At 45.7% G+C, this 115343-nt stretch carries 106 protein-coding genes and 1 pseudogene (2 of these 107 running past the window's edge); 51 read left to right on the top strand and 56 right to left on the bottom strand.

Annotated features, from left to right (window positions below; genetic code table 11):
• A protein-coding gene (locus ACWPOD_RS01055; RefSeq protein ID WP_152813364.1) for a DUF6559 family protein crosses the window boundary here: on the bottom strand, nucleotides 1–330 show its 5' portion. The gene continues 30 nt to the left of window position 1, outside the view; 330 of the gene's 360 nt are visible here — the first part of the coding sequence; its start codon is at nucleotides 328–330; its stop codon lies beyond the left edge, outside the window.
• Between the two features lie 112 nt (nucleotides 331–442).
• Between ACWPOD_RS01055 and ACWPOD_RS01050 the strand changes: the two genes are divergently transcribed.
• The 5 genes from ACWPOD_RS01050 (at nucleotide 443) to ACWPOD_RS01030 (ending at nucleotide 7523) form a co-directional block, all read left to right on the top strand.
• Nucleotides 443–1324: a LysR family transcriptional regulator gene (locus ACWPOD_RS01050; RefSeq protein ID WP_005392703.1), complete on the top strand. Its 882-nt coding sequence runs from the start codon at nucleotides 443–445 to the stop codon at nucleotides 1322–1324.
• A gap of 104 nt (nucleotides 1325–1428) precedes the next feature.
• Nucleotides 1429–2511: an efflux RND transporter periplasmic adaptor subunit gene (locus tag ACWPOD_RS01045; RefSeq protein ID WP_395202295.1), complete on the top strand. Its 1083-nt coding sequence runs from the start codon at nucleotides 1429–1431 to the stop codon at nucleotides 2509–2511.
• Between the two features lie 10 nt (nucleotides 2512–2521).
• Nucleotides 2522–5584 carry an efflux RND transporter permease subunit gene (locus ACWPOD_RS01040; protein ID WP_395202294.1) on the top strand — a complete coding sequence of 1021 codons (3063 nt, stop codon included), beginning with the start codon at nucleotides 2522–2524 and terminating at the stop codon, nucleotides 5582–5584.
• Nucleotides 5581–7083, top strand: a complete 1503-nt coding sequence (locus ACWPOD_RS01035) for an efflux transporter outer membrane subunit (protein WP_456231441.1) — start codon at nucleotides 5581–5583, stop codon at nucleotides 7081–7083. The genes ACWPOD_RS01040 and ACWPOD_RS01035 overlap by 4 nt, the downstream gene beginning before the upstream one ends.
• Before the next feature lie 185 nt (nucleotides 7084–7268).
• Nucleotides 7269–7523: a hypothetical protein gene (locus ACWPOD_RS01030; protein WP_046875806.1), complete on the top strand. Its 255-nt coding sequence runs from the start codon at nucleotides 7269–7271 to the stop codon at nucleotides 7521–7523.
• A gap of 101 nt (nucleotides 7524–7624) precedes the next feature.
• Here ACWPOD_RS01030 and ACWPOD_RS01025 read toward each other — a convergent pair whose 3' ends face one another.
• Nucleotides 7625–10033 (bottom strand): glycosyl hydrolase 2 galactose-binding domain-containing protein, encoded by a 2409-nt coding sequence (locus tag ACWPOD_RS01025; RefSeq protein ID WP_456231440.1) that lies wholly within the window; start codon nucleotides 10031–10033, stop codon nucleotides 7625–7627.
• A gap of 304 nt (nucleotides 10034–10337) precedes the next feature.
• Between ACWPOD_RS01025 and ACWPOD_RS01020 the strand changes: the two genes are divergently transcribed.
• Entirely contained in the window at nucleotides 10338–11924 is a 1587-nt protein-coding gene (locus tag ACWPOD_RS01020; protein ID WP_005392697.1) for a BCCT family transporter, read from the top strand.
• A 62-nt stretch (nucleotides 11925–11986) separates the two neighbouring features.
• Here ACWPOD_RS01020 and ACWPOD_RS01015 read toward each other — a convergent pair whose 3' ends face one another.
• Nucleotides 11987–12715, bottom strand: a complete 729-nt coding sequence (locus ACWPOD_RS01015; RefSeq protein WP_085569182.1) for a UTRA domain-containing protein — start codon at nucleotides 12713–12715, stop codon at nucleotides 11987–11989.
• Between the two features lie 210 nt (nucleotides 12716–12925).
• Between ACWPOD_RS01015 and ACWPOD_RS01010 the strand changes: the two genes are divergently transcribed.
• Genes ACWPOD_RS01010 through ACWPOD_RS00985 form a run of 6 tightly spaced genes read left to right on the top strand, consistent with a single transcriptional unit; the run spans nucleotide 12926 to nucleotide 18186 of the window.
• Nucleotides 12926–13993, top strand: coding sequence for an ABC transporter substrate-binding protein (locus ACWPOD_RS01010; RefSeq protein WP_005392695.1), 1068 nt, complete (start codon nucleotides 12926–12928; stop codon nucleotides 13991–13993).
• A 12-nt stretch (nucleotides 13994–14005) separates the two neighbouring features.
• Nucleotides 14006–14830: an alkaline phosphatase family protein gene (locus ACWPOD_RS01005; protein WP_053808073.1), complete on the top strand. Its 825-nt coding sequence runs from the start codon at nucleotides 14006–14008 to the stop codon at nucleotides 14828–14830.
• A complete protein-coding gene (locus ACWPOD_RS01000; RefSeq protein ID WP_318072346.1) occupies nucleotides 14827–15717 on the top strand; it encodes an ABC transporter permease in 891 nt (296 codons plus the stop codon). The genes ACWPOD_RS01005 and ACWPOD_RS01000 overlap by 4 nt, the downstream gene beginning before the upstream one ends.
• Before the next feature lie 2 nt (nucleotides 15718–15719).
• A complete protein-coding gene (locus ACWPOD_RS00995; protein WP_258686678.1) occupies nucleotides 15720–16508 on the top strand; it encodes an ABC transporter permease in 789 nt (262 codons plus the stop codon).
• Nucleotides 16505–17524, top strand: coding sequence for an ABC transporter ATP-binding protein (locus tag ACWPOD_RS00990; protein ID WP_109168901.1), 1020 nt, complete (start codon nucleotides 16505–16507; stop codon nucleotides 17522–17524). Before ACWPOD_RS00995 ends, ACWPOD_RS00990 begins: the two co-directional genes overlap by 4 nt.
• A 2-nt stretch (nucleotides 17525–17526) precedes the next feature.
• Nucleotides 17527–18186: an HAD family hydrolase gene (locus ACWPOD_RS00985; RefSeq protein ID WP_104972302.1), complete on the top strand. Its 660-nt coding sequence runs from the start codon at nucleotides 17527–17529 to the stop codon at nucleotides 18184–18186.
• Nucleotides 18187–18719: 533 nt separating this feature from the next.
• On the opposite strand, the gene ACWPOD_RS00980 is transcribed toward ACWPOD_RS00985, so the two are convergent.
• The 4 genes from ACWPOD_RS00980 to ACWPOD_RS00965 all read right to left on the bottom strand — a co-directional run bounded on the left by ACWPOD_RS00980 (nucleotide 18720) and on the right by ACWPOD_RS00965 (nucleotide 24875).
• Nucleotides 18720–19553, bottom strand: a complete 834-nt coding sequence (locus ACWPOD_RS00980; protein WP_256898444.1) for a DNAase — start codon at nucleotides 19551–19553, stop codon at nucleotides 18720–18722.
• Nucleotides 19554–19943: 390 nt separating this feature from the next.
• The gene (locus ACWPOD_RS00975; RefSeq protein WP_046873807.1) at nucleotides 19944–20210 is read right to left on the bottom strand and encodes a hypothetical protein; all 267 of its coding nucleotides are present in this window, start codon (nucleotides 20208–20210) and stop codon (nucleotides 19944–19946) included.
• A 341-nt stretch (nucleotides 20211–20551) separates the two neighbouring features.
• Nucleotides 20552–23704, bottom strand: a complete 3153-nt coding sequence (locus tag ACWPOD_RS00970; RefSeq protein ID WP_456231439.1) for an efflux RND transporter permease subunit — start codon at nucleotides 23702–23704, stop codon at nucleotides 20552–20554.
• Nucleotides 23705–23717: 13 nt separating this feature from the next.
• Nucleotides 23718–24875 (bottom strand): efflux RND transporter periplasmic adaptor subunit, encoded by a 1158-nt coding sequence (locus ACWPOD_RS00965; RefSeq protein WP_047008042.1) that lies wholly within the window; start codon nucleotides 24873–24875, stop codon nucleotides 23718–23720.
• Nucleotides 24876–25393: 518 nt separating this feature from the next.
• On the opposite strand from ACWPOD_RS00965, the gene ACWPOD_RS00960 reads away from it, so the two are divergent.
• On the top strand, nucleotides 25394–26911 hold the full coding sequence (locus tag ACWPOD_RS00960) for a phospholipase D family protein (protein WP_046873810.1): 1518 nt from the start codon (nucleotides 25394–25396) through the stop codon (nucleotides 26909–26911).
• An 89-nt stretch (nucleotides 26912–27000) separates the two neighbouring features.
• The gene (locus ACWPOD_RS00955; protein ID WP_074189826.1) at nucleotides 27001–27588 is read left to right on the top strand and encodes a class I SAM-dependent methyltransferase; all 588 of its coding nucleotides are present in this window, start codon (nucleotides 27001–27003) and stop codon (nucleotides 27586–27588) included.
• A 50-nt stretch (nucleotides 27589–27638) separates the two neighbouring features.
• Here ACWPOD_RS00955 and ACWPOD_RS00950 read toward each other — a convergent pair whose 3' ends face one another.
• The gene (locus tag ACWPOD_RS00950; RefSeq protein WP_456231438.1) at nucleotides 27639–28109 is read right to left on the bottom strand and encodes an ASCH domain-containing protein; all 471 of its coding nucleotides are present in this window, start codon (nucleotides 28107–28109) and stop codon (nucleotides 27639–27641) included.
• Between the two features lie 200 nt (nucleotides 28110–28309).
• Here ACWPOD_RS00950 and ACWPOD_RS00945 point away from each other — a divergent pair, with 200 nt between their 5' ends.
• Together ACWPOD_RS00945 and ACWPOD_RS00940 are read left to right on the top strand one after the other, a co-directional pair.
• Entirely contained in the window at nucleotides 28310–29155 is an 846-nt protein-coding gene (locus ACWPOD_RS00945; RefSeq protein ID WP_005392681.1) for a tetratricopeptide repeat protein, read from the top strand.
• A 13-nt stretch (nucleotides 29156–29168) separates the two neighbouring features.
• Nucleotides 29169–29564 carry a DUF2391 family protein gene (locus ACWPOD_RS00940; protein WP_005373896.1) on the top strand — a complete coding sequence of 132 codons (396 nt, stop codon included), beginning with the start codon at nucleotides 29169–29171 and terminating at the stop codon, nucleotides 29562–29564.
• Nucleotides 29565–29573: 9 nt separating this feature from the next.
• Here the strand turns inward: ACWPOD_RS00940 and soxR are convergent, their stop codons facing one another.
• Complete coding sequence (gene soxR, locus ACWPOD_RS00935; RefSeq protein ID WP_005392679.1) at nucleotides 29574–30005, bottom strand: redox-sensitive transcriptional activator SoxR; 432 nt, start codon at nucleotides 30003–30005, stop codon at nucleotides 29574–29576.
• A gap of 200 nt (nucleotides 30006–30205) precedes the next feature.
• On the opposite strand from soxR, the gene ACWPOD_RS00930 reads away from it, so the two are divergent.
• The 5 genes from ACWPOD_RS00930 to fusA all read left to right on the top strand — a co-directional run bounded on the left by ACWPOD_RS00930 (nucleotide 30206) and on the right by fusA (nucleotide 36918).
• A complete protein-coding gene (locus tag ACWPOD_RS00930; RefSeq protein ID WP_456231437.1) occupies nucleotides 30206–31414 on the top strand; it encodes an MFS transporter in 1209 nt (402 codons plus the stop codon).
• Between the two features lie 155 nt (nucleotides 31415–31569).
• Nucleotides 31570–32451: a LysR family transcriptional regulator gene (locus ACWPOD_RS00925; RefSeq protein ID WP_456231436.1), complete on the top strand. Its 882-nt coding sequence runs from the start codon at nucleotides 31570–31572 to the stop codon at nucleotides 32449–32451.
• Between the two features lie 101 nt (nucleotides 32452–32552).
• Entirely contained in the window at nucleotides 32553–33557 is a 1005-nt protein-coding gene (dgcN, locus tag ACWPOD_RS00920) for an N-acetyltransferase DgcN (protein WP_456231659.1), read from the top strand.
• 50 nt (nucleotides 33558–33607) lie between these two features.
• On the top strand, nucleotides 33608–34600 hold the full coding sequence (gene dgcA, locus ACWPOD_RS00915; protein ID WP_456231435.1) for an N-acetyl-D-Glu racemase DgcA: 993 nt from the start codon (nucleotides 33608–33610) through the stop codon (nucleotides 34598–34600).
• A 293-nt stretch (nucleotides 34601–34893) separates the two neighbouring features.
• Entirely contained in the window at nucleotides 34894–36918 is a 2025-nt protein-coding gene (fusA, locus tag ACWPOD_RS00910) for an elongation factor G (RefSeq protein WP_237308709.1), read from the top strand.
• A 71-nt stretch (nucleotides 36919–36989) separates the two neighbouring features.
• Here fusA and ACWPOD_RS00905 read toward each other — a convergent pair whose 3' ends face one another.
• The gene (locus ACWPOD_RS00905) at nucleotides 36990–37184 is read right to left on the bottom strand and encodes a hypothetical protein (protein WP_053808086.1); all 195 of its coding nucleotides are present in this window, start codon (nucleotides 37182–37184) and stop codon (nucleotides 36990–36992) included.
• Between the two features lie 210 nt (nucleotides 37185–37394).
• Here ACWPOD_RS00905 and ACWPOD_RS00900 point away from each other — a divergent pair, with 210 nt between their 5' ends.
• Nucleotides 37395–38189 carry a phosphotransferase family protein gene (locus ACWPOD_RS00900; RefSeq protein WP_432590805.1) on the top strand — a complete coding sequence of 265 codons (795 nt, stop codon included), beginning with the start codon at nucleotides 37395–37397 and terminating at the stop codon, nucleotides 38187–38189.
• On the opposite strand, the gene nqrM is transcribed toward ACWPOD_RS00900, so the two are convergent.
• From nqrM to ACWPOD_RS00885, 3 genes are read right to left on the bottom strand one after another with little or no spacing between them, the layout of a single operon-like run.
• On the bottom strand, nucleotides 38167–38376 hold the full coding sequence (gene nqrM / locus ACWPOD_RS00895) for a (Na+)-NQR maturation NqrM (RefSeq protein ID WP_005392671.1): 210 nt from the start codon (nucleotides 38374–38376) through the stop codon (nucleotides 38167–38169). The two genes, ACWPOD_RS00900 and nqrM, sit on opposite strands and share 23 nt — an antisense overlap.
• Nucleotide 38377: 1 nt before the next feature.
• Nucleotides 38378–38893, bottom strand: coding sequence for a NifB/NifX family molybdenum-iron cluster-binding protein (locus tag ACWPOD_RS00890; RefSeq protein ID WP_374094420.1), 516 nt, complete (start codon nucleotides 38891–38893; stop codon nucleotides 38378–38380).
• Nucleotides 38890–39180 (bottom strand): DUF134 domain-containing protein, encoded by a 291-nt coding sequence (locus ACWPOD_RS00885; protein ID WP_048625148.1) that lies wholly within the window; start codon nucleotides 39178–39180, stop codon nucleotides 38890–38892. Before ACWPOD_RS00885 ends, ACWPOD_RS00890 begins: the two co-directional genes overlap by 4 nt.
• Nucleotides 39181–39682: 502 nt before the next feature.
• On the opposite strand from ACWPOD_RS00885, the gene ACWPOD_RS00880 reads away from it, so the two are divergent.
• From ACWPOD_RS00880 to ompV, 4 genes are all read left to right on the top strand, one after another.
• A complete protein-coding gene (locus ACWPOD_RS00880) occupies nucleotides 39683–40582 on the top strand; it encodes an ABC transporter permease (protein ID WP_046873819.1) in 900 nt (299 codons plus the stop codon).
• A complete protein-coding gene (locus ACWPOD_RS00875; protein ID WP_456231434.1) occupies nucleotides 40575–41804 on the top strand; it encodes a quaternary amine ABC transporter ATP-binding protein in 1230 nt (409 codons plus the stop codon). The genes ACWPOD_RS00880 and ACWPOD_RS00875 overlap by 8 nt, the downstream gene beginning before the upstream one ends.
• A 256-nt stretch (nucleotides 41805–42060) precedes the next feature.
• Entirely contained in the window at nucleotides 42061–42597 is a 537-nt protein-coding gene (locus tag ACWPOD_RS00870; RefSeq protein WP_046873821.1) for a copper resistance protein NlpE, read from the top strand.
• Nucleotides 42598–42816: 219 nt separating this feature from the next.
• Nucleotides 42817–43593 carry an outer membrane protein OmpV gene (gene ompV, locus ACWPOD_RS00865; RefSeq protein WP_005392665.1) on the top strand — a complete coding sequence of 259 codons (777 nt, stop codon included), beginning with the start codon at nucleotides 42817–42819 and terminating at the stop codon, nucleotides 43591–43593.
• A gap of 75 nt (nucleotides 43594–43668) precedes the next feature.
• Here ompV and ACWPOD_RS00860 read toward each other — a convergent pair whose 3' ends face one another.
• From ACWPOD_RS00860 to ACWPOD_RS00850, 3 genes are all read right to left on the bottom strand, one after another.
• A complete protein-coding gene (locus tag ACWPOD_RS00860) occupies nucleotides 43669–45336 on the bottom strand; it encodes an ABC transporter substrate-binding protein (protein WP_456231433.1) in 1668 nt (555 codons plus the stop codon).
• A gap of 160 nt (nucleotides 45337–45496) precedes the next feature.
• Nucleotides 45497–46111 carry an outer membrane beta-barrel protein gene (locus ACWPOD_RS00855; protein ID WP_005373936.1) on the bottom strand — a complete coding sequence of 205 codons (615 nt, stop codon included), beginning with the start codon at nucleotides 46109–46111 and terminating at the stop codon, nucleotides 45497–45499.
• 180 nt (nucleotides 46112–46291) lie between these two features.
• Entirely contained in the window at nucleotides 46292–47176 is an 885-nt protein-coding gene (locus ACWPOD_RS00850) for a LysR family transcriptional regulator (RefSeq protein WP_005392662.1), read from the bottom strand.
• A gap of 94 nt (nucleotides 47177–47270) precedes the next feature.
• On the opposite strand from ACWPOD_RS00850, the gene ACWPOD_RS00845 reads away from it, so the two are divergent.
• Nucleotides 47271–48167, top strand: a complete 897-nt coding sequence (locus ACWPOD_RS00845; RefSeq protein ID WP_150917082.1) for a DMT family transporter — start codon at nucleotides 47271–47273, stop codon at nucleotides 48165–48167.
• 64 nt (nucleotides 48168–48231) lie between these two features.
• Here the strand turns inward: ACWPOD_RS00845 and ACWPOD_RS00840 are convergent, their stop codons facing one another.
• The 4 genes from ACWPOD_RS00840 to pncB all read right to left on the bottom strand — a co-directional run bounded on the left by ACWPOD_RS00840 (nucleotide 48232) and on the right by pncB (nucleotide 51920).
• Nucleotides 48232–49011, bottom strand: a complete 780-nt coding sequence (locus ACWPOD_RS00840) for a methyltransferase domain-containing protein (RefSeq protein WP_104973419.1) — start codon at nucleotides 49009–49011, stop codon at nucleotides 48232–48234.
• Between the two features lie 170 nt (nucleotides 49012–49181).
• Entirely contained in the window at nucleotides 49182–49700 is a 519-nt protein-coding gene (locus ACWPOD_RS00835) for a glycine zipper 2TM domain-containing protein (protein WP_005392659.1), read from the bottom strand.
• Between the two features lie 214 nt (nucleotides 49701–49914).
• Nucleotides 49915–50274: a hypothetical protein gene (locus ACWPOD_RS00830; protein WP_005373947.1), complete on the bottom strand. Its 360-nt coding sequence runs from the start codon at nucleotides 50272–50274 to the stop codon at nucleotides 49915–49917.
• Between the two features lie 335 nt (nucleotides 50275–50609).
• Nucleotides 50610–51920, bottom strand: a complete 1311-nt coding sequence (gene pncB / locus ACWPOD_RS00825) for a nicotinate phosphoribosyltransferase (RefSeq protein WP_074190011.1) — start codon at nucleotides 51918–51920, stop codon at nucleotides 50610–50612.
• Between the two features lie 299 nt (nucleotides 51921–52219).
• On the opposite strand from pncB, the gene ACWPOD_RS00820 reads away from it, so the two are divergent.
• From ACWPOD_RS00820 to ACWPOD_RS00810, 3 genes are read left to right on the top strand one after another with little or no spacing between them, the layout of a single operon-like run.
• Nucleotides 52220–52945 carry an NUDIX domain-containing protein gene (locus ACWPOD_RS00820; protein WP_005373953.1) on the top strand — a complete coding sequence of 242 codons (726 nt, stop codon included), beginning with the start codon at nucleotides 52220–52222 and terminating at the stop codon, nucleotides 52943–52945.
• Nucleotides 52946–52977: 32 nt separating this feature from the next.
• Nucleotides 52978–53631: an isochorismatase family protein gene (locus ACWPOD_RS00815; RefSeq protein WP_005392655.1), complete on the top strand. Its 654-nt coding sequence runs from the start codon at nucleotides 52978–52980 to the stop codon at nucleotides 53629–53631.
• Nucleotides 53632–53660: 29 nt separating this feature from the next.
• Nucleotides 53661–54017 (top strand): VOC family protein, encoded by a 357-nt coding sequence (locus ACWPOD_RS00810; RefSeq protein WP_048624733.1) that lies wholly within the window; start codon nucleotides 53661–53663, stop codon nucleotides 54015–54017.
• 3 nt (nucleotides 54018–54020) lie between these two features.
• Here the strand turns inward: ACWPOD_RS00810 and ACWPOD_RS00805 are convergent, their stop codons facing one another.
• Nucleotides 54021–54761, bottom strand: a complete 741-nt coding sequence (locus ACWPOD_RS00805; protein WP_053808097.1) for a DeoR/GlpR family DNA-binding transcription regulator — start codon at nucleotides 54759–54761, stop codon at nucleotides 54021–54023.
• Nucleotides 54762–54852: 91 nt separating this feature from the next.
• Complete coding sequence (locus ACWPOD_RS00800) at nucleotides 54853–55242, bottom strand: VOC family protein (RefSeq protein WP_257887323.1); 390 nt, start codon at nucleotides 55240–55242, stop codon at nucleotides 54853–54855.
• Between the two features lie 158 nt (nucleotides 55243–55400).
• On the opposite strand from ACWPOD_RS00800, the gene ACWPOD_RS00795 reads away from it, so the two are divergent.
• From ACWPOD_RS00795 to ACWPOD_RS00760, 8 genes are all read left to right on the top strand, one after another.
• A complete protein-coding gene (locus ACWPOD_RS00795) occupies nucleotides 55401–55874 on the top strand; it encodes a peptide-methionine (S)-S-oxide reductase (RefSeq protein ID WP_046873828.1) in 474 nt (157 codons plus the stop codon).
• Between the two features lie 300 nt (nucleotides 55875–56174).
• The gene (locus ACWPOD_RS00790; RefSeq protein WP_005436338.1) at nucleotides 56175–56615 is read left to right on the top strand and encodes a PTS sugar transporter subunit IIA; all 441 of its coding nucleotides are present in this window, start codon (nucleotides 56175–56177) and stop codon (nucleotides 56613–56615) included.
• 11 nt (nucleotides 56616–56626) lie between these two features.
• On the top strand, nucleotides 56627–58027 hold the full coding sequence (locus tag ACWPOD_RS00785) for a fructose-specific PTS transporter subunit EIIC (RefSeq protein WP_152813424.1): 1401 nt from the start codon (nucleotides 56627–56629) through the stop codon (nucleotides 58025–58027).
• 121 nt (nucleotides 58028–58148) lie between these two features.
• Nucleotides 58149–60980, top strand: a complete 2832-nt coding sequence (locus ACWPOD_RS00780) for a GH92 family glycosyl hydrolase (protein WP_456231432.1) — start codon at nucleotides 58149–58151, stop codon at nucleotides 60978–60980.
• Between the two features lie 134 nt (nucleotides 60981–61114).
• On the top strand, nucleotides 61115–63535 hold the full coding sequence (locus ACWPOD_RS00775) for a GH92 family glycosyl hydrolase (RefSeq protein ID WP_456231431.1): 2421 nt from the start codon (nucleotides 61115–61117) through the stop codon (nucleotides 63533–63535).
• 47 nt (nucleotides 63536–63582) lie between these two features.
• A complete protein-coding gene (locus tag ACWPOD_RS00770) occupies nucleotides 63583–66288 on the top strand; it encodes a GH92 family glycosyl hydrolase (protein WP_456231430.1) in 2706 nt (901 codons plus the stop codon).
• A 72-nt stretch (nucleotides 66289–66360) separates the two neighbouring features.
• Nucleotides 66361–68817 (top strand): GH92 family glycosyl hydrolase, encoded by a 2457-nt coding sequence (locus ACWPOD_RS00765; protein ID WP_456231429.1) that lies wholly within the window; start codon nucleotides 66361–66363, stop codon nucleotides 68815–68817.
• A gap of 89 nt (nucleotides 68818–68906) precedes the next feature.
• Entirely contained in the window at nucleotides 68907–71387 is a 2481-nt protein-coding gene (locus ACWPOD_RS00760; protein ID WP_456231428.1) for a GH92 family glycosyl hydrolase, read from the top strand.
• Nucleotides 71388–71418: 31 nt separating this feature from the next.
• On the opposite strand, the gene ACWPOD_RS00755 is transcribed toward ACWPOD_RS00760, so the two are convergent.
• From ACWPOD_RS00755 to ACWPOD_RS00740, 4 genes are all read right to left on the bottom strand, one after another.
• Nucleotides 71419–72489 (bottom strand): NAD(P)H-dependent flavin oxidoreductase, encoded by a 1071-nt coding sequence (locus ACWPOD_RS00755; RefSeq protein WP_456231427.1) that lies wholly within the window; start codon nucleotides 72487–72489, stop codon nucleotides 71419–71421.
• Nucleotides 72490–72676: 187 nt separating this feature from the next.
• Nucleotides 72677–74080 (bottom strand): ethanolamine permease, encoded by a 1404-nt coding sequence (gene eat / locus ACWPOD_RS00750; RefSeq protein WP_456231426.1) that lies wholly within the window; start codon nucleotides 74078–74080, stop codon nucleotides 72677–72679.
• Nucleotides 74081–74091: 11 nt separating this feature from the next.
• Nucleotides 74092–74976, bottom strand: coding sequence for an ethanolamine ammonia-lyase subunit EutC (gene eutC, locus ACWPOD_RS00745; protein ID WP_456231425.1), 885 nt, complete (start codon nucleotides 74974–74976; stop codon nucleotides 74092–74094).
• A complete protein-coding gene (locus tag ACWPOD_RS00740) occupies nucleotides 74969–76381 on the bottom strand; it encodes an ethanolamine ammonia-lyase subunit EutB (protein WP_456231424.1) in 1413 nt (470 codons plus the stop codon). Before ACWPOD_RS00740 ends, eutC begins: the two co-directional genes overlap by 8 nt.
• Nucleotides 76382–76565: 184 nt before the next feature.
• On the opposite strand from ACWPOD_RS00740, the gene ACWPOD_RS00735 reads away from it, so the two are divergent.
• Entirely contained in the window at nucleotides 76566–77516 is a 951-nt protein-coding gene (locus tag ACWPOD_RS00735; RefSeq protein ID WP_456231423.1) for a helix-turn-helix domain-containing protein, read from the top strand.
• A gap of 44 nt (nucleotides 77517–77560) precedes the next feature.
• Here ACWPOD_RS00735 and ACWPOD_RS00730 read toward each other — a convergent pair whose 3' ends face one another.
• Entirely contained in the window at nucleotides 77561–78088 is a 528-nt protein-coding gene (locus ACWPOD_RS00730; RefSeq protein WP_046873835.1) for a TetR/AcrR family transcriptional regulator, read from the bottom strand.
• Nucleotides 78089–78211: 123 nt separating this feature from the next.
• On the opposite strand from ACWPOD_RS00730, the gene ACWPOD_RS00725 reads away from it, so the two are divergent.
• On the top strand, nucleotides 78212–78433 hold the full coding sequence (locus ACWPOD_RS00725) for a hypothetical protein (protein WP_005481464.1): 222 nt from the start codon (nucleotides 78212–78214) through the stop codon (nucleotides 78431–78433).
• Nucleotides 78434–78534: 101 nt separating this feature from the next.
• On the opposite strand, the gene ACWPOD_RS00720 is transcribed toward ACWPOD_RS00725, so the two are convergent.
• The 6 genes and pseudogenes from ACWPOD_RS00720 to ACWPOD_RS00695 form a co-directional block, all read right to left on the bottom strand.
• Nucleotides 78535–78927, bottom strand: coding sequence for a VOC family protein (locus tag ACWPOD_RS00720; protein WP_456231422.1), 393 nt, complete (start codon nucleotides 78925–78927; stop codon nucleotides 78535–78537).
• A gap of 50 nt (nucleotides 78928–78977) precedes the next feature.
• Nucleotides 78978–79317 (bottom strand): annotated as a pseudogene (locus tag ACWPOD_RS00715) (LysR family transcriptional regulator); the annotation flags it as partial.
• 135 nt (nucleotides 79318–79452) lie between these two features.
• On the bottom strand, nucleotides 79453–80424 hold the full coding sequence (locus ACWPOD_RS00710; protein WP_104970249.1) for a leukocidin family pore-forming toxin: 972 nt from the start codon (nucleotides 80422–80424) through the stop codon (nucleotides 79453–79455).
• 155 nt (nucleotides 80425–80579) lie between these two features.
• Nucleotides 80580–80789, bottom strand: coding sequence for a hypothetical protein (locus ACWPOD_RS00705; protein ID WP_456231421.1), 210 nt, complete (start codon nucleotides 80787–80789; stop codon nucleotides 80580–80582).
• A 105-nt stretch (nucleotides 80790–80894) separates the two neighbouring features.
• On the bottom strand, nucleotides 80895–82493 hold the full coding sequence (gene groL, locus ACWPOD_RS00700) for a chaperonin GroEL (protein ID WP_005463958.1): 1599 nt from the start codon (nucleotides 82491–82493) through the stop codon (nucleotides 80895–80897).
• 33 nt (nucleotides 82494–82526) lie between these two features.
• The gene (locus ACWPOD_RS00695) at nucleotides 82527–82817 is read right to left on the bottom strand and encodes a co-chaperone GroES (RefSeq protein WP_005373989.1); all 291 of its coding nucleotides are present in this window, start codon (nucleotides 82815–82817) and stop codon (nucleotides 82527–82529) included.
• A gap of 269 nt (nucleotides 82818–83086) precedes the next feature.
• Here ACWPOD_RS00695 and ACWPOD_RS00690 point away from each other — a divergent pair, with 269 nt between their 5' ends.
• A complete protein-coding gene (locus tag ACWPOD_RS00690; RefSeq protein ID WP_456231420.1) occupies nucleotides 83087–83437 on the top strand; it encodes a rhodanese-like domain-containing protein in 351 nt (116 codons plus the stop codon).
• 96 nt (nucleotides 83438–83533) lie between these two features.
• Here the strand turns inward: ACWPOD_RS00690 and ACWPOD_RS00685 are convergent, their stop codons facing one another.
• From ACWPOD_RS00685 to ACWPOD_RS00670, 4 genes are all read right to left on the bottom strand, one after another.
• Nucleotides 83534–83932, bottom strand: a complete 399-nt coding sequence (locus tag ACWPOD_RS00685) for a GFA family protein (RefSeq protein WP_104973401.1) — start codon at nucleotides 83930–83932, stop codon at nucleotides 83534–83536.
• A gap of 280 nt (nucleotides 83933–84212) precedes the next feature.
• Nucleotides 84213–84476, bottom strand: a complete 264-nt coding sequence (locus ACWPOD_RS00680; RefSeq protein ID WP_005395285.1) for a DUF3012 domain-containing protein — start codon at nucleotides 84474–84476, stop codon at nucleotides 84213–84215.
• Between the two features lie 192 nt (nucleotides 84477–84668).
• Nucleotides 84669–85688, bottom strand: coding sequence for a type 2 isopentenyl-diphosphate Delta-isomerase (gene fni / locus ACWPOD_RS00675; RefSeq protein ID WP_074189797.1), 1020 nt, complete (start codon nucleotides 85686–85688; stop codon nucleotides 84669–84671).
• Between the two features lie 239 nt (nucleotides 85689–85927).
• Nucleotides 85928–87727, bottom strand: a complete 1800-nt coding sequence (locus tag ACWPOD_RS00670; RefSeq protein WP_005395287.1) for a cation:proton antiporter — start codon at nucleotides 87725–87727, stop codon at nucleotides 85928–85930.
• A 451-nt stretch (nucleotides 87728–88178) separates the two neighbouring features.
• Here ACWPOD_RS00670 and ACWPOD_RS00665 point away from each other — a divergent pair, with 451 nt between their 5' ends.
• Nucleotides 88179–90809: a DUF2339 domain-containing protein gene (locus tag ACWPOD_RS00665; RefSeq protein WP_456231658.1), complete on the top strand. Its 2631-nt coding sequence runs from the start codon at nucleotides 88179–88181 to the stop codon at nucleotides 90807–90809.
• 88 nt (nucleotides 90810–90897) lie between these two features.
• Here ACWPOD_RS00665 and ACWPOD_RS00660 read toward each other — a convergent pair whose 3' ends face one another.
• From ACWPOD_RS00660 to flgB, 12 genes are read right to left on the bottom strand one after another with little or no spacing between them, the layout of a single operon-like run.
• Nucleotides 90898–91938 carry a hypothetical protein gene (locus tag ACWPOD_RS00660; protein ID WP_012842382.1) on the bottom strand — a complete coding sequence of 347 codons (1041 nt, stop codon included), beginning with the start codon at nucleotides 91936–91938 and terminating at the stop codon, nucleotides 90898–90900.
• Between the two features lie 17 nt (nucleotides 91939–91955).
• Nucleotides 91956–92855, bottom strand: coding sequence for a flagellar hook-associated protein FlgL (gene flgL / locus ACWPOD_RS00655; protein ID WP_005395290.1), 900 nt, complete (start codon nucleotides 92853–92855; stop codon nucleotides 91956–91958).
• Nucleotides 92856–92866: 11 nt separating this feature from the next.
• Entirely contained in the window at nucleotides 92867–94240 is a 1374-nt protein-coding gene (gene flgK / locus ACWPOD_RS00650) for a flagellar hook-associated protein FlgK (RefSeq protein ID WP_005395291.1), read from the bottom strand.
• Entirely contained in the window at nucleotides 94241–94789 is a 549-nt protein-coding gene (locus ACWPOD_RS00645; protein WP_005395292.1) for a rod-binding protein, read from the bottom strand.
• A 10-nt stretch (nucleotides 94790–94799) separates the two neighbouring features.
• Nucleotides 94800–95921: a flagellar basal body P-ring protein FlgI gene (locus ACWPOD_RS00640; RefSeq protein ID WP_031780462.1), complete on the bottom strand. Its 1122-nt coding sequence runs from the start codon at nucleotides 95919–95921 to the stop codon at nucleotides 94800–94802.
• Nucleotides 95921–96592, bottom strand: a complete 672-nt coding sequence (gene flgH / locus ACWPOD_RS00635) for a flagellar basal body L-ring protein FlgH (RefSeq protein ID WP_005395295.1) — start codon at nucleotides 96590–96592, stop codon at nucleotides 95921–95923. Before flgH ends, ACWPOD_RS00640 begins: the two co-directional genes overlap by 1 nt.
• A 32-nt stretch (nucleotides 96593–96624) precedes the next feature.
• Nucleotides 96625–97410 (bottom strand): flagellar basal-body rod protein FlgG, encoded by a 786-nt coding sequence (flgG, locus tag ACWPOD_RS00630; protein WP_005395297.1) that lies wholly within the window; start codon nucleotides 97408–97410, stop codon nucleotides 96625–96627.
• A 27-nt stretch (nucleotides 97411–97437) separates the two neighbouring features.
• Complete coding sequence (gene flgF / locus ACWPOD_RS00625; RefSeq protein ID WP_006741308.1) at nucleotides 97438–98169, bottom strand: flagellar basal-body rod protein FlgF; 732 nt, start codon at nucleotides 98167–98169, stop codon at nucleotides 97438–97440.
• Nucleotides 98170–98181: 12 nt separating this feature from the next.
• On the bottom strand, nucleotides 98182–99378 hold the full coding sequence (gene flgE / locus ACWPOD_RS00620) for a flagellar hook protein FlgE (RefSeq protein WP_005395301.1): 1197 nt from the start codon (nucleotides 99376–99378) through the stop codon (nucleotides 98182–98184).
• A 27-nt stretch (nucleotides 99379–99405) separates the two neighbouring features.
• Nucleotides 99406–100089 (bottom strand): flagellar hook assembly protein FlgD, encoded by a 684-nt coding sequence (gene flgD, locus ACWPOD_RS00615; RefSeq protein WP_005395303.1) that lies wholly within the window; start codon nucleotides 100087–100089, stop codon nucleotides 99406–99408.
• A complete protein-coding gene (flgC, locus tag ACWPOD_RS00610) occupies nucleotides 100089–100523 on the bottom strand; it encodes a flagellar basal body rod protein FlgC (protein ID WP_005395305.1) in 435 nt (144 codons plus the stop codon). The genes flgD and flgC overlap by 1 nt, the downstream gene beginning before the upstream one ends.
• 2 nt (nucleotides 100524–100525) lie before the next feature.
• Nucleotides 100526–100888 carry a flagellar basal body rod protein FlgB gene (gene flgB / locus ACWPOD_RS00605; RefSeq protein WP_005395306.1) on the bottom strand — a complete coding sequence of 121 codons (363 nt, stop codon included), beginning with the start codon at nucleotides 100886–100888 and terminating at the stop codon, nucleotides 100526–100528.
• 77 nt (nucleotides 100889–100965) lie between these two features.
• On the opposite strand from flgB, the gene flgA reads away from it, so the two are divergent.
• The 4 genes from flgA (at nucleotide 100966) to ACWPOD_RS00585 (ending at nucleotide 103365) form a co-directional block, all read left to right on the top strand.
• The gene (gene flgA, locus ACWPOD_RS00600) at nucleotides 100966–101763 is read left to right on the top strand and encodes a flagellar basal body P-ring formation chaperone FlgA (RefSeq protein WP_182036977.1); all 798 of its coding nucleotides are present in this window, start codon (nucleotides 100966–100968) and stop codon (nucleotides 101761–101763) included.
• A gap of 135 nt (nucleotides 101764–101898) precedes the next feature.
• Nucleotides 101899–102180, top strand: coding sequence for a flagellar biosynthesis anti-sigma factor FlgM (gene flgM, locus ACWPOD_RS00595; RefSeq protein ID WP_167427239.1), 282 nt, complete (start codon nucleotides 101899–101901; stop codon nucleotides 102178–102180).
• 20 nt (nucleotides 102181–102200) lie between these two features.
• Nucleotides 102201–102638, top strand: coding sequence for a flagellar export chaperone FlgN (flgN, locus tag ACWPOD_RS00590; protein WP_006741304.1), 438 nt, complete (start codon nucleotides 102201–102203; stop codon nucleotides 102636–102638).
• Nucleotides 102619–103365, top strand: coding sequence for a lytic transglycosylase domain-containing protein (locus tag ACWPOD_RS00585; RefSeq protein WP_104970254.1), 747 nt, complete (start codon nucleotides 102619–102621; stop codon nucleotides 103363–103365). Before flgN ends, ACWPOD_RS00585 begins: the two co-directional genes overlap by 20 nt.
• Nucleotides 103366–103801: 436 nt before the next feature.
• Here the strand turns inward: ACWPOD_RS00585 and ACWPOD_RS00580 are convergent, their stop codons facing one another.
• Nucleotides 103802–104320 carry an NUDIX hydrolase gene (locus ACWPOD_RS00580; protein WP_005395311.1) on the bottom strand — a complete coding sequence of 173 codons (519 nt, stop codon included), beginning with the start codon at nucleotides 104318–104320 and terminating at the stop codon, nucleotides 103802–103804.
• A 278-nt stretch (nucleotides 104321–104598) separates the two neighbouring features.
• Between ACWPOD_RS00580 and ACWPOD_RS00575 the strand changes: the two genes are divergently transcribed.
• Nucleotides 104599–104865 (top strand): putative hemolysin, encoded by a 267-nt coding sequence (locus tag ACWPOD_RS00575; RefSeq protein ID WP_005395313.1) that lies wholly within the window; start codon nucleotides 104599–104601, stop codon nucleotides 104863–104865.
• 249 nt (nucleotides 104866–105114) lie between these two features.
• Entirely contained in the window at nucleotides 105115–105771 is a 657-nt protein-coding gene (locus tag ACWPOD_RS00570) for a hypothetical protein (protein WP_048624711.1), read from the top strand.
• On the opposite strand, the gene ACWPOD_RS00565 is transcribed toward ACWPOD_RS00570, so the two are convergent.
• Nucleotides 105761–106603 carry a YdcF family protein gene (locus ACWPOD_RS00565; protein WP_167427236.1) on the bottom strand — a complete coding sequence of 281 codons (843 nt, stop codon included), beginning with the start codon at nucleotides 106601–106603 and terminating at the stop codon, nucleotides 105761–105763. The genes ACWPOD_RS00570 and ACWPOD_RS00565 overlap by 11 nt on opposite strands.
• Nucleotides 106604–106734: 131 nt before the next feature.
• Here ACWPOD_RS00565 and ACWPOD_RS00560 point away from each other — a divergent pair, with 131 nt between their 5' ends.
• Nucleotides 106735–108105: an L-serine ammonia-lyase gene (locus tag ACWPOD_RS00560; protein WP_005395319.1), complete on the top strand. Its 1371-nt coding sequence runs from the start codon at nucleotides 106735–106737 to the stop codon at nucleotides 108103–108105.
• 333 nt (nucleotides 108106–108438) lie between these two features.
• Nucleotides 108439–109935, top strand: coding sequence for a peptide MFS transporter (locus ACWPOD_RS00555; protein ID WP_005395321.1), 1497 nt, complete (start codon nucleotides 108439–108441; stop codon nucleotides 109933–109935).
• Nucleotides 109936–110012: 77 nt separating this feature from the next.
• Here the strand turns inward: ACWPOD_RS00555 and ACWPOD_RS00550 are convergent, their stop codons facing one another.
• Nucleotides 110013–110249, bottom strand: coding sequence for a hypothetical protein (locus tag ACWPOD_RS00550; RefSeq protein WP_005395322.1), 237 nt, complete (start codon nucleotides 110247–110249; stop codon nucleotides 110013–110015).
• A gap of 256 nt (nucleotides 110250–110505) precedes the next feature.
• Here ACWPOD_RS00550 and ACWPOD_RS00545 point away from each other — a divergent pair, with 256 nt between their 5' ends.
• Nucleotides 110506–111381 carry a LysR family transcriptional regulator gene (locus ACWPOD_RS00545; protein WP_167427235.1) on the top strand — a complete coding sequence of 292 codons (876 nt, stop codon included), beginning with the start codon at nucleotides 110506–110508 and terminating at the stop codon, nucleotides 111379–111381.
• Here the strand turns inward: ACWPOD_RS00545 and ACWPOD_RS00540 are convergent.
• The 4 genes from ACWPOD_RS00540 to ACWPOD_RS00525 form a co-directional block, all read right to left on the bottom strand.
• Complete coding sequence (locus ACWPOD_RS00540) at nucleotides 111378–112151, bottom strand: phosphotransferase enzyme family protein (protein WP_167427234.1); 774 nt, start codon at nucleotides 112149–112151, stop codon at nucleotides 111378–111380. The genes ACWPOD_RS00545 and ACWPOD_RS00540 overlap by 4 nt on opposite strands.
• A 161-nt stretch (nucleotides 112152–112312) precedes the next feature.
• Nucleotides 112313–113182, bottom strand: coding sequence for a LysR substrate-binding domain-containing protein (locus tag ACWPOD_RS00535; protein WP_167427233.1), 870 nt, complete (start codon nucleotides 113180–113182; stop codon nucleotides 112313–112315).
• 136 nt (nucleotides 113183–113318) lie between these two features.
• Nucleotides 113319–114299: an OmpA family protein gene (locus tag ACWPOD_RS00530; protein WP_005395330.1), complete on the bottom strand. Its 981-nt coding sequence runs from the start codon at nucleotides 114297–114299 to the stop codon at nucleotides 113319–113321.
• Between the two features lie 457 nt (nucleotides 114300–114756).
• Nucleotides 114757–115343 carry the 3' portion of a M14 family metallopeptidase gene (locus ACWPOD_RS00525; RefSeq protein WP_005395332.1) on the bottom strand. It continues 538 nt past the right edge of the window, so the window shows 587 of its 1125 coding nt (coding positions 539–1125); its start codon lies beyond the right edge, outside the window; the stop codon is at nucleotides 114757–114759.

The following is a 115343-nucleotide window of genomic DNA, read 5'->3' as shown; positions in this document are numbered from 1 at the left end:
AGACATTCCATCTTCCATTCGGCCGCCTTTCCAGCCACCAGCACCGAATAAATTAAGCACATCTTGAGCGGTATAATCGGCACCAGCAAAGAAGTCATTCGCCACATCAGAGCGGATGGCTTGCAACTCTGGTTGGTTTTCCAAATCAAGCTCTTGCGGATTCGCGTACAACGCCAACGCAATTTTTTGTTGGCACGTGCTTAACTCACTGGTGCTCGTCTTTACCTGACCGACGGAAAAGTACTCACGACTGCCGTATCCCACCACCAATCTGGTACTCATTAGCTTAATCACTTTCTTAATGCGGCGACGTTGTATAAATCTCAACATGTTGAAGCCCTTATTTATATTTCGATAATTAATAATAAGTTTTGTATACCACACATCAATACTCTAGAGTGTCAGGGTTTAGTACGGCGCTCAAAGAGTATGGAGTTCAAGAGTGAAAATTGACGATCTAAAACTGTTCACCAAAGTCGTCCAACTTGGCAGCTTTACAGCGGCAGCCAATGCTTTGGACTTGCCACGAGCAAATGTTAGCCGACGCATTGGAGAACTGGAACGTTACCTCGGAACGCAACTTTTTCACCGCACCACTCGCAGCCTTTCGCTGACAAACAAAGGCGATGCCTACTACCAAGATCTGCAAAAAGTGCTCACCTTGCTTGATTCGGCAAACCAGCAAGCCAGTAACGAAAGCATCGAGGTCAGAGGCAAAATCAAACTTGGCCTTCTGCCAGAAACCTATGAACCTCTTCAACCCATTTTGTTTGAATTTCAGGATCAATATCCGCAGGTTGAGCTCGACATTCGCAATATCAACAATGGCTTTATTGATATGTTTCAGCAGGGGTTGGACATCGCGCTGCACGGCGGCATGCTGTTTGATTCAGACATTGTCGCCAGAAAGATCTTAACGCTAGACCGATGTGTCGTTGCCTCACCGAACTACCTTCAAACTCACGGCACGCCCGCTACATTAGAAGAGTTGAGCGATCATCAGTGCATTTGTTTTCGTTGGCCAAATGGCAATGTCGACAACCTTTGGCACTTTCAGGAACAAAACGTAGCGCTCAAACCGAAACTCATTTCCAACAACATCGGCTTTATCAAAAGCTCCACAGTGCTTGACCGCGGCATCAGTTATATCCCAAAACTGTTGGTAAAAAATGAGCTCGAATCCGGTGCGTTGGTGCAAGTATTGTCTCAATATGCTGTCACAGAAGAAACGGGGTGGTTACTCTACCCTAAGCCGAAAACGCTGAACCAAGCTAGCCGGTTACTTATTGAACATTTGTGCAATAAAATTCCAAAACTTTTATAGTTTACATTTATTGTCATAAATTTTGTGACATTGAATCATGCGTACGCATGATTATCTGAACATCTGTGAATTATAAGATGGCGCCGAAATTATGGAGCCATCTTATGAATCATCAAATCAAAACCGCTGCGCTGAGCACTATCGCGCTCTCTCTACTCGGCTGTAATCAAGCTCAACCTCAGGTTGAGGAACCAAGCGCACCCAGACCCGTTCAAGTAATTGAAGTCAACGAAAGGAATGAAGAACTCAACAAATCATTCAGCGGGATCGTAAAAGCAAAAGAAACCGCGTCACTCTCTTTTCGTGTACCCGGCACCGTGGAAAGCGTGTTCGTAAATAAAGGCAGCGTGGTAGAAAAAGGCCAAGTCATTGCCACGCTAGACAAGCACGACTACCAAGTCTCACTAGAAGAATTACAAGCGCGCATGTTAGAAGCGCAATCAGCCCACAAACTCGCGAAAGCCGAGTTAAAGCGCGTAAAACAAGCGACTTCTGATGATGCCATTGCCAGCGTAAACTTAGACCGAGCCATCAGCAGCTACGAACGTAGCCTCTCTGCCGTCAAAGTGGTTGAGAAAAACATCCAACGTGCAAAAGATGCCCTGCGTTACACCACTCTACGTGCACCATTCACTGGCATTGTTGCCGACGTTTCTGTTGATCCACATGAACAAACCTTGCCGGGCGGCAGTGTTGTGTCAATTCAGCAAGAAGGCAGCTGGGAAGTCGACATCGACGTGCCGGAAAATATGATTGCGCAATTCGCACTAGGTCAGCCAGCATCGTTGACTTGGTATGATTCGGAGCAATCCTACCGAGCAACCGTGGCAGAAATCGCGCCGAAGAAGCACCTGCTCAAACAAACCTATACCGTCACGCTAGACATCGATTCGATTTCCAGTGCGCTATTCAACGGTAAAGCAGTCACGGTTAATACCGCGCTCAACACCAGTCACTCAAGCCATTGCTTTCCTTACTCTGCAATTTTGGGTGAGAAACAAACTCTGCACGTGAATGTGGTTCGTGATGCGGTTATTCATTCAGAGCCGGTCAAGCTTGACTCTATCGACGCATACCAAGCGTGTGTGACCGGAAGTTTTGAGCAAGGCGATTACGTGGTGATCAGCGGTAGCCATTATCTGAGCGAGGGCGATGCCGCCCCAAACCTGACCATCAAGACGTTGTAGGTGCGAATCCATGATCAATTTAGCTGAATTCGCGATTCGCCAACGTAAGTTCGTTCTGTTCTTTATCGTATTGAGCGTGATCGCTGGCATCTATTCTTACTTCGACTTAGGCAAGTTAGAAGACCCGAGCTTTACGGTAAAAACTGCGGTAGTCGTGACCCTTTATCCGGGTGCATCTGCCGAAGAAGTCGAACACCAAGTCACCGATACCGTTGAAACCAAATTGCAGGAAATGGCGGAGTTGGATCGCTTGCGCTCATTGTCTCGTCCCGGTTTGTCTATGGTCTTTGTTGACCTCAAAGAGAGCCTTAATTCCAAAGCACTTCCGCAGGAATGGGACTTATTGAGACGCAAAGTAGACGATGTAAAACTGCAGTTGCCTTCCAGCGCGCAGATCAGCGTAGTGCAAGACGAGTTCTCTGAAGTCTACGGCATGCTTTTCTCTATCCACAGCACAGATGCTGCACCAGAAGAGTTGCGTCGCTACGCCGAAGAGCTGCAACGCCAAATCAAAGCCGTCGACGGCATCAAAAAGATCGAGCTACACGGCGTTCAACCTCGCGTTGTACACATCGATATGCCAGACGAGCGCTTGGCTCAATATGGTTTGTCGATCGCACAAGTTTGGAGCCAACTGAGCACACAAAACAGCACGTTCGAAGCGGGAAAATTCGATGCAGGTACAGAGCGTATTCGTATTGCGCAAACCAGTGAGTTTCAGTCTCTAGAAGACATTCGCAATTTAATCATCAATGGTGGCACCGGAGAGTTTGGCTCGGGGTTGATTCGTCTTGGTGACATCGCCGACATCACCATGGGTTATCAAACACCAGCATTGGCAGAAAACCGCTACAACGGAGAGCCCGCTGTCACCTTGGCGGTGAGCCCAGTTCAAGGCATTAACGTCGTGTCACTTGGCGATACGATTCAAGACATCATCGCTAACTACCAAGCATCACTGCCGCTGGGTGTCGACATCTCGACCGTTGCTTATCAACCTGAAGAAGTACAAAAGTCTATCGACGACTTTGTTGGCAACCTGCTTGAAAGTGTCGCGATTGTTTTTGTGGTGTTGTTGGTTTTCATGGGCTTTAAGAGTGCAACCATCGTTGGCGCAAGCTTGCTCCTGACGATTTTGCTCACGCTTGTATACATGAACATCGCCAGCATCGATTTGCACCGTGTCTCGCTAGGTACGTTTATCCTCGCACTGGGCATGTTGGTGGATAACGCCATTGTGATCACCGATATGATGATCGCCAAGCTCAACAAAGGTATCGAGCGAACTCGCGCCGCGATTGATTCCGTCAAAGAAACCGCCGTGCCACTTTTAGGCGCAACTGTCATCGCGATTATGGGCGCAAGCCCAGTGTTGTTCTCCAAAACCGACTCTGCCGAGTTTGCGAGCTCTGTGTTCTACATTGTGGCATCGTCACTGTTGCTTTCATGGATCGTCGCGATGACGTTTACGGTATTAATGGCGTGGATGTTCATCAAGCCCAAAGCTAACAGAGAAGAGACCAAACCGAGCCGTTATAAACAGTTGGTATTCTGGACGGTGGACAACCCGCGTAAAGCATTAGCCGCTTTGGTTCCGTTAATTTTAGTCACCGCCGTGGCAATCCCGTATGTGGCCGTGAACTTTATTCCTCAGTCGGATCGTTCAATTGTGTTTCTCGATTACTGGCTACCCAATGGTGCCAAGATTGAACAAACCTCGGCAGACATGCGCAAAGTTGAAGAATGGTTGGTCGCACAACCAGAAGTGGAAAGTATCTCTAGCTATGTCGGCACCAGTGCACCTCGCTTCTCGGTAACGGTAGAGCCTGAGCCGCTCGACCCTGCTTACGGGCAGATTCTGATCAACACCAAAGACTACGAGAGCATCAGTTACTTGGTGACGCGTGGTGATGATTGGCTGAAAGAGGCGTTTCCGGATGCCGAACCTCGCTTCCGAGCACTGAAGTTGGCAACCAAAGATAAGTTCGCGGTTGAGGTGCGTTTTTCTGGTCCGGATGAAACCGTATTACATCAACTAGCGGCGGAAGCGAAAACGATTTTTGCTTCAAACCCTGATGCAAAATACATTCGCGATGATTGGCGCCAAGAAAGCAAAGTGCTCAAGCCGATTCTAAACCAAGACAAAATGCGTCAAGCAGGCATTAACCGCGCCGATGTCGCTTTCGCGCTAAAACGTGCATCAGACGGCATGCCGCTCGGACAAATGAATCTGAATGATGAGCTGATTCCAATTCAGTTACGTGGCACATCGCAAAACATGGCGTCACTAGAAACGCTACCTGTGCGCTCACTACTTGGCTTTAACAGCGTTCCACTTGGTCAAGTGGTGGATGGATTCGAACTGGTCACCGAAGAGAGCATGATTTGGCGACGAGACCGCGTGAAAACCATCACGGTTCAAGCGGGTGTGAGCCGAGACTCCACACCAGCGAATGTAAGAAATGCCATTAAAGATCAGGTTGAAGCTATCCAACTTCCGGCGGGTTACAGCATGGAATGGGGAGGCGAATATTACGATGAAGACAAAGCGGTCACCGACATCATGAAGCAGCAACCAAAAGCAATGCTGATCATGGTGATCATTTTAGTCGCGATGTTCAACGGCTTTAAGCAACCAATCATCATCCTCGCAACGCTACCACTGGCAGCATCAGGGGCTGTGTTTGCTCTGCTTGGATTCGATAAACCATTTGGCTTTATGGCGCTGATCGGAGCTATCACACTAACCGGGATGATCATCAAAAATGGCATCGTACTAATGGATCAAATTGAGCTCGAACGCACAAATGGCAAGAGCTTGTCTGACGCGATCAAAGAAGCCACGGTCAACCGTACTATGGCCATTTCTATGGGTGCGTTAACGACCGCGCTCGGCATGATCCCGCTGCTGTCAGATCTGCTGTTTGACCAAATGGCGGCAACCATCATCGGAGGCTTGGCAGCCGCAACCATATTGTCACTGTTTGTCATGCCTGCGCTGTATCGCCTTGCTTACAAAGAAAAAGCACCATCCACACAAACCAACGCTGAGCTAGAGGAGGCGTCATCGTGAAAAAATTCATTCTAACGCCTGTCGTTCTAGCCCTAAGTTTAGCGGGCTGTGCAGTGGGCCACGACTACCAAGCACCGACCACCAGCATGGCAGAAACCTACTTGAACGCCGAAAATGCAGGGTTGAGTACCGATTCACAGCACGTTAAGTTTTGGTGGACTAAGTTTCACGATCCGGTGTTGAATCAAATGGTTCAAGACATGCAGAGCCAAAACATTCCGCTGAAAGTGGCGGCCGAGCGGGTAAAAATGGCCAACAACTATAAAACCATGGTGGAGTCATTCAAGGTACCGACAATTAATCTCGGTGCGGGTTACATGAACTATCAGTTCAGTAAAAATGACTCTTCACTCGGTCCGATATTGAATCCACTCAGTGATGCCGTGCCGGGTCTACCACCTCAAATTGGTAACGTCACCCTAATGGATAATCAACACGATGGCGTATTTGCAGGCGCGAGTATCACTTGGGAGGCTGATCTGTTTGGGCGCATTGACCGCCAAGCGAACGCGGCACAAATTCGTCTCGAACAAGCTCAGATTTATCAAAGCGGCTTGAACACGGTGATCACGGCGGATTTGATTCATAACTACTTGCAATACCTAGGCGCAAGCGAGCGCCTTGAGTTGGCAAAATCGAACTTAGAAGATCAACGACGCACACTCGACCTCGTCGGAAAAGTCGTGCGCAGCGGCTACGGTTCTGATCTCGATTTAGCCCAAGCGAAGGCCACGCTTGCGGCGATGGAATCGCTCGTTCCGCAGTTAGAGATTGCCCAACAAGCGCACAAACATCGTTTAGCAGTATTGCTTGGTGAGCCGCTAACGCAAGTCGAAATTCGCCTGTCTAAGCAGCATAGTGTACCTGTCATGCAGAACATGGTGCCGGTCGGTTTACCTTCCGATCTGTTGAAACGTCGTACCGATATTCGCTTAGCCGAGCGCGAAATGGCCGCGCTCAATGAAGAGTTAGCAGCAAGCGTTGCTGATCAATATCCGAAGTTCTTTTTGACGGGCGCTCCGGGGTTGTCGGCGTCAAGCTTTGACGATCTCTTCAGTAGCGATTCTTTCGGTTGGATGGGCGCGGCAGGCGTAAGCTGGAACTTGTTCGATGGGGGGCGTGGCGAGGCAATTGAAGCCATCAACCAAGCGCGTTTTGATTCGGCGACATTGTCTTATCAACATACGGTAGAGGCGGCTTTGGCAGAAACAGAATCCTCGCTGTTTGCTTATGGTCGCAGCCAAGAAAATCAGCGCCGAATCGATGAGGCATTGAAAGCCACCAATAACGCCGTCAACAAAGCCAAGTCACTGTACCGAGCAGGCTTGATTGATCACTTATCAGTTTTAGATGCGCAACGTCAGCAACGCATGATGCAAGATCAGCAAGTCGCGGCAAAGTTACAAACCGCACAAGCTACGATTGCGCTCTACAAATCACTTGGTGGTGATTGGACGCTACAACCAGAAGCACAACCCGTAACGAATGCCAAAGGTTAGGTTTCTTACAAGCCTCACACCTTTGCATCATAACGGATGCCGTTAAATCGGTTAAAAAGAGGCCACTTAGATGGCCTCTTAGTTTGTGAGGCAAATATTTCTACCACCTATACCCTCTCTCGGTTGTATAATGCCGGCTCTGAAATATTTTGTTACGTTACTTCGGTAACCCCTGAGATTACAACATGAACAACAGCAGATGGGTCGGCTTTATAGGCGGCACGATTGTCTTACTTAGTACCTTTATCCTCTTCGGATCTTCCGTCCACGCTGCTTGGTACCGAATCCCTGCGGAAGCCATTCATGGTATCGCCTTCACTCTGGCTTTTGGTTTAGGGTTAAACAGCCTACTGGCGTACGCGACGGCAATGCTTACTCTCGCAGCGCTATTCTACATAGGTTTTGTTGTTGGCTACCGTATTCATCAGAAACTTAAATAAACTTCTGTCTCAACCTGAGCTTAATAACGGATACTTGGTAACTAAAAAGGGAGCAAAGGTCCCCTTCCCAGATATCAGCATATAGATGTTCTATGCCCGTTTTAATCATTAAGGTGGTATACCCTCAACGACTGTTGCATGCCGAAAACATCATCACCTAAATACTCAACCGTCATTGGAACGTTGGTCAGCAGAGTAAAACTGGAGTCACTGAACCTTCCATCAACATCACTTTCCAAATGAACAAAAAACGCAGGCTTGTCAGCAATCAATGTAATTTGGCTTCCTTCAATAGAGACATCAATATTGGCTTTTGCCATAGGCAAAGTTTTCAGCTCATGAGTGCAAAACCATGTGTTGCTTATTCTGTCTTCACCGATTTGCGCTTCAACATAGAAGAAGCCTGACGTAAGCTCATCCTTCTCAACCGATTCATTCAATTGCCACAAAATCGTATTGCTGTCTGCTATGACTGTTTGTTCTAAGCTCCAACATTGCGTTTCTTCCCCTTGCCAATCTACCCACTTGAGCAGTGCGTTGACTCTTGCGGGCTCTTTGGCATCATTGAGCAAATGCAGGCTCAACTTGCCTGTATGTTCGGAAAATACCAAATACTGCGGCGCAAAAAAGCGTTTTGCATGGTAGTGTAACTGCTTCCAACGACCACTGTATTCCAAGCTAGACCAAGAACTGACAGGCCAATTGTCGTTGAGTTGCCAGTACAGCATGCCGCGACAAACTGGAGAAATGGCACGCCAATGATCGCATGCAGTTTTGATCGCGATTACCTGCTGAACTTGGCTTAAATACAGCATGTTCTCGAATCCAGAGGGAAAACGGAAATAACGCGTGAACATCTCTGTGATGATACTGTTACCACGAGGATTCTTCTGATGTTGTTCAAAGGTTAGGGACGTGATATTCCAATCTTGCTCCGGGACAAACTGCTTAACTTCTGCAAAAGACGGCCAAGATTGAAAACCAAACTCAGAGCAAAAACGAGGATTCACGTCAAGGTAGGCATTGAATGATTTTCCTGAGTGCCAAACGTCCCAAAAGTGCATATCACCTTTACTATCATCATGCCACGCGTCACCGAAATCCAGTTCACCATTACACGGGGAACTTGGCCAGAAACGACGAGCGCTATCGTGCTCAGTAATCACCTGCTCAATCATGCGGTTGAGGCGATCGTAGTTAACCGTGTATTTGACTTTATTGTGCTTAGATTCTTCGTACCAACCAATAGCTCCAATCACTTCATTATCACCACACCAAAGTGCTATTGATGGGTGCTCCTTAAGCCTCGGAATTTGGTATCGAAGCTCATCTTCGACCTCTTTTAAGAAGTCATTATCAGATGGGTACAGTGAACATGCGAACATCATGTCTTGCCACACTAACAAGCCGAGCTCATCACACAGATTGTAAAAGCTCTCGCTCTCGTACTGACCTCCACCCCACACACGTATCATATTCATGTTAGCATCAACCGCACTTTGCAAAAGGTTGCGATAACGTGTTTCGCACTCTCGCCCCGGCATTGCGTCAATAGGGATCCAGTTGGCGCCTTTGGCATTAATTGGTACGCCATTGACGATAAATTCCATCGCAGAGCCATGTTCATCAGCTTGGTTATTTAGGGTTAACTGACGCAAACCAACGTTGCGCGTTAACTTTTGCTCTCTGCAAGAAATGGTAATGGGGTAAAGATAAGCTTCGCCATAACCCGATGGCCACCAGCGTTGAGGGTCCGAAATGTGGAACTGGCAATGATAGTGACCACTTCCTTTTGTTTGAATGCATTGACGCTCACCATTAAATTCAACAATCAGTTCATGGCGTTGACTGTCCGTTTCCACTTCAACTAATACATCAAGAAACACACTCTCATCGGCTTGCCATTGCTGCTCTATCGAAAAGCCTTTGAGCCAAAGCTCATTCACAATGTCGATTTGAATGGGGTCGTAAATACCCGATACCATCAAGCAAATGCCCCAATCCCATCCGGAATGACATTGCGTTTTTCGGATCAAATTCATATGCGGAATTTGATTATTTCCCATTGCGGAAGGGATTGGGAAAGGCAATTTTTTGGCGCGTTCCACACCTTCTATATCGACTCTGGCGAATTGAACAAGAACAGTATTTATGCCCTGTTTTAAATAAGGTTTGATATCAACTCGTTGTTGAGTAAACATGTTGCTGCAAGTTAGTGCTAACTCACCATTAATATAGAAAGTTGCCAAGGTATCGACACGAGTTAGCGTCATCCAAACTTGCTTGGCAGACAACGTAAACGCATCAACTTCAAACTCACGCGAGATATGCCACTCACACTCTTCAATCCAACGAACTTTGTTTTCATTATCGGCAAAATAAGGATCCGGAATGCGCTCTGCTTGTAAAAGCGCCGAAATATTATCGCCCGGAATAGACATTGGAATTTCAATATCGGGACGCTGTGGCGAGGTAAGTAACCACTGTCCATTAAGTTCGAAGTGAGCCATTGAGTAAACCTCAGTTTGGAGAAGAAACATGTTTGCTCAATGTAATCCTGAGTAATCCATGCAAAAACAAGGGAAATGTTATTTACATACGAAATGCGGTGCACTTCACGTAAAAACACTTTCCTTTGATCTCTACCCAAAAATCAGCAACTTGGCTAACCTGTTAAAAATTAATCGAAATCTAAGGTTATATTTGCAACTTCGACATGTTAACATCATCGGCTTTTTGAACATCCTCACACTTTTCGTCGAAACGATGTGAGGGGAAATGCACGGCTTCATAGCCCTAAAAAGCGAAGTAATTATGTCAAATATGACGAATGCCGCCTCCCACACAGCGCCTATTCAGGATGCTGACTATTCTGCTATTCATCCCCCATCTCTGCTCAAGCGCCTCGAACTCACCAATCCTGTCTTTTGGTTAAGTGGTAGCTTCCTCACTCTATTCGTTTTACTTGCCCTAACGAATACCGACTCTCTAACCGCAATGGTTAACACCGGCTTCGGCTTTGCTACTAAATATTTCGGAGCTTACTGGCAAGTACTGCTTCTTCTGAATTTCCTTATTGGTTTGGCTCTTGCGTTTGGTCGCACTGGTTATGTGCGTCTAGGTGGTCTAGCGAAACCTGATATTGATAACTTTAAGTGGTTGTCAATTGTACTCTGTACCCTACTTGCAGGTGGTGGTGTGTTCTGGGCCGCTGCTGAGCCTATCGCGCACTTTGTGACTGCCCCACCTTTATACGGTGAAGCTTCACCGAAAACTGCCGCAATCAATGCTCTATCTCAGTCTTTTATGCACTGGGGCTTCTTAGCTTGGGCGATCCTTGGTGGTTTATCTTCCATTGTCTTAATGCACTTGCATTACGATAAAGGCCTGCCTCTTAAGCCGCGTACTCTGCTTTACCCTGTGTTTGGCGATAAAGCCATTAAAGGCTGGATTGGTGATGTTGCTGACGCATGTAGCATTATTGCCGTAGCAGCAGGAACAATCGGCCCTATCGGCTTCTTAGGTTTACAAATTAGCTACGCGCTAAACTCATTGTTTGGCCTGCCAGATACGTTCGTAACGCAAAGCATGGTTATCATGGCAGCGATCCTGATGTATACCCTTTCCGCACTAAGCGGTTTGAGCAAAGGTATTCAAATCGTCAGTCGTTACAACATTATTTTGTCTGTGCTGTTAATTGGTTACATCCTGTTCTTTGGACCGACAAGCTTTATTGTTGATGGCTACGTACAAGGCGTTGGTCGCATGGTAGATAACTTCTTCCCAATGGCGCTTTACCGTGGTGATACGGGCTGGCTAAGCTGGTGGACAGTATTCTTCTGGGGTTGGTTTATCGGTTATGGCCCAATGATGGCGATCTTCATTGCTCGTATCTCTCGTGGTCGTACAATTCGCCAACTGATTATGTCTATTAGCATCGCAGCACCGCTGATTACTTGCTTCTGGTTTAGTATCGTTGGTGGCAGTGGCCTTGCGTTTGAGCTTGATAACCCTGGTTTGATTTCATCTGCGTTTGAGGGCTTTAACTTGCCTGCAGCACTGCTAGCGATTACCGGTGAATTACCTTACCCAATGATCATTTCGGTTCTGTTCCTGATCTTAACGACAACATTTATCGTGACGACGGGTGACTCAATGACTTACACAATCAGTGTAGTGATGACGGGCTCAACAGAACCAAACGCAGTGATTCGCTCATTCTGGGGCTTGATGATGGGTATTGTCGCTATTGCGCTTATCTCAATGGGCTCTGGTGGTATTTCTGCATTGCAGTCTTTCATTGTAATTACCGCCGTGCCTGTGTCTTTCATTTTGCTGCCAAGCATTTGGAAAGCGCCTGGCATCGCAAGTAAAATGGCAAAAGAGCAAGGACTAGTTTAAACCGCCTCTCTAACCAATATGCGAAAAAGAGCCCTTCATTGGGCTCTTTTTAATTCTGCACTTTATCCTACGCTATCAATGCGAATCATCACTGCATCTGGACGCCAATACTCGAATTCGCAGTCCATTAATTTGCCATCTTGTTTGTAGTTTACTCGACGAATTTTCAGAACCGGCTGTCCTTCAGCCAAGTTCAACGCTTTAGCGACATGAGCAGGTGCTGACGTTGGAATCACATCAAAACGAGAGCGCTTTGTCTCGTAACCATACTTCTCACGATAAATGCCCGTCAGCGACATGGTGAGGTTCTCGGACAATATGCCTTCAAACAGTGCCGCTTTGAGTACATTTTCAACAAACAATACCGCTCGCCCATCAATAAAACGCAACCGTTCAATCACATAAATTGGGGTAATTCGCTCAACCTCTAACGATTTTGCATATTCACCTGCAGCCATTTCACTTCGTACGTTGAGTAACTTGGTTTCTGCAATACGATGCTGCTCTCTAATCATTTGATGGAAGTGAGAACGAGACAACGGGTTGTAACAGATCCGCTCTGGAGATACGTACCAGCCACGACGCTCTTCTCGGTAGATCAGGCCTTCAGTTTCTAAAGACACCAATGCATCTTTGATAGTGATTCGAGTCGTAGAAAATAGTTCACTGAGCTCTCTTTCTGATGGCAATTTTTGTCCTTCCGACATGATGCCGGAAAGAATCTGCTGCTTTAAGCTGCTTCTAATTTTTCCTAATTGGGTACCAAATTGTCCGGTGCCTGTCGCTCTCATTCTGATCTAGTCCAACGATAATTTGATGAACAACATAAGGCGTGTAAGTAACAAAAATATGACATTAATCAACAGAACACATATTGAGCGTATGAAATATAAGTGCCATAGAAATTCATAAAAACTGTCAAATTACTTGCGCTAAATCGTCACATTCCATCCATAGCATACAAAGCGAACTTACTGACCTAGTCCAGAAGGATGGAGACAATGAAAACTTTGCTAAGTCGTTCAATTACTGCACCAGCGGCAATCATCGCGGTAACGCTTGCAGCACCAACAGTAGCGAAAGAAGCCGATATTGAGTCATTGGTTACCGCAGCACAAAAAGAAGGGGCGGTTTACAGTGTAGGTATGCCTGACAGTTGGGCGAACTGGAAAGACACTTGGGCTGATTTAAAGTCAAACTACAACCTTAAGCACCAAGACACAGATATGAGCTCGGCTCAAGAAATCGCAAAATTCGAAGCTGAGAAGAAAAACGCGACCGCAGACATTGGTGACGTAGGCTTTGCCTTCGCACGTGTAGCGGTTAAAAAAGGCGTCACTCAGCCATATAAACCAACAACTTGGAATGACATTCCAGATTGGGCAAAAGACGAAGATGGTCATTGGGCACTTGCTTACACTGGCACTATTTCTTTTATCTCCAACAATAACCTCGTAAAAGACGCGCCAAAAACGTGGGATGACCTATTAAAAGGCGACTACAAAGTGACCGTAGGTGACGTCGGCGTAGCAGCACAGGCAAACAACGCAGTTCTCGCCGCAGCGTTCGCCAACGGTGGGGACGAATCCAACCTCAAGCCTGCGCTCAAGTTCTTTTCTGAACTCGCGAAGCAAGGTCGTCTTTCATTTACCGATCCGAACATCGCCAACCTAGAAAAAGGCGAAGTGGAAGTGGCGATCATGTGGGACTTCAATGCGTTGAACTACCGCGACAAAATTGACCGCGACCGCTTTACAGTGAGCATTCCTCAAGATGGCTCTGTGATTTCTGGTTATACAACCATAATCAATAAATACGCGAAGAACCCTAATGCAGCAAAGCTTGCTCGTGAGTACATCTTCAGCGATCAAGGGCAAATCAACTTAGCAGAAGGTTATGCGCGTCCAATCCGCACCAACATCACACTGCCTCAAGCAGTGCAAGACAAGCTAATTGCTAACGACCAATACAGCAATGTTCACCCAGTGACTGACTTCTCAGCTTGGGAAAAGTCCGCACGTAAGCTGCCACGTCAATGGCAAGAAAGTGTCTTAATCCACCAGCAATAAGAGTAAGTCGTTATGAGCAATAAGGTCATCCTTGTTGTTCTAGATGGACTGAACTATCAGGTAGCCCGTGATTGCATGGGCTACCTCAATGGTCTTCTAGAACAAAGTCGTTCCCAACAAGAAACTCGCGCAACGCTTTATCCTGTGCAGTGTGAGTTGCCCTCAATGTCTCGCCCACTTTATGAGTGCATTTTAACGGGCGTTCGCCCTGTAGAAAGCGGCATCGTAAACAACAATATCGTTCGTCTATCCAAACACGATTCCATTTTCAGTTTGGCAAAAGCCCAAGGCAAAGTGACCGCTGCGGCTGCCTACCACTGGGTCAGTGAGCTTTATAATCGCGCGCCATTTGAACCTGTTCGCGATCGTTTCACGCATGATGAAACCCTGAATATCCAACACGGCTGCTTTTACCATTGGGATCATTATCCTGATGAAGCCTTGTTCCTGGATGCAGAGTATTTACGTCGCAACTATCAACCTGATTTTTTACTGATCCATCCGATGAATATCGACGATACAGGACATAAGTTTGGCCTAGACTCTCGCCAATACCGCAATTGTGCGCGAGGTGCAGACATTATTCTTTCCAACTACATCAAACAATGGCTTGCTGATGGGTATCAAATCATTGTGACCAGCGATCATGGCATGAACAACGATCTTTCTCACGGTGGGATTTTACCTGAAGAGCGAGAAGTTCCCCTGTTTGTCATTGGTGATAAGTTTACCCATCAAGATTGTCATATTAAGCAAACTGATATTTGTGGCACCGTTTGTCAATTGCTAAACCTTGACCACACCAAGCCATACACTCAGGAATTGTTAGCACTATGAGCAGTTCTGTCCTCTCCCCAAGCTCTAGCGAATCACGCTCAAATTTGGCAAGTACTTGGTTAAAGCGCTTTAAGCCAGCCGTTTGGTTGGCGCCTTTCGCGCTGTTTTTCTACCTATTTCAACTTGCACCTATGATTTGGGTATTGTTAAACAGCTTTATCTACGATGACGAGCTTGCCTTCGATAACTACATTGAAGTGCTCGACTCCGCCTTTATGATGCAGGCGTTTGGCAACAGTTTGTGGTTAGCTGTATGGTCGAGCATTTTTGGCTTAGCCATTGCGACTCTGTTGGTCTCTTCTCTACGCAGAGTCGATTCTAAAGTCCGCGACGGTGTGATTGCGTTTACGAACATGAGCAGCAACTTTGCAGGCGTACCTCTGTCATTCGCTTTTATTATTATTTTGGGCACCAATGGGGCGATTACCCTTTTGCTCAAGCAGTATGGCTTACTCGGTGATTTCGACCTTTATGGTAAATGGGGCCTGCTGGCCATTTACATCTACTTCCAAATCCCGCTGGCGGTGTTGTTGCTCTACCCTGCGTTCGACGCGTTGAGTGATGATTGGCAAGCAGCTGCTGCGCTACTGGGAGCCAAAACATCACAGTATTGGGCGAAAATCGCGCTGCCAGTGCTCTCACCGGCCTTATTCGGTACCTTTATTATCTTAATAGCCAACGCAATCGGCGCATATGCGAGTGTTTATGCGTTGACCTCCGGTAACTATAACGTCATCACAATTCGAATTGCGAGTCTGGTATCGGGAGACCTGTTCCTTGAACCTAATCTCGCCGCTGCAATTTCGGTGATTCTAATGGCGTTACTTGCCTTTATCACAGTGATTAACCAATGGCTCATTTCGAAAAGCTATGCAGGTAGGAAGTAGTCATGCACAACGTTAATACTCGATTCCATAAAACGGTGGTTTATTCCATTGTTGGGATCATGCTCATCCCGATTTTAGCGACCTTTGTCTATTCGCTTTCATCACGCTGGGGCGCCACGGTGCTTCCGGATGGCTTCACTTTTGATTGGTACGTTAAATTGCTGACCGACCCACGCTTTTTGCAAGCATTTGGGCGTTCGCTGTTTATTTGTATTGCTTCGCTAACCCTCAGTGTGATTCTGGTTCTGCCAGCGATATTCGTGGTGTTTTACTACTTTCCGAAGCTCGATAAGCTCATGAACGTACTAATTTTGCTACCATTCGCTGTACCACCAGTGGTGTCATCCGTCGGCTTGCTTCAACTTTATGCTGACAGTGAAATATCTCTTATCGGTACCCCTTGGATTTTAATAGGCACTTATTTCACCATCGCGTTACCGTTCATGTATCGTGCGATTTCCAATAGCTTCGAAGCAATTAACCTTAATGATTTAATGGACGCGGCACACTTGCTAGGGGCAAGCACAACCAAAGCGTTTTTGATGGTCATTTTACCTAACCTCAAAAAAGGGCTGATGGCATCGCTTTTCCTTTCATTTTCATTTCTATTGGGAGAGTTTGTGTTCGCCAATATTTTAGTCGGCACACGTTATGAAACCCTGCAAATCTACTTGTATAACATGCGTCAGACGAGCGGCCACTTTACGTCTGCCTTAGTGATGACCTACTTCCTATTTATTTTTTTACTGACTTGGTTGGCAAGTCGTTTCAGCCGAGGAGTCAAACAATGAGCTACGTCACTGCGAAAAATCTGACTAAACGTTTTGGTGATAACACCGTATTTGAGGACATTCACTTTAACATCGAGCAAGGTGAATTCATTACGCTTTTGGGCCCTAGCGGTTGTGGTAAATCGACGCTACTTCGCAGCCTTGCAGGGCTTAATCCTGTCGATGGCGGCGAGATTTGGGTAAACGGAGAAGATATCACGCATCAAGTCCCGCAAGAGCGTGGTATTGGGATGGTCTTTCAATCGTATGCGCTGTTTCCCAATATGACCGTCGAAGGCAACATTGCATTTGGCTTAAAAATGAAAAAGCTTGCGAATGATGATATTCGACGTGAAGTAGCTAAAGTCATCAAACTGGTGGATCTGGCAGGTAAAGAAAAACACTATCCACATCAACTTTCTGGCGGTCAGCGCCAGCGTGTCGCACTCGCCCGAGCGTTGGTGGTGAAACCTCGCATATTATTGCTTGATGAGCCACTTTCTGCGCTTGATGCCAAAATCCGCAAACATCTTCGTCAGCAAATCCGAGATATTCAGAAAGAGATGAATCTCACCACTATCTTCGTAACTCATGACCAAGAAGAGGCGATGATTATGTCTGATCGTATCTTCCTAATGAGTAAAGGGGAAATTGTTCAAGCAGGAACACCTGAAGAAATTTATACTCATCCTGCTAACGAGTTTGTGGCCGGTTTCATGGGGCATTACAACCTTGTAGAGGCCAATAAAGCCAAGCAACTCTTCAATATTGATACCGAATGGAAAGTAGCGATTCGCCCAGAGTCTATATATGTAAAAGAGCAAGGTCGTCAATATGATAGCCACATCTCAGCGCCACAAGTAGGTACGATCACCAACCACCAGCTTCTAGGTAATATTATTCGCTATCAAGTGAACGTTGAAGAGTGTGAGCTCACTGTTGACTTACTTAACCGCTCTTCAGAACGCTTACTAGCGAATGGCAGCCAACTAGAGCTACTCTTTAACCTAAACGAAATACAACCAGTGAGAGCCTAAACATGTCCAAACCTTTGTATGTTTTTGATATGGATGAAACCCTAATAAACGCTGACTGCGCAATGATTTGGAACGAGTTTATGGTTGAGAGAGGCATCGCGACTGATCCTTTATTTATTAAGGAAGATCAGCGTCTAATGGCCTTGTACTCTGAAGGCAAAATGGACATGGAAGATTACCTAGCGTTCTCCATGAAGCCACTAGAAAACATGCCGATTGAAGAAGTAAACGCCTTGGTTGAAGAATGTGTTGAAAGCCATATTCTGGCTAAACAGTTTCCTCAAGCCAAAACTCTGATTGAGCAACTGTCTCGTGATGGTATAGATATGGTTATCATCTCTGCCAGCGTCACTTTTTTGGTGGAAGCCGTTGGTCGCCGTCTTAATATTCCAACCGTACTCGGAATTGATTTAATTGAGAAAGACAACTGTTATACCGCTGAAATCGACGGTGTCCCTAGTTATCGTGAAGGTAAAGTCACGCGCTTAAAACAGTGGCTAGAAAATCAGCCTGAGCCTTATTCTGAAATCCATTTCTATACCGATTCAATCAACGATTTGCCTTTATGTGAATACGCAGATTACACCTACCTGGTAAATCCATGCCCACGCCTAAAAGAACACGCGAATCGATCAAACTGGATGCTATTACGTTGGAATTAGCCTTCGGTCTTTATAGAAATAAAGAGCAGCTAACTGCTGCTCTTTTCCTTTAATTGTCTGGTTATACGTGAACTCAAATTTGAGACCATCGAAAAACAAACACACCAGTAACAAAATGGCATAAGCCATGTCGAATTATTAAAAATAATGAAGATTTAGCAGTGTGATATGACAAGATTTATATAACCAAAATGGATAAAGAAAGGGCCATCTATATCTCATGATGTATTCAAATTCGACAGTCAAGCATTCCAGGAACAATAGAACAACATATTCACAATCCAGACTAACGATAATGAAAACATTGATTGAAGAATTAACATTTTAACAATCATTGCAACAATGTTAACTTTAGCTCCGTTGGTCGCGCTGGTGGTAAGCCTCTCACCAAGCCTATTGTCAGTTTTATATGGACGTTCGACCACCTCCAAAATGAATAGACACCCAATTTGGTGCCCTTTATTACGCCCGCAGAGGAAATTCTTTGCGGGCTTTTTTCTTTAAGTTGAAAGTCAGAGCGCACAGGATCAATTTTATTTGGTCAATCTCTCTACCTTGGAGGTAGTATACGAATCAACAAGCGGAGACAATTCTAGTAACTCTAACACCTTTTTCTCAAAGGTTTCATCAGCACTTCTCACCCAATCTAAAAACTTTTTTTGAGCAAACATAGGCTCGATTTCGTATAAAAACTCGATACTAAAGTAAAACTCATTTTTGATATGCAAATTGTAGACTCTTCGATAGTCCTTCTTATACTCCAAGTTACCTTCTACGTATTTTGAGTACGTTTTCTCTCCAACATCAATAGCCTGGCATTTAATTGGGGGGTAGCCGCGAAGAAACTCTCCTACGAGAAACTCTTCTTTCGCTCTCTTTTTTTCTTCGTTTATCGGCTCTAATCCCCAGCGATGATTTGCGTAATCGTTAGCATCATTCATCATCTCTGTATGATCTCCTTTCTTAGATCCTTCAGGAGACTCTAGAGCATGATAAAACTCCACATACTCTTTTTCTATGAATGAAGATAATTGATTGACAGATCTAATATTCTCATTGGCAGACTTGATCCTTAGTCTAATATATAAACCACCTTGTTTATTTATAGGTAATAGAGGGTTTAATATTTTTTTTTGAAATGAGAAATAAATAGAAGCCAATTTTATTAACTTTTCATGCCGTTCTTCTTTTGAGTCAACATCGAATTGTTTTAACTCCACAAGATCTTGGTATACATGCCCTTCATATATATTGTTCGGACACTCAAATGACAATACTAAGTCATCTATCTGGAATACATTATGTAGCAAGTTTGAAAAATCTGGTTTTCCTCGAAAGCCATCTTTACAAGTTTTAATAAGGCCCATATTTCTAACTCTTGTTCTTTAAATATGCATCAATACCTTTAAACGAGAGCCTGCAATATGAGTTCTAATTCAAGTAAAGGTAAGGCACATACTAAGGTATGATGAAGGTCAAAAAGGAGAACGGATCTTTTCTAAATTTAAAATATCTAACATCGCCTCCAGTTTACTGAAATCTACACTTTTAAAAGTTACATCCGCTCCAGCGATAGCTCATCAAACACGCCAACGATTGATAATAAGCTTGAGGCTCTGAGACCACCTATGAAATGAGAAACAAAAAAGCCAGCCTTAAAAGGCTGGCAAGTAGAGCAACAAGGTCAGTGCTTACTGCTAACTAGCACTGAACTCGTATTGGATTCATTTTCGTCTGTTAGTCTCTTTTATCGGCGGTTATGACTTGCTTGCTTTCTCTTTGTGGCACGTTACCTTTACTAACTGTTCTTGCTCATCTTTAATGTTTTTCACGATACGCTCATCGCGTGCGTGGATGGCATCCATATTCATTTGCTGAATATCTGCTACAGCTTCATGCTTCATTTCAGAAAAGTCCTGACGTAAATCTGAGCTCCACTCCTCTTTGTCTAAAGTGTTAGCAGCAGCGATTGGTGATGACATTACAACAATAAGACTTAGAGTAGATAGAAATACGCTTTTCATAATAAGCTCCTTGAGGATTAGCAGTTCGTTTTAGTTACAATTTATATATTGCACATACGATGCCAACTTTTATTTTGTTATTTTTCAATAACTTAAATAAATCCATATATTCATCATTATCTCCATCTGGTAAATTTCGCTAACCAAGTGTTAAATTAACCAAGAGAATTAAACACGAAAAAGCATTCATAAAAAGAATGATTTATCAGGAGATTTTCTCGCTGTTCTTTCATCGAATAAATTACGTAACAACCCACTCTAGAACTGCTTTGAATCAAAATACAGAACTAAAAAAGCAGCCCGAAGGCTGCTCCTAATAGTTAACATCAAGCTTGTTAACTCTATATATTTACTTCAACGCTCGACGTCACTGGCGACTTTCTGAAACGATTGATAAAGCGATGAATAAACCCCTTAATCGATCTGAAAATATTTTTAATATCTTCAAGCATTAAATACAAACAAGGCACCAGCACTAAAGTCAGAACCGTTGCGTACAACACCGCAAAGCCCAAAGCTACAGCCATTGGTATGACAAAACGCGCCTGCAAGCTCGTTTCAAACATAATCGGCAATACACCCGCAAACGTCGTTATTGAGGTGAGCGTGATCGCTCGAAAGCGTGCACAGCCCGCTTCAACCACCGCTTGTTTGATGTTCATACCCTTTTCTCTCACTTGGTTTACGTAATCTGTCATAACTAGAGAGTCGTTGATAACCACGCCAGCAGCGGCGATCAAACCAAATGTCGACATCATACTGATATCCAAACCTAGCCAGAAGTGGCCCCAAATCGCCCCCGTCAGACTAAATGGAATGACTGACATTACAATCAAAGGTTGGGTATAACTTTTTAACGGTACGGCTAACAAGATGTAGACGATGATCATGCCTGCAATAAAGAACAGAATCTGTTCATTACGCTGCGCTGCCTGCTCTTCAATATCACCACCCAATTCCGTTTTCACACTCGGGAAGACTTGCTTCATGTCCGGTAAGATATTGTCGTCGATGACCTTCACGACTTCTTGAGGTTCAACCAATTCTTCGTCTATCGAACCATAGACATAAACGGTTTGATACCCGCCTTCACGCCGAATGCTACTCACGCCCGGCTGCTCGTTGATCTTAACCACATCACCCAGCATGACCTTCTTACCTGCTGGCGTGGTAATCACAGCGTAACGTAATGATGAGAATGCTTCACGTGTCAGTTGCGGGTAACGCACCATAACTTTGATTTCTTCACCATCACGAATAAGACGCTGTGCTTCACCACCGTAGAAACTGCCACCCACTTGCTCTGCGATCATGGTGAGATCCAGCCCGAGATCGTACGCTACAGGCGCAAGAGAAAGGAGCACTTCTTTGCTTCCTGAATCAATAGAAGATGAAATATCGTATAACCCTTCTTCCTGCTGTAAACGCTCTATCAAGTAACGCCCAGCCTCGTTCAATTCATTAATATTAGAACCAAACAGCAAGTAACCAAACTCATCTCTGTCACCGCCACCCGCGCTCTGCTCGCGGATTTTGATGCTCTTCATTCCAGGAATAACTGGCATAGCTTCACGCCAACGTCGAGCAAGTTCAAATGTATTGAACGGGCGTAATTCCTCATCAACCAATGGCACCAAAACACGGCCTTCGGTGCGGCTTCTGTTGTACGAAAGCACATCACGAATCATGCCTTGACCATGTTCTGCGATGGTCTCAGATTCAATTTTTTGCATCACTCGTTCGATGGTCTTAAGAGCACTGATTGTTTGCTCGCTTGAAACGGTATCGTTCATTTCAATAGTGATCGCAGGATAGTCAGTAGGCACTTTAGGGTTAGGGATCACCCGAACATAGTTCGCGTTGATCAAAGCCGCGCTGATCAGCAGTAAACCGCAAAACACAGCAAACACGGTCCAGCGCCAATGCGTACATGTCGTGACAAAGTTACGATACGTACCGTTTACAAAGCCAAAAAAACGTTGGTTAAATCGGTCACGCCAGCCACCAGGTTTAACTGGCTTAAAGTGAGTATGTGCGAGGTGAGCAGGAAGGATTAACTTCGATTCAATCAAACTGAAGATCAAACAAAGAATCACAACGCCCGCGATACCATAGAAGAAAGCACTGTCAATACCGCTAGACAACAAGAAAGGGGCAAACACGGCAATTGTGGTTAAAACGCCAAAAGTAGCTGGCGTGGCAACACGTTTGACACCGCGAACCACATTTTCTACGCCACCGCCTTTTTCTTCAATTTCGCTGTAGGCGCTCTCTCCCATCACGATGGCGTCATCGACCACAATACCGAGCACCATAATGAAGGCAAAAAGAGATACGATGTTTACCGTGATCCCTAATGCAGGCATCATCATCACCGCGCCAAGAAAACACACTGGCAGCCCAATCATTACCCACATTGCCAAGCGAAAGCGCAAGAAAATGGTCAGCATGATCGCCACTAGAGCTGCGCCTTGCAGCAAGTTTTTCAACATCATGTCGAGACGACCATTTAAATAATAGGTCGTATCCACTAAGACTTTGAGCTTAACGTCCTGCGGCAATGTCTTATTTTTTGCTTCGATATAATTACGAACAGACTCGGCAACAGGGATAATGTTCTGATCACGAGTCGCTTCAACAGACATGTAGATCGCATTTTGCCCTGAGTACTCAAAGTAGCGCTCTTCTTCCGTAAAGCCATCTTTGATCGTGGCGATATCTTGCAGTAAAACCTTCGCACCATTTGCGCCAAGCTTTACAGGAATATTCCTAAATTCATCACCACGGTAGTACTGATTTTCAATCCTTACTGCGATCATCCCTGAGTTTGTTTTGACTTCGCCCGCAGAAAAGTTGGCAGAATAACGACTGATCGCGCTGCTGATATCGCTCAACGTCAAGTCGTATTTACGAAGAACAAGTGGATCAACTTCAATCGCTATCTCTTCCTCTGGTGCACTCAAATACACCAACATGACATTTTTGAGTTGAAGTAATTCATCCTCGACTTGCTTAGCAATGGGTTTGAGATCTTCAAGCGGTCGGTCCCCAACTAACCCCATTTCTATCACATCTTGACGCCACTCAACTTGGTAGACATTGATCGGTTCCATACCGGCAGGTAAGTTGGATAGAGTATCAATGCGTTGATTTACATCATCCAAGACACGCTTGATATCAGCATTAACGTCTACCTCGATAGAGACATACGCGCTACCTCTAGAGGCCGTTGAGACCGTTTTTTTAATCCCGGTGACATCTTTAATCGATTCCTCAACCTTAACGAGAATGCTTTCTTCAATTTCTTGAGGTGAAGCGCCAGGATAAGTCGCACGAACATCAATGTAGTTCACCTCAATGTTCGGAAACATCTGCCTTTGAATAAAGAGAAAACTCACCACACCCATGATGATGATGAACACCATCAAAAGGTTGGCAGCGACGGGGTTATTCGCAAAATAGGCAATTAAGCCCTTTTGTTTAGTATCTTCCATGACAAACTCCTACTTACTGTACGACGGTTTCGGAGTCGTCACTCTTTTTTGCGATTTGTACCGCCATGCCTTTTTGAGGGTACTCCGGCAAGGTAAGTACCAACTTATCACTTTGCTCTAAGCCTTCCCCCACAAGTAAAAACTCACCTTCTGCTCTCAAGACCGTTACCGTCCGAGGTTGAAGTTGATTCTCACCATTCACTACCCATACCGTGCGATTTTTGACTAATTCCTGTGGCAGGCGATAGATATGCTTTAGCTCCTTACCTGTAAAGCTCACTTCAACGTAGGAGCCAAATTTAATTGGAGGCTGCTGATTATCAATACCATATGGGTCTGCGATTTGAATGACCATGTTAATCATTCGGGTAGCGCTATCAATCATGCCTAAATCACGAACCACTCGACCTTCTCTAGTGGTAGAAAACACACCTTGCTGCGTCACTGTCGCAGTGAGCTCACCAATGGATTCGGGTAAAAATGCACTATCAAAACCGGCAATTGGTACATGCACCTCCGCCACTTCAATGTTATTTAGCGTTGCAACTCGAGAGCCAGATGTGACAAATTGACCAACACCAATATCACGCTCAACAACCAGCGCATCGTAAGGTGCAACGACTTTGCAATTTTCTAAATCTCTTTTTGCTCGCTTGAGTGCTGCTTGAGCCGACTTCACTTGCGCTTGCGCGCTCAAAACCTGAGGCTTGCGTAAATACAGGTCTGTCACTTGCTTATCGCTCAGTCTCTTGGCCTGGCGTTTTGCCACTTCCGCTTTGGCTTGCTCCTCAATTAAGCTCGCACGTGCGCTAGCTAAATTGGCTTCGGCTTGCAAAACCGACGCTTCGTAGTTGTCACTTTCAATCGTGAACAGTACTTCTCCTCGTTTCACGATCCCACCCGTTACAAAATTAGGGTGCCAACTTATCACTTCACCACTGACTTGCGCGGAAAGGTGTGTTTTTTCAAAAGGGACTAACTCACCATGGCTGGTTATCACCACTTTATGATCGGTAGGAAAAAGAGAAGAAGCCTGAACGGTAGGCTCTGTAATGGCATCTTTGGTTGACTCTTTTTCCGGAGCTGTCGCGGCGATTGCGGCATATCCTGCATAAGATCCACCAACGACAACGAAAGGTAAAAGCCAACGTAATACGGGTTTTGCTAACATCGAAAATCCTTTTTTATTGTTGTTTTCATCACCATGCTTTTATTAAATCTTTGACTCCCTGTAAGCATGATGGTGAGGGAATTACATTTGAATAGACGTCAAAGCAGCGCGTACCTTGCTTTTTCGGTTGCTAACTACAGAGTTATTGCCAATTCAAAGTTAATAAAATTAACAAAAAATTAACTAACTTCGCAAGCTGCCCTGACTTAACTCTTCTTTTAAATAGCAAGGGACGTGCCAGGCATTTATTTATTAAAATTCAAATAGTTATTATTACTCAACTATTTTAACCAGTGTGCTATTGGTCATAATCACCAGATATTAGTGATTATGACCAATTCAGACACAATCATAATTAAAATAAATGATTATCTGCGTTCAAAAAGGTGAACTTAATCCCGAGAACATGACAATTCATTGATTAATAGCCCGTTATCCAACCTTGTTGGATGCATGCTGCGGCAACTTAGGTCTATAATTTCTGATAAGTAACACTCTGTAAGACAAGGAAATGTACTTTGTTACATACACTCGCTAAGCTGCTCTTCCCTTCTTTATTCACAATTTTATCGGCATGTTCATCCGTGTCATTGAACGATCCCAGTGAAAAATCCACTAGCTTCCAACTTGGGTATCAAGGTGACTCTGTGCTTGCACAGTACTTTGAAGCTTACGGGAAAGACCCAAAGTCAATCACTGGCTTTTCTCCTTTAAATCAAGGACACGATGCCCTTCTTGCTCGCACTTCTCTAATCGAGTCCGCACAAAAAAGCCTTGATCTTCAATACTATATTTACCGTGGTGACGAAACGAGTCAGCTAATAACGTGGCGCTTGTATGAAGCTGCAAAGCGTGGAGTCCGAGTAAGGCTGTTGCTTGACGATATGCAAAAGCGAAACGATGACGTGATGGCTGCCCTCAATGCACATCCTAATATCGAAATCCGCTTATTCAATCCGCATCAGTATCGCGACTCCCGCTGGTTCGCTCTTGCTAGCGATTTTGAACGTCTTAATCGTCGTATGCATAATAAGTCTCTGATTGCAGACAGTGTTTCTGCCATTGTCGGGGGTAGGAATATCGGCAATGAGTACTTTTCTTTTGAATCACAAGTCGAATTTGGTGATTTTGATCTACTGCTCTATGGTGAGGCGGTACAACAAACTGCAGATCAGTTCGACCTCTATTGGAATAGCGCCTATGCGATACCAATGGAATGGATAACACCGGACTCACAGCAAATTACCGACCTGGCGATTCAAAAGCAGGTCGACAAACTCCAGCTAGAGGAAAAGTTCTCAACCGGCCGTTATGACTTCACTAAACTGGATATGTACCAAGCTCTCAAACAAGGCAATCTCAAGCTCTACTGGGGAGAAGCAAAAGTATGGTTTGACTTACCCGATAAAGTTGCGACCCGAGAGAGCCAACTTATTGATAATTTAACGGAGCTGGTTAAAAGTGTTGAACATTCATTTGTTCTTATCTCCCCCTATTTCGTCCCAACCGAAGTCGGCACACAAGCATTGAGTAACGCGGCCAAGCGAGGCGTTGATATCACGATTGTGACCAATAGTCTCGCCTCTAACGACGTGTTTGCCGTGCATGGTTGGTACGCAAAATATCGAACAGACCTACTCGAAGCTGGGGTCAAGCTATGGGAAGTAAAAGCAAGCGCGAAACTCAAAAGCAAGTGGAGCCTCACGGGGAGCAGCAGAGCAAGTTTACACGCAAAAGCAATGACGATTGATGACAAAACTCTGTTTGTTGGCTCGATGAACTGGGATCCACGTTCAGCCGCTTTGAATACCGAAATGGCCGTTGTTATCGAACAGCCAGAATATGTGCAAATGTTTCTAGAACAACTGCCGAATCAATTGTCGAATAACGCCTATGCCTTAACTCTGCGCGACGGAGACATTGTCTGGACCGACATAAAAACAGGCAAAGAATATGATTCTGAACCAGAGGCCGGAGTATGGCGAAAAATGGGCGCTTGGTTCTCCGGCATATTGCCAATTGAAGATCAGCTATAACAATTGCCAATGTTTCAAAACCTCCCCGATAAAGCAAGACAAGAATGGACACTAGATTTGGGGAAACACAATAAATACAAGGAAATTCAATGTCAGCACAATGGAACGAGTACTATCAGAAAATTTTAAACCAACCTCACCGCCCAAACGTAGAAAATGCCGTAAACCTATTGAAACTCGAGAGCAAAGTCGCTCTTGATATTGGCTGCGGAATAGGTCGAGACAGTCATTTCCTCCTCGAACAGGGGTTTAACGTTCACGCATTTGATAGCCATGAAGATGCAGTAAAAACTTGTTTAACACGCTTTGAAGGCCAGAAGCGTTTCTCAATTTCACAGTGCTGTTTTACTGAGTTTGACTACCCTCAATGCAGCCTGGTTATCGCGAATGCCAGTTTGTTCTTTTGCCCGGACGAAGGCTTTGAGCAAGTTTGGACCAAAATAGACAGTGCCTTACAACCTGGCGGTATCTTTTGCGGTGATTTCTTAGGAGTAAAAGACTCCTGGGTTGCATCAGAAATGCATCCGAACATTACCGCATTAACGAAAAAGGAAGTGGAAAGTTTATTCGCGGATTACGAACTCATTTCATTGAATGAAAGAGATGAAGACGGAACCACAGTAGTCGGAAGCCCAAAACACTGGCACATGTTTAGTGTGACCGCTCGCAAGCGCTAAAAGCGGTCTCTCAAGAAAGCAGCACTTCAAATCAGTGCTGCTATCAGCGATTAATTGACTGGATACACCACTTCAAAACGTTCCAAAACTAGCGTACGTTTCTCATGCCAATCTATGTTCAACTCATCGCATTCAGCTTTAAAAAATGCAGTATGCGCGCCACGCCACCAGTTTAAGGTTCTATCACCTTCGCCTTCTGCGTAGGCAAACTCTGCGGTTACATCCTCATATTTGCATGTGCTGACATCAGTAATTCGTATTACACAAACGGGGTCCCCGTTCCAATTCGTGACGACTTGTAAATGGCCGACTTGTGGCATGGTTTCGCCATGCTCTCGATACCAAAGCTCCATGCTGCAAGAGGCGGTTTTCTGTCCAATTCGAACCAAATCGGCGCATACGTTGGCGTTGTATTCATCGGCACAATAATAGTCAGCACTAACTGATGGTACGGCAGCTCTTTGTTCTGGTGATAATAATTTTAGATACTGCTCTAAGTAATCCTTAGCTCGCGCGTCCATGCTCACTCCATTAATCATAAATTCGCAAGGAGGATAAAAGATATCACGGCAAATAACCACCAGGAACAAACTGAAAAACAACAAGAATATGACTTTTACGTAGACGACAATTATTTCTTTTGTAATAACTTTGCTAAACGTTTGTGCTATTTGCTATTGTTGCATGGTCTATCTGTACTCTTCTCGTGAAAGGACGTTTTATGCGCTTATTTATTGGTATTTTTTTCTCGCTGATACTTGCCTTGCCGACAATGGCATCGGACGAAAAGTATTCAGAATCGGATCTGTTAGATAGACCATTAATGGAACGCTATATTTTAGATGAGCTAAAAGCACTGCGTCAGGACTATCAGAGCCTAGAAAAACGAATGATCACAGAGATCACCGACCGCGAGCTGACGGTTGCGGATAAATCGTTGAACTATGCCAACGTGACCGTAACCTACTTCTTCTACATCATCGCAGGTGTCGCATCGCTGATCGCCTTTGTAGGCTGGCAATCTCTGCGTGAGTTTAAACACAACACCAAAGAGATGGCGGATAAACGATTAGAAAAGATCGCCCAAGAATACGAGAAGAAATTTGTAGCACTGGAGCGAGATTTAAAACGCAAAACTCGCATTATCAGTGAAAACAATAAAGAAATTGAGAAAATCAACGAGATCCATAACTTATGGTTGCGTGCGCAAAGCTCACAAACACCAGAGCAACGTATTGAAATCTATGATGAGATCTTGCTGATTCGCCCAGGTGATTTAGAAGCGTTGACTTACAAAGCAGACGCCGCGATGGAAATCAACGAATACCACTGGGCACTAAGCATCTGTAACCGCGTACTTGAAGTCGATTACACCAATGGTCCTGCACTGTATCAACGCGCTTGTGCATACTCTCGTCTTGGCATTGAAGAGCAAGCCATTGAAGACTTGGAACGCGCTATTGAATACAGCCCATCTATTCGTGACTTGCTTGCCGAAGAGCGAGACCTCGAATTGCTGCATGGTAACGAGCGCTTTGAAAAGCTCTTACACCTAGCAAACGAATAATGGAATGAGCAGCATGAGTAGTCACTTTAACTTAGAAGACGCCAGCCAAGTGTTGGTTGGCGCTTTTGCCCTCGCCGTACCCATCTCTTTTTCTGAAGAGGCGTGGCGACTAGGTGAAAGCTTGCCAATGGCAAACCTGCTCATGCTGTTAAGCCTTTCTGTCATTTTCCTCAGTTTTTTCGCCTATCAAAGCGTGTTCCAAAGCCACATCAAAAATCGCGTATCCATTTTTATTTTTCGTGTGGTTATCGCGTACCTCATTGCGGCCGTTGTGGTGGCGTTAGTTCTTTTCTGTCTTGATAAGCTGCCACTAATGAATGAGCCTTTGGTTGCGATAAAACGGGTCATCGTCATCACAATGCCGGCGTCAATGGGTGCAATTGTGGTGGACAGTTTCGACAAAGAATAGGAATAGCACCTACTCTTCTAACGTTAAATTAGAACCCGAGTGGTCTTTGCCTAACACATCTTCTGGGTTTCGCAGCGCGCAGGTTTCTAACGACAAACACCCGCAGCCAATGCATCCACCCAAATCGTTTTGCAGGGCTTTGAGCTTTTGAATTTTTTGCTCCAACTGTTCATGCCAATGACTCGCCATGACTTCCCATTGCTGTTTGTTTGGCGCTTGATGTTTCGGCAGCTCATCTAGCGCATGTTTGATTTCTTCTAACGACAACCCCACTTGCTGTGCCGCTTTAATCACCGCAACACGGCGCAACACACTTCGATGATAGCGACGCTGATTCCCTTGATTTCTCCAACTCGAAATCAGTCCTTTTTGTTCATAAAAATGCAGGGCAGAGACTTTCACTCCGGAACGTTTTGCCACTTCTCCTACGCTGATTTCCATCCTTGACTTCCCGTGTTTCTATTTTGTTAAAAAAAGCTTTACCTCAAGTTTACTTGAGGTTCTAAAGTTACACCATCTTAAATAACGCTAAACCCAGACGGTCTCGAAATATTGCGTTCAGGACGCATAACTTGGTTGACAAACACAGCACCGCTAGAAGCCAATGTTTTGAAATCCATTGGGAATTTGAGGCAAACATAATGAAAAATAAAACTCAGCCGTACTTAGCAGGCCGCTTCTTCGACAGTATATCCTCTGGCTTGTTCATGATGGCACTGCCATGGGTCATGCTTTCCGAGCCCAAAATGGGCACATTCGTCGCTTTAGTTTCTCTGAGCTGCACCGCGATTTCTTTTCTGGCTACGCCTTTCTTTTCCACTTTAGTGGACCGACACTCACGAAAAGCACTCCTCGTGCTCAATCAATGGATTCAATCGGGCATGGCTTTGGTGGTGTTCATTGCTTATTGGTTAGGGTTTGAGTCCCACTGGCTGTTGGCTTTTGCGCAATTGGTGTATTGGGTTTCGAGTAACTTTGCATGGACGACCAACAACGCCTTCACTCAAGAAAATTATCAGCATCACGAATACGCAAAAATTTCGGGGCAGCAAGAAATTGTAATGCAATCCACGACCCTCGGCGCTGGAGCGTTGGGTATTGTTTTGCTTGAAATGTGGGGCATGAAAGAGTTTGCTTTGTTTGCGGCCAGCGCATCCGCTTTAGCGGCGATGTTCTATATTCTGACGCCGTACACCCAACAATTGAGGGGATCAAAGTCCGTTGCTTTCATCGCACAACTCAAAGAGAGCAAACAAATATTCCGTCTCGAACCCCGATTTTATGGCTTTATTCTGCTCTCTTGCCTCTCTTATCCTGCATTGACGTATTTGAGCAAATTGGTGCCGATTTGGTTTTCTGAACAAGGCATCTCTGGCGATTGGTCTGCAGGGTTCAACATCAGTTTTGGTCTCGGCTCGTTACTAACAGGTTTCATTGTCACCAAAGTGCTGAGTCGCGCCTCCCATAGCCACATTATGTTTGCTTCGATGGTCATGGTATCTCTAGCGTTTATCGGAATGAGTTTTGCGATAAGCCCGCTGACCATCTTATTGTTTATGGCGCTGTTTGGTGTATTTAACGCGCTAAATCGCATTGCGAGAGTTAACTGGATGCATCACACCGTAGCGGTTCATCAACGTGGTCGTGTTGATGGCGGCATCAGCATGTTTTCCACCACCATTCAAGCTCTCAGTTATGTATTAATCGCGATGTTGAGTCATTACGAGCTAACACAATACGGTTTTGTAATAGCAGCTGTTGTCATGGTGTTAGCAGTGGTATTGATGGGATTACTCAGCCGAGACGTCGAGCCGTTTAACGACCTGCCCCTTCATGCAGCGGCAAAGTGAAGCATAGAAATTGAGAAGTTGAGAAATTGAAAAAGCGAGATAAGAAGATAACCAAAATCGTCTTCCTAATTTTCTACACCAGTACTTTTTTCTCTATCGCTCATCAGCAAGGTTGGGTATTCTGAGGCGACCAACATGAGAATAAGGAATTCGCAGTGAACTTAAGACAATTGGAAGTCTTTTACGCCATTATGCAAGCAGGAACGGTGTCTGGTGCTGCTCGCTTACTGCACGTTTCCCAGCCCAATGTCACTCGAGTTCTCGCCCATACAGAACAACAACTGAGCTTCACTTTATTTGAGCGTGTAAAGGGGCGTCTCGTTCCCACTCAAGAAGCCAAAACCTTATTGCCAGAGGCTGAAAAAGTCTATCAACAACTCGGACAATTTCGCTCTCTGACCAACAAAGTCAAACAGGGAACTCAACATTTACGAGTTGGTGCTCCGCCTGTTTTGGCCGCACATTTGTTAGCGCCGACTGTCGCGTTGTTGTCGAAAGAGCACGGCATCTCCTTTGAGCTATTAACGGCCAATCGCGATGAACTGTGCTCTGGGTTGCTGAAACATGAATTGGATGTCGCCATCGCGTTCGGTGAAGAAACACCACCAGCGATCATGGGGCACGTGTTATTGAAAGAAAACTTAGCACTGATCGCTCCTAAAAGCGCAGCGATACCCGCAGAAAAAGTCGCTATTTTAGAAGAACTCATCAGGCACGATTTACCCATTATCGGTTTAGATAGCCGAGACCCTTTGGGCTTATTGTTGCATCAAACCTTGTCGGCGCGTGACGAGCATTATCAACATGCCATCTCCGTACGCAGCTACTCCGCGGCGGCTGAACTGGTGAAACACCAAGTAGGGTTCGCCATTGTAGACCCATGGACCACAAAACAATATCGCCAAGATGATGCCGTCTCCGTGCATGCTTTAGAGCCAAACATGTCCTTCTCTGTCTCTATTTTATTCGCAGAGCACACACCTCAATCCATTGCGACAAAGCAATTTATCACCGCCCTAAAACAACAGATGGTTTAAAGGTATAACTTGAAGTTATACCTGCCTAACAAATAAGCATTCGGTTTCCTAAATCAGTCTGGCTACATTAATGAGCAATAACGATGACGAAGGGAACCATCATGCAAATTGCTCAACCTTACCTACTCTTTCTTGGCGATGTAACCGATCCACTCGCAGCAAAAACCGCGCGTGGCATTTACCAATGGCGACCTGAGATTTGTCTTGGCCAAATCCGCCTGACGCCAGAAACCGTATCGCTTGGTTTAACCGACATGACACTACAACAAGCGCAGCAGCAAGGAGCAAAAACGTTGGTGCTTGGCACAGCAAATCCAGGAGGCGTCATTCCCGAAGCTTGGCAAGCTACCTTACTTGAAGCGGCAGAAATGGGATTTGAAATTGCATCGGGCATGCACCAACGTTTGGCGGAATTTGCTCCTCTTGCCGATCTAGAACAACGCGGATTAACCAAACTGTATGATGTTCGCCATTATGATGCCCCGCTCAAGGTCGGCAATGGCAAAGCTCGCGCAGGCAAGCGAGTACTTACTGTAGGAACAGATTGCTCCGTTGGCAAAATGTACTCTGCCCTCGCCATTGAACACGCATTAAAGCGTAAAAACTGTCGCGCAGAGTTCAAAGCAACGGGTCAAACGGGAATTCTCATCGCAGGCAGTGGCATTTCAATTGATGCCGTAGTTGCCGATTTTATCTCCGGCGCAGTAGAAGCGATCAGCCCCGACTTCACCGACCACGATTGGGACATCATCGAAGGGCAAGGTTCGTTATTTAACCCTTCGTTTGCTGGCGTAAGTTTGGGCTTACTTCACGGCGCACAAGCGGACGCTCTGGTACTGTGCCATGAGATTGGTCGCCCACACATCCGCAACTTACCACATGCGAGCTTGCCAATCATTGAACAAACGATAGAAGCGAATCTGGCCGCTGCCCGCCTAACAAATCCAAAAGCTCAATTAGTGGGTATTTGCTTAAACACTTCGGCGATCAGCGAAGAAGATGCTGCCCAGTTATGCCAGGATTGGAGCGACAAATATCGGGTGCCCGTCACCGACCCTGTGCGTTTTGGCGTTGACGCGGTTGCAGATAAGATCCTTACTATTTAGGAAACATTTACGGTTTAGAAAATAACTGCGGTTTAGGGAAAACTAGTGAGATGAAAATTCATGTAGAACCCGTCACGATTTCTATGGCGACACCATTTCGCATCTCTCGCGGCAGTCGGACAGAGTGCCACGTAGTCCGCGTGACAATTGAACATCTGGGCATGATCGCACAAGGAGAATGCACGCCATACCCTCGTTATGGTGAATCGGTTGAATCGGTAATTAAGGCGATTTCTCACGCCGCGCATGAACTGCAAAGTTTGTATGCCAAAGGCGAAGCTGATGTCATGGCTCTCAAAAGCCAGCTTCAATCATTATTGCCCGCAGGAGCGGCAAGAAATGCGTTGGATTGCGCGCTTTGGCATCTTCTTGCGCTTTTGAACCACAAGCAGCAGGTTCACGACCTCTTTACGTTACCTGAGGCGATTGTGACGGCGATGACGGTTTCTATCGATACGCCGCAAGCGATGGCAAAACAGGCGCAAGCTTACCTTAGCCAAAGCGCAAAACTGCTTAAGGTAAAACTGGATGGTGAACACGTGATTGAGCGCGTTGCAGCAGTGCGTGACGCCGCACCGCACACGCAAATTGTCTTAGATGCGAATGAAGCATGGCAAAACCTCGACCTCGCTACGGTATTTGCTCAACTCGAACCGTTTAATATCACCATGATCGAGCAACCGTTGCCACAAGACTGCGACGACGTACTCGCCAGCATTCCGCACCCCATTCCACTTTGCGCCGATGAAAGTTGTCACACCAAAGAGCAATTACATCAGCTTGTTGGCAAATATGAAATGGTGAACATTAAGCTAGATAAAACGGGCGGGCTCACAGAAGCACTATTACTAGCCGACGACGCCCAAAAACTCGGTTTTAGCCTCATGTCCGGTTGTATGTTGGGGACGTCGCTGGCAATGCGGGCTGCGTTACCTATTGCTGCTCAGGCGAGCGTTGTCGATCTTGATGGCCCGGTGTTGCTCGGACGAGATGTAACGCCGAGCTTAGTTTATCGCGACGGCGAAATCGTTCTTTCCAAATAGCCTAAATAATCCCGAGGTTTTGATCGAAAAGTCAGAACCTCTGAGTTTATGATCTCGATTAAAAAACAATCAGCCCCATCATGAAATAAGTCACATAAATTATACGGTTATTACGGCATGCTAAGATTACAGTAGTCCAAGAAGGTGGTCTTATGCATCGAGTCATCCGGAAAATGACATGGAAGACGAATAGGCGGTAATCCCGCCCTACTCCAATGCAGTGCGTGGGTTTCTCTAACAACCCACTTCCTAGCAATTCGTAGGTTTTTCACGCCATCTTGCAAGGAGGCTCTATGCCTATAAACAAAATACGCAATATCGCTTTCGTCGGCCAAACCGGGACCGGTAAAACCACGCTGATAGAAAAACTGCTCTTCACCTGCGATGCCACTCACCATTTAGGCAGCGTAGAAAAAGGCGATACCGTTACCGACTTCGACCCTCAATCCATCCAATATCAACACAGCATTGAAGCAACGCCAGTCGCACTGCGCTGGAATAAACATCGGCTCAATATCATCGACACTCCGGGACAAAACGAGTTACTTGGCCGTACGATCAGCGTCTTTCCTGCCGTTGAAACATCCGCCCTTGTCATCGACCCTCAAACACCACTAAACCAAACTTCCGATCGCTTATTCACCTTTGCTAAAGAGCAGCAAAAATGTCAGATGATCATCATCAATAAGCTCGATAACCACGGTAGTCAGTTAGAAAGATTGATGGAGAACATCGTTGAGCATTTTGGGGACCACTGCTTGCCGATCAACTTACCTTCGGCTGACGGGGAATCTGTAGTTGACTGCTATTTCGAACCAGAATTGGGACGAGAAACCTTACTTGCGACGGTAGATGAAGCTCATGAGACCTTGATTGACCAAGTTATCGAAGTCGATGAAGAACTGATGGAACTGTATCTGGAACAAGGCTCCGAACTCACCGCAGAGCAACTGCATGATCCGTTTGAAGAAGCACTGAGAACTGGACATGTGATTCCGGTCTGTTTTGTCTCAGCACAAACCGGCGCGGGCATCGAGCTTCTGCTTCGTACCTTGGCGGAGATCATGCCCATGCCAAACGAAGGTAACCCTCCTCTATTGGAAAAGAACGGCAAAAAAATCAAAGTAAATTGCGAAACCTTAGAGCACACCGTCGCACACGTGTACAAAGTCAGCGTCGACCCATATATGGGAAAACTTGCCTACTTACGTGTGTATCAGGGTGAAATCAATGCGGGCAGCCAGCTTTATATTGGCGAAAGCAACAAGGCATTTAAAGTTGGGCACTTATATCAACTGCAGGGCAAAGATAGAACCGAGATCCCTCGCGCGCTTGCCGGCGACTTCTGCGTTTTAGCCAAAGTGGATGATCTCGAATTCGATTCAATCGTTCATGACTCTCACGAAGAAGATGGTGTTCAACTCAAGACGTTGGACCTTCCTGACTCCATGTATTCTTTGTGCTTGAAGCCTCTTAAGCGTGGAGATGAGCAAAAATTAGGCGATGTACTGAATAAAATCGCCAGCGAAGATCCTTCGCTGCGCATCGAACATCGCGCTCGCACCAACGAAACCATCATCAGCGGCCAAGGGGAATTTCACCTCAAAGTCGCATTAGAAAAGATGGCGAACGTGTACAAGCTGGACGTCGAAACCTGCCAACCAAGCGTCGAATACTTTGAAACCATCACCAAACCTGCCGAAGGGCATTATCGACACAAAAAACAAAGTGGCGGTGCAGGCCAGTTTGGTGAAGTGCAATTGAAGGTTCGCCCACTCGAGCGCGGTGCCGGATTTAAGTTCATCAACAAAGTGGTGGGTGGCGCAATTCCAACCGCGCTTATTCCCGCGGTCGAAAAAGGTATTTTACAAGTACTCGAAGAAGGGGCGATTTCTGGCAACCCAATCAAAGATGTGGAAGTCACCGTTTATGACGGTAAATATCACTCCGTCGATTCGAAAGAAATTGCGTTTGTCATCGCAGGTAAGAAAGCCTTTTTAGATGCGATCAACAACGCTGATCCTATTGTGCTGGAGCCCATTGTCCAAATGGAGTTACACGTCCCAACCACAAACGTCGGTGACGTGTCTGGGGATTTGTCAGGTAATCGAGGATTAATAGAAGGCACCGAACCGATCGATAGCCAATTCACGTTGTTGAAAGCCAAATCGCCAGTAAACGAGTTGCAAGATTACGCTCGTCGATTGCGAGCTATCACGGGTGGTGAAGGCAGTTTTAGTATGACTTTGAGCCATTACGAGCCCGCGCCACCAGCAGTGCAAAAACAAGTCTGCCAAGGCAGTGCTCAACAAGGTTAATTCCCTAAGATTCAAATCAATCAAATAAAAAAGCGCCCTCAAAATGAGGGCGCTTTTAGGTAAATTAAAATTTATTTATCGAGAGACAAACCGATCTGACTGATTTTGCTTTCAAACTCTTCGATGCTGTTCGCTTTGTAAGTCGGAGCACCGTTAAAGTAGCGCGGTTTCTCTGGCAGCATCGCATTTTTCAGCTCTTGTTCTTGGTCGATATTGTCATGATAAACCGTTACACGATTTGGAATATCCTGCTTTATTACAGCCATATTGGTTCTCCTTGTTTAAATCGAATATTAAGCGTAGAACGTAGTTAACGATGCGTAAAAGCCACTGTGCAAAATTTAGACACCAGCGACAATTTCATACTCAAACCATTGCATTATTTTGTTTCAATGTTCTCTTTAAGTATTCTTGGCGCACACACCTTTCGCGTTTAAGGTAAGTGAAGATTCCACCATCAAAAGACAGGATGTCTTATGTCAAAGCAAGAGCTTAACCAGATGGGCAGTGCCAAAGTTTATCTGGTAGAAAAACACGGCATTTCATTCATTGAAAAGCAGCAGGTAGAACAGGTTGAGGTCGCTTTTTATCAACACCAGGCTAAACCATTCAATGAACTTGGCATTCTTGTACCTGAGCTCATTGATTACGATCACCAACAAAATACGTTACGAATCGAGTATATCCCGCACTCTGTCAATCAAGAATTCCTGCTTGAAGAGCCCCGCGTGATAGAACAACTAGCTAAAATACATAGACTATCTCCGACATCAGACGGTGTTTATCATCCTCATCAGTGGACACAACCAGCCACTTCCCAAGCTTTAAGCACGCTCAAACTAGACGCAAAAACAGAGCGGTTCTTTTATCAGCTACAAGAGCAATCCGGCCCGCTTTTCAACGCCAAAAATTTGATCTCTGGAGACACCAATGCCGGGAACTGGGGGCGACGAGATAATGGCGATTTGGTGCTGTTCGACTGGGAACGTTTTTCGACAGGGCATATCGCGATAGATTTAGCACCACTAGTCAAAGGCATGGGCACATTCGAAGATTATCTTGGTGTGGCGCATACCTATACCAAGACGGCAAAGCAAGGCGATGCGAGTAATTTAGCAAGAACGATTGCAATAGCTAAAACGTGGATGGTGGTAGAAGTGGTGAATATACTGGTCTCGAGACAGAACCCTCAGACCAGTAAATACATTGACTGGTTTAAACAAACCTTACCGAAATGGGCAAAAGATCTTAGCGCTCAGATGACGAATTAGGTTCGGATATTTGATACAAACGTCTTTCAGGCTCGGCACAAGAGGTTTCACAATTGCACACCTTATCAACACCGACATTATTCAATCCGCCACAACTCCCTTGAATACGCTTGTTGTGGAAAATGACGCCAAGCGACATCAACAAAATGATTGCGAGAAAACCAAGAAAGGTAAATAACCAAACCATATTAACCTGCCTTATTAGCCATCGTCTTTAGCCTAAGTATAGCAGGGCGAGATGTCACTTTAAGTAGCCCTGCTGGTGCTTTCGGTCTTGCTAGCAAGGAGGGTTTGGATTTTTTGCCACCACAACCACAGGAACCGCAACCGCCTTTTGGCTTGTGAGCACTTTTCTTATGATTGTTTGAGGGACGACCTTGAGACGGCTCAATGAGAGGCTCTCTTGGAACCGCAAGTACATCTTCCAGTGAGCTACGGGTAGAAAGCCTGAATACTTGCGTGCCACTACGAAGTAATTTGGCTAGTGCGCGTTCACCGATATTTCGTACAAGTACAGCATCCACATTGTACTCTTGCAGAGACTGAATTAACTGAGACTTCGCATTGCAACCTGCTTGTGGCATCGAAGCAATGTTCGCTAAGTTTTTTAGCATGCCGTCAGTATCAGAATAAATAGCAATATATGGTGCTTTAACAAAGTGGTTTGCCACCCGCTCACCATCATTAGGAATAGCATAAATCATAAGTTTGACTCCTCATCCGGAAAAACTAATGCATGACCTTCAACTAAACTTTTTGCGACTTTCAATCTTGCACTTTTTACTGTGTTACCAAAAGTTTGTCTAGAGACGCCCATCTGATCAGCAGCTTGCTGCTGGCTAAGCCCCTCTAAATCGGCCAAACGCAGTGCTTCTAGCTCTTCTGGTAATATGGCGACTTGCTCCAACTGATGAAATGGCACGCCATTAGGTTTGAAACAATGGTGTGCAGCACGTCCGCATATTCGTCTTTCTATCTTTGGTCTTGCCATCATTATCCCTCGAAAACACAGGGTCAAATTACGCCTTAAACTGGCATATGCCAATAACATTTTTAGCATATGCCAATAAACTAAGTTTGCAAAAATCGACACGATAAATACGTAAGACATCAGGATTAATTAGACATCTAAGAATTGACAAACTTTGGTGACAAACGAGCAAAAAGATCAATTCTAATTATCTAGATAATAAAAACGTTAGTTTGCGCAGACTTTTCATACAAATACGCGCTAATGTATTCATTTTATTGGAGAAGAAAAACTATAATCCGATCAAATCATTCATTTGAACACTAATGATTATTTTATTAAAAGAGTGTCTCCCTAAGTAACTATAAAGTGCAGGTCGACTGCATTGAAATGAGCCTAAAGGGTAAAACAATAGATGGAGGACCTATCGAACCACCAATCATTACTTGGTCTACGATCCCAGCCATTCTTGCTGAATCACGTCTCTTGAGGGCACCTAGATATATCAGAAAAGGAAGTAAATATGTCTGACTCGAATTGGCTCAGCGAATTCCCAGAAATGGATCGCTCTGATCTTAGAGCGATTCGCAAAACACTCGATGGCGCCTACCGAGATTTCTCTCGTGAATATGGTGAACTTATCGAGTCTCTCTTTGATCCGCTCCTTTCATTTCTTGTCTGGTTTGAAAAACTGCTTATTTCAACACCTTGGGTCGTTGTTTTAGGCGTCTGCACCGCCCTCGTTTATGCCGCTAGTCGCTCTTGGAAACTGGCTATCGCATGTTTTGGCTCACTTATCCTGATTGGCTACTTCGGCATGTGGGAAGACACAATGCGCACGCTCAGTATTATCACGGTGTGTACCATGCTGGCAATCACACTCGGGATCCCTATCGGCATCGCCATGGCGCGCTCTAATCGTATTCAGTCAGTTGTGACACCATTACTCGACGTCATGCAGACCATGCCGGCATTTGTGTACCTCATCCCAGTTGTGATGTTACTCGGGATCGGCAAAATTCCTGGCCTCATCGCAGTAGTGATCTACGCGATTCCACCTGTTATTCGTTTAACTAATTTGGGTATTCGTTTGGTGGATAAAGAAGTGTTGGAAGCCGCAACCGCATTTGGTGCCAGCAGTAAACAGCGGCTTTTTGGGGTCCAACTTCCGCTCGCAATGCCAACCATCATGGCGGGAATCAACCAAACGATCATGATGGCACTGTCGATGGTCGTCATCGCATCGATGATTGGGGTAAAAGGTTTGGGCCAGCCCGTTCTTAAGTCGATTACCAATCAATATTTCACTCTTGGTCTTTTAAATGGTCTAGCCATTGTCGCTCTAGCGATTCTTTTCGACCGCGCTTCACAAGCGTATGCGAAACGCACTCAAGCCCATCTGGGAGATTTAAAGCATGACTAGCCCACTTATCGAAATCAGCGGTCTGTATAAAATCTTCGGACCCAAACCCGACAGCGTGATTGAGCGCGTCAAGTTGGGACATAGTAAAGAACACGTGTTAGCGGAAACGGGCCACACGGTCGGGCTAAAAGACATCAACCTCCAAATTAAAAAGGGCGAGATTTTCGTCATTATGGGTTTATCCGGTTCAGGAAAGTCCACCATGATTCGCCACTTCAATCGCCTAATCGATCCAACCATGGGACAGATTTTGGTGGAAGGGGTAGATGTCATGCAGCTTTCTAACAAGGAGTTAGAGCAGTTTCGTCGTCATAAGATGTCGATGGTGTTTCAACGTTTTGGCTTATTGCCTCATCGCACTGTTATCGACAACATCGCTTACGGTTTGGAAATTCAAGGAATAAGTAAAGAAGCGCGCTTATCAAAAGCAAACGAATGGTTGGATACCGTTGGATTAACGGGTTATGAGAACCAATATCCCGCTCAGCTATCAGGTGGTCAGCAGCAACGCGTAGGCCTCGCGCGAGCATTGGCAACCAACGCCGAAATACTGTTAATGGACGAGGCATTCTCAGCGTTGGACCCACTGATTCGGAGCGAAATGCAGGATCAGCTGGTAGAGCTGCAACAGAAGCTGCACAAAACCATTATTTTCATTACTCATGATTTAGATGAAGCACTGCGCCTTGGCGATCGCATTGCGATCCTTAAAGACGGTGAGCTTGTGCAACAAGGTTCACCAGACGAAATATTGCTGCATCCTGCCGATGAGTACGTTGAAGCCTTTGTAAAAGACGTCAATAGAGCGCGAGCATTGACGGTTGAGACTGTGATGCAGCCACCTTCATATCGCATTGCCGCTAAAACCATTGAAGAAGCGCTCAGTGAGATGAAACGAGTTAAACGTGATTATGCTTATCATGTGACCGATGCAGGCTATCAAGGCGTGATAACGCAACAAGGGTTACTAGACGCGACGAAGTTAGCTCAAACCCCAAGCTGGGATGATGATATCTATGAAGAAGTGCCTATCATCTCTCCCCATTCAGCCATTGAGCAAATATTGACTGAAACCATGTCGTGCGAATACTCACTGCCCGTTGTCGATGAGCATGGTCATTTGAAAGGTGAATTAGAGCGTCGTACTGTTGCTGGTCTATTCGCTAATGAAGACAGCACAAAACGAAGCACCTCACGTTCAAACATCGATAAGGCCTCTTAACTGATTTAATAAAACAGCTCACAGCAATGTGGGCTGTTTTCACTATCTCTGCCCCCACCCCTCTAGATATTTATTTGTAGACTCAAGCTTGATATCCCAATCAACATTTACATTGTTCTGATTTTCCTGACAATTTCATGCTCATATTCGGTTTTATTGACATAGATAGATCATTCTATTGCTTTTTGATGACGCAAATACCTGATAAATGTCTACTATTACTCTCATACAAAATCTTGATTTAAAGAGGGATAAAATGAAAAAAACAATGTTGGCACTAACAGGCGCGGTAATCATTCTTGCAGGCTGTCAAGATGAGAAACCTGCCGAAACAAGCGCAGTTGAAGTACCTCAAGCGACGGAAACTGAAGTCACTACTAGCGCAGAAGTTACTACAGAGACAATTGACACGCTGCCAGTAGCAGAAGAACAAGTCATCACTGAAGAAACATTTGTAGACTCTGAGCATAACGCACAAAATGCCCTGGACTGGAACGGCACATATAAAGGTACGCTTCCATGTGCGGATTGTTCAGGTATCGACATGACCATCACACTAAATCAAGATGGCACTTACGTACTTGAAGAAAGCTACCAAGACAAAGAAGACGGTCAGTCAAAGTCTGAAGGCCAATTCACTTGGGATGCAAACGGCAGCATCGTAACGTTGACAAACGAAGATGCGCCAAACCAATACTTTGTTGGTGAGAATGTACTTATGAAGCTAGACATGAATGGCGAAAAAGTAACAGGTGACCTAGCACCGTTATACAACTTAACGAAACAACAATAAGTTCGTATCGATACCTGATAAATAATCTAAATCCGAGCTACCCCAGCTCGGATTTTTTCTTTCCATCGACGGCGGTTGCCTTTCTTATCTTCCTTCTCCGATCTTACATTCCGCTTCTTATCCTGATGGTTCATTACATTTCCATACGCTTTGCTGATAGAGGCTTACAACTTCATTTTGTACAGTGTTCAAAACAAATCAGAACAACTCGGAAAAATGATGAAAAAGACATTAATTGCACTACTAACTCTGACTGCTGCTGGTTCAGCGGTTGCTGGTGATACTTATATTCGTAACGGTAACATCTACAACAATGAAGGTGGCTGGAACGCGGAAGTCGGAGTGGCTCATGGCAGCGATCTTTTCAAAGATCAAAAATACAATACAGCTCCAATTCTAAATGGCGGTTACCATGGTGACGACTTTAACGCCGATCTAAGTGGCATTAACTACCGCTTCTTCGGTAACACCAATGAATTAATCAACATGAGTGCTTACCTTGTTGGCAGTGGTGTCATGCGTGACGGTGATATTGCAAAGAGCCTGAAAGGCACGGATAAACGTCGCTTTGCTGTCGATTTAGGTTTGAACACTGACTTTACGTTAGATCAACACAATGTGATTTCAACATACCTTCAACATGATATCAGTGGTGCTTACAAAGGTTACTTAGCGGGCGCGACTTACTTCCACATTATGAACTTCGGTAGTGTTGATTTTGTTCCTTTTGCTAACCTAACTTATCAAAGTGAAGACTACGTAGATTACTACTTTGGCGTAAAACAACGCGAAGCAAATGCAAACCGCAAAGCGTACAAAGGTGATTCAACAGTAAGCTATGGTTTAGGCTACAAGCTAGTCATGCCAATCAACGATAACTGGCAAGTGAGCCAAATGACACAATACACTCGCCTAGGCAGCGGTATCAGCGATTCCTCAATTGTTGATAGTGCAAACCAATGGGTTGTTGGTGCGAGTGTGTCGTACAACTTCTAACTCTACATTCCACATAAAGCCATCATTGCGATGGCTTTATGTATTCATACTCTGTGCTCACCGTGTCGAAATATGCTAGTTAAAGTGAGCTATCCAGAGACGATGCAAATCGCTATAACCCGTATTTTTCACCTGAACACCGCGCACTTGCTGTGTTTTTGTCACCTCTTCATAGCCAACAAATAAAGGCAAATAAAGATACTGCTCTCGTAACGCTTTTTCTACGCCTAAAAGAGATTGTAAAGATTGAGCATTTGCCATGGCTTCGCGAAGGTTTTCTCGATGGATCAACATCTGGCTTTGATCAAAACTAAAACGCAAACCTGTTGCTATCGATAGCCATTCAAATACGCCATACTCAAACGGCGCTTCCATGACTTCTTCAATTAGGAGCAAGTCCGCTCGATGTGATACGACTTCAGGAAAACTAATGTCATCAATAATGACGATCTCTAGCTCTAATCCCGTCGCCCGAATCACTCGGTGCAACCACTCAGAGTGACGAATTAAACTTGGTATCGTCCAGATTGGCTCAGCTAGCGCTACTTTACCTTGTAGCTTAGGCGTCACAATAGCCTCTGCTATTAGTAAATCTTGCTCTTGAGTCGCTAACTGAATGCTGTCAACGGCACTTTGCGCCTCATAGATTCTCTTTTGCGCATTGATGTAATCGGCGAGTTGATGCCAGTCTTCTTTTGCGAGATTAGAGTCCGCGCGCTCCCGATAGGTCAAATATGAAAATGCGCTGATTTTTTCCACTTCAACGTGATCAGAGGTTTGGTTAAAACTCAACATATTCAGGGTCTTAACATCACCATGAGACAGCGTAATTTGGTCCAACAATGCGCGCGCTGAAAAATATTCTTTGTGTGCTTGAAGAATCATACTATCTTGGTTCCAACCACTGATTTTAAATGGTCCGGTGCCTATGTGGTAAGAATAACCAGAACCGAAAGAAACAACATCTCGACAAAGAATAGAAGCGTGAGGAGTGGCTAGCATGTATGGAAAAAACATGTTCGGATGTTTCAATGTGATTTTTAAGCAGCTCGATGTTTCGGCAATCACACTGTCAATACATTGCCAGAGCTCGTGTACTGGTCCTTTTATTTCCTTAAGTCTTTCTATGCTCCAAACAACATCTTGTATGCTGAGAAGTTCACCATCGTGACGATATATTCCAGGTCTCAACCATAACGTCATCACATTGCCTTCCATTTTCCACTCATGTGCTAGCGAAGGCTCAATGCCACCATTGGAATTTTGAGTCAGCAAAACATCATAAACACTTTTCGCCACATGCAGTTCAGTATGACGATAAGTATTCGCAGGATCGACCTTAGACACCCAAGGGTAAGAGGAGATCAAAATAGCGTTATTTGACTCATTCAACTGGTTCACTTTTTCAGAGGCAATCGTCAGCGCCCTGACAGCACTTTGGCCGAACCAATCGATAAGTTTTGTTATCGAGTTCATTCTTCCCCGACCAAGCTCCTCAACCAAAAATTCGGTCATCGCTTGTTGAAGGGAAATAGTAATATTCAGACGGCTGGCGTTACTTCTGCCAATTGCAGGTTTCCAATCTACCCAACCGTAAGAGGCAAGCTTTTTCATCACAATAGAAACATTGCGCCTTGACGTACAAATTACCACTTCAAGCTCCGACAGCGTAACGAAGTGATATTGATGAGGTTCAAAGTGCTTTAACAGTAGATCCAGATACCTAAGATTGACATCGTTCACAAAGATTCCTAAGAGTTATTCCAAAGCAAAAAAATAGCACAGGACGCTTAGCAACTAAACTTCCTGTGCTATATCTAAATATATTCAAAGCTTGGACTCAGCTCGACCAACAGAAGTCAAAAACGTGTACTAAGCCAAGAGGTAACTTGAATAAGTGTTCTTAGAAACGGTAGCTCATACCTACAGAGAACACGTTGATGTCTGCATCAACCGTTACTTTTTCATTGCCAAATTTCGCAATGTCTAGCTCAGGCATCATGTATTCCCATTCAACTTGTAGAGCAAAATTTTCTGTAATAGCGAACTCTGCGCCTAAACCGTACATGCCTGTCACAGTGCTGTCAGAAATGGTGGTATGGCCTGCGCTACCGTCAATCACAGAGTTGCTAATTTTGAATTCAGCATTGAAGTAAGAAAGACCAGCTTTAGCAAAAAGGTTGAAACGATCACCAATAGGTAGAGTCGCCTTTGGTTGAATCGATAGATACTTCATATCACCAACAGTAACAACTTTGCCGTCTAAAGCGTCGTAGCCACCAATGGCTGCTTCTAGAGAAATGTATTCGTTGAACTTGTAACCACCAAATACTTTACCTGAAAGGCTTGAGTCATCTTCAAGTTTAAGCTTAGTGCTAGCGTTGGTACCACCACCATTGATAGAGCCATTAACATCACCAAACGATGCTTGACCTACCGATGCACCAACGTAAGGAGCTGCGTTTGCAACAGAACATGTTGCTAGAAGGGCTGTCATTAGCCATGTTTTTTTAAACATTGTATTTCACTGCCTGTTAATTATTGAGGTTGTGTTTTGCCCATCCTTAAGCACGTCATGCTATCCATTTCACTCGGTTTCAAAACCAAGTTGATGTTAATGAATAAAAACTCAATAAAACATGAAATATTTAAACACAACTTTGCCACTTTCTTTCTTAATCATGACAATTTAGTCATTTCACAAGCACTGTTGCTTCAACCAATTAGTGAGTTTGATAATTTCCGCCTGCTTGGCTCGGCTCTTTTTATGAATAAAATAAAAGCTGTCCCCCGTCTCTAATCCATGAGAAGGGATATATACCAAATCATGCGCTTTATCTCTTTCATTGAGCATAAAATCATTCGCAAATGCGATGCCTTGGTCATAACGTGCAGCCTCAATTGCCAGCAACATATGACTAAAATGTTGAACATCGACATCTTTCGGCAAAGTGTAACCACCCGCTCTGCACCACTCTGCCCAGTCTTTTCCTCTCTCACGATAAATAGAGTCTGTCGACAAAATAGGATATCGCCAAAGCGCTTCTGGAATGGGTTGATCTTGTAACTCTTTCCAAATTTTATGGCTGCATACCGGATACAGCGTTTCCGCGTATAACTTCACCGACATATAGTTACGCTTTGGCTTCTCTACCGTGATAAAGCAATCACCAACGCTATCTGTCTGCTCAGGATCACCAACAACCATATTGAGTGTCAGATCGATTTCCGGATGTAACCGCTTAAAATCAGACAAACGCGGAATAAGCCACTTTACGGCAAGCGAGCTATAAATCGCTAAACGTATGCTGCCTTTGTCCCCTTCTCTCACCTTTTGGCTGGCCATCGCAATAGAGCTAATTGCCGGGCTAATATCCTCTAAATAACGAGCACCAGTATCCGATAAAGAGAGCTTTCTTCCTTGACGAATAAATAATGACTCGCCCAAATAATCTTCCAATAATCGTATCTGATGACTAACGGCACTTTGCGTCACATTGAGCTCTTCAGCCGCAAGCGAAAAGCTAGAGTTTCGAGCGACAGATTCAAAACAGTGAACCGCTCTGAGTGGTGGCAATTTCATTATCTAAAAATCTCATACTTAAACTAATAAATATCACTTCACTTCATCCTATGACATCACCTACTCTTTGGCAAAGAAAGAGGAGAGGAAATAAGTGAAAGTTACATCGGTCGGCGCAGCTATGCTGCTATTAATTGTTGGGAATCTCATTGCGGTGCTTTCGGACTCTTTAATTAAAAGTGTCGGAAATGAAGTGCCTATTTTTCAGTTTGTCTTTTTCCGACAAATTTCCGCAGTGCTTTTCCTACTGCCTGTCTGCTTGCTGACAAAAAAGACTCATTTTCTTGAAGGATTTAAATGGCATGCTGTCCGCGCTCACGTGTGGTTGCTTGGTGCTATATTTATGGTTTTGGCGATTTCATCTTTACCGCTCGCAACTGCGAACGCAATCTTCTACGCCGCGCCATTAATCATGCTGCCGCTTGCCGCGATATTTTTTGGCGAACAGCTGTCTAAACAATCGATCGCGGCTGCGATCATGGGCTTTGCTGGAGTGTTGGTCATCATTCGCCCAGATCAAATCGACTGGGCAGCGATTTCGGCTTTAGTTGTGGCTATTACCCTGGCAATCAATAACTTGCTCATTCGAAAACTGCCAAAAAATCAATCTGTCATGCAAACGTTATTGATGACAAACTTGGCAGGTATTCCCGTGGCTTTCTTACTTGTTCTGATCGAAGCGGAACCTTGGGACTGGAGTGCTTTCCCTGTCGCTGCTGGCTCAAGTTTGTTCATCATGATTTATGCGGCAACATGTGTGATCGCTTACCGCTCGATTGATAGCAACAAAATTGCCAGCGCTGAATACAGTGGCTTAATTGGTGCCGTGTTTGTGGGATTAATCTGGTTTGGAGAAGTGCCAGACATATTTATGGCTATAGGAACCATTATGATTGTTGTGCCGCTGGTTTGGCTTTCTAAACGAGAACGTCGCAAGAAAAAGCTGCAAGCTCAGCAAGAGCGAGAGCAACAAGAGGCGCACGTTACTTAAAATCGCGCTCTATCTCAAAGACTAAAAAAACCGAGTCGTAAGTACTCGGTTTTTTTATGTGGCTCTAATCCATTCTGATGTAAGCGACCACATGAGATAAAAACTGCCTTGCAAAACGATCATTAAACCGGATGCGATATTCATGATCGGCTTCCGATACTAAACGCCAACCTTCAGCAAAGTACTCTTTGATATCATCGACCGCTTCTTCTTCATTTTTGATGTGTTTCGCGTTCCACTGATAAGTGCAAGAGACAACCATCAGCCCGCCAACCTTGGTGGCTTCTTTTAGAGCGTTGATCACGCTAAGTGGCGACTCACATTGATCAACCACGTTCAAACATACGACTAAATCAAAGCTAGACTGGAGAGTATCGTGCTCAAAAGGTTGGTTAATCAGCGTCAAATCAACATGAGCACATTTCTGTACGATATCTCTATTCTCTACCTCTAAAGCGTTTAAGGTGTTCACATCGTGAAGATAAGTTAGCTCGACTCGTTGTTCTTCTATTAATAGTTGCTTCAAGCCATCCATCAACCTATTTGAAGGCTCCACAAGCGTCGCTTCTTTAAGGTTAGGTAAGCGTTGCACTAACTCATAATAGTTTCTTCCCAGCGCCGCGCCAACCTCAAGTAGGGAATACGGCTGAACGCCGCTCTCAAGTGCCATCTGCGCAATAAAATCAGCAACTTGGGAGCAGTGAGGTGATGACAAAAAAGAGAGTGGGACTTGTTTTGAGCGACTGTTTATCGTCTCAATCTGCTTATCTTCGATGAACTTGTCGAACCATTGCGCTTCGAAATAACCAGCTAAACCGCGATCGGTCAGGTAAAAATCTTCCATGTTTTTTCCGTTCGTACTTTTCGAAAAGTGATTGTATCGAACGCTGAAATTAGCTGGTAATTCTGGCTGCACATTCCCGCGGGAAAATAGATGAAAACACCGCTTATGTGAAAAAGCCCTTTCATCTCAAAGATAAAAGGGCTTGTTAATTACTTCGGTTGGGGAGCTAGTTATTGCGGAAGAACAACTTTGCCATCTTGAATTGGGAACGTTTTTGTCGCTGGCTTGCTCGCTAAGCGAACCGTCGTTGGCGCACCTGAAACTTCATAAGTGACATCGTAACCCACTACTTTTTCAGATGTTGTGTATTCTGTGTGGCACTGCTTTTTCGTCGTTGTCACTACATCGCCTTGTTGCACGTTCTCCTGAATCTTACGACCCGTTAATGCACCAGCGATCGTACCAGCTGCAGTTGCAATCACTTTACCTGAGCCGCCACCGATTTGGTTACCCAATGCCGCGCCAGCTGCTGCGCCGCCGACCGTACCAATTATTTTATTATCATCCGTAGGAGCAACTTGCTCCGTTACTACCACGTCTTTACATACTTGGTGTGGATTTTTCACCGTTTCAGTCACCGCTTCAACCAAAGTAATGTTTGCTTGGGTTGGAGCTGGTGGCGTTTTGTCTTTACAGCCTGCTAATACAGCAACAACTGCCGTTGCAATTGCGATAGATTTCATATTCATGATTTACATCCCAGTATGGTTTGCTTTGATGAGCGGTATAGTAAATCGCAATTAGGAAATCACATCAGGCGAAAACAAACCCTCTGTCATTAACGAGTAAAGAAACACTGTTTTATAAAAGGTACGTCAAGAAACACTCAACAGAATGTCAACTGAGCTAAAACCGTATCATTACTGATTATGGTTAGGCTTGATTAACCTATGAGGCTTATTTTTAAGCCAAGCTTAAAAACAGTTCGTCATCCGTTAAATACTTATGACGGTGGCTTAGATTACGCACGTGCATAAACATAAAATCAGGGAAACCAGGCGCTATAATGTTATTTGGTTCCCAGCATACACCGCCAACAAACACATATCTCCCCTGCTTGTCATCTTCGTGAAGGGGGTTATTAAGAGGAGAAGAAAACTCTGCGCGGCAACCTTCAACCACACAAACAATTTGTCCTTTAAAAAGGCCGATCACGCGCTTAACAAGATTTGCCTTGATGCCACATTTCCATGCTTGACGAGTGGCCATCTCATAGCCATATTTTCGGATCGCTTTCTTTTGCAAATGTACTACTAGGTTCATTTTGACTCCTGATTCAAGCAATTACGCGAAGCCCAAAGTCATAAAAGCAGATAGACGTCTATACCCGAGTGACCTCATGGTACATGGGAATGAACTACGTGATTAGACTGAGTTTAGTGTCTGATGAAAATACACCTTCCACGATGCTGTAACGTATCGATTTACACCAATCATAGGCACATAGCACAACAAAAAAACAACCTTATTTTCGAGTGCTTTCCTACGCTGTATCTGGTTACTTCTGCGTATTACTATAACGAAATCACCCTCTACGTTTGTCTATATAAATTTGTCGTAACGATAGAGGGTGCTTATCAAGGATGGGAGGATAACGCCTACGCGTCGATGAGATAGTTTTGACCTTCAGTTTCTAGACGATCAATCAGTTTACGACACTCATTTAAATCAAGAGGTTGCTCGAAGCGGCGCTTGAGGTTCATCAAAAAGAAGATATCTTCACACATGGCTTTCTCAGGTTCGTCACTGATTTTTGCGACTGGTGAACCATTGCACGTGACCATTTTGATCACGATAGAAAGTGGCTGGTAGGCTTCACCCTCTTTATTAACATAATCACCCATATCGTTCGCAAGAAAAGTACCGATACCAAAACTCACCTGAATACGTCCTTGGAAATACTCGCAAATATCTAACGCTTGTTCGAAGTTAAGTCCGTCGGTAAACACCAGTGTTTTTGTTAACGGGTCTATATTAAGCGACTGATAGTGTGCAATCATTTTTTCACCCCAGCTATAAGGGCAACCACTATCGTGACGTACACCGAAATACGCGTTACTTAGCTCTTCATCAAAGTCTTTAAGGAAGGCATCAATACCAATCGTGTCGGTCAGTGCAATACCTAGTGCACCGTTAAACATTTTTTGCCAACGTTGCAAAGCCACTTTTTGCGAATCTCGCACATTCACCAGAGCTTGATGGCCCATAAACCATTCATGAGCAACGGTACCGATAGGCGTCAAATTCAGTTCTTTTGCTAAGTGGTAGTTGCTTGTTCCTGTCAAACATTCCGGCACTTCCTGGCACAAGAACTCCAGCATGGTGCGCTGAGCTTGAAAGGAAAAACGTCGACGCGTCGACATATCAGAAAACTTAAAGTTAGTGATGTTACGACGCTTTAGTTCGGATTTTAGGTACCGAACTTTCTCTTCTAAAACGGTGGTAAATTGCGCTACAGGGATATCAGACCAACGCTGACGGCTACGAACTTCAGACACGATACTCATGATGATCGTTTCGTACAAAATAGTATCTCGCCACAAACCATTGATAGTAATGCGTAACTGGCTTGAGCCATCAGCCATGGCTTTATTATGGAAAGAGACATCACTTTGCGGGTTAAACCGGAAATGGCGCAATGCATCAACAAAATCAGGATTCAGGTAAGGCGCGACACGCTTAATATATTCGATTTCTTCTTGCGTAAATTGAATGTCTTGCAGTTTAAGAACTTCTGCTTTTACCTCTGGTAGCAGTTCAGAGAGATCTTCCTCGCTACGCACAATAAACTTGTATGACACCATCGCATCAGGGTAAAGCGCTGTTACTGCGCTCATCATATTGACTTTGTAAACATCAAAATCCAAAGCGCTTTGAATGATGCGGGAAGAAAATAGTTTGGTGGTCATTAGGTGCCCTTCTACACGCCCTTCCTGGGTATATAACTTTTTGTTACTAACTAATTTGCGTAAACAATAAACACCCATCTATAGTTTGTCAACTTTTGTTACTAACCACTCATTTTTATAAGGTTTTTCTGTCTAGAATTCGCACACAGATTGTGAATAAGTCAGATTCATTCGTAGATTTATACTCAAGGCGTACTATGAAGCACTACCAAAAACGTTTCGCACAACTCGTTACTTACCCATTGATTGACCACTTGTTATGCGCTAGATTACTTACAAATCAATATTAGGACCCAACCATGATCGTATCTGTCGACATTATTCCATTCAGGCTATCTGGCTGTGCCGATAAGGGATTGGAAGTGTTGTTGATTAAACGTTCAAATCCAAATCGGCCATACCATGGAGTCTGGGCACTACCGGGCGGATTTGTCTTTGATAAAGACTTAACCAGTGAAGGAGGACGCCCGGCCGATGAAAACTTTGAGGCGGCGCGTCGCCGAATTTGCCGCGAGAAAATCCATACCTACCCTCGTCATTTTAGCGAAGCGTTTATCGACGGTGATCCAAAGCGTGATCCAGAAGACTGGAGCTTAAACATTACGCACTACGCCTTGGTCGATCGTAACAATGTAGAGCAAATCAACAATGCTGGTGTACCAGAGTGCCAACTAAAATGGTTTTCGCTACAAGCTATACTCAATGGAGAAGAAACTCTCGCGTTTGACCATCAAAAAACCATTGAAAAAGCGTGGCAGAAGCTTCGTGCATCCATTGAATACACATCGGTTCTTTTGTTTGCATTAGACAAAGAGTTTTTGGTTGCGGACATCATTTCTGCTTATCAAGAGTTTGGTATTGATATTAGCCGAATGACGATTAAGCGCCGCTTGATAGATTCAGGCGTACTAAAACCTACCAATAAAGTCGCTTCTACCAACAAAGGCAAAGGTGGAAAACCCGCAATGGTATATACGCTGACTAGCGACGAAGTAACCTTTTTTCAAAACTGTTTGCGTGGATAAACGCAGGCAATCAGACAGACAAGGAGTCTGCCATGACTGTTCGAGTAAACTATCAAACTACAGCAGTGATCGACGTTGATCCAGAGAAAGGCTTTAGTGAGTTATGTCCAAATGAACTACCCGTTGCAGGTGCGTTGGAAATCGTACCGGAGCTTCTGAGTAATCATGCCAAAGGCCGATTAAAACTGGTGAGCCGTGACTTGCACCCACCGAAAGCAAAATGGGATGCAGAAACACCAGCCAACATGCTTGAACCCGTCGGTCTACCCAATGTGGATATAAAATGGAACCGCCATTGTGTGCTTGGCACAACAGGTTCTGAACTGCTAGACGGTTTACCACCTGTTTTGGACTATGATTTTCAAGTTAATAAAGGCATGGATCCTGATGCGCATCCTTACGGTATTTTCTTCCATGATATTGCCGATACTAAAACGACAGGCGCACATGAATTTCTAAAATTCAACGGGATTGATACCCTAGTGATCGGTGGTCTCGCGCTAGATTTTTGTGTGAAGAAGTCCGTCATGCAAGCGCTGGATCTTGGCTACAATGTGGTGGTCAACCTTGCTTCAACTCGCGCAGTACTGCCTGATAATGTTGAAAATGTGCTGACAGAGCTCAAGGATCAAGGCGCATTATTTGTCGAAAAAGCGGATGACATCATCGTAGAAAAATTCGCCTAGAGACGACAGTAACCGAGAAGGATTTCACTATGCATCAACATGAAAAATTGAATTACGTTGAATTTGGTTCCACCAATATTAACGCTACAAAACAATTTTTTGAGCGTACCTTTGACTGGACCTTTATCGATTATGGTCCTGAATACTCTGCATTTTCAGGACAAGGGTTAGATGGCGGATTCTTCAAATCTGAGTTTGTAAACCAAACCGCAAATGGTGGCGCACTTTTAGTGTTTTATAGCTCAGATATTCAGGCCACGCAGATAAAAGTTGAGCAGCATGGTGGAAAAATTATCCGCCCTATTTTCGAATTTCCCGGCGGCTGTCGATTCCACTTCACCGAACCAAGTGGAAATGAATTCGCAGTATGGTCGGAGAGCCATTAGTACTTACCCCAACACCACTTCCACACCTAGTTTTTTGATTTGCTCAAGGTCGCTTTTCGGAGCGGCTTTGTCGGTTAACAACACCGATATTTCGTTGGTATTGCCAATTGAAGAAGGATAAATCTGTCCAAATTTACTGGAGTCCGTCAGTACGATGTTACGTCTATTCTTTGCCAGAATGGCCTCTGCGATGTCGGCACGCATCATGTCCCGGCTAGTAAAACCAGTGTCTTGGTGAAATCCGTCGATACCCAAGAAAGCCGTGCTGAAGTGAATGTTCTCAATACAGAGTTTGGTGAGCGGGCCAACGAGGCTCTCGCCTTGATGCTGATACACACCACCAAGCAAGATGATGTTGGCAGAAGTGTTACGGATGAGATGGGCGATGTACGCCGATGGGGTAATGATGGTCACATCGCCGCGTTCAGCTAAAGTGCGAGCCAAGAGCGCATTAGCACTGCCGCCCTCGATCAATACGGTTTCGTTTGGTGATACCAAGTCCGCCGCTTTATTTGCAAGTGATTGTTTAATATCGAAACGGACTTCTAATCGGGTATCAATATCATCACTTTGCAATGCGGTAGCTGCGCCGTGTACGCGCTTTAGATAGCCCTGTTGCTCCAGAAAATTCAAATCCTGCCTGATGGTCACGCCCGACACGCCGATAATGTCAGAAAGCTCCGTGACTTGAACGCGTTTACGATCATTCACTAATTGCAGGATTTCATTTTGTCTTGGGTTCACAGGCTCGCTCCTTATTAATGAGCTTGCAGTATACGCCCGAATACTTTCATATGAAAGCAGCCTGTGAACGATAGAAATAAGCGAAGCTGCGTTACACCGTAAGCTCTAGACGGTTGCCATCCGGATCTAAGATGCAGCTTTCGTAGTAACCATCACCCGTTTGTCTCGGACCGTCGATCCATTGGTAGCCATCATCTACTAAGGTTTTGGTTAATTGATCCACCGCCTGCTCTGATCCTAAAGCGAAGGCAAAGTGTGCTAATCCTGTTATCTGCATCGCATGAGATTTTTCACAAGCGGTCACACCTTCCATCGACATCAACTCCAATCGTGCACCACTTTCAAACGAAAGAAAGTAAGATGAAAACTGCTTAGTTGGGTTGTGGTATTTATCGTTAGACATCGCGTTAAAATATTTCTCATAGAAGGCTTTTAGCTCTTCCAAACGTTCAGTCCAAATCGCGATATGTTCTATTTTCATTAGGATTCCCCATAGCTCTTAACTGCGCTCAATCTAACGAGGAAACGCAGCACAAAAAAGAGAGCAAATCACTTCTGAGTTGTTCCTGTTTTATGGTTGGAGTTGTGTTTGAATGAAAGTGATGCCCATAATGGCGCAAAGTTTTTAGGGACAGAATGATGGAAGAAATTTACTTCGCAGGCGGCTGCCTTTGGGGCGTTCAAGAATTTATGCGCCACCTTCCGGGCGTAATCAGCACCGAAGCAGGACGAGCAAATGGCACGACGGACAACACTCAATCCGAATACGATGGCTACGCGGAATGCGTGAAAACCCAATTCGACCCTGAGCAAGTTTCGGTTGAAACTTTAATGGGGTATCTGTTTGAGATCATCGACCCGCACAGTGTTAACAAGCAAGGTGAAGACGTAGGTGAGAAGTACCGTACCGGTGTCTATAGCCAAAACGAACAACACCTAGCGATTGCTAAAGCGTTTATTGCAGCAAGACCAGATGCCGAGAAGATCGCCGTAGAAGTGCTGCCACTCACAAACTACGTACCAAGTGATGATGAGCACCAAGACCGACTCACGCGCTTTCCAAATGACTACTGCCATATCCCGTTAGATTTGCTGCATAAATATAAAAATTAATGGCCAGCTTTTATCGCTGTTTCTATTATCTCAAAACTAAGAGGCGCAACGCCTCTTTTTGCATCCTAACCAGGGCTATTGATCCTCCTCCAGTTCATTTTCATGTCTAGTTATTTGTTTCAAAATAACTGGAATATAAATCACATAATAAATTTTATAATATTCCGCATTATTAATGACGGCTATCACACTTAAGATTGAGTGATACAAAAGTATAGTTATTGGTTTTTTTTTACTATTTCAGAAAACCGTAACATTAATTAAATTTGCCTCATTACTTCAGTACCAATGAGTCAAAAAATGATTACAGAACTAACAAACGTCAATTTAATTAAAGGCAACCTTCAAGCAAATAATAAAAAAGAAGTCTTTGAAGAGCTAGCGCAAATGCTATTCGAAAATAATCGAATAAGCAGCAAAGAGGCTTTTTTAACCGACATCGAAGCACGTGAAGCATTAAGCGTGACTTCAATGGACGGCATCGCATACCCACACGCAAAAAGCAAAGCGGTAACAGAGCCTGCAATCGCTGTTGGCGTAAAGCGCGAAGGCATCGAGTATGGCGACGAAGAGGGAGTCAAACCAACCGTATTCTTCATGATTGCTTCACCTGATAACGGTGCCGACCACCATATTTATGTTCTTCAAGAATTATTCGGAAAATTTAGCGAAGAGTTTATTGAAGATATTCATAACGCAAAAGACGAAAACCAAATACTAAATATTTTAATTAATTCATAAGGCGTGAAATTATGAGTACAATCACAGCTCAAGCTAGCAATAATAGCGATTTCAAAAAACTCCTAAGTACCATGAAAGGTCACCTTTTATTCGGTACTTCTCACATGCTTCCATTTATCGTTGCGGGTGGTGTACTACTGGCTCTGGCGGTAATGGCATCCGGTAAAGGTGCGGTTCCTGCAGACGGGTTATTGGCTGATATTTCTAATATCGGTATTAAAGGTCTGGTGTTGTTCCCAATTATTCTTGGTGGCTTCATCGGTTACTCAATTGCAGACAAACCAGCACTAGCGCCAGCGATGATCTCTTCTGGCATCATGGCTGACATGGGCGGCGGCTTCCTAGGTTGTATCGTCGCTGGTTTTATCGCTGGTGGTGTAGTTCTACAACTTAAGAAGATCCCTCTTTCTGCTAACATGACTGCGTTGGGCGCTTACTTCATCTACCCACTTGTTGGTACGCTTATCTCTGCAGGTATCGTTCTATGGGGTATCGGTGAGCCAATCAAGATCTTCATGGCTTCTATGAACGAATTCCTAGCTTCTATGGCTGGCGCTTCTAAAGTGGTTCTAGGTACGATTCTTGGTGGTATGACTGCATTCGATATGGGCGGTCCAATCAACAAAGTAGCAACGCTATTCGCTCAAACTCAAGTTGATACTCAACCATGGCTAATGGGTGGTGTTGGTATCGCAATCTGTACGCCTCCTCTAGGTATGGCGCTAGCAACATTCCTATTCAAGAAGAAGTTCACTAAGCAAGAACAAGAAGCAGGTAAAGCAGCAGCAATCATGGGTTCTATCGGTATCTCTGAAGGTGCTATCCCATTCGCAGCAAACGACCCTGTACGCGTTCTTCCTTCAATCGTTGCTGGTGGTATCGTTGGCTGTGTGTTCGGCTTCCTAACAGACGTACTGCTACACGCACCATGGGGCGGTCTAATCACAGCTCCTGTATCAAGCAACATCCCTATGTACGTTGTGGGTATCGCACTAGGCTCACTAACAACAGCAGTTATCGTTGGCTTCTGGAAACCAGTTGCTGAAGAAGAAGCAGAAGACGAAATCGTAGAAGCAGCACCTGCACAAGCTCAAGCGGCTCCAGCAGCAGGCGAAGGCGAGTACGACATCGTAGCAGTAACATGTTGCCCATCTGGCGTAGCACACACATTCATGGCAGCGAAAGCACTAGAGAAAGCAGGTGCAGCAGCAGGTCTGAAAATCAAAGTAGAAACTCAAGGTCAAAACGGTATCCAGAACCGCATCACTGACCTAGATGTAGCAAACGCGAAGCTGGTTATTCTAGCTCACGATATCCAAGTAAAAGACGCTCACCGCTTTGCAAAAGCAAACGTTGTTGAGTGTTCAACGAAAGAAGCGATGCGTAACGCAGCGACTCTTGTGAAAGCTTAAACCTTAAGCTCCTCCCCCTAAGAGCCCTTTCCCCCAAAGGGCTCTATTTCAAGTTTTTAAGTTTTAGTAATACCCCTGATTTTTTTAATTATATAACCCTACAATTTACAAGGCTTTAAAAATGAAATTCAAACCTTCCCTACTCGCTTGCGCAGTTCTCAGTGGTCTAGTCGGTCTGACTGGCTGTAACGACGACACAACCAACATTTATGAAGGCGGTGACACCAACCCTGCACTGCCGGATATTCCTGACGGCGGCAAGCCAGTATGTCCTCCAGTTGGCGATGGCGACTGCGATGACAAGCCAAACCCAGAAACACCTGAAATCGACATGGGCGTTCACATCCCAGTAGATTTCGCCGATATGGACGTAACACGCTACGTCAACCCATTCATCGGCACAGGTAACCTAGGCAACACCTACCCTGGTGCAACCACACCACACGGCATGGTACAGCTTTCTCCAAACAACGGTTCTAACGGCTGGGAATACATTTCAGGCTACTACTACCACGACGCACGTACTTCCGGTTTCTCTCATACCCACCTTTCCGGAGCAGGTGCTGGCGACTTGAACGACATTCTCGTCATGCCAATCAACTCACGTTCGGACTACATGATTGATGAAGGTTCGGCAACGCTAAACCTAGAAGCGTCTCGCTTCCAACATCGTGACGAGCAAGCTACGGCAGGCTACTACAAAGTCGATCTATTGGATTACGACATCAAAGCTGAATTGACGGCGTCGGATCGCGTTGGTGTACACCGCTACACCTTCCCTCGTGATGAGAAGTCAGAAATCATCGTGAACACTGGCTTCAAAATTAACTGGGACTACACCTCTGATTCTTACTTGAAATGGGACAAAGACAATAACCGTCTTGAAGGTCACCGTTTCTCTGACGGCTGGGCACCAAGCCAAAAAGAATTCTTCGTGATGGAATTCGACCAACCAATCAAAAACGTTCGCTTTGCTTACTACGATAAAGAGCAAGGTCGTTACATGGACGTGCCAGAAGGTATTACGGAAATCGGTAACGAGACACGTGGCAAGTACCAATACGCGCGCGCTTACGTAGAGTTCGACACATCCAAAGACGGCTTAACGGTTGAAGCGAAATTGGCGCTATCAAACGTTGAGATTGGCGAGAACGGTAAATCAGGTGCTTCTCTTAACATGACAGAAGTTGCTAGCATGAACTTCGACCAAGTACGCGAAGCGGCAACGAAAAAATGGGAAGACGAACTCGGCAAGATCCAAGTCTCTGGCGACGAAGATTACAAACAGACCTTCTACACCGCGATGTACCACTCGTACCTAGGTCAAACTATTCACTCTGACTTAGATGGTCGCTACCGCCAAGTTCACCAAGGTCGCAACGCTTACCCAGATGGCAACACACCTTGGGGCGATAAGATTGATACGCTAAAAGAGTCGATCCGCACAGCCGATGCTAACAAAGATGGCAAAGCAGACTTCACGCGCTACGACACTTTCTCTTTGTGGGATACCTACCGCGCAGTTCAACCGTTGTCTTCGATTCTTGAGCCAGACCGCTTAGCAGACGTGGTGCTGTCTATGCTGTCTTACGCTGAAGAAGAATGGGTGGATGACAAAGGCAACGTGCGCAAAGGTCGCCTGCCTGAGTGGACATTCAAAGGCAACGAAACCGGCATGATGATGGGCATGCACTCAACGCCTGTGATTCATGATGTGTTGTCGAAAGGCTCACTAGAAAAACGCATGATCGATCTTGGCTTCACAGAAGCTGAGCGCAAAGACGTTAAAGAACGTTTAGTTGAAGCGATGATCACTGACGCGCGCGCCGCAACGAGCCAAGGCGTAGCATGGATCAAAGAGTACGAAGAACAAGGTTACGTGCCAGCGCAATTGCACGACACTCCACCAGATTCTTACGGCAGTCACTCACCATTTAAAGACTCTTGGACAGCATCTTACTCGCTTGAATACTCAATGAACGACTGGGCAATCGCACAATCGATCAAAGAAGTGTTCGGTGAAGAGGACCCACGCTACACCGAGTTCGCTAACCGTTCTAAAAACTGGCAAGCACAATTCGACTTCGGTGGTAAGCAATACCAAGGTTGGTTCAAAGCACGTGACTACGATGGCGAATTTATCGATGCAGGTTGGGTAGACCCAATCACTGGTCGTGCGGTGGGTAAAGACTGGCGTCCAGACATGTTCAACTGGGCATTCTCTGAATCGAATGGCTGGCAATACTCGTTCAGTGTTCAGCACGACATTCATGGCTTGATTGACCTGATGACACGCTTCGACAAGACACAAAACCCTGAAGCAGAACGCGGAGACTTGTTCGCAGCACGCTTGGATGAGTACTGGTCAACCTACCCAGATCGCAACGCAGGCGACAACCAATTCCCAGTGTTCAACACAGGTAACGTTGGTCAGCACGTGCAAGGTAACGAACCAGATATCCACGTTCCGTACTTGTACAACTACGTAGGTCAACCTTGGAAAGGTCAGGCAGCCATCGCCGCAGCAACCAACATTTGCTACAAGAACACCGCTGACGGCATTTGTGGTAACGACGACTTCGGTACGCTCTCTGCCTGGTTCGTGTTCCGTGCACTTGGCTTCTACCCAGTAAACGCTTCTTCTGGCATCTACGAAATCGGTACTCCGCTGTTTGAAAGCGCGTCTATCGATGTCGGCAACAACCAGAAGTTCACCGTTACCGCGAAGAACGTTAGCCGCGAAAACATCTTCATTCAATCGGCTCGCTACAACGGCAAAGACTTCAACCGCACTTACCTGACTCATGACGAAATCATGTACGGCGGTGAGTTGGAGTTCGTGATGGGCGACAAACCAAATCAACGTTGGGGCTCTCTAGAGCAAGATCTTCCACCAGCACAAGGCATCGGTGAATTCTTGCATGAAGACGAGATGCCAGCAGGTTCTCGTTAATCCCAATAGTGACAACTCAGCCGGGGGAGCGCATCTCCCGGCTATCCCTACAAGCAAATTTTATAAGCAGTCCTTTATAAACAGTCTCTTATAAACACTTTTTTATATACGAATAACGACAAAACGGTATGCACATGTTTAAACGTAATCTTATCTCTTTGGCTATCCTGGTTGGTCTGACAGGTGGCTTGGCTGGCTGTAACAGCGACAACGATTCTTCCTCTTCACTACCGGGCGATCCAATTGTTGATCTTGCGGTATTGAAATACGTCGATCCAATGATCGGCACAGCGGCTTCTGGTCATACATTCCCGGGCGCGACGGTACCGGCAGGTATGGTTCAATTGTCTCCAGATACTTTCATCGGTTCTAACACAGACCATGAATCAGGACTTAATCCTTGGCACTCGGCATCTGGCTACTGGGATTCATCCAACTACGAAACTGGCGAAGTAGTTAACACTGACGTTCCGCTGTACGGCTTCTCCCATACTCACCTTTCAGGTACAGGCGCAACGGACTTAGGCGACATCTTGGTTCTGCCATACGCAGACATGGCGAACACACAACTGAACTCTTTCGACAAAGCCAATGAAGAAGCAAGCGCAGGCTATTACAAAACCAAGCTAAACCAAGGTCAAATCGAAGTTGAACTGAGCGCAACCAAACGCGTTGGCTTGCACAAATACACCTTTGCTGATGGCGCAGACCGCAACGTGAAGTTCGATTTGGGCCATACCCTAATGAACAACAACGGCAAATCTTTGAAGAACAAAGTAGAAGTGGTGGACGAATACACCATTCGCGGTCGTAAAACATCAACAGGTTGGTTCCAAGGGCAAGATCACCAAGGTCAGGACATCTTCTTCTACGCGAAATTCAACCAACCAATCGCCAAAGCACTGTTGGGTGAACAAGACCTAGAACCGACGCGCGAAATGCGAAATGGTGCGGTTTACTCAGGCGATGATCTAACGGCTTACCTAAACTTCGGCACTGGCGAAGAGCCAATTGAAATCCGCGTCGGTATCTCTCCAGTTAACTGGCAAGGCGCACAGAAAAACTTAGAGGCGGAAGCACCAAGTTTCGATCTAGCAAAAGTGAAAGAAGACGCGGAATACGCGTGGGCTGAGAAGCTGGCGAAAATCAAAGTAGAAGGCGGCACAGACGCAGAGAAAACCAACTTCTACACTGGCATGTACCACATGATGATCGCGCCAATCGAGTTCTACGATGTGGATGGTCAATACGTAGATATGCTTGGCACGGTGCGCACACTGAAAGATGGCGACACACCAAACTACTCGATTTACTCAACGTGGGATACGTTCCGCGCGGTTCACCCAATGTGGACCATCATCGACCCAGATCAAGCAACGCTTTACGTGAAAGACTTGATTCGTAAGTCTAACGACGAGTTTGGTTTATTGCCGAAATGGGAAGGGCATGGCTCAGAAACCGGCACCATGATCGGCTACCCATCGGCAGCGATTCTGGGCGATGCGGTAACCAAAGGCTTGATTGATGCAGAGCAAGCTTACACCGCATCAGTGAAATCAGCTCGCTACACACCGCATGAGTACCCACAGATTCATGACGACATCCTAAGCTCACTCATGGCAGGTCAGTTGAACTACCACGAGAAAGAACAGTGTGTTCGTTACCCGAACTGGAACTCAGTATCGTACTCGTTGGAATTCTCATTCTACGATTGGACGATCGCAGAAATGGCAAAAGCCGCTGGCGATATGGACGCGTATGAAGAGTTCAAAGCTCGTTCTTACAACTCTTTGAAACACTGGGATGCGAAAGCAGGTAACGCCGACGGCACGGGCTTCTTCGTACCAACAGAATTGAAAGAAGGCGACCCATGTGCACTGAAATACGCTTCCACTGACTTCGACCCTTACAAATCTGACGCGTTCTACTACACAGAAGGTAACGCATGGCAGTGGCAATGGGCGTTCATGCAAGACTTGGACAAGCTGACTGAAATCATGGGCGGCACACAAGGTCTGAACGACAAGCTGAACAACCTATTTACTGCCGATCCAAATGGCGGCGAAGCGCACCAAGACATGACAGGTTACATCGGTCAGTACATTCACGGTAACGAGCCTTCGCACCACGTTATCTACTTGTACAACCGTACTGAAGAGTCTCACAAGGCGCAGGAATACCTAGACCAAGTTTACGACCAGTTCTACAAACCGACGCCAGACGGCATCATAGGTAACGAAGACGTAGGTCAAATGTCGGCGTGGTACTTGATGTCAGCACTGGGCTTCTACCAAATCTCGCCAACCGATCCAACCTACAGCATCGGTCGTCCAATCTTCGACAAAGCGACGGTAGACATTGGCTCTGGCACCTTCACGGTAACGGCTGAGAACAACGGTCCAGACAACATGTACATCAAAGAAGTGACCATCAACGGTAAGCCTCTGGATGTGTACAACACCTTCCAGCACAGCGAATTCAAAGCAGGCGGCGAACTGCACTTCGTGATGACGGCTGACAAGTCTGAAGCAATGCAAGCCAACCTAGGCGAATAATGATTTTGAGGGGACCTCGTGTCCCCTTTTCTCGTGGAATAAAAACAATGAAACTAAAAAGAACCCTACTCTCTACCGCAGTGTTAACCGCCATGCTTGGTCTTGCTGGTTGTGGCTGCGACTCTGATCCAGAAACTCCGGTTATTTCTACCCCTACTTTGGAATTCGTTGATACCTTGATCGGCACTAAAGGTCTTGGCAACGTTAACCCATCTCCAGTTATGCCAGAAGGTATGATTCAACCTTCACCAGATAACTTCGATCCAAACGGTTGGAATGGTAAAGGCTCACCTGTTGAATACGATCCTGTGCACAGCCTGCTTTCTGGCTTCTCAATGACCCACATTTCTGGCGCAGGTAAAGGCGACCTAAACGACTTCGCTTTCTTGCCATACACAGGCTTCAATACTGATGCTGTGACCATGGATAAAAGCTCGGAAGTGGCAGAGGTTGGTTACTACTCGGTTGATCTTGTAGAAACCGGCGTAAAAGCTGAGCTGTCGGCGACCGACCGCGTGGCGTTCCAACGTTACACCTTCAAACCGGGTGAAGACCGCAAAGTACGTATCGATCTTCAACACGAACTGTTGGAGCAATACGGCAACCACTCTCGCAGCATCTACTACAAACGCGTTAACGATACCACCGTCGTAGGCGCGCGTACCTCAAACGAATGGGGTCAATGGCAAACCGTGTTCTTCGCGGCAGAATTCTCTGATCCAATCATTGAAGAGAACCTGTACACCAAGCTGGCTTCTGAAAGCAAATTGACTCCAACTGACGCTACCGAAGTCGGCTTGGAAGATTACCGCGGTTACGCAGAGCACAAACCAATGCCGGGTGAACCAGAACCTGATCCAGAACGTTTGGCGAAACGCGCAAACGATGTCCTGACGCATTTGAACTTTGGCAAGAGCGATGAGCCATTGGTGGTCAAAGTAGCGATTTCTGGCACTGGCGTTGACGGCGCACTGAAAAACCTAGAAGCAGACACCAACGGCTGGGACTTCGACAACGTCGTACAACAAAACCGCGTGGCTTGGGAAAACATCCTTGGCGAGTTTGAACTGGAAGGCGGCAACAAAGCCGACAAGACCATGTTCTACACCTCGCTATACCGTACGTTCGTTGCTCCATTCCTATACCAAGACGTGGATGGCAAATACCGTGGCATGGATGGCAAAGTGCACCAAGCAGAAGACGGCTTAGTGAACTACTCGGTATACTCAATGTGGGATACCTTCCGCGCCGCACACCCACTGAAAACCATCATTGATAAAGACCGCGCGATTGAACACGCACGCGATCTATTGAACAAATACCAAACGGGCGGCGTGCTGCCAAAATGGGAACTGCACTCGGATTACACCGGTGAAATGGTCGGTCACCCTGCGGTCTCGGTTATCGCGGATATTATGGTCAAACACCCAGAAGCCTTTACCGCGGCTGAGTTTGATTTGGCACTGAAAGCGGCTGACGAAACGGTCAACTTCAACCTTGATAAAACAGAGAGCTGGGTGCCTTACCAAGACGCTTGGAACGGTGACAAACGCTTCACGGTCATGACACGTCATAACGACTACCAAGAAGACGTCGGCTTTATTCCAGCTAACACCAAATGGGCGCCGGATTCTGGCGACAAACCGAGTTACGTGGAAGGCTTAAAAGTCGATAAATACGACGAGCTCGTGAACGAGTCGGTGTCTTACGGTCTTGAGAACGCTTACTACGACTGGTGTATCGCTCAGATCGCTAAACTTGCGGGCAACGACCAACAGTACGACCGCTACATGGCACGTTCTGAATCGTTCAAGAACTACTTCGATTACAACCCAGAACAATACGGCAAACTGCAAGACACCAAAGGCAACGCATTGGGTGCAACAGGCTTTATGCGTCCGGCTTACATGAACAGCGGCAGCAAGGTTTGGGCAAACAACCTGAAAGCCGAATGTTTGGACGAGAACATGGCGCTGTCTATCCCAGACGGTATGGACTACAACGCGTGTAAAGACCGCAAAGCACTCAACGAAAGTGACGTGTTCTGGCCTTACCGCGCCGAGCACCGTGGTGAAGACTTTACCGAAGGCAATACATGGCAATGGACATGGTTTGCACCGCACAACTTGAACGGTCTGGCTAACGTAATGGGTGGCGAGCACATCGACCGTACTGACTTCTCTCTTCCTGAAGACATAACCGAACAAGGCAAAGCGGCATTCCTCGCTAACTTGAATGCGCTGTTTAATGCAGACTCCAACGCCGATACGAGCCAATCACACGACATGTCTGGCTACATCGGTCAATTCGTGATGGGTAACGAGCCAGATCATCACGTGCCTTACCTCTACAACTGGACGGCAGAGCCTTGGAAGACACAAGAAATTGTCGATCAAGCGATGAACGAGTTCTACCACCCAACCCATGAAGGTCTGATTGGTAACGAAGACGTCGGTCAGATGTCGGCGTGGTATGTGATGTCTGCATTGGGCTTCTACCAAGTCACTCCGGGCGAAGCAAGCTACACCATCGGTCGTCCTCTGTTCGACAAAGCCGTGATTCCAGTCGCGGACGGTAAATTCACCATCACCTCAGAAAATAACAGCCAAGAGAGCATCTACGTGAAGTCGGTGACCATCAACGGCAAACAATTGAGTGACAACTTCAGCTTCGCGCACAGCGATTTGAAAGACGGTGGTGAGCTGCATTTCGTCATGACTTCAGACAAATCTGAAGCGATGAAAGCGCAGTAGTCGATACCCATCCAAATAACGAAAGGGGGCACCTAGCCCCCTAAAAAACTTCACTTCAGTGGAACCATAAAAATGAAACTAAAAAGAACCCTTATCTCTACCGCTATTCTCGCTGCCATGTTTGGTCTTGCTGGTTGTAACAGCGACGACGACAACAGCAAATCTGGTACACCATCCCTCGATACCACACTAACTCAATACGTCAATCCATTGATTGGTACAGGTGCAGATGGTCACACCTTCCCGGGGGCGGTCGTGCCTTACGGTTTGGTACAACTTTCTCCTGATACCGAAATGGAAGGCTGGGGCTCTGCCGCAGGTTACTTCGACCACGGCAAACTGACTGAAATCCCAGTGTATGGCTTCTCCCACACTCACCTTTCTGGCACAGGCATTACCGACCTTGGTGACATCTTAGTTCTGCCTTTTACCAAGAAACAAAACGCCGTTTTCAATACCTTCGATAAAGACAACGAAACTGCAGAAGCGGGCTACTACGCGGTTGAACTGAACAAAGGCGAAATCAAAGCCGAGCTAACTACCACGCAACGTGTTGGCTTCCACCGCTACACCTTCAAAGAAGGCACTACGCCACACATCAAGTTCGATTTAGACCATACCCTCAACAAAGGTCACTTCAACAACCGCACCATGAAGGGTGACTTAGAGTTTGTCGACGCTTACACCATACGCGGTTTACGTAGCTCGAACGGTTGGGCGAACAACCAGCACGTTTACTTCTACGCCACTTTCAACCAACCTATCGTCAAAGCCATCGCTTTGGTTGACGGCGCAGAAACGGAAATCGATGTAAACAACGACAACATCGACGTAGTGAAAACCATCGCTTACCTAGAATTCGCACCATCATCAACACCGCTAGAAATCCAAGTAGGCTTGTCACCAACAGGCACAGAAGGTGCGGAGAAGAACTTAGAAGCAGAAGCGAAAGGTGTGTCATTTGATACTGCGCGCGCTCAAGCCAACGACGCATGGCACCAAGAGCTTAGCCGCATGATGGTATCTGGCGGCACGGAAGATCAGAAAGAGATCTTCTACACCGCGCTTTACCACGCTTCTATCGCGCCAATGATTTTCCAAGATGTCGACGGTCAATACCCTGCGATGCGTACTCGCATTCAAAAAGACGCGGGTGACACACCAAACTACTCCGTGTACTCCATGTGGGATACTTTCCGTGCAGCGCACCCACTGAAAACCATCATCGATCCGGAACGTGCCGAAGAGTTTGCCAACGACCTGATTCGTAAATACGAAGACGGTGGCATCTTGCCGAAATGGGAACTGCACAGCCATTACACGGGCACGATGATCGGCTTCCCTGCGGTTTCTATCATTGCTGACGCGATGGCGAAAGGCTTAGACATCGACCCACAACTGGCCAAAGAAGCGGCTGAGTTTACGGTGCGTTACCACGAGGCATCTGAATTCCCAGATTGGACGGAAGACAACAACATCGGCGCAGCAAACGTTGTGCAAGTGAAGGTGTACGAAGAAAACGGCTTTGTTCATCACGGTTACTGGAACAGTGCGTCTTACACGCTTGAGTTTGCATATGGCGACTGGGCAATGGCAGAAATCGCGCGCATGGCTGGCGATGTAAAACTGCAAGAAGAGTTTATGACTCGTGCCGACAACTGGCTTAACCATTGGGATGCAGAGACAGGCTTCTTACGTCCGAAAAACCACCCGCTAAGCTCATCACCAAACAAACCACCTTTGGAGTTCAACCAACCGATTGATGAAGATCGTTTGGATGAGTGTGAAATGGTTGAGTGGCCAGAAGGCTCAGGTGTGATGAAAGAGAAATGTCCGCTGCTACCATTCGACCCTTACTACGTGGACGAGTTTGCCTACACCGAAGGGAACGCGTGGCAATGGAAGTTCCAACCAATGCACGATTTCAACCGCCTGAAACAAGAAATCTACCAAGCCGACTTGGCGCAAGGCAAAGACACCACGCCAGAGAAAGCGTTCCGTGAAGATTTGGACGAGCTATTTAATGCACGTTCTTCAAACACAGGCGAAGAGCTACCAGACCTAACGGGTTACATCGGTCAGTACATGCACGGTAACGAGCCATCGCACCACATTCCTTACCTATACGCGCTAACGGATGAGCCATGGAAAGCGCAAGAGTACCTAGACCGCATCATGTCAGAGATGTACACCAGCGAGCCAACTGGCTTGATTGGTAACGAAGACGTAGGTCAGATGAGCTCTTGGTACTTGATGTCGGCAATGGGCTTCTACCAAGTGACGCCTGCGGATCCGGTTTACACCATCGGTCGCCCTATGTTTGATGAAATCACCATTCCAGTGGAAGGCGGCGAGTTCACAGTCATCGCAGACAACAACAGCCCACACAACAAGTACGTGAAGTCCGTAACCATCAACGGCAAACCGCTGGATGCCAACTTCACCTTCAAACACAGCGAAATCAAAGCGGGCGGCGAGCTTCACTTCGTCATGACGGGTGACAAGCAAGAAGCGCTTCAAGCCCAGTAACGTTTTATGTAATTCGTGTTTAAAGAATAAGCAGATAGATTAACTCAGTGGCAGGAAGTGATGCGCTTCCTGCCTAAGGAATCAAGATTATGAACTTTACGAAAACCGCTATCGCCACCGCAGTAATTGCAAGTGTTATTGGTTTGGCTGGCTGCAACGATGACGACGATAACACCTCACCAAGCGTCGATACTTCCAACCTAAAATACGTCGACCCATTCATTGGTACCGGCTTTAACGGACACACCTTCCCGGGTCCTGTTGTGCCAGAAGGCATGGTGCAACTTTCTCCAGATACCGAGCTGATCGGCTGGCACTCTTCATCAGGTTACCACTTTGATAAAAAGACCCTATTTGGCTTCTCCCACACTCACCTATCTGGCACGGGTATGGGCGGCTTAGGTGACATTCTGTTCCTGCCGTTTACCGAAGATAAAGCTAAATACATCGAAGACAGCGACGACTACCGCGAAGCAATTTCGGTCAAGATGGACAAAACCTCAGAAGTGGCAGAAGCGGGTTACTACTCGGTGAAAATTGCAGAGAACGGTATCAAAGCTGAGCTTACGGCTTCTGAACGTGTCGGCTTCCATCGTTACACCTACCCGCAAGGTCAACCACAACGTTTGAAGATTGACCTCAACTCCATCCTTAACAGTGACTGGGGTTCGACCTCTCTGCGCAACAAACTAACGGTGAGCGAAGATGGCCATACCATCACGGGCGAGCGCGATGCAGCGCACTTCTCTGGCTGGGCGAAAAACCAAAAAATCTTCTTCTATGCGACTTTCGATAAGAAGATCAAAGACGTCTACATCCTTGCCAATGGTGAGCCTGTTGACGGCCTAACGGCAGAGCACGTTTCTGAATTGATTTACGATGATGAAGGCAATGCTATCAAACGTGTCAAAGCGGACGTCACTGCCTACATCGAATTTGAAGATGAAGGCTCACAAGAGTTGAATGCGCAAGTGGCGTTATCTGCGGTTGACCCACAAGGCGCAGAAAACAACTACGATGCCGAAGCGAATGTCTCTTTCGATACTGCGCGCAACAACGCACGTGAGAAATGGGCAAAAGCGCTCAACTTCTCTATCGAAGGGGGCACAGAAGATCAGAAAGAGATCTTCTACACCGCGCTTTACCACACAAAAATTGCGCCGATGGTGCACCAAGACGTAGATGGTCGATTCCGAGGCATGGGCAAAGGCTCAATTCGTGAAGGCGAAGGGGAATACTCCATCGCTTATGGTCAAGCAACGGAAGAACAACCAAACTTCTCGGTTTACTCTCTATGGGATACCCAACGTGCATTACACCCACTAAAAACCATCACAGAGCCAACCCGCGCGGTGCAATACGCGAAGAACCTAGTTCAGAAGTACACTGAAAGCGGCTTGCTGCCGAAATGGGAGCACTTAGGTGACGAAACAGGCACCATGGTCGGCTATCCAGCGGTAGCAGTGATTGCGGATGCGATCACCAAATTCCCAGAAGAGTTTACTCAACAAGAGAAAGACCTAGCGCTGAAAGCCGCGATCGACTCTTCGACTTACGACAACTACCCGGCGCTGCAAGCCGATTGGGATCAAGGCGTCTTGGAGCGCACTTTAACCAAGCACATCGATTACATTGAGAAAAACGGCTTCACGCCTGCTATCCAACGTGTCGATGGTGAGCCAGTATTTGAAGACTACACGGTTGAGTCTGTTTCTTACGGTCTGGAAAACGCATTCTACGATTGGGCTATCGCGCAAATCGCCAAAGCAGCCGGTGATACTAAAGCGGAAGAGCAATACCTTGAACGCTCAAAAGGCTACAAAAAATACTTCGATTACAACCCAACAGAATACGCAGAACATGGCGTGACGGGCTTTATGCGCCCAGTGATGATTGATGAAACCTTCATGACGCCATTCGACCCATACGGCACAGAACACGAGACAGGCAACTACACCGAAGGTAACGCGTGGCAGTGGACTTGGTTTGTACCGCATGACATCGCGGGCTTAAAAACCATCATGGGTGGCGATGCTGAGTTCCAGAAAAACCTAGAAGCAACCTTCACCGCAGAAAGCCAAGGCACTGAAACACCGGATATGTCTGGTTTGATTGGTCAAGTTGCGTTTGGTAACGAGCCTTCACACCATATTCCTTACCTATTCAACTGGACCGCAGAACCATGGAAGACGCAACAAGTCGTCGACCACATTCTTGATGACATGTATTTCGCTGCCCCAGAAGGCGTAGTTGGTAACGAAGACGTGGGCGCCATGTCCGCTTGGTATGTGATGTCTGCATTAGGCTTCTACCAAGTGAACGCAGCAGAACCTATTTACACTGTGGGTCGTCCGCTATTTGACAAAGCAGTGATTCCGGTGAAAGGCGGCACGTTCACCATCACCACAGAGAACAACGCCGATGACAACATGTACATCAAGTCTGTCACCATCAATGGCAAAGCTTTGGATAACGGTTTCTTCTTCGACCATTCCGAGTTCAAACCGGATGGTGAGTTGCACTTCGTGATGACGGGCGATCAATCAGAAGCGATGAAAGCGCCTCAATAAGCTTCACTTGAAATGTGTTCCTCAGGCCAAATCAGTCTGAGGAACACAAGCTCAAATCAATCCCTTCCACTAATGACAATGTCATTTCTGCCGCCGATATTTCCTTACAACCCGACGAGTTTTGTCCGCACCACAACGGTGTGAATTCATCTCGGTTTTGCTTTTCCATAAGCGCTCTTAGTTGAGCCATTTCAATGGAGGCGTATGGGAATTTCGGCGCAGACTCACAGATGTAGCCTAGCTCCGACATCGCTCGATTCACAATGCCTCGTGCTGGCCTGCCCGAGAAAACATTAGTCACCGCCGTATGCTGCGCGCGCTCACTGGCAATCGCATATCGATGTAAAGACGAGGTTTTTGCCTCATCACACAACAAATAGGCGCTGCCAACCTGCACGGCACTTGCTCCTAACTTTAGCGCGGCTTGTACACCGTTTCTATCGGCAATTCCTCCTGCTGCAATAACAGGCAAATTCACCCGTTTGGCGATTTGTGGTAATAACGCCATCAGACTTAATTGAGTAGTTAAATCATCCGATAAAAACATGCCTCGGTGTCCACCAGCCTCCAAGCCTTGAGCAATAATGCCGTCAACGCCTTTTGCTTCCAGCCACAGTGCTTCATCCACCGTGGTTGCTGTCGAAAGGATCTTCCCTCCCCAGCCTCTAATTCGCGCTAACAAGTCATCGGTTGGCAAACCAAAGTGGAAACTGATCACTGGCGGTGCAAATGGTTCAATCGCGTCAGCAATATCATGATTGAAAGGCATCCTTGTCGGAGCGTTTGGCTGAGCCTGAACGGTTGCATCAACCTCGGAAAAATACGGTTGGAGCGTTTTTTGCCACTTTTCGTGCTTGTTGGCGTCATACTCCGGCATTTCATGGCAAAAAAAGTTGAGGTTAAACGTTCTTTTGGTTGCTTGTTTGATAAGTTGAAGTTCTTTTACGATGGCGTCTTTGTTCAGCATTCCACAAGGTAACGAGCCAAGTCCGCCAACATTACTGACGGCTATGGTCATTTTGCTGTCTTGCACACCGGCCATTGGCGCTTGAATAATCGGTAACTCTGTTCCCAAAAGTGTATTAAATACCTTATTTATCATGACCTTTCCTTGAAAACTTAACCTTTACCTGTGATGGATCTGCGCCATCGTTATCCAGACTAGACTTTCACATGATTAACCACTTATAAAGTTAAAGTGATGCATTTGTGCGCTATGCACTTTTGATAGAAATGACAAAGGGAGCCTATGGCTCCCTTAATATGCTGAATAACAAGAATCAAAGTGACTATCGTACGACATCTGATTCAAGCTCTAGCTCTGCTACAGACAGCATGGCAAACTCTTCCTCGGCGGTTGCTGCCACCAGTTTGTTGCGGCTGTATAAACCATAATAAACACCACCGATAAGAAACAATCCCATTGTCATGAAGAAGGCTGAGGGATCAAAAGCATAAACACCTGTCATTGCGATCAAAGAAAGCACCAGAGAAATACTCGAAGTGATTACCCCGCCAGGCGTTTTATATGGGCGAGCTAACTCCGGCTGTTTAATTCGCAATAAAATATGGCTCAAGGACATTAATGCGTACGATACCGTCGCACCGACAACAGCCATCGCCAAGATTAAGTCCCCCTCCCCCGTAAGAGAAACCAAGAACCCAAAAACGCCCGGAACCAAAAGCGCACGAGAAGGCACTTTTTTGTCACTGGTTAATGACAAAGTTTGCGGCAAATAACCCGCGCGGGAAAGCGCAAACACCAAGCGACTGTAACCATAAATGATAGAGAAGAAAGAAGCGATAAGACCAGCCAATCCAAGTAAGTTCACGGCCATTGCTATCGTTGAATTGCCTGTAAGCTTCAGCGCGTCAACTAATGGCACCGCGCTATCGCCTATGACCTTTGAACCAACCGCACCAGCCAAAAGAACGACTACTAGAGTTGCGGTTAGTAATAAAAACAACATCGCACCAATGATGCCTTTTGGAACATCTTTTGCCGGATTTTTTGCTTCCTCTGCAGCTAAAGGTACACCTTCAACCGCAAGAAACAACCACATTGCAAATGGCAACGCCGCCCATACGCCATACCACCCAAACGGCAAGATTTCTGTTGCCTGAGCCGTCACCGGAGCAATATCGAATAAGTTGTTCACATCAAAGTGACCAATAAGCACAGCAGCAGTGATTAGAATAGCTAGCACAGCCAAACCGCTGATGACCATCATTACTTTGAGAGCTTCGCCAACCCCTGCCATGTGAATAGCGATAAAGACGGCGTAGAAAAGTGCGTAAACAACAGGGCCATCGATACCAACCAATTCATTCACTGCTGAGCCAATAAAAATTACTATCGCAGCAGGTGCGAGCGCATATTCAATCAAAACTGATAAGCCCGTGAAAAAGCCACCTGTCGGCCCCATCGCCTGTCTTGCGAAGCTGTAACCGCCACCCGCAGCAGGAATAGCCGCAGACATTTCAGCTAAAGACAATACTAGCGTGAAATACATTACTGCCATCGCGATAGCAGCAATAAGAAAGCCTCCCCATCCTGCTTGAGCGATGCCAAAGTTCCAACCGGCAAAGTCACCAGATATAACATACGAGACACCTAAGCCAGCAAGTAAAATCCAACCTGCGGTGCCTCTTTTTAGCTGCCTTTTGGCCAAGTACTCCTGATGTTTAGACATAGTAAATCCTTCTACTTTGATAAAATTAAAAAGTTGTCGCTGTGTTTATCTTCAACGCTTGCGCCTCTTGGCTCATTGATGTCGGAGCGATCTTTCAGGTTCACTCCTGACAGTTGTAATTTTCGAGCCTCCTTGAGCAAGTAAAATGCGCGTTCACAGGCATCGTCATAATTGAGCCCCTGAGGGCGCACATTGGAAATGCAGTTTCTTTGGGAATCTTTAGAGCCTCGTTTAGCCCCCCAAGTGAGATACATACCCATGCTATCCGGAGAAGTTAAACCTGGCCTCTCTCCAATTAAAACCAGCACGGCCTTAGCGTTAAAACATTCACCAACATCATCCCCTACCGCCACTCTTCCTTGCTTTACGATTGTGATAGGTGCGAATTTCCATTGATGTTCATCATCAGCGCTTAAAAGAGAAATCAATCGAGTAACAACAGGCATTGCATGGTTTTGAATTGCGACGGAAGAAAGTCCATCAGCAATAACAATCGCAAGATCAATGTCAGTGTTATGCTCATTTGCTATCGAGTTGAGCGTTTGCCAAGAAGATTCATCGAGCTGCCTTCCTAAATCGGGCCTTTGCAGGTACATAAGCCGATCACTCACTTGGCTGCTCACTACCACTGGAGGCTCTATGGTATTTTCAAGAATCGAGTAAGAGTCCGACAAACCAGCAACGAGAGACTCAATATTCAAACTGCAATGCACTGCATCCATAGCTTGGGCATGATCCAGCTGAAATGAGAGTAACTCGTTGGTTGGTACACTGTTCCCGCTACGACCCAGAGCGATCCGAGCAGAGGTGAAGTCGCGTAACTTGCCCCAAGGGTTGTGTGTGACAACTTCAGACTCATCTTGTGGGGACTGAGCAATGGTGATTACTTTACCCATGAGAACACCCCTTATTCAGTTGGTTAATTGCTCCCGAAAACGAGCGAGAGATTTGCTCACTTAACCGAACGTCTTGCACGCTCTCGAAAATTTGCATCTCCATTAACCATTTTTCAAACTCTGGAGCTGGCTTCAGACCGAGTACTTTTCTTGCGTAAAGGGCATCGTGAAATGAGGTAGTTTGATAGTTGAGCATGATGTCATCAGACCCTGGAATACCCATGATGAAAGAGCACTCGGCCACACCTAACAGTGTCAGCAAATTATCCATGTCATTCTGATCGGCATAGGCATGATTGGTGTAACAGATGTCGCAACCCATAGGTAAACCAAGCAGCTTCCCACAGAAATGATCTTCAAGCCCAGCACGAATGATCTGTTTGCCATCAAACAGGTACTCTGGGCCAATGAACCCAACGACTGTATTGACCAACAAAGGATCGAACTGTTTCGCGACAGCATAAGCACGAGCTTCGCAAGTCTGTTGATCGACCCCATGAAATGCATTCGCAGACAACGCTGTACCTTGTCCGGTTTCAAAATACATCACATTGTTTCCTACACTACCTCGATTCAAAGACAACGCGGCTTCATGGGCCTCTTTCAAAATTGATAGGTCTATTCCGAAGGTATCGTTCGTTCCTTGCGTGCCGCCTATCGACTGAAAAACGAGATCGACTGGTGCACCCATTTCAATGGCTTCGATCGTGTTCGTTACATGAGTTAACACACAAGACTGAGTCGGTATTTGATAGTGTTGAATCACCTCATCCATTAAGTTCATTAACTTGATAGCTTGAGGCACATTATCTGTTGCCGGATTGATACCGATAACCGCATCGCCATTTCCGTACATCAGACCATCAAAAATGGTCGCTGCGATACCGTTGAGAGAATCAGTGGGGTGATTCGGCTGTAAGCGAGTAGACAGGCGACTCGGCAAACCAATCGTATTCCGAAAAGCCGTGACAACTTGGCATTTTTTAGCAACGAGAATCAAATCCTGGTTGCGCATAATCTTACTGACTGCGGCCACCATTTCTGGTGTTAAACCTTGACGAATTTTAGCCAACGTTTCACCATCGGCTTCTTCACTCAGCAGCCAATTTCGAAAATCTCCGACCGTCAAGTGCTCAATCGGTTTAAAGGCTTCAAGGTCATGCGTATCGATAATTAGGCGAGTGATATCGTCGCTTTCGTATGGAATAACCGCCTCGTTAAGAAACGTTTTAAGTGGTAACTCAGACAGCGCCATTTGTGCGACTACACGTTCTGCCGCTGACTGAGCACAAACCCCAGCTAATGCATCGCCTGATCGCTCCGGTGTCGCTTTCGCCATCAAGTCAGCTAATGACTTAAAGGTATAGACTTTACTTCCTTGTTGCCGACGATAAGTTGCCGTCATTGCTCTTCCTCTTCACTATTTGGTTCGCTTTTTGCTGAACTATCAATAAGCTTTAAGAAAGTATTGCCAAATGTGTTCCGTAGCGTTATCAAAAACTGGCAACATTTATAAAACACTAATAAACAATGAGTTACATAAAAACTGCTCCAACATGACTCACAAAAAAGGAATGAGCATCACAAGGATGAGTGACCAAACACCCCAAACCGCACCAATGCTGTGCATCCATCACACAAAGGATGCAAACCAACAAGCTGCAAGCCTAATAAACTGGCAACAGGAATACGATCAACTCAGCGATGGCCGATTTTTAGGTCAAATTCGAGAACGACGATTTCCCAATTTCCATGTATTTCTTGAAGACAGTAACCGCTCACTAAGACAGCAATGCCGGGTTGAAGAGGGAGGAATTTGGTTGGGCTTGAGTGCGGAAAATAAGCCGCTACACCTAAATCACAGTCAGTTTAATGCAAGCCAGCTTTTGCTTAGACAAGGTGGCGCTGATTTTGAGTTAATGACACCGGAGCAGTTTTCTATCTATGGAATAGTACTCGACAGAAAACTGGTTCAAATCATAGAAAAACAGCTTGAGTTAGACGGTATCGGCTGCAACACACCGCACTTAGCGGGACCAACAGAAAAGCACATTCAACAACTTAAATTCTACTTGGGTATTTTGCTCGGTACCACTGAGTCGCGATGGTCTGACAGCACACATCAGGTGGTTTTAAAAGACATCGTACTCGAACTGTTCTCAATCAGTTCACCAAACTCAATCCACCCGATATCAATCTCTCATCGTCAGCATGTGATGCACCGCATAAAGCAACAGCTACACGACTTAGACTACCGAACTCCGATCACCGTCAGTGAACTGTGTGACGCTGTGCACGTCAGTCGCCGAACACTGCAGTACACCTTTGAACATTGCTGTAATACTTCGCCAAAGCAATTCATACACCGAATGCGGCTGAATCAAGTACGTAGAGTGCTACAAAGCCCTGAAGATAATCGAACAATTGCAGAAATCGCTTTTGACTTTGGTTTTTTTCATCTCGGGCAGTTCAGTCAAAGCTACAAGCGGCTATTTGGTGAGACGCCAACTGAAACGAGAAAATGGGAGTCCAGCAAATAAAATGACAGGCAGTATATTCTTTCAGCTCCTGCGTTGGGGCTATTTTATGTAGTCGCAATGATTTTCTGAAACTTAGCATGAAGGTCTTCAAGTGCCGCTTCAACATCCGGTTCTGCACGGCTCAAATGTGCGATTAGCGTCATGAAGTAGCAGTCAAAAATCAACGGCATCTTGTCTTCAAGAACAGAGCTTCCGCTTGAAGATTCAAACAAAGCTTGGTTAAACGACTGGTAATAATCCAAATCCCAAATCACCTCTTTCAACAAGGCTCGGCTCAGCTCGACGTTCGCAAAATAGTAGCGATAGTATTTATCCGTCAGCGCCAAACCAATGTCGATATCTGTCTTACCTTCCACACTGACTAGCGTTTCTTGGCTGATCTGTTGCAGTTGCGCCAGCATCCCTTCGCGCAAAATCGACAGTTTAGTCGGGAAGTGGCTGAACACCGTACCATCGGCGACTCCTGCTTCTCTCGCAATCTGCCTTGTGGTCGTCATGTCATAGCCATTCTGAGCAAAAGATGCCCACGCGGCTTTTAGGATTTTGTCTCTGGTTTGTTGTCGCTTCGTCATTGATGTATCTGCTTAATGAGCCTGAAAGGATCATACCTTGAGCGGCTGACATTGACAAATTGAGCACGCTCAATTATAAAAATGAGCACGCTCAATTTTATATAAAAACAAAAGGAATCGCTCATGTACGTATTAAACAAACTAGGTCAAGGATTGATTTTCTTGCCGACCATATTCTGCTTTTCTTATATTTTAAGACCCATATTGATGGTGATTCTCATCCCAGGTGGACTCGCACTTTTGGCGTTAATCGGTGGGGCAGAAGTCCGGGCGGAACTCAAAGCCATGCTGCTTGAGGAGCTTTTTGGGGTCAGTCCATCGCACACCACCTCGAAAAAGGCGTGAGTGCGCGAGAAACGTTGGCAAGGTTAAGCAAAAAACAAAACGCGCAGGTATCGAGATATCAATACCTGCGCGATATAGATGTTCTGAAAAGAGGACTGGCGTTAGTCAGTATTCATGTTCTGACCGATTCGCCATAAAACGCCACTAGGGTCAAACAAACAACATTCGCGCATGCCCCAAGGTTGCTCGACCAGCTCAGTCAAACGCGAGCCAAATTCCTCATGGCCCACTTTGGATAAGTGCTGATGCCAGCTTTCTGCGTCTTCTACAAGCAAGTGCATCATGAAGTTGTTGCCGTGTTCTGGCTCATAAAAATTCTGTAAAAGAAACGCGCAACTACCTTGAGAGAAGTACGCCACATCACCGAAGTCTGACGCCATATCACCGAAGTCTGACGCCATATCAAAGCCTATCGCCTCATAAAAACGTTTTGAGAGCGCGTAATCTTTCGCTGGAACAAATGATTTGATTTCAACAATATTGAGGTTTTCCATTTCCAATTTCCTAAGCCCTTTTCCATCAAACTGACTGACGTAATCACGCTCTACGCCTTCTGTTCGCCTTGCGTATTTTGCTGCGATGGCAGTGTTACACACTCTACCATTTGCGTTTGTAACCACGTGATGAATTTATGTTCGAGTTCTGTACGCTTTTTATCTTGGCTCAATAAAACATAATTGCAACCTGATAGCACAAAAACAAATGGCGTGACCAAATTACCGCGCTTAATATCTTCTATAACAAAAGGATACGATCCCATCGCCGCGCCTAAGCCATCCACCGATGGCTTGTATGCAAAAATAAAAATGCGCAAATGATTGCTGAGTGTTGCCGTTGAAGGTTTCACAACGTGTTGATTGCTGCCAATCCGCCCAATCATGTGGGGCGGGATTGGTCATTTTCGGCGCGATGCTGGGCTTAAAGACTTAATGCGCTTGCGATCAGGTTTCGACCATAAAAAATGCGGCTACTAGAGCCGCATTACAATCCACAAACCTTAGGTCTGATAAGTGAAACGTTTATTGAGTGATAACGGTGAGCTTATCCCAATCAATCGTGAAGCGAATTTGTGCCTCAGTGTAGTGGCTAGTTGTACCTTGATCGTACCAGTTACACGCATTGCGAGAGAAACCTTCTTCAACTTCTTTCATGCCCGCTCGTGCGATCATCTCCGTTTTTGGCTCTTCTCCGCGCTCAAATTCTGGTGTGAACACGTACTGAAATTTCGGTTTGAAACCGTAGATCAAACGCGGCAAGTTCTCTTCTGGTAATAGGTTCTCGTTTGAACAACCTGTGTAGTGGTAAACGCCCGCCCATTTACCGTAGTACTGGTAATCGTTGGTGTAAATTTGGCTAAGAGAGGTGGTCCACTTAACGCCCATACCGCGTTCCATGGAAGCTTTTGGTTTGGCTGCGGTGACGTAATCCTTACTTGAGTAGCGAGACGTATAAGCCACACCCAGGTCGGTCGTCAACGAGCCAGAAAAACTTGGTGCTGAGCCCGGTGTTGCAGTCGCGGTTAAGCCGATAGACGGAGCAACCGTGGTTGTCGATACGGAAACATCATTGGCTTCGTTTTGCGGTGAGTAATCCTCACTAAATACCGGCGTGCCACCAGCTTGATAGATACTGTAGTCGAACGCGACTGGGTAGTTTTGAGTAAAACGGTCCACAATCGCAGCATCGTAAGTGTGTTTTACACCCGGATTACCTGGTACATAACCATTCCCTAGAGTGATCACGCGAGCCGCTTTTTTGTCGTTCTTTGAATTATGGAATAACTCAACCAGTAACTTCATTTGCACACGGCTACCACGAAACGCGTACGGGAAAAGCTCAGGCTCGCTTTGCATCACGACCTCATAGCTTTTCTTCACGTAACCTTCTAGCGCGATGTCATCAATCAAGACACTTTCTACAACCTTGTTATCAGAAGCAGCGGCAGTAGCGGAAATCCCTAACATTAAGGGAAGCAGTATTTTCTTATTCATTATTTTATTACCTTACTTGGGAACAGTCCCAATTTAAGCTAACACATTGAACAAGTAGCAACAATCAAACGAAAACGATTCACATTATCAATAATTTGACCTACACCCAGAAATGAAAAAAAAACAGCCAACTTACGTTGGCTGTTTCGATGCAGTTAATGAATGACCCGAGCATCCCCTTTAAGTAACTGAGACAGATCGATAGTGAATATCGTCACTGTCGGACGTTTAGGCAGAGCATTTTCGAGCGAAAACTCTGGCCCAGCTGGAACGAGGGGGAAGTGAATAGCAGTCGGCCACGTTGACGAAGCTTCATTACCGCCCGGCTCAGATATTGAGAAAGAAAACGCAGGTAAACGGGTCATAACACTTACCTCAAATGACTGATTCGCGGGCTCAAGCGAGCCCGCTTAGGTTTTGCAATGTTATTGTTGTTTTAACGCCTACTTAATCACTAACGATTGATAACGTTAGATATCAAGTTCTTTGTCTTCAACGTGGTTGGTGATCATCGCTTCAGTCGTGATCATCAAGCCAGCAACAGACGCCGCGAATTGAAGCGCTGAGCGTGTTACTTTCGCAGGATCCAAGATACCCATTTCGATCATGTTGCCGTATTCACCTGTCGCAGCGTTGTAACCGTAATCGGCATCACCCGCTTTGACAGCATTCGCTACGACTGAAGCTTCGTCACCTGCGTTAGTTGCGATTTGACGGAGAGGCTCTTCCATCGCACGTAGCGCAACTCGGATACCCACGTTTTGGTCATCGTTGTCACCTTTTAGATCCGCTAATTCTTTCGCGATCTTAGTTAGGGCAACACCACCACCAGCAACAATACCTTCTTCAACCGCTGCGCGAGTAGCGTGTAGCGCATCGTCCACGCGGTCTTTCTTCTCTTTCATCTCAACTTCGGTTGCAGCGCCGATCTTGATCACCGCTACGCCGCCAGAAAGCTTCGCAACACGTTGTTGAAGCTTGTCTTTATCGTATTGAGAAGTGGTTGTTTCGATTTGTTTTTCAATCGAAGCCACACGATCAGCAATCGCGCTTGCTTCTGCTGCGCCACCCACGATGGTTGTTGTGTCTTTGGTGATGGTCACTTTCTTCGCACTACCTAGTTGCTCTAGCGTTGCCTTTTCAAGCTCTAGGCCGATTTCTTCAGAGATGACCGTACCTGCGGTTAGTACCGCAATGTCTTCCATCATCGCTTTACGGTTGTCACCAAAACCAGGTGCTTTCACCGCCGTCGCACGCACGATGCCACGCATGTTGTTCACAACCAATGTCGCTAGCGCTTCACCTTCGATGTCTTCAGCAATGATCAATAGCGAGCGAGAAGATTTCGCCACTTCTTCTAGCACTGGCAATAGCTCGCGGATGCTGCTGACTTTTTTGTCCACCAATAGGATGTAAGGGTTGTCTAGCTCTACGCTGCCATTTTCTTGGTTAGTAATGAAGTATGGCGACAAGTAACCGCGGTCGAATTGCATACCTTCAACCACAGACAATTCGTTGTCCAGACCTTGGCCTTCTTCAACCGTAATCACGCCATTGCGACCCACTTTTTCCATCGCTTCTGCAATGATTTCACCGATCGCGCGATCGCTGTTTGCAGAAATGCTACCCACTTGGGTGATGGATTCTTTGTCGCTGCATGGCTTAGACATTTCACGTAGTTTCTCAACCGCCGCTTCAGTAGCTTTGTCGATACCACGTTTTAGGTCCATTGGGTTCATGCCAGAAGCTACCGCTTTAAGACCTTCATTGATGAAAGATTGCGCCAGTACAGTAGCCGTCGTTGTACCGTCACCCGCTTCATCATTCGCTTTGGACGCCACTTGTTTCACCATTTGTGCGCCCATGTTTTCGAACTTGTCTTTCAGTTCGATTTCTTTCGCTACAGACACACCATCTTTGGTAATGGTTGGCGCGCCGTAAGATTTATCAAGCACAACGTTGCGGCCTTTAGGGCCTAGTGTCACTTTTACTGCGTCCGCCAGTAAGTTCACACCTTTCAGCATTTTTTGACGTGCGTCATTAGCAAATAATACGTCTTTTGCAGCCATAATTATCTCCTCAAAAAACTACTACAAAAATAATTACTCAACGATTGCTAACACATCAGATTCGGACAGAATCAAGTATTCTGCGCCGTCAATTTTCTCGGTTTTCACCCCGTAACCGTCATTGAAAATGATTTGGTCGCCCACTTTGACTTCCATCGCAGCGCGTTCGCCATTTTCAAGGCGTTTACCTAAACCAACAGCAATGACTTTCCCGCGGTTTGATTTTTTCACCGACTGAGAAGTTAAAACGATTCCCCCTTCAGATTTATTTTCCACCTCTTGTCTTTCAACAATTAGCTTGTCATTTAAAGGACGAATTTTCATTTTTAAGTGCCTCCTACTTGGAACCAAAAATAAAAGACAGAATAAACATCAAGATGGATTTGCGAGTCGACCGCTCGCTTTCGATGAGAATAATAAGGTCGCAAAATTGGAGTTCAAGAGGTGGATTTCATAAAAATTTTTTATTGAATTGAATAAAATCTTCTATCGAAACTTTTGACATTCACGACCACTTAAAACCTCTTTATGATGGAAAATGTGTTCAATCAAATCTAGAGTGGTTACATACCCTTAAAAAGGATAATCAAACAATGAAAAAGGTCTTATCTCTGTTTCTTGCAACATTGTGCGTTGGCTTGCTTCCTCCCAACGTGGCGGCTTCTGAGCGTGCTGAGCAAGGGTGGCAACTGATTGAGCAAGGCGCAATGATTGTTGATGTACGCACGCCGCAAGAGTTCTCTGAGGGGCATTTAGACAATGCGGTCAATTTCCCTCTATCTGAGCTTGATAAACATTTCCAAGACGTCGATAAAGATCAAGCGATCGTATTGTACTGCCGCAGTGGTAATCGCTCTGGTAAAGCGTATCAATATTTGCAATCGCAAGGGTTCACGAATCTGCACAATGCAGGTGGCTTAGAAGAACTGCAAGACGCCAAATAATCATCTCTGTTCTAATTTCAAAAATAAAAGTGCTGAGGGCGTTGCAGACTTATTGCAACGCCCTCTGTTACTAAATAAATCTCTTCCGCTACTACTCTATTTGGGCCCGGCCTCAAACTGAGTCAGGTTATCCGATATCTCAAGCCACGGCGCTTTGGACGCGACAAAAATATGGAAATTTGGCTTGTGGGATGGTGCATCATCCAAGACACCTAAGCGAATATTGACAATCCCATTGTTCTTTTTCGAATACAGGCTCGACCCGCAATGGCGACAAAAACATAACATGGTATTTTCGCTTTTCTGATAAGTCTGAATATCCTCTTTTCCTTGAACAATTAACAACTTATCCAAAGCGACACCACCTGCAGACGAGTAGTCGGAGCCTGTGAACTTGCGACATTCCGAGCAATGGCAATTTCCCATGTACTTGAATTCATCTGCCACTTCCAATTTCACCTTACCACACAGACATGAGCCTTTGAGTACTTCCATTTGAGTCCCTTTTTGTTATGAATCTAATTGAATTAGACGAATACACCGACACCTTGCCACTGCAATGCGAAAAATTAAAGGCAGGTAATACAGGTTTTCAAAAATGAAACGAAAATGTAAAACACTCTATTCAGAGGAAAGATAGGTGCGCTCATCACATGAGAGCTCAAGCTATTGTCGATACAAAAACACCAAGCAAGACGCTTGGTGTTTTCTTAATATTTTGTCTAACACAGTCATCGCTCTTAATGAGAGACGCCTTGTTGAGAAAGTGTAGTGCTTAGAAAATGCAGTGCTTAGTAAAACTGGTAGCTTCGTTTGCACTCCAGTCACCTTTTGGCTTATCTTTCAAGTTCTCACACCATTGCTCGCTGCCCACACCATCTTGAAGAACACAGTGCTTCGCAAAGTCTACTGCGTTGTCTGCTGTCCATTCTGTTTTTGGCTTATCGCGCATGTCGTTACACCAGCCTTCAGTGCCCACTTCATCACTACAAGCGGTTAAAGCAGAAGCCGCCAACATCAGCATGACTAGTTTTTTCATAAATTTAAGGTTCCAGTTGCAAACAATATTAAAATAAAACTCAATCGCTTCAACAAATGCCCATTCAACGGTCTGAACTAAGCAATCACTTGTTGAAGTGACTTTTGTATCAACTATAACGAAATTATCAGTCTACGTGTTAAGACACCGAAAAATTATTGAGCCAAGCTGCGTAAATGACACCATAAACACCTATAGGCAGCGCGCTTGCGTTAATGCACTGATCTTAGAAGAACCCGTACCAAAACATGCTAAACGTAACTCTAACGCCATTTGCTCAAAGTGCTCGACCACCGCTTGAGTGCTTATGGTAGCCGCTTTCAAGACTGCGCCCGCTTGCCCAACGAGATTGGCGCCCAAATGTATGGCTTTCGCCGCTTCAAGTCCGTTATGCACACCACCTGAGGCGATCAAAGGTAATGTAGGATGCTGTGCTCGTATTTGAGTCAAACATTTTGCCGTCGGGATACCCCAATCGCGGAAAAGCTCGGCTGCACGCTGCATTTTCGGGTTATCTTGGCAATAACCTTCAACCGCGCTCCAACTTGTGCCACCCGCGCCCGCTACATCAATGGCATCCACACCGGCGTCAACCAATCGCTGCGCAACGTGACCACTTATACCAAAACCGACTTCTTTGATAATGATCGGAACATTCACGCGAGATTTAAGCTGCTCGATAGCGTGTAAGACCCCAATCCAATTATGGTCGCCATTTTTCTGAAACGCTTCCTGCATTGGGTTTACGTGTACAAACAACGCATCCGCTTGAATGGATTCAACCGCACGCTGCGCATTATCAAGTTTACCTTTGTCGCGCAACTGAGCGGCTCCAAGGTTGGAATAAAGCGGCACATCTTTGGCTAAATCACGAATGGTTTTACCTAGACCTGCGTGTTGGCGCTCTTCTAAGCTAATACGCTGCGACCCCACGCCCATCGCAATGCCTAATTCACTGGCAGCTTCAGCCAAACGACAATTGATCACTTCAGCGTCTTTCGCTCCACCTGTCATCGAGCTAATCAAAAACGGCAGCGCCAGTCGGTGGCCAAGAAACTCTGTCGACAGGTCGATCGCCTGAAAGTCACATTCTGGCAGCGCGCAGTGTTCAAACTCGACAGACTCAAAGCCCGCCGTTTTATGCTTCATGCTCATGTCATGATGTAAAACAGCGTCTAGATGTAAATCTTTTCGGTTAGTTTGCGGAGCCATAATGTCACCCTAAAGTAAAACAGTCGCGCAGTATTGCGATCCTTATCAGTAACGTCAATGCGAATTTTCTGAATTCACGAGATTACTTTTCCGAAACCAGTAATGAATCACGACTTACTCTGACATTATAGGAAGAGAAACTCGCCTTCTGTTTTAAACAAGCAGGCGAGTGTTTCACCAAGTTGAAGTAATCAGCGTGCGAGACACCACGATAAAAATGGGCCGCATACTTCTCTAATTTACTTTGCGCTTTCTGACAGAATCAGAGACACAACGGTGCTTGTGGTGGTTGGAGCAAACTGCTCAGGGTCATCACAGAATTGAATTTTCCCTTTTTCTTCAACGTGGAACAACGGTACTACCGAGTTCCCTTTGTGGTGCGCTAAGTAGTCTTGATACGTAAAGTTGTCGCTCAATTTCGTGTGTTTTATCTCTGCACCGCGGCTCAATAAACTGGCCAGCTGGGTATAGCTTACGTTACCGCCCATCAGCAATTTACCGTGGTACTCCTGAGCCACGGAGTGCTTCTCGCTACCATTGCCGTTGGTTTTCACTTTTTGCAAGCAGTGAACTTTATCTTCACCAAACTCGTCGACAAATTGCATGCAAGCCATAATGTTGAAATGCTGGTCAGGCGTTAATGCAACGACTTGTCCCACCCCTATCAGGTTCAAATTGTCATCTGCGTGACTAGAAATCGGATTCCCGTAGTAGTAATCCAGCCCCAACATACGAACTTGACTGATGTACTCCCAGTTAGAATCGGTCATCAATATACGGCGGTCATAGCGTGCCAACGCTTGACCAATTTCTCTGGCTACTCGGTTAGCACCAATCAACAAGAAGCCGCGTGGCGCTGGCTCCGCGACGCCCAACATCAATGCGACAGGACGTGCCGTTGCACTTTGTAAAACAACCGTTCCGATGATCACCATGAAGGTCATAGGAACCAGTAAAATCGCTTCATCAATACCGTATTCGGTCAATTTGATCGCGAAAAGAGACGAAATGGAGGCAGCGACAATACCGCGCGGTGCAACCCAAGACAGAAACAGTTTATCTTTAAGTCTCAAGTTACTGCGGATGGTTGAGAGGAAAATCGACAACGGACGCGACACCAACTGCATAAATACAAACAGCAATAACGCGCCGCTACCCAGCGCAGCAAAATCATCCAAGCTGATGCGTGCAGCAAGGAAAATAAATAGGCCGGTGATCAGCAATATGGTCAAGTGCTCTTTAAAGTGCAGAATTTGTTGAATATTGATGCCCTTTGCGTTGGCAAGCCACATACCCATTACAGTAACCGTGAGTAATCCGGCTTCAGACTCAATATGGTTGGAGACGGAAAATACGCCGAGCACGATCATCAAAACCGCAAATGGCTGCAAGTATTCCGGTAGCCACGCACGGCGCATAATCGTTGCGACTGCTGCGCCAGAGGCCGCACCAAGAATGACGCCCACGGCAATGAGCGTCCCGAACACTTCGACGCTATTTATCGCGCTGTGCGATACGATGAACTCATAAACCATCACAACAAAAAGCGCACCGAGTGGATCAATCAAGATCCCCTCCCAACGCAAAATATTAGCAAGCGTACTGTTAGGCCTTACCGTCCGAAGAAGTGGCACGATCACCGTCGGACCTGTTACCACGGTTAAGCTGCCGAACAACATGGCGAGCTCCCAAGTAAAACCGAGGAAATAGTGCGTCGCAATACTGGTTGCTGCCCACGAAATAATGGCCCCGATGGAAACGATACTCCAGACTGAGCCACTCACACCGCGAATTTCTTTGAAGTTTAGGGTCAAGCTGCCTTCGAAAAGAATCACCGCAACCGCCAATGAAACCAACGGAAAGAGCAAATTCCCTAAAATCTCATCTGGATTTAACCACTGCATAAATGGCCCGACAATCAACCCGGCTAGCAGCAAAAATAAAATCGCTGGTAAGCGCAATCGCCATGCCAACCACTGACAACCTAAACCAATGACCCCAACCGCTGATAGAACCAGCGCTTCATTACCCACTTGCATTAATCATTACCCGTTTTGTCTTTTTTCGCGTGAATGCGCTATACCCAAATAACCTCGGGCGTGCGGTTCAATAAGCATGACTTGGCATGCAGACTAAACGGCTTACCTTCGACTCTTCGACAGCATGCCTCTGAAATGCACATTTTTGAGGTCACTTGGGTATCGCATCAGAATTATGAATATAGTTGAACCCCAATGACTTAACGACTCATTTCTGTTCATCAGATCTTAAAGTGACACACAAGTATGTCGCTTCGTCGAATTCATCATTACGCATTGAGTTTCATTATGTAGAATGATTCTTAAAGAAAGCGCGGAACCTAGCACTAACTATATGAAGCTAAGGCAAAGCGCTTGGACTAAGCTTTAGCGTACGTGCTCAAAGTTAAGAATCGTGTGTCACGCGACGTACGCAAGGAGAAATGGATTGTACGTAATACTAGCACTGTTCATGGCATTGATCGCCATCCTCATCGGAGTGAAAGCCGCCAACCGAGCAGCACTTTTAGAAAAAGAGCTAACCAAACTTCGTGAAGAGGTAACATCACTGCGAGTCAGTCTAAATAAGGACTCGAACCAACCAACGCGTCAACAATCCAGCGTTGAAGAGGTAAAAAAAAAGGCAAACTCCTCATCCTCTAAGGAGCATGACCCGATTACCGACCGAGCATCTTATCCAAACACAACACATCAAGCTCAATACCAGGCAAGCGAAGTTCAACTGGACGTTTTTAGTCAAGAACAAGAGTCTATATTGCCAAGTAAAGTTCAGAGCCTGCTTAGCAACATTCAAGAAAACTGGTTGGTTTGGGTGGGCGCGCTGGCAATGCTAATTGGTGGGGGGTATCTCGTACAGGTTATTGGTAGTCACATTGAATTTTCGCCATTTATGCGTGTGTCCTTTGCGTTTGTACTCTCGTTACTTATGGTGCTTGTTGGCGAATGGTTCCACCGCAAAGAACAACAAAATCCTCAACGAGCAACACGAGCCCAAAGCTTTACTTATGTGCCTGCCGCCGTTACCGGAACCGGGCTAACTGGCATTTACTGCACGGTTATCTTTGCGTTTGTTGTTTATCAAATGCTGACGCCTAGTGTCTCGCTTATCATCTTAGCCGCTGCCGCATTTTGCAGCTTGGCTCTATCTTTACAGCAAGGGCCGTTGATGGCGGTGCTTGGTCTGATTGGTGGATACACCGCACCGTTATGGATTGGTGGAAGCGAGCCTAATTACTTCTTACTGGCTGGGTATATCAGCGCGATCTCGGTCGCGGCAACATTGCTAATGCAAAAAGTACGTAGTGCATGGATTTCTCCAAGCATCGCGCTTCCACATGTTGTTTGGATGCTGTTGCTCATTGAAAGCATGCCGCTTGAGACACTTTTTTCTTGGCTGGCTATTTATCTCTCCATTACTCTTTATCTTATTTTCGCCGTTCCAAGACTGGGTTGGACACTCAATCCTCGTTATCATCACTGCCAGAATAAGTGGACAAATCCGCCGACCGCTACCTCTCTCGCGATTGCGTTATTGACCTTTTCGGCTGTCACCAGAATGCCAGAATTGGACACACTGCAAATGGTGTACTGTTATGCGCTGCTCGTTGCGACAGTATGGCTCCCAGCGGTTCGCACAGGTTGGTCATTGCGCGTATTTTTGCCTTCCATATTGGTCTCTGCGACCGCACTTGTTGTCCTCACTGTCGCGTTTGACGCTTTGTATATGCCAGAACATGGTGCCAGTATCTTACTCGCATTGGCCACCAGTATTGCACTGATCTGCTGTCGAACTTATTGCCAGTCACTCAGTGACCGATCGCAACTTAGCGGCGTACTTCTGTTAGTACTGGCTCCTGCAATGAGTTTGATTACGCTGTTTTATGTCGACGAATTTATGCAAGGCTACCTGTGGCACTGGACTGCATTCTGCGCATTGGTGACCGTTTATTACGTTGTACTTGGTCAGCGCTTACATTCGCTAGCATTGGATTGTTCTGCCGTCATGCACGCTTTAATCGTAGGCGTCGCCTTTGTTTGGTTAAGCGATACCTGGTTGACGACAGCAATCTCGATACAAGTTGCGGTAATGGCGCTACAGACGCAATCAGGGTTATTTCGCCCCGCAAGTTGGGCGATTAAAGTGGCGATGGGGATACTGGTCATCCGCCTCACACTTTTACCCTTCATCCCTGAATGGCAACCCGTAGAAGCAGGACATTGGGCTTGGGTTATTGTGAGTTACCTACCGTCTCTCATCATCCTGCTCTATGCTCGATCAACGCTAAAGCAAGTGGACCTCGAACTGACCAACTGGTTTGAAGGCGCATTTTTGCATGTATTCTTAATGGCGCTATTCACTCAAACCAACTACTGGTTAACTGGGCAGTACGGCTATTTGGGACACCTTGATTTCGCAAGCGCCATCGTTTTTGCTAACCAAGCGTTGGTTATGGGTATGGTGTACAGCTACCGTAGCCAATTTGCACAACGCTTAAGCCGCATCTATGAAGCCTACAGCTACCTGCTTTGGTGTGCCTTCGCATTGCTGATAATTTTGCTTAATACGGCAGAGTCGCCATTGGTGACTGACAACGTCTCAGCACAAGCACTTCCCGTCATTAATATGCTAAGCGTCGGCTGGTTGCTGCCAGCTTGCATTCTACTTATCGCAACCTTTAGAGGCTGGAATACGTTACAGGTTCATCGATTTGCGGTTGCTAGCCTAGGCTTTGCACTTGCTGCTATTTGGTTAGGTATGTCTATCCGTCAATTCTGGCAAACCACATCCATGATGTTGTACCAACCGACCAGCATGGCAGAACTGTTCAGTTATTCAGTAGCAGGTTTGCTCGTGGGTGGATTGCTTACTTGGCGCGGTGTGACACACAGAGGGTTGATGATGCAGCGCGTGGGTCTAGTGGTTTTAGCTTTTGTCGCACTCAAAGTATTCTTATGGGATGTTAGTTCTCTGGATGGGTTCTGGAGAGCAATCAGCTTCTTAGGTTTAGGAGCATCTTTAATCGCGCTTGGGTGGTTATTCCAGAAATTGAATCGCTCGGTGGCAAAAGCACTCGAACCATAAACGAATTAAAGAGAGATTCCCGACAATGCACCGTTCTCGTTATTGGGGGGCGATAGCGATGCAAAGCCGGGAATCATTGGAGTGTTCGTTATTTTAGCAACGCAACAACCGTATGACGACGCACGTTTGCTTGTGCATTCAACGCTTGAAAAGTCGAGGTGAACTCACCGGACTTCTGAACAAAACCATCCAGTTTTGCATTCACATCATCCACAGAAAGCTGCGCGGTTTTATTTTGAATTGAGCGCATTTGAGTATTCAACTCTCCATGAAATGCTTTCGCTTCCTGCAAGCTCGTTTGCACTTGTCTTAGATGCTGGTTCACTTTGGCAATCGTCTGTTTCATGCCATCGCGTGATGCCAAATCAAACCCAAGTTCTGCAATACCATCTGGCTCTGACTTTAGATTTAGAACGTTCGGCTGGCCCGCAGGAAAACGGTGCCCTTCGCCCGTGACCATCACTTTCTGCTGCATTTGCTGATAAGCGTTGTCTCTGGCTTCAAATAAAATGCTGCCATCGTCAGCTAATGAGGCGCGCATCCCTAAAGCAATCAAGCTTCGGTCAAGCATTTTGACAGTTCGAGCACCATCGGCTTGTCCATCGAACTGAATCATTACCGCTTGACCCTGAGGGAAATCCAAACGAATTTGCTCAGCTTTGTCACTTAAGCGATGCACATTCAAGCCAGGAATAGAAAAGCGACGAATGTCTGCTTTATCTAGCTTTAAATGCAGTTCGTTGTTGAGCACTTTCTGGCCGTCGAAACGAGCATGCTCCACAACGTTCTGAATGGTGGCTTTAGAACGAACCAATGTATCCTGCAAGCCAGGCACATTTTGCACGCCTTGATTCACCGCTTGCGTCAAGCCACGTTTAATTTGAGTCAGCTCTTTGCCAATCACCTGCAACGATTTCGATGCGATCTGCACTGCCGTCGCTTGCTGCTGACCCTGGGTCAGTTGAATCCCAGAGACAGAGTAGGCTGACGCAGTGTCAGCCTGAACTTGCGCCGGGCGCGGTTTAATTGCAGTACTTGAGTCTGCAGAACGGGTCGGCATGATAGAGGCTTGTTCTTGCCCACCCAAGCGTATGCTATGGGGTCTAACCTCTACTGTACTCATTACCATAAAAGAACTTCCTAACCTTATAGACGGTCAAACAACGATAGATCATTGATCTTTACATAGCTCGCTTGCGTTGCTTGCAAAGCCGCCATGTAATTGCTCAAGCGTACCGATGCTTCACCGTAATCCAGAGCTGAGAGGTCACCTGATACTTTATCGACGAACAGTTTATTCTCACCATGAGCACCGCCAACCAAATCTAGGTTATTGTGTCGACCACCAATCTCCGTCATCGTGCCAAGTACGCTTGCCAACGTATCATCAATGGCACTCAGGCTTGCGTCCACTTCAGCTTGGAAATTCGGACTCGGGTTCTCAAATTCTGTAATTAGATTATTAATTTGATCCAGTACGTTTTTGCCGCCACCAAGGTCCAAAATGTCCTTTGCCGTCATGTTGGAATCCATCGTTACGCCTTTCGCAATCGTCACGACACGTTTATCGCTGTTGCCCTCGATGACATAACTACCGCTTGCACTGTTTATAGCAGGGGTGTCAGTTTTGGTGCCTGAAAATAGGTAGTGCCCTTCTTCATCCTGAGCATTGAAAGACGACTCAATTGAATCACGATAGCTCTTTAGCTCCGTGATCATACCGGTACGGTCTTGATCAGTCAGTGAGCCATTCGCACCCCATAATGCAATATCACGCATGCTCATTAGGCTCTCTTTCACTGAGTCTAAATGCGTTTCTTGACTCGAAAGCGTGGTTTTGACGTTTGCGATATTGTTTTGATATTGGGCGATGGCGCTGTTTTCACGATCCAAATTAAGCAGCTTAATCGATGCCATTGGATCGTCAGATAACTTAGTTAGACGCTCACCTGTCGTCATTTGTTGTAGCACGTGCCCCAGACCTGCATTGTTACCTTGCAGGCTTTGCAGCATCATTTGGCTAAATTGATTGTCACTGATTCGCATCTGGGTTTCCTTTAGAATAACTGCAATACAGAATCGAACAGCTGATTCGCTGTGCTGATCACTTTCATGTTGGCATTGTGTGCATTAGCAAACGTCATTAAGTTAGCCGCTTCTTCATCACTGTTAACGGCACTCACATTGTCACGAGCCGCATGTGCTTGCTTGTTCATGGCTAACTTAGCTTGGTAATCGGCGTCTGCTTGGCGTGCTTTAATCGCGGTTTGACCCACCATAGAACTGAATGCGTCATTCAAGCTCACAGAGCCATAGCCAGTCACAGAAACAGGCTTGTTGCTTAAATTAATCAACGACTGCAACACATCCGCATTACCTGGCGTACCATCACTTGAAAAAGCAAGCTCACCTGGAGTTAACTCAGTGATATCCAAACTTGCCGCTGGGTTGGCAGGGTCGTAACTAAACAATGGTTTACCTGGGTTACCATTTAAATCTTGTCCAGTAGCGAGCACAGCGTTGTATTCATCCGCTAACGCTTTCGCCATGTCATTCAAAGCCAATTGGTTTGGTTTTAATACATCGGTTTGATAATCGTTAATCGCACCTAATTTGCCACCAAGAGAGTCACCAATCGCAAAACTTTGGCTTGAGAATGTTACGTGTAAGTCTGCTACGTAAGGGTCACTAGGGTCCGGAACGGCTGCGAGTTTGCCATGGTCCGTGCCCATCACAAGTGGCTGACCAGAGGTCAACGTCACCTGAACACTGCCGTCAGGCTGTTCTGTTGTTCTGATTTCGATGGTTTGAGATAACTCGCCGATCAATTTATCTCGTTCATCCATAAGTTGCGATGGGTTGCCACCTGTTCCTTGCATTTCAACCAGCTGCTTGTTTACCTTCGCGATGTTTTCCATGAGGCTATTCGCGTGGTTGAGTGCCGCATTACGCTGGTCGCTCATATCTTTATGTTGGTTGTGCAAAGACTCGGTAAGCGTATTAAAGCGGCGCGCCAACGCTTCAGATTCGTTGATGATTTGTTGACGGTAAGGGATCGACTCAGGCTTAACCGTAGCATCGTTAAGCGCAGCGTTTAGAGAGTCCAAACCAGCAGAAATACTGAAGCCATCGGCCCCTAGCGTATTTTCCAATTGGCTCATGTTGCTGGTGTAACCAGAAGCGTACGCCGCCATACTGTTAGTTGACCACGTTTGCTTAATCAGAAATTGGTCTGTAACGCGGCGAATGCTGGTGACCTCTACCCCTAAACCAGGGCTTAAGCGGTTGGCTTTTCCGTCATCAACTGATGCCATCAACGCTTGTTGACGACTGTAGCCCACAGTATTCACGTTCGCCACGTTTTGTGCCGTTACGTCTAAGGCCACGCGGTTCGCGCCTAAACCTGAAAGGGCAATATTAACTAGGTTCATTTACAGCTCCATTTTCCTGATCAACGGCTGAGAAAACGCGGTAGTCATACCGGCCTCACCGAGCACCTGTTTTACAGAGGCGACGGCTTGAGAGGCGGTATTAAATAAGCTTGAGTTCCCCTCAATCTCGTTAGCATCAAGCTGTGAGATAGATTCAGAATTCGCACCTTTACCATCGTTTGCAGATGAGATGTTACGCGCAGCATCAAAGGCGACTTCGCGCATAGAGGGGCTAAGTTGCTGGATGAGCATATTGGCAATGCCAGAGCTCTGCTTTTTTGCCAGTTCCATTGCCAGTTGCCCATCGTACATATCGCGGAAAACACCTTGCTGTTGGCTCGCAAACGGGCTGTCTTTATCCGCTAGAACATCGCTGCTGCTGCGCATTTGACGCAGAACCATTTGTAAAAACATCGCCTCAAATTGACCCGCCACTACTTCAAGCGCACCTTCCTGATCTCGACTCTGCTTGATGTTGGCAAGTGCGCTGTTGTCGTGATACAGCATCGAATTCAGTTGAGTTTGTTCATTGGTACTGTCTAGTTTCATCCTTAACTCCTTAAATCACGACCAATTCAGCGTTCAATGCACCCGCTTCGCTCAGTGCTTGCAGGATAGACATCAAGTCAGTAGGTGTGGCACCTAAGCTGTTTACCGCAGTCACAATAGTGTTGAGCTCCGTGCCTGGAGGCCAAATTACCATTTGAGCTAAATCTTCGTTCACATCAAGATCCGTTTGGTTAACGACTTTCGTATCGCCATTTGCAAACGCATTTGGCTGACTGACTTGTTGTGATTCAGAAATTCGCACGGTTAAGTTGCCGTGGCTCACTGCCGCCTCACTCACTTTGACACTCTTACCGATCACGACCGTTCCCGTGCGAGAGTTAAAGACAATTCGAGCCGGCTTGCGGCCTTCCACGACGCTCATTTCTTCAAGCATCGACATCATCACTACGCGCTGTTGGGTATCTTTTGGTGCACGCATATCAATGCGCGCTTTATTGATCGCAACAGCAACGTTAGGCCCAAAAGTATTGTTAATTTCACGCGCGATATTTTTTGCCGTCGTGAAGCTTGGTTTACGCAGGTTTAAGGTGACTTCATCACGCTGGTTGAAATCAGTTTTGATTTCTCTCTCTAACGTCGCACCATTCGGGACGCGACCTGCCGTTGGTGTATTAACTTCGACTTTGGAGCCGCTTCGCCCTTCTGCAGACAAACCGCCCACCACGACGTTTCCTTGTGCAATGGCATACACTTCACCATCAATACCGCGTAAAGGCGTCAACAATAGCGTACCGCCACGGAGGCTTTTCGCGTCACCAATTGAAGACACGACCACGTCCAAAGTTTGTCCGGGGCCCGCCATTGGATCAACGGTTGCTGTCACGCTCACAGAAGCCACGTTTCGTAGCTTAGGGTTCATACTGTCATCAATTTGAACCCCAAACTGACGAAGCATGTTGGTAATAGATTGAGAAGTAAATTTCACTTGGTTTCGGTCACCCTGGCCAGCTAAGCCAACCACCAAACCATAACCAACCAATTGGTTTTCTCGAATGCCGCGTACATCGACCAAGTCCATGATCGGAATTTCCACTTCAGCATGTGAAGTGGTTGGTAATCCCAAGGTCAACACCAATAGGAAAGACGTAAAGAAAGATTGCATTGTCTTCATTAGAAAGGTACCCATGGGCTGTTGAAGAATTGAGTTAGCCATCCGGCTGCGTTGCTGTCAGCCAGAGCTCCGCGACCTGCGTAGGTAATTCGTGCATCAGCAATTCGTTGAGAAGAAACTTGGTTGCTGCGATTAATATCATCCACACGAACAATGCCAGTGAGACGAATAAACTCATCTCCCTGGTTTAGGCGCAGCCATTTTTCGCCACTGATACGCAATACACCATTAGGTAATACCTCGTGTACCGTTACGGTGATTGCACCTTGCAGCTTATTGCCCTGTGAGCTTGAAGCACTGCCATCAAAGTTGCGGCTGCCATCGACACTAACCCCTAACTCATCGAACGTTTTCGTTCCTATGGTCGGCGCCGCGAAATTAACCGCTGAGCTTTTGCCAAACTTAGTACCCGCTTTTTTGCTCGATGAGGTTTCTTCTGATAGTTGAACCGTTAACACATCGCCAACTCGGTAAGCACGACGATCCTGAAACAGGGTCATCGTGTATTGGTGACGATAAAGGCTACCAGACTGGGTTTCCGGCAACGTGTAATCGAGCGTTGGTGGTGCGTATTCCTCGGCATTTGGCTCAGGCGGAATAAATTCCTGACGGCCGGCACATCCCACCAGCAACACGGCGGCTACTGCCCAACTCTTAGAAAGCCATTTCATTGCTTTTTCCTTCATCATCACCAATTTCATACTTACATTGATTGCGAAACAAACTTCAGCATGTCATCTGCAGCAGAGACCACTTTCGCATTCATCTCATACGCACGTTGAGTCGTGATCATGTCGACCATCTCTTCCACGACTTGTACGTTTGAACCTTCCAATGCACCTTGCTTGATGAGGCCTGCGCCATCTTCACCAGCAATCAGTTCATCTGCCGGGCCGCTGGCTTCCGTTTCACGGAACAAGTTACCACCCACGGCCTCTAAGCCTGCTGGGTTAATGAATTTTGCGAGAGTGATTTGACCCAGCTGCTGTGGCGTTGGATCGTCCGCCGTCGTTGTTGTTACCGTGCCATCAACACCAACAGAGAATGAAGAGGCATTATCTGGGATCTGAATTTGTGGCTCTAACGGCAAGCCTTGGCTGTTAACCATCAAGCCTTCAGAGTTGACATGGAACTGACCATTACGTGTGTACATGATCTGTCCATCCGAGTTTTCGATTTGAAAGAAACCCTGTCCCATTACGGCAAGATCCAACTCTTGTGTTGTATTTTGAGTGTTACCTTGCGTAAACACTTTTTGCGTGCCAACTACGCGAACACCGCTACCTAGCTGAATACCACTTGGCAACTCGTTAACTTGGTCTACTTGAGCACCAGGTTGACGCTGAATGCTGTAGAAAAGGTCTTCGAATACAACTCGGTCACGCTTAAAGCCAACTGTATTTACGTTCGCTAGGTTGTTAGAAATGGCAGTCATCTTCGTGTCCTGCGCTGCCATGCCTGTTTTACTTACCCATAATGCTGAATGCATTTTTTATTACTCCTTGCGGGGCGAGACTTATCTCGCCGCCATTAATTTATTACCAGCTTGTGCCAACGTCTCGGCCGTTTTCATCATGCGAACTTGCATCTCGAAGTTACGCGTTAACGACATCACGCTAATCAACTCATCAATGGCAGATACGTTACTGCCCTCGATGTGCTCAGGAGAAAGTTGCACGGTTTCATCGGCAGCGAATGGCACGCCATCTACACTGTGCAGTAGGCTGTCACTCTCTTTTTGAAGTTGGTTCATTTCTGGTTTAACCAACTTCAACGTTCCCGCGACGATTTCTGCGCCACCACCTGGCGGAATCACGGATACTTGACCACGCTCGCTGATTTCAATCTTTTGATAATCAGGCACAACCAAAGGCCCATTTTCACCAAGAACAGGAAAACCGTTGATGGTCATGGCACCAAAAGTGTCGACTTGGATATTGCCCGCTCGCGTGTACGCTTCGTTACCCGCAGGAGTTTCAACAGCAAGATAACCCTCACCCATGATGGCGACATCCAACGGGCGTCCCGTTTTCATAATGTCGCCAGAATCAAAACGCGTTGAGGCAGAGTTGGTCACAACCATAGTGCGACCATCAAAACCTGGGCCTTGCATTTCTACACTGCGCACGCGCTCCATATCCGCTCGAAAGCCAGCAGTATCAGCGTTTGATAAGTTGTTTGAACGCACGTGCTGAGCCTTAAGAACTCGACTCGCACCTGACGTTGCAGTAAATAACAAGCTATCCATGCAAAACTCCCATTACACCGCGTTAAACAAAGCTTGAGTTAGCTTGTCGCTGGTAGAGATGGTTTTCGCGTTTGCTTGGTAGTTACGCTGTGCGGTCATAAGCGCCACAAGCTCACTGGTTAGGTCAACGTTAGAACCTTCTAGCGCACCTGGGGTTAAATCACCCAACGTACCTGAACCAGGGACACCCGTGATTGGCGCACCAGAGCTGAAGCTTTGAGTCCATGCCGTACCACTCACTTTTGCTAAACCTTGTGTGTTGGCGAAGTCTGCAAGTACAACTTGACCTTGCAGCTGTGATTGGCCGTTAGTGTAGGTCGCGTAAACCATGCCATTACCTTCAACGCGTACACCTGCAAGCTCACCGGATGTATAGCCGTTCGGGCTGTTAGTACTTACGCCGAATTTCGCACCGAACTGCGTGCTGCCCTTCAAGTTAATGTCGACACTCATCGCGTTTGCGCCTGCCGCAGGGAATGAAACATTAAACGGAGCCGTCGGTGAAGAAAGCGAACCGTCTTTGTCAAACGTTACTGGCACCGTTGTCACTGGTGTTGCACCACCATCCACTTGAACATTCACTTCCCAAGAGTTAGAAGCGGTCTTAGTGAAGTACTGAGTTACCGTGTGCGAGTTACCCAGCGAGTCATAGACTTTTGTGGTGTAAGACGAATTGAATGAGTTTGGATCGTCCGGATTAAACGGCGTTACCGTTTTATCAATGGCAGACGCACTTGCATCAAAGTTTGCAACAAAATCAAGACCGTCTGTCGCTTTTGCATTCAGTGATGACGTAGATACTTGGATATTGCCCACAGAGCCTGTCATCAGGTTGTTGTTGCTATCCACACTGTAACCTTGCAGTTTTGCGCCACTGTTAGCGGTAACAAAGTTATCTTTATCTGTCGCGAATACACCTGAACGCGTGTATAGCGTTTGACCCATGTTGTCTTTAGTGACAAAGAAGCCACCACCGTTGATCGCCAAGTCCATCGCACGGCCAGTTCCTGAGATACTGCCGTCTTTGTCGAAGTTCTGTGAAATTGACGCGACTTCTACACCACCAGGTTGCATGCCGTTGTATACTGCGGAGAATTCTGTGCGGCCACCTTTAAAACCATACGTTGATGCGTTGGCAATGTTGTGACTGATTGTGTTTAGCTCTGTGTTGGTCGCGTCCAGACCACTTAGTGCGATGTTAAAACTCATAAAAAGACCTCTGATTTCCCTATTTGGTTAAGCACCAAACTGAGTGATTTGATAGAAAGGAACGTTGCCAACGCCATGGACATTGACTAATGCTGCGCCGCCAGTATTTGGAATACGCACTTGCTCAACAGTGCCAGCCATGAGCACATTTGGACTTGCTTGCCCTTCTTGCACTTCTACTGCCACTGAGTATTTGCCTGGTTTAAGACCAAGTTCTTCAGGATTAATTGAAAAGTCGACGTCACCTTTGCCGTGAGCACCTAATGGCACTTTAGTAGATTGACCAAACTCATCTTTCACAACTAACGTCACTTGGTTTGAGCTATGAGCCAGTTCGATTTTTCCGTTCTGAACGCCTTCACCAAGCTCAAATTCTTTGGAATTGACGTAAACAGTTTGTCCTACGAGCCCCGCTGTCGATAGCACTTGCATGTTGTCGAGGAGAATCATGCTCTGTTGCATTGTCTTGGACATATTCTCGGTACTTTGAACTTGAGAGAATTGAGCCAACTGACCAACGTATTCCGTGCCATCAAGTGGGTTAAGTGGATCTTGGTTTTGGATCTGCGCCACCATCAAAGAAATGAATTCGTTCTCTAATGAAGAAGCACTGTTCATATCTTTAGGATTTGGTGCAATGCCATTGTTCTCTTTTGCTTTAGTGCTCACAGGAGCATCAGACGATAAAGGTGTATATTGTGCGAGACTCATTAACTGCCCTGCCCTAATCTAAGCAGACCTTGCTGCATACTTTTCACATTTGATAACACTTCAACATTGGTTTCGAAGCTACGTGTCGCTGACATCATGTCTGCCATTTCAGCCACGACATCGATATCTGGGTAATACACATAACCTTCACCATTGGCCAACGGGTTGTTTGGCTCAAAGCGTTTCTCGGCTTCTCCCGCATTTTTCACAACGTCAACAATGCGAACTTCAGCATTGGGATAAACCCCGTTTTCCGTTGTCAGCTGCGCTTTTTGGTACACAGTCGCGAATACGGGCTTCAGCGCTTTATAAGCGTCATCTGGATTTGCAGACACCGCGTCCGCGTTAGCTAAGTTACTGGCGACCGTGTTAAGACGCACAGTTTGTGCCGTCATCGCGGATCCAGTGATCGAGTAAATATCAGTGAATGACATAATTAACGTCCCTCAATCGCTTTCGTTAAGCCATTAAATTTCATGTTGAGAAACGTCAGGCTAGTTTGAAAGTCCATGTTGTTTTGCGTGAATTTCGCTTGTTCAACACCCAGTTCTACAGTGTTGCCATCTTTGCTGTTCTGGTAAGGCACCGAGTATTGGGCCTGAACCTGAAACTTAGGCACTGGTTTGTTCACACCGCCTGCAGCCACCTGGTTCATTACGGTGGTGAAACTTAGGTCTTTCGCCAAATACCCAGGGGTGTCAACATTTGCTAGGTTACTGGCAAGGACTTTGGTACGCTGAACGCGAAAATTAAGTGCCTCTGGATGTACACCTAAAGCATTTTCAAATGTGATCGCCATGCATCTTCCTTACAGTTGGCTCGAATACGCCAACATACAAACAAGATGCGTGCCATAAAAAATAGTTATATATATCAATGAGTTACAAACAAGGATGGAAGCCAAACTTCCGGCTCACGGAAAGCATTAAAAGCAAGGGGAAAGTGCTTACTTCCTCAACATTAATGCTAACTCTGCTTGCTCTAATACCAGGGCAAACTTTCGCCAACACCTCTGGCAGAACCCTAAGCGTTGAGGAGATAAAATCCGTTGTAGCAGAGCATTTCAAACAAGAAGTGGCCCAAAATGCTCACTCTAACCAGTGGGGAGAATACCAACTGGATTTCGACATGTGGGTACCAGGCTCGGCGAATCACCTACCTGAGTGTGAGTCGCCTCTGGTCATCACTGGTCGCGACAATCAAGCGTTGCCAGTTGGAAACCTTAAGCGCTCAGTAAGTTGCGATGACATCGCTTCACCCTGGCGAATTAACGTCACGATAAAATCTTCTCTGACACTGCCTGTCTTGGTTGCCACAACCACGGTCGGTCGAAATGAAGTTGTGACTGCCAAGCACGTTAAACTGGAAACGCGCACCATCTCGCGACAAGACGATTTTTATACTCGCCCAGGACAAGCAATAGGCTTAGAAACCTCTCGCCGTTTACGTGCAGGGCAAGTGGTCAACCCATCCAATTTATCGGCTCCACCTTTAATCGAAAAAGGCAATGAGGTCATAGTGATTGCGAGCAAAAATGGATTTAGCGCCAGCACGAAAGGAGTCGCCTTAGAAGATGGTGCGAAAGGGCAACAAATTGAAGTAGAAAACCTAAGTTCTGGCAAGGTCATTAGAGCTGTCGTAACCGGGTTAAACCAGGTTCATACTCAATTTTGATTTTGGACTCAGAGTAACATTTTTTAATTTTGGCTCTCGTCAGTAACGCTGAATTTCGAGTACAAAAAAAATATTTAATGTTTATCACATCCTAACCGCCTACTTAATTTAGAACATGATGATGAGGACCACAGCATGAAAATCGACAAAGTCGCGGGCGGTCATGTCCCACAAACAAAATTACAGCAAGCAAGCAAACAGCCTGTCGACGTCGTCGAACAGAGCAAGGTACACGAGCCTACATTTCAAGCGAATACCGTAGCGATAGATCGCGCTCAAGCTGAAATGGCATCACTACCTGATGTTGATATGGAAAAAGTAGAACAAGTACGTAACGCATTAGCGCGTGGCGAACTTAGCCTAGATACCAAAGCACTATCAAAGGCGATCATGCAATTCCATACAGGTCACGAGTAATAACACACTAGGAAGAGATCATGGCAAGCGCAGTATCGCAGCGAATTCAACAATTTATTCGCTCAATACCTGAGGATATCAAGCTCTATCAACAACTTATCCCTTTGCTTCAACAGCAAAAAACGTTGTACTTAAAGTTTGATGGTGAGGCACTGAGTAACAATGTTCAGAAACAAATGCCAATACTCAATAAACTTAGCCGCTCAGCCAGTGATAGAAGCCAGTGTATGCGAGAGCTGGGGTTAGCGTGTAATGACGCCAGCGTAAAACGAATTTTCAATGCTTTGCCTGCCCAAATAGGTATGCAAGCTAGAAAACAATGGGCGCTATTGGAAACGTTGGTAAGTCAGTGCCAACAATACAATCAGAGCAATGGCCACAGCTCTGCGGCGTTCCATGAGTTGGTCAGTCAACTCAAACAACCTGTGCAACACACTTATGAAGATAAATCGTTCTAAACGATGTTCGTCTTGCCTACAGATTCAGTCGCCATCTCGGCTGAGTACTGTAGGCCTTTTTATTTTTATCGCCTTACTATCCTGCCTTTCAATCACCAGTCAGGCGAAACCAAGCCCAGCTGATATTCAAACGCAATATCAAGTTTTAGCCCCATACAAACCACAAATTGCCAAGCGTCTCGATTCATCCAGCCTAGTGATTCATCATATTTTCAAACAACTGCAAAGCCACTCTTTACCAAAGAGTCTAGCCTTAGTGCCAATGTTGGAATCCTCTTACAACCCCAAAGCCGTTTCTCATGCCAACGCCGCCGGACTTTGGCAACTGATACCAGCAACAGCTCAACGATTCGGGTTGACCGTAGATACAAAACAAGACGATCGCTTTGATACAGAAGCAAGCACAGCTGCAGCACTCAAGTATCTGACGTTTTTATACAACAAATTCGATCAAAACATGGCGCTGACATTAGCGGCCTACAATGCAGGTGAAGGGCGTGTCGCACGCGCTATTCAGCGAGCAGGCAGTAACGACTTTCAGAAGCTCACACTACCTAAAGAGACTCGCCAATACGTTAGTCGATTCTTCGCGCTGGAAAAGTTGATAGATATCGGTCAGTTACAATCCTCATCATTTCAACCTTTACTCTTATTTGCTTCAGATGCTCCGATGGTTTCGCAACCGCTGATCGACTTTAGTCCACTACCTCCGTTGGTCAATTTGTGATAAAAATCACGACAAAATCCAATGTCAGAAAAACGTAAAATTACAAGATCGTGTTCGGCCAATTTGAAAACTCGTGATCTCTATGCAAACGTGTGCAAAAAAGTTGAGGTAAGGTATCTTAAAGATAAGAAAGAGTAGTGGTTTATTAAAAGGTACCCAAATTGCGCTTGCCAATTGGGTAGATATGCGTCACATTGCGTTTGCAAAAAACATGAAAACCAATGGTTGGACCTAATAATTATTTACACACTAAATGTAAAACAGCTATTGTTTTCATAGTTCGAAACAAATTTAAAATATCAAGATGACGCTTCGCTTGCGCGTCTGGAATAAGTCCGGGTTCCGGGGGGGAGTCCGGACTTTTTTTATCGATTTAAAAGCTGACCTATTAACAGAACAACGAGTAGGTAAGTCACTATGAGGCAAGCTAAGTTATTTATAGTAATTCTTTAGAAATCAACTGAAGCAAAAACGTTTCGCGCTCGATGCTCATGCCTTTTTTCGGGCTTTCTGCCATGGTCTTTTCATTGTGCGCTATCGCTTCGTGAATGTTCATCCATACTGGACGCATTCCATTTTTAACTTCATAGTCTTCATAAGCCGTTTCGCCTAACTCACGATCGATTTTACATGTATAGCAATACGACACCATGTGCATTACGTCAGCGTCGTCTTTGTACCAAGGACGAAACTCCTCAAAAATTCCGAAAGGCTTAATACCATGGATATTCTGCGCGCCGGTTTCTTCTTCTAGTTCACGAACTAGTCCAGCAATCACATCTTCACCATCATCAATACCACCACCTGGCAAAGTGTAGTCATGGTAACGCTCTGTATAGAGCAACAACACATCTTCACCATCTAGTACGATGGCGCGTGCCGCATTGCGCTGGAAAATAATTTTGTCGTCCAAGTGCTCAATGTCCGGATGAACGGTCGATTTTAAGTGTCTCATCGAAAATACCACTGTCATGTTTTGCGCGCATATTACCGAACTTCACGCTTTAAATCATCGTTGTCGGTCCAAATGCGTTCAAGACATTGGTTTGAACGCAGCGGTTCTAACCTTCGTAACAATCCGCAACAAATAGAAGTGTGACGTGATAACCAGTAAAAGATGAGAATATCTAAATTCTTATACGTCCCTCTTACTTTTAACATCGATAAGACAATAATCTCTGAAAGTTGCCTATAATCAATACAATACTCGCCCACCCCATGCGGAGATAAAGAATGAAAAAGACAAATTTAATGATGGCTATGGCTGCAACGTTGGTACTGGCTGGTTGTTCAACTTACGAAGGTGCCACTCGCTCGACTGAGTATACCTCCGTCGCAAATCCTGCAGCCGTTTACTGTGTTCAGCAAGGTGGTGAGTTGGATACCGTTTCGGAAAATGGCGAACGTGTGACTTACTGCGTGCTGTCTGACGATAATCGTGTCGAGCAATGGGAATACTATCGCGACAATCATAAAGAAAGTGAGAGTGGCGACTACTAAAATTTTTTGTCGACACGCCAGATTCCCTCTATCACTTAGGAGCCTTTAGGCTCCTTTTTTATTTGATTTATCAAAACTTTCTCACTTCATTTTTACATACCTCTGACTTTACCGCATATCGACACTATATCGAACAGTGTTCTATTCTTGACATTCCTCTGACATAACTTTCCACTTGGACAATAAAATCCCAAACACAGATCACACTAATTCACATTTCTTCCACATTTTCTGGAACAGGTGAGCAAGATGAAAACACAAATAGTAAAAGAAGCCGAGTCAGCCCCAAGCAACGTTGTTACTGAAGAGTCAAAGCGCATCATTTATAAATCGAGTTTAAGCGCATTGATGATTGTCGCTATCAGTATTCTCGTTAACCTCAGTCTTCGCCTTGATTATGTCGTGCTGGGTTCAAGCCTTGGTGAGCTTTCCATAACAGAAACACTCCAGCTTGTGATGCTCGCGATTGCATCGTGGTCATTTTTTAGCCTATCTAAACAACAGCCTCAGCTAAAGCATGCGGCCATTTTGATTGCCGGCTTTTTCGCGGTGCTCATTATTCGTGAAACAGACTATTGGACAGACATGATTCGTCATGGTTCTTGGGTTTTCCCTGCGCTCGCTGTCACCGCACTGGCTTGCGCCAAAGCTTACCAAGGTGGTAAAGGTACCATGAACGAAATGGCGACCATCTTAACGGTTCCCCACATGAAACTGTTAATTGGTGCCGTGATGCTATTGTTGGTCTTCTCTCGCTTGTATGGCATGGGCAGTTTTTGGCAACAAGTGATGGACGAGAACTACATCCGTGATGTTAAAAATATTTCGGAAGAAGGCATGGAACTCCTTTGCTACTGTTTGATCGCATTGAGCGCAGTCCGCACAAAACGCGAACTTAATGAATAGATTCAGGATCCAAGCGGCGGTTCAATGCAGTTAATATCGGATGAACGATCCTTAACGCTTGTTCCGCAACTCCTACAGATTCATCCAAGGCCGTCATTTCGATGGCCTTTTTCATATCTTCAATCTGTTGCAAACTATCTTTATCGAGTGGTAAAGCGAGCAATTGCTGAATGGCATGTCTCGCGATCATAAGCGGCTTCTTTCGGACAACCGATAAGTCTCGTAAAAATGCTCCCAGCTTGACCCCTTCTAAATAAACTCGGTAAGTCGTGAGTTCATCCAGTAATAAAAATACCGCCGCCACAGGCCCTTTATGTGGGTATGGTACGCTGATATGTTTGTTGATATCCAAGGGTAAGTTGAGAGTAACGCCCATGGAGGCGCACTCAGATTTTAGTACTCGTAATAATCCCTGCTCATCCATCAAGGTTTGGATTTCTATGATTCGCTCAAGGTGGTAGTCATTCGACAACAAGGTGACCTCAACCGGACGCGCTGACCATAACTGGAACAAACCACTATCACACAAAACGCGAGAAGCGTAACGCATGTTCTGAAACGTATTCAAAGAACGATTTTCTAAAAGTACTTGATGTTCAGGGAACGGATGCACAGCGGCCGCATTTAGAGATTTAAAATAACTGTACATTGCATCTGCTTCAGAAATGCATTGTCCTTGCGTTAATCCACCACAAAAAATAATCGCCGTTCGCTCTGTCGGCAATGACGCAATCGTATTAGATAAGGCTTCGACTCTTGTTACCCCTTCAACGGTCAATCTGCTATTGACGAGGCGTTTACCTAAAACAATGACCACATTGTCTAACTTCATTTCAAAATCTCGCGCTTAGTTGGCAGTGTTACAAAAATCTTCTTTCACTCCCGGCCTACAGGCTTTAACATCTAGTTAACAACACTGTTCTAGAGAACTTTATAAAGGTTCACTGCTAAAGGAAGTCAATTATGCTGTCGATTTTCGATATATTTAAGATTGGTGTCGGGCCTTCTAGCTCCCACACTAATGGTCCTATGCTTGCCGGATTCCATTTCACTCAACTAGTTAGCGACTCTATGGCGAAAGTGCATCGGGTGCAAGTGGACCTTTATGGCTCATTATCGCTCACTGGTAGAGGGCACCACACAGACCGAGCCACTGTCCTTGGTTTGATGGGAAATAAACCCGATACCATCAAAATGAGTAGCGCTAAAAGTGCGCTACAAAATACTATAGACAACAACACGCTGCTGCTCGCTGGTACGCACCAGATTGAGTTTAGCTACGACCATGACATCGTCTTTCATAGTGACAACCTTCCCCTGCATGAAAACGGAATGACGATTACCGCACTAGACGCTGCGGGAGACCAAGTGGCGTTTGAAATTTATTATTCCATCGGAGGTGGGTTCATCGCCACCGCTGACGAACTAGAAAACGGCACGCAACAAGATGAAGTCGCGGTACCATTTCCTTTCACATCAGCGGATGAGATGCTGGAAAAAGCCGAGACTAACGGTTTTAGTTTGGGAGGCATGATTCTACAAAACGAACTGGCATTCCGCTCAGATGAAGAAATTAGCCAAAGAGCAGAACAAATTTGGAAAGTGATGTCGCTCTGCATGCAACGTGGTTTCGATACGGAAGGGATTTTAGAAGGTGGTCTCAATGTCACTCGTCGTGCACCAAACCTTTTGAAAAAGCTCGAAGCCAACGCTGCAGTTGAGAATGATCCAATGGAGATCATGGATTGGATTAACCTCTTTGCCTTTGCGGTTAGCGAAGAAAATGCAGCTGGCGGACAAGTCGTTACTTCTCCAACTAATGGCGCTGCTGGGGTGATTCCGGCGGTATTGATGTACTACCATCGCTTCATCAAAGAGCTTGATATTAAACAGCTGAAAGACTTTCTCGCAGTCGCTGGCGCTATCGGCATCTTATACAAAACTAACGCGTCAATTTCCGGCGCCGAAGTGGGTTGTCAGGGAGAGGTCGGGGTATCTTCATCCATGGCAGCCGCTGGTTTAACGGCACTCAGAGGCGGCAGTAACGAGCAGATTTGTATAGCCGCGGAAATTGCGATGGAGCATTCATTAGGAATGACTTGTGACCCGATCGGCGGCTTGGTTCAAGTGCCTTGCATTGAAAGAAATGCCATGGGCGCAATGAAAGCCATTAATGCCTCACGTATGGCATTAAAGCGCACGAGCAAATGCCTTATTTCATTAGATAAAGTTATCGAAACCATGTATCAAACTGGTAAAGATATGAACAAAAAATACCGTGAAACTTCCTTAGGTGGCTTGGCCGTCATTCATATGGCACCGCCATGCGAATAGTCAAATAAGCCCGCTATATCATTGCTGGCGATGCACTTCGTCAGCAATTTCCTTTCTCGCAAGACCTCTTTTTATTTACCAGTAATCCTATAAACCCCCTTTAGCCTCAATCAGTAACAAATACAACAAAATTAAACAAAAACAGAATTAAGCACTGCTTTAATCAAATTGATCTAGAACAACACATTAGCATTTAGCTACCTAAGCATTAGAAAATATAGTGCAGCATTTCCACGTTATGCGACAATTATTTCAATACTCAATCTTTCGTTTCATTACTATTTAATAGAAATAACAATACCTACCTTTCTCCGCTAATGTGAGTACAAAATTATGTGGAATAAACTCAATAAATCCATGATGTTCTGCCAAATGATGTTTGGCTTATCATTTTACGGTGTATTAGTAAGTCTAACTCGATTTTTTCTAGAGGATCTAAATTACAACGAAGCCGATACGATGATGATCGTTGGTGCTTTTTCGGCGATCGGGCCACTTTTCGCGATTGCGGGCGGCTTTATTGCAGATAAGTTTTTAGGAGCTTATCGCTCACTTTCTATCGCATATTTCGCTTTTGCATCCGGTTACGTATTACTCGTGTTGGGGGCTTCTGCTTCTAACGTTCCACTTTCAATGTGTGGTATTGCGCTCGCCAGTTACGGCCGCGGCCTGATGTCACCCTCTTACCCTAGCCTCTATAAACGAACGTTCAAATCACAAGAAGATTTTGAAAAAGGATACCCAATCAATTATTCAGTGAATAATGTTGGCGCCTTTTTAGGTCAATATTTGTTCCCAATGATTGTCCTTGTGATCGGCTTTAATGGCGGTTTTACCATCTCTGCTGTTATGGCAGCAGCGGCATTGATCATGCTATTGGTATTCCGCAAAGATCTTGTTGGCGTAGCCTCTGAGCTTGATCAAAAAACCGTAAGTTTAAAAAACTGGGTACTTTTTGCATTGATTTCATTGGCAATGATCGCGTTGGTATTTTTCATGTTTTCAAACATGGATATTGGCCAAAATATCGTATACGCCATCGGAGGGGCGGCGATCGCATACTTCATATCTCTGATGCTTAAAGCAAGCAAAGCTGAGTCTTTGAAGATGGGGACCATCTTAATTGTGACCTTGCTGACAACCTGTTTCTTTGTTTACTACGGACAAATGATGACCTCGATGAACATGGTTGCTATCAACACATTAAAAGGCTCTCTATTTGGTTTTATTCCGCTCGAACCAGAAGCAGCAATGGCAATGAACCCGCTTTGGTGTATGGTTGGTGGTCCTATCGTAGCTGGCTTTTTTGGGTTGCTGGAAAAGCGCGATATCTACCTCTCTACCGCGACAAAAATCGCCTTGGCATTTGTACTGACCGCGATAGCGTTTGGTATCTTGACGTTTGCCGTGACTACCGTGGGTGAAGATGTCGTGATCATGCCAGAAATCTTTCTCGCTATTCACTTCTTCCAAGCGATTGCAGAAGTCATCGTGGGTTCGATGGTCGTAGCGTTTATTCTTTCCGTCGCGCCGAAGCACATCGAAAACTTCTCTGTGAGCCTATTTTCTGTGGCAATCGCATTAAGCGGTATTATTGGTGCTGCATTCTCAACCTCTATCGCGTTAGAGAAAGGACAGACCATCACACAAGACATTGTACAAAACGTATATGGTGATTATTTCCAATTACTCACTGTCCTTGCTGTTGTCATGGTCGCTATCGCAATGGCAGCGTCACTCATTATTCGCAAGATGCTTGATGCGGCGAAAGAAAGCGATACTCAAGCGCAACCAGTCGAGATCGAAGCTGGGGTTGAAGTTCAAAGCTGAGTTTGATGATTTACCTATCTCAAAATATAAAAAATGCCGCGATATTCGCGGCATTTTCTTAACAACAACATGTTCGATTAATCACGTCGACCACGAAGTTCGATTTTTTGTGTAGCAGCATCCGTTTGGATAATTACCCCGCCATAGGCCGTTTCATTTCGACCTTTCAGCGTCAGTTGAGAATCTGCGCGCTCGACGTCGACCTGATTTTTCGTAGCCATCGTCATATCAATCGTGCCCGTGTATGACCCATCGCCAGCTAATGCTATGTTTGTTGAGCAAACCATCAAACCAAGTGCGATTAATTTTTTCATACGTCACCTCTGTTTTTGTTCTTACTTTCTTTCGATGAAAAAACTGTAACAACAGAAACATGTTCATACGAGGAAAGTCATCATTTACCAAATGGAAATCCAAACCACTAAATTGATATGACCAAGCCTATTTGCTGTCCACCGTCGCCTTCAATAAACCATAAGATACGACAGCATGCTTAAATTGACCGAACGTTGTCTTTTGTTCAGCAATCCAGAGATATGATTTCTCAGCAGAAGACAAATGAGACGATGTATGAGCATTAATCTGGACATTCAAAACGTATTGGTACTAAAACGGATGTATGAGTTACGTAGCGTCCGATTGGTGGCAGATTCACTCGGAAAGACATCAGGATCAATCAGCAAAAACCTGACAAAAATGAAAGCGCAGCTCGATGACCCTTTGTTCATTCAGACTAAAAATGGCTTTGAACCGACCGCTTTTGTCGAGGCGAACATGCCACATTTTGAACAAATCCTCACCAGTATTGATTCCATCAAACCACAGAGTTTTTCACCCGCTCATTTTGACGGCTCGATCACTATTTATGCGAACACATTGTTTTGGGATTACTTTGGTGACAAGTTTTACTTAGAATTACTAAAACACGCCCCAAAAGCAAAGTTCGCTTGTTTACGTTGGGGGAGCGACGCGAAAAAGCGATTAACTGAGGGTGAAAACGCTATTGCGATTCATTATTTTGATGAGGATCTTCCGCAGTCAATTATTCAAAACGAACTAGGTCGAGGAAAAGCAGTATTTTTTGTTCGAGATAAGCATCCCGCTCAACATTTCCAAGAGCTAGAAAACTACCCCTTTTTACTTTTCAAAACGCCGGGATGGAACGACTACCGATACCCGTTGTTGGAAAGGCTCAATCATATGGGGTTCAGAACCACACCTAAGGTAGAAATTGAACATCCTGCGATGATTCAAAAAGTGCTCCTACAAACGGATCATTTTGGTATAACCATGAGTGGACATGTGCCTAAGGGCTGCCGAAGTATCGCGCTTCCTGGCGGGTTAGAGCTTGATGTTCGCTACGTGATGAGCTGTCGTCGCTCACAACAGCAAGCCCCGATAAACCAGTGGTTATTCAATGTCATTAAAGATATCACCCAGCCCTAACCTAAAAGTCCTAGGGTGATGACTTGTCTATGTTTTCTTAGGTACTCGATATCGTTGAGGTAAGCGGTATGATGGCAATCTTCTAGGTTCGCTTGAAACCTATCATCACCTTGAGCTGCGACCCCTCTCATAAAATCAACTAACGCGGAGAGTCGATGTGTCATCACCTCCACCAGCTCTTCCCGTTCCAATCTCGAACACCCATAAGCGTCACAGAAGAGTTTTGCACGCTGAATTTGTTGCTCCAAACAGCCCATTTTATCGTGCTCATCGGTTTTAAATGGTGCCCAACCATAGACCGAAAAAGCGACATCCCAAACTCTTGGTGCCGGATGCGCCGTATCAAAATCAAACACACCAACGACAAACTCTCCATGGAGTGCCACGTTATATGGCATGAAATCACCATGACAAATCACCTCTTGTGGTGTTCGTGGTGGCAGCATCCAGTGCAGCGTTTCATTTTGATATTGCTTAAGGAAACCCTCAGATGCATCGTGCATATCGCGTAACATTTTTGCCGCAGATTGGAGCGCGGAAACAGAAGCAATGTTGCCAATCAATGGATAGTTGTCAGTCTCTCCTTCGACATAGCTAACCCACTCTTTTCCTTTCTCAATACCAACCGCTTTAGGGCATGCCGTAAAGCCTCGTGAATGAAGATAGGTAAGTAGCAGATGGACAGTCATCGTCCAATAACTGGCAGGACGAGATATCAAATTCCCTTTTCGATAGATGGCATTTTCTCTACCGCCTTGCATTGTTTCCATAACAGTATCCTGTGTGGATTAAGCGCGCATCAGATAACGTAAAGCTAGATCATCATACACTCAAAGCTTTTAGAGAAGGTTGACTGACCCTATAAGAAACCGCGCATTTTGTTAGGTAAATCGCAAGAATAAGTACCGCTGTAAAAATAGACCGTAAAACATCAAAGGCCTTGTATTAACCATTGGGCAAAGGTGTTTACGTGTGACTTTTCTGATGCTCTAACCATCATATAGTGTGCGCCGGAGCTGGGCATACGCCAATCTCCGATTTGTACTAATATCCCTTGTTGCAACTCATCCTCAACAAGAAAGTCTCTCACCAGCAAGACACCAAGTTGATTAGTTGCAGCTTGAATAGCAAGCAATGAATGTTCAAATTCGGCTATCACTTTGCTCACCTTGCCTTGATAACCTTGGTACGCAAACCATACCTGCCAAGATTCATGATAACCGCCGGTGCAGATTTTAGGTGTTTGAGACAACTTCGTGAGGTCATCAATCGGATTTAACTGAATAAAGCCGGGGCTTGCTACAACGATCCAGTTTTCTTGGGTAAGCTGAATAGCTTGTTGCTCTTGCCAATCGCCATCTCCGTTAATAATTTCTATATCTGAGATCGCACTGGCGTTTGGAACCGTATTCGCGGTTGTCGAGATCTTAAAGGAAACATCTGGAAATTGACGCTGAAAATCGGCCAGCCTTGGTATTAGCCATTGCGAGCAAAAACTGTGGGCGACATGTAAGGTAATTTGCTTGTTCTGTGGGCGAGTAAATAAATGATGGGTCGAGGTTGATAAGGTTTGAAGCACATGGTTAACCACAGGCCAGTATTCTTTTGCTGAGCTGGTCAGCGTAAGGTGCGTACCCTTGCGCTCGAATAATGTTGCATTTAACTGCAGCTCTAGCGATTTCACCTGCTGACTGACGGCCGCACGGGTCACATTGAGCTCCTCTGCGGCTTTAGTGAAGCTCTGTAATCGCGCCGTGGCTTCAAACGCTCGGAGCAAATTAAGCGGCGGTAAACTTTGCATAACACTCTCCCAAATACTTGGCAGCCATGGTATGAACTGGTGATGACAAATTGATGAAAGTGCTGAGTTTGTTAAGTGGGATCAAAAAAGCCAGCGTGATACACGCTGGCTTTTGGAACTGTCTCTTAAGCAGGAATTATTCTGCTTTCTCAGTGGTTTGGTATTCAAACGCAGGAACAACTACTTCAACACGACGGTTCATTTGACGACCTTGACGTGTTTCGTTGCTTGCTACTGGGTTAGCTTCACCCATGCCTTTCACTGTCATACGCTCAGCCGCAATACCTTTTGCTTGGAACTCGTCAGCAACGGCTTTCGCGCGTTTTTCTGTAAGTTGCTGGTTGTACGCAGCAGAACCCGTCGTATCACTGTAACCCGTGATCTCAACTTGAGCTTGTGGGTAAGTGTTCATCAGATCAACGGTACCAGAAAGAGTCGATGCATCTTTCACTTCTGCACTTTCTAGGTCGAATTGTACTGTCGCTGTTGTTTGAGCAGGGTAAACATGCTCAACAATACGTGTTGCAGGGCGTGTTTCTACTACTTCCTCAACCACTTCTTCTTGAACTACTGGCTCAGAACCAAACTTGTAGTTGAAACCGATACCGAAGAAATCTGAATCCATGTCTTCAATCACGTCATCAGACATATCTTGGTAACGTTGGTATTCAGCACGTAGGCTCCAGTTGTAGTTGATTTTGTACTCAGCACCTAGAGAGCCTGTTGGTACGAAATCTTTTTCGTCACCCGCCATCATGTATGCAGCACCAACTTTCGCGAATAGATTCCAAGAATCTGTTAGCGGTAGGTTGAATTTAGGAGCAAGAGTCAACGCCCAAAGATCACCGTCAACGGTGTTTAGGCCCGGCTTTTTGAAGTTTGCAGTGAAGTCACCAAGGTAATCAACACCGTACTCTGCTGCAACGTACTCGTTGAAGCTGTAGCCCAGGTGCATAGATGCTGCAAAACTGTCGTCGTCACAAGGTTCGTTTAGGTAACACGCATCATTTAGAGAGTTGTAACCTACTTTACCGCCCATGTAAGTGTCAGCAAGTGCAACGTTTGAGATCACACCACCAGCAAGTACAGTAGCCACTGCTATAGCGATTTTTTTCATTATTCTTTTCCTTTTTCTTGTACACAAAGCAACACATCGAGGCAGCATACTGCCGTAAAATATGAAGCCGTAACTTTCTCTTTTCTTCGAACAGAAATAGCTAAATAGCGTAGGAAAGAATCAAAAAATGATATTCAAACGCCAATGACGTAAAACGGAGAAAGATAACCTCAAGACCATCTATTCATGAGCTTCATCCGCATACCCAACCGAGAAATAAAGTCTCGTTGCGTTGGTTTAGCCATAGTCAATTCGTTGCGGAGAATATCACAAAATAGCCAGTTTTCTGTGACGCAAATCACCATAAAAAACCATTTTCTCAAATTTAAGAATCGACATTTAAGCCTGTGAATGGCAACAAATTTTTACAGGAGAGAATGGATATCAAAGGCATAAAAAAACAGCTCATTTAAAATGAGCTGTTTTCGAAATAATGAACAGACGTGAACTTATCGAACTAGATTTTATCCGCCACGGTAAGCGTTGCAGCTAAGACATCTTGCCCAAATAATACACTGCGTTCTGGTGACCAACCATAAAGCGGATCTGGGTGATTGTTGTTATCTTTAAATGGCATCTCGATCGTGTACGACAGGCATTTGAACTGCTCCGCGACCCAGTTTGAGCCCACCGTCAAATTCGCTTTACCAGGCTCATCTTTATCGTAACCAATCTCATCTTGGAATTCAGGGGTAATAGTCAGTAGCGCTTGCTTAAATGATGCCTCTAAAGCGGCAAGATTTTCATCGTAAGAAGGAATACCTTCTGAGCCAGCGACGAAGTTATACGGTATCGCTTCATCACCATGGATATCTAAAAACATGTCAACACCCGTTTCCAGCATACGTTGACGCACAAGGTAGACTTCTGGACTTTTCTCCATAGACGGAGTTTGCCACTCACGGTTCAAGTTCACGCCTACCGCGTTCGTACGTAAGTGACCACGAATACCACCGTCTGGGTTCATGTTTGGTACCACGTAAAGCACTGCTTTTTCCAGTAATGCACGCGCAACCGTGTCATTTTCGTCCAGTAGACGTTGGA

It is taken from the genome of Vibrio sp. JZG120 (assembly GCF_053890955.1).
This window is presented reverse-complemented; position numbering and strand designations above follow the sequence as displayed.

Bases quoted from the DNA above. Each gene is read 5' to 3' on its own strand.
- ACWPOD_RS00830 (WP_005373947.1), bottom strand. From the start codon at position 50,274: ATGAACCTAGTAGTACATTTGCAAAAGAAAGCGATCCGAAAATATGGC.
- ACWPOD_RS00580 (WP_005395311.1), bottom strand. From the start codon at position 104,320: ATGAGACACTTAAAATCGACCGTTCATCCGGACATTGAGCACTTGGAC.
- ACWPOD_RS00755 (WP_456231427.1), bottom strand. From the start codon at position 72,489: ATGATAAATAAGGTATTTAATACACTTTTGGGAACAGAGTTACCGATT.
- nqrM (WP_005392671.1), bottom strand. From the start codon at position 38,376: ATGGTTTGGTTATTTACCTTTCTTGGTTTTCTCGCAATCATTTTGTTG.
- ACWPOD_RS00905 (WP_053808086.1), bottom strand. From the start codon at position 37,184: ATGGCTGTAATAAAGCAGGATATTCCAAATCGTGTAACGGTTTATCAT.
- ACWPOD_RS00585 (WP_104970254.1), top strand. From the start codon at position 102,619: ATGAAGATAAATCGTTCTAAACGATGTTCGTCTTGCCTACAGATTCAG.
- flgD (WP_005395303.1), bottom strand. From the start codon at position 100,089: ATGAGTCTCGCACAATATACACCTTTATCGTCTGATGCTCCTGTGAGC.
- ACWPOD_RS00575 (WP_005395313.1), top strand. From the start codon at position 104,599: ATGAAAAAGACAAATTTAATGATGGCTATGGCTGCAACGTTGGTACTG.
- ACWPOD_RS00800 (WP_257887323.1), bottom strand. From the start codon at position 55,242: ATGAAAATAGAACATATCGCGATTTGGACTGAACGTTTGGAAGAGCTA.
- ACWPOD_RS00780 (WP_456231432.1), top strand. From the start codon at position 58,149: ATGAAATTCAAACCTTCCCTACTCGCTTGCGCAGTTCTCAGTGGTCTA.
- groL (WP_005463958.1), bottom strand. From the start codon at position 82,493: ATGGCTGCAAAAGACGTATTATTTGCTAATGACGCACGTCAAAAAATG.
- ompV (WP_005392665.1), top strand. From the start codon at position 42,817: ATGAAAAAGACATTAATTGCACTACTAACTCTGACTGCTGCTGGTTCA.
- ACWPOD_RS00535 (WP_167427233.1), bottom strand. From the start codon at position 113,182: ATGCAAAGTTTACCGCCGCTTAATTTGCTCCGAGCGTTTGAAGCCACG.
- soxR (WP_005392679.1), bottom strand. From the start codon at position 30,005: ATGGAAATCAGCGTAGGAGAAGTGGCAAAACGTTCCGGAGTGAAAGTC.
- ACWPOD_RS01040 (WP_395202294.1), top strand. From the start codon at position 2,522: ATGATCAATTTAGCTGAATTCGCGATTCGCCAACGTAAGTTCGTTCTG.
- ACWPOD_RS00840 (WP_104973419.1), bottom strand. From the start codon at position 49,011: ATGGAAGATTTTTACCTGACCGATCGCGGTTTAGCTGGTTATTTCGAA.
- ACWPOD_RS00885 (WP_048625148.1), bottom strand. From the start codon at position 39,180: ATGGCAAGACCAAAGATAGAAAGACGAATATGCGGACGTGCTGCACAC.
- ACWPOD_RS00720 (WP_456231422.1), bottom strand. From the start codon at position 78,927: ATGGAAAACCTCAATATTGTTGAAATCAAATCATTTGTTCCAGCGAAA.
- ACWPOD_RS00640 (WP_031780462.1), bottom strand. From the start codon at position 95,921: ATGAAGACAATGCAATCTTTCTTTACGTCTTTCCTATTGGTGTTGACC.
- ACWPOD_RS00570 (WP_048624711.1), top strand. From the start codon at position 105,115: ATGAAAACACAAATAGTAAAAGAAGCCGAGTCAGCCCCAAGCAACGTT.
- ACWPOD_RS00670 (WP_005395287.1), bottom strand. From the start codon at position 87,727: ATGCAAGTGGGTAATGAAGCGCTGGTTCTATCAGCGGTTGGGGTCATT.
- ACWPOD_RS00665 (WP_456231658.1), top strand. From the start codon at position 88,179: ATGGCATTGATCGCCATCCTCATCGGAGTGAAAGCCGCCAACCGAGCA.
- ACWPOD_RS00545 (WP_167427235.1), top strand. From the start codon at position 110,506: ATGAGCATTAATCTGGACATTCAAAACGTATTGGTACTAAAACGGATG.
- ACWPOD_RS00795 (WP_046873828.1), top strand. From the start codon at position 55,401: ATGGAAGAAATTTACTTCGCAGGCGGCTGCCTTTGGGGCGTTCAAGAA.
- ACWPOD_RS00945 (WP_005392681.1), top strand. From the start codon at position 28,310: ATGCGCTTATTTATTGGTATTTTTTTCTCGCTGATACTTGCCTTGCCG.
- ACWPOD_RS00870 (WP_046873821.1), top strand. From the start codon at position 42,061: ATGAAAAAAACAATGTTGGCACTAACAGGCGCGGTAATCATTCTTGCA.
- dgcA (WP_456231435.1), top strand. From the start codon at position 33,608: ATGAAAATTCATGTAGAACCCGTCACGATTTCTATGGCGACACCATTT.
- ACWPOD_RS00560 (WP_005395319.1), top strand. From the start codon at position 106,735: ATGCTGTCGATTTTCGATATATTTAAGATTGGTGTCGGGCCTTCTAGC.
- ACWPOD_RS00565 (WP_167427236.1), bottom strand. From the start codon at position 106,603: ATGAAGTTAGACAATGTGGTCATTGTTTTAGGTAAACGCCTCGTCAAT.
- ACWPOD_RS01000 (WP_318072346.1), top strand. From the start codon at position 14,827: ATGAGCAGTTCTGTCCTCTCCCCAAGCTCTAGCGAATCACGCTCAAAT.
- ACWPOD_RS00990 (WP_109168901.1), top strand. From the start codon at position 16,505: ATGAGCTACGTCACTGCGAAAAATCTGACTAAACGTTTTGGTGATAAC.
- ACWPOD_RS00955 (WP_074189826.1), top strand. From the start codon at position 27,001: ATGTCAGCACAATGGAACGAGTACTATCAGAAAATTTTAAACCAACCT.
- pncB (WP_074190011.1), bottom strand. From the start codon at position 51,920: ATGACCACCAAACTATTTTCTTCCCGCATCATTCAAAGCGCTTTGGAT.
- ACWPOD_RS01020 (WP_005392697.1), top strand. From the start codon at position 10,338: ATGTCAAATATGACGAATGCCGCCTCCCACACAGCGCCTATTCAGGAT.
- ACWPOD_RS00880 (WP_046873819.1), top strand. From the start codon at position 39,683: ATGTCTGACTCGAATTGGCTCAGCGAATTCCCAGAAATGGATCGCTCT.
- ACWPOD_RS00730 (WP_046873835.1), bottom strand. From the start codon at position 78,088: ATGACGAAGCGACAACAAACCAGAGACAAAATCCTAAAAGCCGCGTGG.
- ACWPOD_RS00695 (WP_005373989.1), bottom strand. From the start codon at position 82,817: ATGAAAATTCGTCCTTTAAATGACAAGCTAATTGTTGAAAGACAAGAG.
- eat (WP_456231426.1), bottom strand. From the start codon at position 74,080: ATGTCTAAACATCAGGAGTACTTGGCCAAAAGGCAGCTAAAAAGAGGC.
- ACWPOD_RS00685 (WP_104973401.1), bottom strand. From the start codon at position 83,932: ATGGAAGTACTCAAAGGCTCATGTCTGTGTGGTAAGGTGAAATTGGAA.
- ACWPOD_RS00775 (WP_456231431.1), top strand. From the start codon at position 61,115: ATGTTTAAACGTAATCTTATCTCTTTGGCTATCCTGGTTGGTCTGACA.
- flgA (WP_182036977.1), top strand. From the start codon at position 100,966: ATGAGTTACAAACAAGGATGGAAGCCAAACTTCCGGCTCACGGAAAGC.
- fni (WP_074189797.1), bottom strand. From the start codon at position 85,688: ATGGCTCCGCAAACTAACCGAAAAGATTTACATCTAGACGCTGTTTTA.
- flgF (WP_006741308.1), bottom strand. From the start codon at position 98,169: ATGGATAGCTTGTTATTTACTGCAACGTCAGGTGCGAGTCGAGTTCTT.
- ACWPOD_RS00810 (WP_048624733.1), top strand. From the start codon at position 53,661: ATGCATCAACATGAAAAATTGAATTACGTTGAATTTGGTTCCACCAAT.
- eutC (WP_456231425.1), bottom strand. From the start codon at position 74,976: ATGGGTAAAGTAATCACCATTGCTCAGTCCCCACAAGATGAGTCTGAA.
- ACWPOD_RS00540 (WP_167427234.1), bottom strand. From the start codon at position 112,151: ATGGAAACAATGCAAGGCGGTAGAGAAAATGCCATCTATCGAAAAGGG.
- flgM (WP_167427239.1), top strand. From the start codon at position 101,899: ATGAAAATCGACAAAGTCGCGGGCGGTCATGTCCCACAAACAAAATTA.
- ACWPOD_RS00875 (WP_456231434.1), top strand. From the start codon at position 40,575: ATGACTAGCCCACTTATCGAAATCAGCGGTCTGTATAAAATCTTCGGA.
- ACWPOD_RS00965 (WP_047008042.1), bottom strand. From the start codon at position 24,875: ATGTTAGCAAAACCCGTATTACGTTGGCTTTTACCTTTCGTTGTCGTT.
- ACWPOD_RS00550 (WP_005395322.1), bottom strand. From the start codon at position 110,249: ATGAAAAAATTAATCGCACTTGGTTTGATGGTTTGCTCAACAAACATA.
- ACWPOD_RS00815 (WP_005392655.1), top strand. From the start codon at position 52,978: ATGACTGTTCGAGTAAACTATCAAACTACAGCAGTGATCGACGTTGAT.
- dgcN (WP_456231659.1), top strand. From the start codon at position 32,553: ATGCAAATTGCTCAACCTTACCTACTCTTTCTTGGCGATGTAACCGAT.
- ACWPOD_RS00820 (WP_005373953.1), top strand. From the start codon at position 52,220: ATGATCGTATCTGTCGACATTATTCCATTCAGGCTATCTGGCTGTGCC.
- ACWPOD_RS00980 (WP_256898444.1), bottom strand. From the start codon at position 19,553: ATGGGCCTTATTAAAACTTGTAAAGATGGCTTTCGAGGAAAACCAGAT.
- ACWPOD_RS00530 (WP_005395330.1), bottom strand. From the start codon at position 114,299: ATGAAAAAAATCGCTATAGCAGTGGCTACTGTACTTGCTGGTGGTGTG.
- ACWPOD_RS00740 (WP_456231424.1), bottom strand. From the start codon at position 76,381: ATGACGGCAACTTATCGTCGGCAACAAGGAAGTAAAGTCTATACCTTT.
- flgH (WP_005395295.1), bottom strand. From the start codon at position 96,592: ATGAAATGGCTTTCTAAGAGTTGGGCAGTAGCCGCCGTGTTGCTGGTG.
- ACWPOD_RS00985 (WP_104972302.1), top strand. From the start codon at position 17,527: ATGTCCAAACCTTTGTATGTTTTTGATATGGATGAAACCCTAATAAAC.
- flgE (WP_005395301.1), bottom strand. From the start codon at position 99,378: ATGAGTTTTAACATCGCACTAAGTGGTCTGGACGCGACCAACACAGAG.
- ACWPOD_RS00975 (WP_046873807.1), bottom strand. From the start codon at position 20,210: ATGAAAAGCGTATTTCTATCTACTCTAAGTCTTATTGTTGTAATGTCA.
- flgK (WP_005395291.1), bottom strand. From the start codon at position 94,240: ATGAACCTAGTTAATATTGCCCTTTCAGGTTTAGGCGCGAACCGCGTG.
- ACWPOD_RS00770 (WP_456231430.1), top strand. From the start codon at position 63,583: ATGAAACTAAAAAGAACCCTACTCTCTACCGCAGTGTTAACCGCCATG.
- ACWPOD_RS00690 (WP_456231420.1), top strand. From the start codon at position 83,087: ATGAAAAAGGTCTTATCTCTGTTTCTTGCAACATTGTGCGTTGGCTTG.
- ACWPOD_RS00710 (WP_104970249.1), bottom strand. From the start codon at position 80,424: ATGAATAAGAAAATACTGCTTCCCTTAATGTTAGGGATTTCCGCTACT.
- ACWPOD_RS00890 (WP_374094420.1), bottom strand. From the start codon at position 38,893: ATGATTTATGCTATTCCTAATGATGGTGAGCGGGTGGCAAACCACTTT.
- ACWPOD_RS00850 (WP_005392662.1), bottom strand. From the start codon at position 47,176: ATGAAATTGCCACCACTCAGAGCGGTTCACTGTTTTGAATCTGTCGCT.
- ACWPOD_RS01025 (WP_456231440.1), bottom strand. From the start codon at position 10,033: ATGGCTCACTTCGAACTTAATGGACAGTGGTTACTTACCTCGCCACAG.
- ACWPOD_RS01030 (WP_046875806.1), top strand. From the start codon at position 7,269: ATGAACAACAGCAGATGGGTCGGCTTTATAGGCGGCACGATTGTCTTA.
- ACWPOD_RS01010 (WP_005392695.1), top strand. From the start codon at position 12,926: ATGAAAACTTTGCTAAGTCGTTCAATTACTGCACCAGCGGCAATCATC.
- ACWPOD_RS00645 (WP_005395292.1), bottom strand. From the start codon at position 94,789: ATGAAACTAGACAGTACCAATGAACAAACTCAACTGAATTCGATGCTG.
- ACWPOD_RS00790 (WP_005436338.1), top strand. From the start codon at position 56,175: ATGATTACAGAACTAACAAACGTCAATTTAATTAAAGGCAACCTTCAA.
- ACWPOD_RS00660 (WP_012842382.1), bottom strand. From the start codon at position 91,938: ATGGTAATGAGTACAGTAGAGGTTAGACCCCATAGCATACGCTTGGGT.
- ACWPOD_RS00900 (WP_432590805.1), top strand. From the start codon at position 37,395: ATGTCAAAGCAAGAGCTTAACCAGATGGGCAGTGCCAAAGTTTATCTG.
- ACWPOD_RS00930 (WP_456231437.1), top strand. From the start codon at position 30,206: ATGAAAAATAAAACTCAGCCGTACTTAGCAGGCCGCTTCTTCGACAGT.
- ACWPOD_RS00555 (WP_005395321.1), top strand. From the start codon at position 108,439: ATGTGGAATAAACTCAATAAATCCATGATGTTCTGCCAAATGATGTTT.
- ACWPOD_RS00725 (WP_005481464.1), top strand. From the start codon at position 78,212: ATGTACGTATTAAACAAACTAGGTCAAGGATTGATTTTCTTGCCGACC.
- ACWPOD_RS00995 (WP_258686678.1), top strand. From the start codon at position 15,720: ATGCACAACGTTAATACTCGATTCCATAAAACGGTGGTTTATTCCATT.
- ACWPOD_RS00950 (WP_456231438.1), bottom strand. From the start codon at position 28,109: ATGGACGCGCGAGCTAAGGATTACTTAGAGCAGTATCTAAAATTATTA.
- ACWPOD_RS00785 (WP_152813424.1), top strand. From the start codon at position 56,627: ATGAGTACAATCACAGCTCAAGCTAGCAATAATAGCGATTTCAAAAAA.
- ACWPOD_RS00855 (WP_005373936.1), bottom strand. From the start codon at position 46,111: ATGTTTAAAAAAACATGGCTAATGACAGCCCTTCTAGCAACATGTTCT.
- ACWPOD_RS01015 (WP_085569182.1), bottom strand. From the start codon at position 12,715: ATGAGAGCGACAGGCACCGGACAATTTGGTACCCAATTAGGAAAAATT.
- ACWPOD_RS00760 (WP_456231428.1), top strand. From the start codon at position 68,907: ATGAACTTTACGAAAACCGCTATCGCCACCGCAGTAATTGCAAGTGTT.
- ACWPOD_RS00765 (WP_456231429.1), top strand. From the start codon at position 66,361: ATGAAACTAAAAAGAACCCTTATCTCTACCGCTATTCTCGCTGCCATG.
- flgB (WP_005395306.1), bottom strand. From the start codon at position 100,888: ATGGCGATCACATTTGAAAATGCTTTAGGTGTACATCCAGAGGCACTT.
- flgN (WP_006741304.1), top strand. From the start codon at position 102,201: ATGGCAAGCGCAGTATCGCAGCGAATTCAACAATTTATTCGCTCAATA.
- fusA (WP_237308709.1), top strand. From the start codon at position 34,894: ATGCCTATAAACAAAATACGCAATATCGCTTTCGTCGGCCAAACCGGG.
- flgL (WP_005395290.1), bottom strand. From the start codon at position 92,855: ATGCGAATCAGTGACAATCAATTTAGCCAAATGATGCTGCAAAGCCTG.
- ACWPOD_RS00835 (WP_005392659.1), bottom strand. From the start codon at position 49,700: ATGAATATGAAATCTATCGCAATTGCAACGGCAGTTGTTGCTGTATTA.
- flgC (WP_005395305.1), bottom strand. From the start codon at position 100,523: ATGTCATTCACTGATATTTACTCGATCACTGGATCCGCGATGACGGCA.
- ACWPOD_RS00735 (WP_456231423.1), top strand. From the start codon at position 76,566: ATGAGTGACCAAACACCCCAAACCGCACCAATGCTGTGCATCCATCAC.
- ACWPOD_RS00705 (WP_456231421.1), bottom strand. From the start codon at position 80,789: ATGACCCGTTTACCTGCGTTTTCTTTCTCAATATCTGAGCCGGGCGGT.
- ACWPOD_RS01045 (WP_395202295.1), top strand. From the start codon at position 1,429: ATGAATCATCAAATCAAAACCGCTGCGCTGAGCACTATCGCGCTCTCT.
- ACWPOD_RS00940 (WP_005373896.1), top strand. From the start codon at position 29,169: ATGAGTAGTCACTTTAACTTAGAAGACGCCAGCCAAGTGTTGGTTGGC.
- ACWPOD_RS00970 (WP_456231439.1), bottom strand. From the start codon at position 23,704: ATGGAAGATACTAAACAAAAGGGCTTAATTGCCTATTTTGCGAATAAC.
- ACWPOD_RS00680 (WP_005395285.1), bottom strand. From the start codon at position 84,476: ATGAAAAAACTAGTCATGCTGATGTTGGCGGCTTCTGCTTTAACCGCT.
- ACWPOD_RS01005 (WP_053808073.1), top strand. From the start codon at position 14,006: ATGAGCAATAAGGTCATCCTTGTTGTTCTAGATGGACTGAACTATCAG.
- flgG (WP_005395297.1), bottom strand. From the start codon at position 97,410: ATGCATTCAGCATTATGGGTAAGTAAAACAGGCATGGCAGCGCAGGAC.